Below are 115,343 nucleotides of genomic sequence, written 5' to 3' on the forward strand. Positions count from 1 at the left end.
CAGCAGGTTTCCGGCATGCTGCGGGTTAATGCGCCACTCTCGTTTGGCCTGACGGTGCTGTCGCCACTGTTGCCGCTGTTTATGCAGCGTTACCCGCAATTGCAGGTAGAACTGACGCTGGATGATCGCGTGTTGGACGTGGTGGCGGCCGGTTTCGATATCTCACTGCGCATTCGTCGGCGGTTGCCGGATTCATCGCTCAGCGCGCAGGCGCTGGGGGAGATACAGCAACGGATTTGCGCCGCGCCCGGTTATCTGGCGCAGCACGGTGCGCCACAGGCGCCGGAGGAACTGCAGCGGCACAGTTGCCTGGCGTATTCTTTGGCGGAAAGGCCGGGACAATGGCAGTTTAGCGCCGGCAGCGACAGCCTGAGCGTGGCGTTAACGCCGCGCTTCACCGCCAACAACAGCCTGATGTTACGCGATATGCTGGTGGCGGGGTTGGGGATCGGTTCACTGCCGTCGTTCGTGGCCGATCCCGAGATCGCCGCCGGTCGGTTGGTGCCGCTGTTCCCCGCAATGGCCGCCGAAACGCACCAGGTGTTTGCGGTGTATCCGACGCGCCGGCATTTGCAGCGGAAGGTGAGGTTGTTCACCGAGTTTGTGCGTGAATGTGGGCTGAGAACGCCGGATTGACAACGGTATTGGATTGTCATATTCATTAGACATGAGCAAATCTTACCGCCCATTCGCGCAAATTATTATCACCTTTCTCCGAAGGGTGGGATAGCGCGTCTGTCGCAAATAAAAAACCCGCCGGCAAGGCGGGTTTTTTTATCCCCTTCCGGCAAAGACCGGAGAACATTATGAAAACCCACCCTGCAGTTTTACACCTGATGTGCGGCAAGGCCGGCGCGGGCAAATCGACGCTGGCGCAACGTTTGGCGCAGCAGCCGCAAACGCTGCTGCTGGTTGAAGATGCGTGGCTGGCGACGCTGTATGAACAGGAGATGACCACCCTGCAAGACTATGCGCGCTGTTCCGCCCGATTGCGGCGGGCGCTGGGTGGGCACATCGTTCAACTGCTGCGCGGCGGCTGGTCGGTGGCGCTCGATTTCCCGATGAATACGCCGGACCGGCGTCGCTGGGCCAAAGCTCTGGCGGAGGAGGCCGGCGTCGCGCACTGCCTGCACTATCTCGATGTCAGCCATGCGCAGTGCCTGAGCCGCATAGCGTTGAGGAATGCGCGCGGCGAGCATCCGTTTACCCTGAGCGAAGCGGAGTTTGAGCACCTGGCGCAGTACTTCGTTCCTCCGACGGAAGAGGAAGGAATGACGGTGGTACGCTATGGTGAACAGGACTGAAAACCGGCGCCGTAATGGCGCCGGCAACAGGGTTAGGCTTCGGCGTTAAACGCGGCGTGGAAAGCGACCTCCGCACGCGGCAGCCCACCCTGGAAGGCGACGGCGCGGAAGTACTCTTGCGGTACGCCCGGCAGGGTCAGGGCGGTCTGCGCCTGGAAGCCGAAACGGCCGTAATAGTTCGGATCGCCCAGTACTACGCAGCCTGCGGCGCGCTCTGCTTGCAGCTCGGCCAGCAGTTGGCGGATCAGGCGGCTGCCGATCCCCTGGCCTTGGTAAGCCGGCAGTACCGATACCGGCGCCAGCCCGTACCAATCGGCGGCGCCGTTGCTGAGCACGACCGGAGAGAGGGCGGCGTGCCCGATCGGTGTGCCATGTTGTTCGGCGATCAGCGACAGGGTGAGCGCGCCCGCAGCGCGCAGCGCGTTGACGATAAACTGCTCGGTGTGGCTGCTGTGTTCGGCGTGCAGGAACGCGGCGGCGGTCAGGGTGGTGATGGCGCTGACGTCGGCCGGCGTTTCGTGGCGTAAAATGATGCTCATAGTCTTTTCCTTATACGGATAAGGGGGGCCGGCCGGGCTGCCTGCCCGACCGGTATCGATGATTAACGGTTATCCAGCTGCGCGCGCACGGCCTTGAGCCCGGCGACGGTGACGCGATAAGGGCGCCCCTGGCGAGAGAGGATCAGGCGTTTGGTTTTGAGCTTGGTGAAAACGGCAAGCGAGCAGTCGGCCAAGCCGAGCCCTTCGCGGGTGTAGCATTCGACGCGGGTGACGTGACCGGCGTCGCTGCGGGTGAAGGCGATATAGCCGCCTTTGGCCAACACGTGCAGCACGCGTTGTTCCGCTTTGGAAATGTTCATGTTGGGAGATCCTGTAATAACCCCAGATACGCGCATCCCCGCGCAAACGCGCGTCGGATACGTCAGAGTCCCTCGCCATACGGCAAGGAAGCGACTATCGGGTGGTTACAATCTCCAACATACAGGCCTCGGGCAGTGAAAAACGCCAGGGCGGCGTTTCAGCGCGGTTACTGTAGCCAATGACCGATTGGCTGTCAATCCGCCGGCGACGCGGGCCGCCGGCGAAAAGCCCATTAGAAAGGCTTGGTCGGCAGGTATTTGCCGTCCAGGGTGATCACCGCGCGTTCGCCGCCGTCCGGGTCGGCGACCTTCTTGATATCCAGCTTGAAGTTGATGGCGCTGATGATGCCGTCGCCAAACTGCTCGTGCACCAACGCTTTCAGCGTGGAGCCGTAAACCTGCAGCATTTCATAGAAGCGATAAATGGTCGGATCGGTCGGCACGCCGCCGGGGATGCTGCCGCGCAGCGGGATGGTTTGCAGCAGCCGCACCGCCTCTTCGTCCAGCCCCAGCTTGGCCGCTACCGCGCGCGCCGCCGGTTCCGGCAGCGCATGCTGCCCGAGCAGCGCGGCGGTGACGAATGCCAGACTGAGGCCGGTGCCTTCGGTCAGCGCTTCGAACGTCAGGTTCTGGCGGATTTTGGCGGCCATGATGGTGTCGGTAAGCGCTTCGCGCGGGGCGGCGTTATGCAGAGAGTGTGTCATATTGGCTCCTTGTTGGCTTAAAAACGGGCGATCGCCGGCGTGGCGGTCACCTCGGGATGGGTGGCGAGCGGCACGAAGCGGCGGGTTTCACCGTCCAGCGCCTCGATAGCGCCGCTGGCGATGTCATAGACCCAGCCGTGCAGCTTCAGGCGGCCCTGCTCCAGCGCCAGGGCGACGGAAGGGTGCGTTTTGATGTTGTTGAGCTGGGCGATGACGTTCTCGCGCACCATCGACATGACCCGCGCCTCATCGGTGGCGTGCGGATAAGCCTGATTGACCGCCCTGGCCGAATCGGCGTAGCGCAGCCAGCCGGCGACCGTCGGCAGGTGATCCAGACACTGGCAGGTGGCGATGGCGGTCATCGCGCCGCAGTCGGAATGGCCGCAGATCACGATATCCTCCACGCCCAGCGCGGCGACGGCGTACTCGACCGAGGCGGAGACCCCGCCGGGTTCGGGGCCGAAGGAAGGCACGATGTTGCCGGCGTTGCGGATCACGAACAGATCGCCCGGCTCGCGCTGGGTGACCAGCTCCGGCACCAGACGGCTATCGGAACACGAGATAAACAGAGTGCGCGGGTTTTGGCGGGTCGCCAGCCGCTGAAACAGCGCCGTGCGTTCAACAAAGGCTTCGCGCTGGAACTTCAGAAAGCCCTCAATCACCTCTTTCATCTTTTTCTCCCTGGGGTGTCGTTATGCGATGACGGCATGATGAACGCTTCTGGCTATAGGGTCTAAGACCCATTTATAATGATATCTATAGGTATTACTAATATCTGGGGCGCTATGCTGCTGCGACACATTCGATATTTTCTGGCCGTTGCCGAACTGGGCAATTTCACCCGCGCCGCTGAAGCGCTGCACGTCTCGCAACCGACGCTGTCGCAGCAGATCAAGCAACTGGAGGAGGCGCTGGGGGCGCCGCTGTTCGATCGCAGCGGCAGAAGGGTGCAACTGACCGACGCCGGTGAGGCCTGGATGCGCTATGCTCGGCTGGCGCTGCAGGATTTGGACGCCGGCGCGCGGGCGATCCATGACGTAGCGACGCTGGAGCGGGGCCATTTGCGGCTGGCGATGACTCCGACGTTCACCGCCTATCTGGTGGGGCCGGCGATCGATGCGTTCTACCGTCGCTATCCGGGAGTCACGTTGAGCATTGAGGAAATGGCGCAAGAGCGGATCGAAACGCTGCTGGCGCAGGATCGACTGGATCTGGGCATCGCTTTTGAGATGGCGCAGTCGGTGGAGGTGGAAGCCACGCCGTTGTTCAGCGAGACGCTGGAGCTGATGGTCGGCACCGATCATCCCCTGGCGGCGCGGCGTCGGCCGCTGGCGCTGGCGGAGTGGCAACATCTGCCGCTGGCCTTGCTGAGCGGCGACTTCGCCACGCGGCAGTTTATCGATCGCTACTGCACGCAGCTCGGTTTTCGGCCGCAGGTGGCGGTGGAGGCCAATGCGCTGGGCGCCATCCTTGAGATCGTGCGGCGCGGGCAGCTCGCCACGCTGCTGCCGGCCGCCATTGCGCGCGAGAACCGGCAGTTGAAAAAGGTGGTGCTGGCCAACGCCATGCCGGCCCGGCAGGCGGTGTTGCTGCAGCGCAAAGGCGCTTACCGCAGCGCCGCCGCGCAGGCGTTTATCGCCGTATTGCAGCAACAGGGCGTTACGCCAACGCACTCCAGCGCTGCGTCATCCCGAGCAGATGCACCAGCCCGAAACCGAGGCAAATCAGCGAGCTGACGACGATGAAGCGTTGGCTGCGGCCGGTATCGCGCAGGGCGAAGGGGCCGGCGACGCCGCGCAGCAGGTAGATAAAGGTGATGATAAACAGCGCGGGCCGCAGCAGCGGCAGCGGCGCGATCAGCCCGGCGCCGGACAGTGCGTACAGAGCCCAAATAAACAGCACCAGCGCGATACCGGCGGTGACGACGGCCGGGAACTTTTTACCGGCTTCCGCCGCCTTAATGAAGCGATCGCCGGCGCCGCACAGCCGATAGCCGCGCGGCCCGGCGGCGATCACCCAAATATGCAGCAGGGCGGCGATGGCGCTCAGCGCCGCGCCGATCAACAGCGCGGTGTTATAGAGGTGTGGCATGGTAGGGCTTCCCTGTCAGCAGAGTGGTTGGCATGAAGCGTAGACCAGAAAAGACGAATTAACCGAACGCAACAGGGAAGAGGAGCACGTGATGAGAGTGGCGACAGGCATGCTGAGCGTATTGGCGCTGTGGAGCGGGCTGGCGATGGCGCAATCTGCGGCGCTGACGCTGCCGCGGGAAGACAAATCGAGTATTCGTTACTATCTGGATGCCGCCGTGCCTGGGGAGACGTCGCCGGCGCTGCTGGTGATCCTGCAAGGCTCGGATTGCAACAGCGTGCGGCATATTCGTCTGGTCGCGCCAATGCGGCAGGTGTTACCGGCCGCAGACCTGCTGACGGTGGAGAAATACGGCATCGACGACCGGTTGCCGTACAGCGAAGACGTGCCGCGGCGGGATTGTCCGGACGCTTTCGTGCAGCGCGACACGCCGCAGCAGCGGGTGAGCGATGTCACCCAGGTGCTCCAGACGGTGATTAAGCAAAACGGCTATCGACAGGTTGCGGTGCTGGGGGGCAGCGAAGGGGCGGTGATCGCCAATCTGGTGACGGCCTCCTCGGGCCGGATTGACGCCACCCTGGCGTTCAGCGGCGGCGGACGATGGTTCATCGACGACGTGCGCCACAGCGCCGCCGGCGCGCCGGCGGAAGAGAAAGCCGGGCTGAACGCATTTTTACAGCAGGTGCTGGCGGCGCCGCCGTTCCCACTGAACGCCAGCGATCATGGCTATGGCTGGTGGCATGGCATGCTGAGCATCGATCAGCTCGCCACCCTGCGCAGCATCAAGACGCCGGTGCTGATCGTGCAAGGCGGCCAGGATCGTGCCGTTTCGCCGGGGGCGGTCGGGAAAATGATCGCCGAGCTGCGGGCCGCAGGCAAAACGAATATCACCTACCGGAATTATTCGGCATTGGACCATGTGATGCGGCGCGAGAACGGCGACAGCGAGATGACGCGGGTGGTAGCGGATATGCGCGCGTGGCTGGAGCAGCAGCTGCGTTGAGCGGCCATGCCACTCACAAATATTCTTGCTAATCAGGCGGTGCGCTCGTTGGGGCGTTTCGCCTGGGTATTTTCCGTTAAACCGCCTGCGGGCGGATGTGCCCGCAACCGCTCAAAATGTCACCGAAACTTCCCGCGATCTCTGCACCCCGTTGTGGCATAATGCGCGCCAAATCACATTCCCTATGTATAAAGAGCGAGCGCTGTGTTAAGCACTAACAACATCACCATGCAGTTCGGCAGTAAGCCGCTGTTTGAAAACATCTCTGTCAAATTCGGCGGCGGCAACCGTTACGGCCTGATCGGCGCCAACGGCTGCGGCAAGTCCACCTTTATGAAAATCCTCGGCGGCGATCTGGCACCGAGCGGCGGTAACGTGTTCCTCGATCCGAACGAGCGCCTGGGTAAACTGCGTCAGGACCAGTTCGCCTTCGAGCAGTACAGCGTGCTGGACACCGTGATCATGGGCCACACCGAACTGTGGGCGGTGAAGGAAGAGCGCGACCGCATCTACGCCTTGGCGGAGATGAGCGAAGAAGACGGCTATAAAGTGGCCGATCTGGAAGTGGCCTACGGCGAAATGGACGGCTACAGCGCCGAAGCGCGTGCCGGCGAACTGCTGCTCGGCGTCGGCATCCCGGTGGAACAACACTACGGTCCGATGAGCGAAATTGCGCCAGGCTGGAAACTGCGCGTGCTGCTGGCGCAGGCGCTGTTCTCCGATCCGGAAATCCTGCTGCTCGACGAACCGACCAACAACCTGGACATCGACACCATTCGCTGGCTGGAAAACGTGCTCAATGAGCGCAACAGCACCATGATCATCATTTCGCACGACCGTCACTTCCTGAACATGGTCTGCACCCACATGGCGGATCTGGACTACGGCGAACTGCGCGTTTATCCGGGCAACTACGACGAATACATGACCGCCGCCACTCAGGCGCGTGAGCGTCTGCTGGCGGACAACGCCAAGAAGAAGGCGCAGATCAATGAGCTGCAATCGTTTGTCAGCCGCTTCAGCGCCAACGCCTCCAAATCCAAGCAGGCCACCTCACGTGCCCGCCAGATCGACAAGATCCAGCTGGAAGAGGTGAAAGCCTCCAGCCGTCAGAACCCGTTCATCCGTTTCGAGCAGGACAAGAAGCTGTTCCGTAACGCGCTGGAAGTGGAAGCGCTCACCAAGGGCTTCGATGAAGGTCCGCTGTTCAACAAGCTGAACCTGATGGTGGAAGTGGGTGAGAAGGTCGCGGTGCTGGGCGCCAACGGCATCGGTAAAACCACTCTGCTGAAAACGCTGGTAGGCGACGCGCAGCCGGACAGTGGCACCGTGAAGTGGTCGGAAAACGCCCGTATCGGTTACTACGCGCAGGATCACGAATACGAGTTCGACGACACTCTGAGCGTGTTCGACTGGATGAGCCAGTGGAAGCAGGAAAAAGATGACGAGCAGGCGGTGCGTAGCGTGCTGGGCCGTCTGCTGTTCAGCCAGGACGACATCAAGAAGAAAGTGAAGGTGTTGTCCGGTGGCGAGAAGGGCCGCATGCTATTCGGCAAGCTGATGATGCAGCGCCCGAATATTCTGGTGATGGACGAACCGACCAACCACCTGGATATGGAATCCATCGAATCGCTGAACATGGCGCTGGAGATGTACGAAGGCACGCTGATCTTCGTCTCCCACGACCGTGAGTTCGTCAGCTCGCTGGCGACGCGAATTCTGGAAATCACCCCGAACAAGGTGATCGACTTTACCGGCAACTACGAAGACTATCTGCGCAGCCAGGGTATCGTGTAATCCTCACGGCAACGCATCAGGGCGGGAATTATCCCGCCCTTTTTTTATCCGTCATTTCCCGCCGCACACTTCGCAGTGCGGATCCTTTGGCAGTTTCATCTCGCGGAACTGCATGCTCATCGCATCGAACATCAACAGTTTGCCGCGCAGCGGCTGACCATAGTCGGCCAGCAGCTTGATGGCTTCCATCGCCTGCAGAGTGCCGATAGTGCCGACCAGTGGCGCCATCACGCCCGCTTCAACGCAGGTGAGGGCGCTGTCGCCGAACAATCGGCTCAGGCAGCGGTAGCAGGGTTCGCCTGGCTGATAGGTGAATACGCTGAGCTGGCCCTCCATACGGATCGCCGCGCCGGAAACCAGCGGCTTGCGCTGCGCGTGGCACAGACGGTTCAGCGCATCGCGCGCCGCCACGTTGTCGGTGCAGTCCAGCACCAGATCGCAGGCGGCGATCTCTGCCGCGACCGCGTCATCTTCTAAACGGCCGTCGATCGCGTCGATGCGGATATGCGGGTTGATGGCGCTCAGTTCCTGCCTGGCCGAGGCGACCTTGCTCATGCCGATGCGATCGTCGCGGTGCAGGATCTGGCGCTGCAGGTTGGAGAGCGAGACGGTGTCGAAATCCACCAGCACCAGATGGCCGACGCCGGCCGCCGCCAGGTAAGGCGCGGCGGCGCAGCCCAGCCCGCCCAGCCCGGCGATCAGCACGCGGGCGGCCTTCAGTTTCTCCTGGCCGTCGAAGTCAAAGCCGCGCAGCACGATCTGGCGGTTGTAGCGCAGCGCTTCGGCGTCGGTCAGTTCCGGCAGCATGTTCAGCTCCTCAGCAGGGCGTTGAACGGCTCGATCTCCACCATTTCACCCGCCGCCACCGAACCGCGTTCGCGCTCCAGCACGATGAAACAGTTGCCCTGGCTGTAGGAGCTGAACACGTGCGAACCCTGGTGGCCGGTGGTGCTCACCTCCAGTTCGCCCGCGGCGTTGCTGCTGAACACCCCGCGCTGGAAGTCGAGGCGGCCCGGCGATTTCTTCAGCGGTGTCAGTGCCCGCGCGCGCAGGCGCGGCGGCAGGCGCCAGTCGCTGTGGCCGGCCAGCTTCGCCAGCAGCGGTTGCACCAGCTGGTAGAAGGTCAGGGCGGCGGAAACCGGGTTGCCCGGCAGGCCGCAGAACCAGGCGTGGCCCAGTTTGCCGAAGGCGAACGGTTTGCCGGGTTTGATCGCCAGCTTCCAGAAGCTGACCTGGCCCAGTTCGTCGAGCATCTGTTTGGTGTAGTCGGCTTCGCCGACCGAGACGCCGCCGCTGCTGATCACCACGTCGGCCTGGCTGTCCGCCTGTGTAAAGGCGGCGCGCAGCGCGTCGCGATCGTCGCGAATAATGCCGAGATCGAGCACTTCACAGCCCAGCTGTTCCAGCATCAGGCGCACCGCGAAGCGGTTGGTGTCGTAGATCTGGCCCGCCTGCAGCGGCTGGCCGACCGGCTGCAGCTCGTCGCCGGTGGAGAACACCGCAACCTTCAGCTTACGCATCACCTGCACTTCAGCGACCCCGAGCGAAGCCAACAGCGGCAGCTGCGCGGCGCCCAGCTTCACGCCGGCCGGCAACACGCTCGCGCCCCGGCGAATGTCTTCGCCCGCCAGACGGATATTCTGGCCGGCTTCTGCCGGTGTACTAAAACGTATGCCCTGGTCGCTCACTTCGGCCTGTTCCTGCATGACTACCGCCTCCGCGCCGGCCGGGATCGGCGCCCCGGTCATGATGCGCACGCAGCTGTTGGCTGGCCACTCGCCGTTGAACGGCGCACCGGCGAAGGCCTTACCGGCGACCGGCAGCGGCACGCCAGCCTGTAAATCGGCAAGGCGCACCGCATAGCCGTCCATCGCCGAGTTGGCGAACGGCGGCACGTCGAGCGGCGAGACTACCGGCGCGGCGGTGATGCGGCCGGCGGCGGCGGTCAGGGCGACGGATTCGGTTTGCTGCAGCGGGGCGATCTGCCCGAGCATTTTTTCCAGCGCTTGCTCCAGGGAGATGAGATCGGAAGTATGGCAATGATCCATAAGGGGAACTCCGTAATCAGGGTGCGCTCAAAGAGCGACAAAGTGCGGCTATTATGGCAGAGAACGCCGGGGGGGAGAACGGATTATGCCCGCCATCTTTCGCACTGCGTCGTGAGGGCATTCGGGTATAAACTGGGGAAAACAGAGGAGAATCATGATGCATAAACAGGTTATCGAGTTCTGGTTCGACGAGATAGAACCCATCATGTGGTTCAAAAAGGACGACGACTTCGATCGTCTGCTGCACAGCCGCTTCGGCGAAATCTGGCGGGCGGCGGCGGCGGGGGAGCTGGCGCACTGGCGCGACACCATCGAGGGACGCTTGGCGGAGGTGATCGTGCTCGATCAGTTCAGCCGCAACCTGTTCCGCGGCACGCCGCAGTCGTTCGCCTGCGACGGCATGGCGCTGGTCCTGGCGCAGGAAGCGATCCGCAGCGGCGAGTGCGAACGGCTGAGCCGCGAGCAGCGCGGCTTCCTCTATCTGCCGTTCATGCATTCGGAATCGCCGCTGATTCACCAACAGGCGCTGGTGTTATATACCGAGCTCAATAACGGCGACCAGCTGGAGTTCGAGCTGCGGCATAAGGCGATTATCGATCGCTTCGGCCGCTACCCGCATCGCAACGCGATATTGGGGCGCACCAGCACGCCGGAAGAAGAGGCCTTTTTGCAGCAGCCAGGCTCGGGTTTTTAATCGTCGGATCATCTGCGCCCGGCCGGGGAAAAAACAGCAGGCCGGGCGTCGAAATAATGATTATTCAGCGCGAACGTTTATTTCATTACGCTACGCCCCTATTTCCGCATGCGGGATTACCATTAATCCCAACCGCGCTGTCAGCGGTTTTTCGATTTTCATAACTCGCTGTTTTTATTCCAATAAGCTATTTCAAGGTGCGAAACGGTCTAAGCGCGCTACGCTAAAAGCGGGGCGTGGACGTTATGCTGTACTTCCACTGTCGGACCAAATAGAGTCGAAAAAGACTGAATAATAATGATACCGCGCTCAGCTTTTTCGCTGTGCAACGGCGGGATTAACACAGGGTGTCAGGCAAATGAGCAAACCAGTGATTGCCATTCATGGCGGCGCGGGCGCAATTACCCGGGCGGCGCTGAGTGCGGAAAAGGAACGGCAGTATATTCAGGCGTTGTCCGAAATCGTGGCCGCCGGGCAGGCGATATTGGCGCAGGGCGGCAGCGCGCTGGACGCGGTGACCGAAGCGGTGCGGCTGCTGGAGGAATGCCCGCTGTTCAACGCCGGCAAAGGGTCGGTGTTTACCCATCAAGGCACCCACGAGCTGGATGCCTGCGTGATGGACGGCCGCACCTGCGATGCTGGCGCCGTCGCCGGCGTCGGCCGCATTCGCAACCCGGTGCTGGCGGCGCGCGCGGTGCTGGAAAATAGCGAACACGTGCTGTTTGCCGCCGAAGGCGCCGAGAAGTTCGCCGCCGCCCACGGCCTGGAAATGGTTCCCCCCGATTTCTTCTTCACTCAGGAACGCTTTGATCAGCTGCACCGCGCCCAGGCGGAGCAGGGCCGGGTATGGCTCGATCACGACGGCGCGGCGCAGGCCGGCGATCCGCTCGATCCCGATCGCAAATTCGGCACGGTCGGCGCAGTGGCGCTGGATGCGCTGGGCAACCTCGCCGCCGCCACCTCCACCGGCGGCATGACCAACAAACAGGCCGGCCGGGTGGGCGACACGCCGATCATCGGCGCTGGCTGTTATGCCAACAATGCCACGGTGGCGGTTTCCAGCACCGGCACCGGCGAAATCTTCATGCGCGGCGTGGCGGCCTATGACGTCTCCGCTCTGATCGAATACGCCGGCCTCAGTTTGCAAGAGGCCAGCGATCGGGTGGTGATGGAGAAACTGCCGGCGCTCGGCGGCAGCGGCGGCATGATCGCCGTCGATCGCCACGGCAATATCGCGCTGCCGTTCAACAGCGAGGGGATGTACCGCGGTTTTGGCTATGTCGGCGATGCGCCGTCCGTCGGGATTTATCGCTAATCGTTCACCGGGAGGGTGCATGACCGACGTTTCATTCCAGCCCGCCGGCGGCGGCGGGCTGTCATTGCCGCCGCAGCGTGTGCTGTCGGTGCGCGATCTGAGCATCAGTTTTCCTCAATCGGAAGGCGCCGTGGAAGCGGTGCGCAACCTGTCATTCGATCTCGATCGCGGCGAGACGCTGGCGATCGTCGGTGAGTCCGGCTCCGGCAAATCGGTCACTTCGCTGGGGCTGATGCGGTTGGTGGAGCAGGGCGGCGGGCGCATCGTCAGCGGCGCCATGACGCTGCGCCGCCGTGACGGCGCGCTGTTCGATCTGGCGCGCGCCTCGCAGAGCACGCTGCGCAGGGTGCGCGGCGCTGACATGGCGATGATCTTCCAGGAGCCGATGACCTCGCTCAACCCGGTGTTTCCGGTCGGCGAGCAGATCGCTGAATCGCTGCGCCTGCATCAGGGGATGGATCACCGCAGCGCGCGCCAGGAGGCGCTGCGCATGCTCGATCTGGTGCGTATTCCGGAGGCCAAAGAGGTGCTGGGGCGCTACCCGCACCAGCTTTCCGGCGGCATGCGCCAGCGGGTGATGATCGCCATGGCGCTCTCCTGCAAGCCGGCGCTGCTGATCGCCGATGAACCCACCACCGCCCTCGACGTCACCATTCAGGCGCAGATCCTGCAGCTGATCCGCGTGCTGCAACGGGAGATGCAGATGGGGGTGATCTTCATTACTCACGATATGGGCGTGGTGGCCGAGATCGCCGACCGGGTGCTGGTGATGCGCCGTGGCGAACAGGTGGAACAGAATCGGGTGCGTGAGCTGTTCGCCGCGCCGCAGCAGGACTACACGCGGGCGCTGCTGGCGGCGGTGCCGAAGCTGGGGGCGATGGCCGATCGCCCGCTGCCGGCGAAGTTTCCGCTGCCGGGTGACGAGGGCGATGAAGCGCCGCAGGATACCGTGCCGCCGAGTGCCGCGCCGATCCTGCAGGTGGAGCATCTGGTCACGCGTTTTGATCTGCGCGGCGGGTTGTTCAATCGGGTTACTCGCCGGGTACACGCGGTGGAAAACGTCAGTTTCGATCTTTACCCCGGCGAGACGCTGGGACTGGTGGGCGAGTCCGGCTGCGGCAAGTCCACCACCGGGCGCTCTTTGCTGAAGCTGGTGGACAGCCAGAGCGGCACCATCACCTTCGCCGGGCGGCGAATCGATCAATTGAAGGAGCCGGCGCTGCAGCACCTGCGGCGCGATATTCAGTTCATCTTTCAAGATCCTTACGCCTCGCTCGATCCGCGCCTGACGGTCGGTTTCTCCATCATGGAGCCGCTGCTGGTGCACAACGTGATGCGCGGCCGGGAGGCGGAGCGGCGCGTGGCCTGGCTGCTGGAACGCGTCGGCCTGCTGCCGGAGCATGCGCGCCGCTACCCGCACGAGTTTTCCGGTGGCCAACGCCAGCGCATCTGCATCGCACGCGCGCTGGCGCTGAACCCGAAAGTGGTGATCGCCGACGAGGCGGTCTCGGCGCTGGACGTGTCGATTCAGGCGCAGATCGTCAATCTGTTGCTCGATCTGCAGCGCGAGTTCGGCATCGCTTTTCTGTTCATTTCACACGACATGGCGGTGGTGGAACGCATCAGCCACCGGGTGGCGGTGATGTACCTCGGGCAGATCGTTGAAATCGGCCCGCGCCAGGCGGTGTTCGACAATCCTCAGCACCCCTACACCCGCAAGCTGATGGCGGCGGTGCCGGTGGCCGATCCCGCTCACGCCCACAAACGGCAGCCGTTGCCGGTCGATGAGATCCCCAGCCCGGTACGCGCGCTGGGTGATGAACCCGTTACCGCACCGCTGGTGCAGGTTGGCGCCGGGCACTTTGTCGCCCGCCACCCGATCGCCGGTGCTTTTTAAAGACCTCAGGAGAGACAAGCGACATGAAGCACACATTCAAACGCAATGCGCTGTTGGCCGCCGTACTGCTGGCGGCGGGAACCGGCCCGGTCTGGGCGGCCAAGGACGCGGTGATCGCCGTGGCGTCCAACTTCACCACCCTCGATCCTTACGACGCCAACGACACGCTGTCGCAGGCGGTGGCCAAGTCTTTCTATCAGGGGCTGTTCGGCTTCGACAAGGACATGAAGTTGGTGAACGTGCTGGCGGACAGCTATGAGGTCAGCAAAGACGGCCTGACCTACACCGTTAAACTGCGCCAGGGCATTAAATTCCACGACGGCACCGCGTTCAACGCCGAGGCGGTGAAGGTTAACCTCGACCGCGCCAGCAACCCGGACAGCCACCTCAAGCGCTACAACCTGTTCAAGATGATCGACAAAACCGAGGTGGTGGACGCCAATACGGTGAAAATCGTGCTGAAGGCGCCGTTCTCGGCGTTCGTCAACAATCTGGCGCACCCGGCGGCGGCGATCATCTCGCCGGCGGCGCTGAAGCAATACGGCAAGGAGATCGGTTTCCACCCGGTCGGCACCGGGCCGTACCAGTTCGAGACCTGGAACCAGACCGATTTCGTCAAGGTGAAGAAGTTCGATGGCTACTGGCAGCCAGGGCTGCCGAAGCTCGACAGCATCACCTGGCGCCCGGTGGTGGATAACAACACCCGCGCGGCGATGTTGCAGACCGGCGAGGCGACCTTCGCCTTCCCGATCCCTTACGAGCAGGCCAAGGTGCTGGAAGGCAACGCCAAGCTGGACGTGGTGGCCGCGCCGTCGATCCTGCAGCGTTACATCAGCATGAACGTCACCCAAAAGCCGTTCGATAACCCGAAGGTGCGTCAGGCGCTGAACTACGCCATCAACAAGGACGCGCTGATCAAGGTAGCGTTTGCCGGCTATGCGGTGCCGGCGGAAGGGCCGGTGCCGCCGGCGATCGACTTCGCCGCCCGCTATAAGCCGTGGCCGTACGATCCGGCCAAGGCGCGCGAGCTGCTCAAAGAGGCCGGCTATCCGAACGGTTTCACCACCACGCTGTGGTCGTCCCACAACCACAGCACCGCGCAGAAGGTGCTGCAGTTCACTCAGCAGCAGCTGGCGCAGGTCGGGGTGAAAGTGACGGTGACGGCGATGGACGCCGGGCAGCGCGCGGCGCAGGTGGAAAGCGTCGGGGTGAAAGACACCGGCGTGCGGATGTTCTATACCGGCTGGTCGGCCTCGACCGGGGAGGCCGACTGGGCGCTGTCGCCGCTGTTCTCCACTCAGGCGGCACCGCCGAAGCAGTTCAACACCGCGTTCTACAGCAACCCGCAGGTGGACAAGGATCTGACCGACGCGCTAGCGACCACCGATCGCGCCGAGAAACAGAAACTGTACCAGGACGCGCAGGATCGCATCTGGGCCGACGCGCCCTGGATCTTCCTGGCGACCGAACGTCTGTTGTCGGCCAACAGCAAACAGCTGAGCGGTTTCTACGTGATGCCGGATACCTCGTTCAACTTTGATAACGCCGATCTGAAATAAGGCGCCCATCCCCGCCCGTGGCCACGCGGCTGCGGGCGGGGGAAGGAATGAGATGCTCAATTATTTTCTGAAACGACTGCTGGGCCTGATCCCGACGCTGCTGATCGTGGCGGTGCTGGTGTTTCTGTTCGTCCATCTGTTGCCGGGCGATCCGGCGCGGCTGGCGGCGGGGCCGGAGGCCGACGAGGCGGTGGTGCAACTGGTGCGCAAGGATTTGGGGCTGGATAAGCCGCTGCCGCAGCAGTTCGCGCACTTCTTCGTCAACGCGCTGCGGGGCGACTTCGGCATCTCGATGGTGTCCAAACGGCCGGTGAGCGAAGAGATCGCCTCACGCTTTATGCCGACCTTCTGGCTGACCGTGGCCAGCATGCTGTGGGCGGTGGCGTTCGGTCTGGCGATCGGCGTGGTGTCTGCGGTGTGGCGCAACCGCTGGCCGGATCGTCTCGGCATGACGCTGGCGGTGTCGGGGATCTCGTTCCCGGCCTTTGCGCTCGGCATGCTGTTGATGCAGGTGTTCTCGGTCGAGCTGGGCTGGCTGCCGACGGTGGGCGCCGACAGCTGGCGGCACTACATTCTGCCTTCGGTAACCCTGGGGGCGGCGGTGGCGGCGGTGATGGCGCGCTTCACCCGCGCTTCGTTCGTCGAGGTGCTGCAGGAGGACTACATGCGCACCGCGCGCGCCAAGGGCGTGCGGGAAAGCGTGGTGGTGATGAAACACGGCCTGCGTAACGCGATGATCCCGGTGGTGACCATGATGGGGCTACAGTTCGGCTTCCTGCTCGGCGGTTCGATCGTGGTGGAGAAGGTATTCAACTGGCCGGGGCTGGGGCGGTTGCTGGTGGACTCGGTGGAGATGCGCGATTACCCAGTGATCCAGGCTGAGGTGCTGCTGTTCTCGCTGGAGTTCATCCTGATCAACCTGCTGGTGGATATGCTGTACGCGGCGATCAACCCGGCGATTCGTTACCAATGAGGACGCGGCATGATTAAGCATTGGCGGCGCAACGTTGCACTGAAGGCGATGCCGCTTATCGACCCCAACGCGGTACGCACGCCGTGGGGTGAGTTTTGGCGGCGTTTTCGCCGCCAGCGGGCGGCGCTGGTCGCCGGTCTGTTGGTGCTGCTGCTGATCGCGGCGGCGCTGCTGGCGCCTTATCTGGCACCGTTCGATGCGGAAAACTATTTCGATTACGACCGGCTGAACGAAGGGCCTTCGCTGATGCACTGGCTGGGTGTCGATTCCCTCGGGCGCGATATCTTCAGCCGCATCCTCATGGGCACGCGCATTTCGCTGGCGGCCGGGGTGTTCTCAGTGCTGGCGGGCGGGGCGATCGGCACCTTGCTGGGGCTGCTGGCCGGCTACTATGAGGGCTGGTGGGATCGCCTCACCATGCGTGTGTGCGACGTGCTGTTCGCGTTTCCCGGCATTCTGCTGGCGATCGGCGTGGTGGCGATCATGGGCAGCGGCATGGCCAACGTGATCGTTGCGGTGGCGATCTTCAGCATTCCGGCCTTTGCTCGCCTGGTGCGCGGCAACACGCTGGTGCTGAAGCACCTGACCTATATCGAGTCGGCGCGCAGCATCGGGGCTTCGGACTGGACCATCATTCTGCGGCACATTCTGCCGGGCACGTTGTCGTCGATCGTAGTCTATTTCACCCTGCGCATCGGCACCTCGATCATCACCGCCGCCAGCCTGTCGTTTTTGGGCCTGGGCGCTCAGCCGCCGACACCGGAGTGGGGAGCGATGCTCAACGAGGCGCGCGCCGATATGGTGATCGCGCCGCACGTGGCGATCTTCCCCAGCCTGGCGATATTCATCACCGTGCTGGCGTTCAACCTGTTGGGCGACGGATTGCGCGACGCGCTCGATCCGAAGCTGAAGGGGTGATGCTTTAACGTATGGCGCATATTTGAACGGGCTCAAATGTCGTCTCAATGCTACTATCGTTCAATAAACCGTGTTGTTTGCACGAAAATGAGTGAGAGAGGTGCCGATGCCAGTAAAACAACGAACGACGCAAAGTGTGACCATGACGCTGGAACGCAGTTTGTTGAGCCGTGCGCGTGAGGCGGGGATTAATCTCAGTGCGACGCTAACTGCTGCTTTAGATGCTGAGTTGCGTCAGCATGAGAGGATAAAATGGCAGGAAGAAAACCGAGAGGCGCTTGAAGCGCTTAACCGATTTAATGATGAGCATGGTTGCTTTAGCGACGAATACAGGACGTTTTAGCGATGCAATTTACGGTGTATGCGAATAGGGGGAACAGCGCGGTTTATCCCCTGCTGCTTGATGTGACGAGCGATATCATTGGGCAATTAAATCGTCGGGTTGTGATCCCTTTGTTGCCCGTTGAAAAATACCCGGGGAGTACACGACCGGAGCGCTTGATCCCGTTGATCAGATTGATTGATGACAACGAGTACGCCGTGATGACATATGAAATGGCCAGCATCCCGGTTCGGGCTTTGGGGGCCGAGTTTTGTGATGTTTCCCAGTATCGGACCAGGATAAAAGCCGCCATCGACTTTCTTCTTGACGGTATTTGAAGAAATCCGGGCGGTTTAACCGCCCGGATTTTTTATCAGCGGAACAGGTGCTCGGCGTGGAAGCGCAGGTGATCTTCCACGAAGGTGGCGATGGTGAAGTAGCTGTGATCGTACCCCGGCTGAATGCGCAGCGTCAGCGGCCAGTCGCGCTGACGCGCCAGTTCGGCCAACCGCGCCGGCTGCAGCTGATCGGCAAGGAACTGGTCGTCGTCGCCCTGGTCGATAAGCACCGGCATTTTCTCCGCGCCGCTGGCCAGCAGATGGCAGCTGTCGTACTGCAGCCATTGGCTTTCGTCGCTGCCCAGATAGGCGGTGAAGGCCTTGCGGCCCCACGGCACCTGGCACGGGTTGACGATCGGCGCGAACGCCGACACCGAGCGGAAGCGCTGCGGATTGCGAAACGCCATCATCAGCGCGCCGTGGCCCCCCATCGAGTGACCGAAGATCGATTGACGATCGCTGACGCTGAAGTGCTGTGCGATCAGCGCCGGCAGTTCGGCGCTGACGTAATCGTACATGCGGAAGTGACGATCCCACGGCGCCTGGGTGGCGTTCAGGTAGAACCCGGCGCCCTGGCCCAGATCGTAGCCTTCGTCGTTCGGCACTTCGTCGCCGCGCGGGCTGGTGTCCGGCATCACCAGCACCAGACCCAGCTCGGCGGCGATGCGTTGCGCGCCGGCTTTCAACGTGAAGTTCTCGTCGTTGCAGGTCAGCCCCGACAGCCAGTACAGCACCGGCGGCGGGTTATCATCGCGCGGCGGCGGCAGGTAGATGCTGAATGTCATGTTGCAATTCAGGCTCTGCGCCGCGTGGCGATAACGCTGTTGCCAGCCGCCGAACATGCGGTGCTCTTCGAGAAGTTCCAATGACAACGTCATCTCTGCCTCCTGGCTTATTGGTCGAAGTGGATAACGGTGCGGATCGATTTGCCTTCGTGCATCAAATCGAACGCTTCGTTGATCTGCTCCAGCCCCATGGTGTGGGTGATAAAGTCGTTCAGCGCGAACTCGCCGTTCAGATAACGCTCGACGATGCCCGGCAGCTGCGAACGGCCCTTGACGCCGCCGAACGCCGAACCGCGCCAGACGCGGCCGGTCACCAGCTGGAACGGACGGGTGGCGATCTCTTCACCGGCGCCTGCGACGCCGATGATCACCGACTCGCCCCAGCCCTTGTGGCAGCATTCCAGCGCGGAGCGCATCACGTTAACGTTGCCGATGCACTCGAAGGAGAAATCGACCCCGCCGTCGGTCAGCTCGACGATCACGTCCTGAATCGGCTTGTCGTAATCTTTCGGGTTGATCAGATCGGTGGCGCCCAGTTTGCGCGCCAGATCGAATTTGCTGGTGTTGAGATCGATGCCGATGATGCGGCCTGCGCCGGCCATTTGCGCGCCGATGATCGCCGACAGGCCGATACCGCCCAGGCCGAAGATCGCCACGGTATCGCCCGGCTGCACCTTGGCGGTGTTGATCACCGCGCCCATGCCGGTGGTCACGCCGCAGCCCAGCAGGCACACTTCTTCCAGCGGCGCTTCCTTGTTGATTTTCGCCAGTGAGATTTCCGGCACCACGGTGTACTCAGAGAAGGTGGACGTGCCCATGTAGTGGAAGATCGGCTTACCGTCCTTGAAGAAGCGGGTGGTGCCGTCCGGCATCAGCCCTTTACCCTGAGTGGCGCGGATCGCCTGGCACAGGTTGGTCTTGCCGGATTTACAGAATTTGCACTCGCCGCATTCCGGGGTGTAGAGCGGGATTACGTGGTCGCCGACCGCCACGCTGGTGACGCCTTCACCGACCGCTTCCACCACGCCGCCGCCCTCATGGCCGAGGATCGCCGGGAACACGCCCTCCGGATCTTTGCCGGACAGGGTGTAGGCGTCGGTATGGCAGACGCCGGTAGCGACGATCCGCACCAACACTTCGCCTTTTTGCGGTGGCATCAGATCGACTTCCTCAATCTTCAGCGGCTGGTTCGGGCCCCAGGCAACGGCGGCGCGGGTTTTGATCATCTCCATCATAGTCTCCTCAGTGGTTTTCTTTTTAAATCAGGCGATATCGCTAACGTCTGATAAATCGTCGGGGGTGCTTTCATCAACAGCGGCGGTTTCCGTCTGTTCAATAATCAATTCTTTCAGCGCGCGCACGTTCGGCCCGAACGCGTCGCGGCGCCACAGCAGCCAGGTGGCGGTGTCGGCCACTTCCGGCGGGAGGGCGTGAACCCGCACCCGCTCATGGCCCGGCAGCAGGCTGAGCACCGAGTGCGGGATCATCGCCAACCCGGCGCCGCTGGCGACGCAGGCCAGCATCGCGTGATAGGACTGGATCTCCATGACCTGCCCCGGCCGCGCCCCTTCGTTTTTGAACCAGGCTTCCAGCCGCAGGCGGTAGGAGCAGCTGGCGCGAAAGGCGAACAGCGTTTCGCCATTGGCGTCTTTGGCGCTGTGGATCGGCGCATGATCGAGACAGGAGATCACCACCATATGTTCAGGATAGGCGATACAGCCGTTCAACTCGTCATAAGGCACCGGGCCGTCGACCAGGGCGGCCGCCAACGTGCCGGCGCGCACCCGATCGGCGATTTCGCCGGAGGTGCCGGTGGTCAGCGACAGTGAAACCTGCGAGAAGCGCTGGTGGTAAGCCGCCAACAGCGAGGGCAGGCGGGTGGCGGCGGTGCTTTCCATCGAACCGAGGGCGAAGTTGCCCGCCGGTTCGCCGGCGTGGGTGATGCTCATCGCCTCGTCGCTCAGCGCCAGAATCCGGTTGGCGTAACACAGAAAGTTATGGCCCATCGGCGACAGGCGCAGACGCTGCTTTTCACGGATAAACAGATCGGCGCCGAGCTCCTGCTCGAGCTGGCGCAGCCGGGTGGTCAGATTCGACGGCACGCGGTGCAGCTGCTCGGCGGCGCGGGCGACCGAGCCGGTTTCCGCCACGCAGCAGAACATGCGAAGCTGGGTCAGATCCATTTCATTCTCTTTTCGTGATGAACTTGATAACTATTATTCAGTTTTTGTGAGTTTAATACTGCGGCATGATACTGGCAACCTTCTTTTAACCTTTTGGATATCGATATGGCTTTACGCATTGCCTTGAGTGGTTTTGTCGCGCTGATCGTCGCGATGGGCATCGGCCGCTTCGCTTTCACCCCTCAGGTGCCGCTGATGATCGCTGAACACCAGTTCAGCCTGACCGGCGCCGGGCTGGTGGCGGCGATCAACTATTTGGGCTACCTGTGCGGCGCCTATGATGCGATGCGCGCCACGCGCCACGTCGAACGGCGCCTGTGGCTCGGCGTGTGGGGCGCGGTAGTGCTGACGCTGCTGTCGGCGCTGGCGCAGGATGCGTGGACGCACGGTGCGCTGCGCTTCGTCATCGGTTGGGCCAGCGGCTGGGCGATGGTACTGGTGGCGGCCTGGACCAACGAGCGGTTGGCGCACTACGGTAGGCCGGCGCTGAGCGCGGCGGTGTTCGCCGGGCCGGGCGCCGGTATCTTCCTCAGCGGCATGCTGGCGGTGGGCATCAACACGCTGGGGCTGACGGCGGCACAGGCCTGGCTGGCGTATGGCGTGCTGGCGCTGGTATTGATAGGCGCGATTAGCGCCTATCTGCCGCGGGCCGGCGAGTTGCACCGCCCGAACGCAGCCCTGGAGCCGCTGCTGTTGACGCCGGCGCTCAAACGTTTGGTGTGGAGTTACAGCCTGGCCGGCTTCGGCTACATCCTGCCGGCGACGTTCTTGTCGCAGATGGCGGCGGCGCGTTTTCCCGGCAGCCTGTTCGCGCAGTTCGTCTGGCCGGTATTCGGCGGCGCGGCGGTGCTGGGGATCGTCATCGGTATTCTGACCCGCCACCGCCTGACCACCCAGACCCGATTGGCGATCACGCTGTGGGTGCAGGCGCTGGGCGTGCTGAGCGCCGAAGTGGTGCCGGGCGTGGCCGGTCTGGCGCTCGGGGCGTTGTTGACCGGCGGCGGTTTTCTCTGCGTGGTGCAGCTCGCTCTTCAGCACGGCCGGGAGCTGGCGCCGCGCCATGCGCGCTACATGGCCGGGTTGCTGACTACCGGCTATGCGATCGGCCAGCTGGTAGGGCCGATGCTGTCGGCGCTGTCGACCGCTTTGACCCATCGGCTGGAGCCGGCGTTGTACGTGGCGGTGGCGGCGCTGTTGGCGGCCGGCGTATTGGTGGTCAATACGCCAGCGCGGCGATTGGTGCAAAAAGCGGCGCCGCGGTGATTAAAATCCATACAAAAAACGTGGAATCCCGCAGCCGGCCTGATTGTGCTAAATGCGAATATTTCACCTGCGGATGACGCACAATCACTGGATAATCGCCGCGCTCTCATCTACAGTGGGGGCAAAATCTTGACCGGGTTCACGTTATCCATCACGAAAACTCTGCCGTCACGAGAGCAAGCAATCCGTCGGCCGCACGCCATGCCTGGCCGCCGGCGGGTTCCGTCCGCAGGAGAACAAGTACATGACATCATTAAGTAAAGAAGCCGCGCTGGTGCATGCGGCGCTGGAAGAGCGTGGTCTGGAGACCCCGCTGCGCGGGGAAGTGCTGGATCGCGAAACGCGCAAACGCCGCATCAAAGAGCACATGACCGAAATCATGCAGCTGCTGAATCTCGATCTGTCCGACGATAGCCTGGCGGAAACGCCGCATCGCATCGCCAAAATGTATGTCGACGAGATCTTCTCCGGCCTGGACTACGCCAACTTCCCGAAAATCACCGTCATCGAAAACAAGATGAAGGTGGATGAGATGGTGACGGTGCGCGACATCACGCTGACCAGCACCTGTGAACACCACTTCGTGACCATCGACGGCAAGGCCACCGTGGCCTATATCCCGAAAGACTCGGTGATCGGTCTGTCGAAGATCAACCGCATCGTGCAGTTCTTCTCCCAGCGTCCGCAGGTGCAAGAGCGCCTGACCCAGCAGATCCTGGTGGCGCTGCAAACCCTGCTCGGCACCAATAACGTGGCGGTATCGATCGATGCGGTCCATTATTGTGTCAAGGCGCGCGGCATCCGCGACGCGACCAGCGCCACCACCACCACCTCGTTGGGGGGGCTGTTCAAGTCCAGCCAGAACACCCGCCAGGAGTTCCTGCGCGCGGTGCGTCATCACCAGGGGTGATGGCGTTGCGGGGCGACCCGCAAGACGACAACAGGCGCCTGCGGGCGCCTTTTTCATGAGCGGAAGACAGCGATAAAAAATGAACAGTCATCCTCTGCCGCGCATCGCCACGCTGGACTGCGTGCGCGGCATCGCCATCCTCGGCATTTTATTGCTGAACATCAGCGCCTTCGGTTTGCCGAAGGCCGCCTACCTCAACCCGGCTTATCTGGGTATGCCGTCATCACGCGACGCCTGGACCTGGGCGCTGCTCGATCTCTTCGCCCAGGCCAAATTCCTGGCGATGTTCGCGCTGCTGTTCGGCGCCGGGCTGCAAATGCTGTTGCGACGAGGCAAAAGCTGGATCCGCGCGCGGCTGTCGTGGCTGGTGCTGTTTGGCCTCGCGCACGCGATCTTGTTGTGGGACGGCGACATTCTGCTGGCCTACGGGCTGATCGGCCTGGTGTGCTGGCGCCTGATCCGCGATGCCAAAGAAACCTTTCAACTGCTGAAAACCGGCGTGGTGCTGTATCTGATCGGCGTGGCGGTACTGCTGCTGCTCGGGTTTGTTTCGCACGGCGAACCGGGCGGCTTCTGGCTGCCTGGCGTGGCGGAGTTACAGTACGAGAAGTTCTGGAAGCTGCAGGGCGGTTTCGAAGCCTGGCGCAGCCGCGCCGATCTGCTCTCTTCCAGCCTGTTGGCCATCGGCGCGCAGTATGGCTGGGAGCTGGCGGGGCTGATGCTGTTCGGCGCCGGGCTGATGCGCAGCGGCTGGCTGCGCGGCAGCTACTCCTCCGGCTATTATCTGCGGCAGGCGGCGTGGCTGCTGCCGCTCTCGGTGCTGATCCAGCTGCCGGCGGTGGCGCTGCAATGGCAGGTGCATTGGGACTATCGCTGGAGCGGTTTCCTGCTGCAGGTGCCGCGCGAGCTGGGCGCGCCGCTGCAGGCGATGGGCTATCTGGCATTGTGCTATGGCTTCTGGCCCGCGCTGTCGCGCCTGCGCATCGCCCACTGGCTGAGCCAGGTGGGGCGCATGGCGCTGAGCAACTACCTGTTGCAAACGCTGATCTGCACCACGCTGTTTTATCGCTTCGGTCTCTATGAGCGGTTCGACCGGCTGCAGCTGTTGGCGTTTGTACCGCTGGTCTGGTTGATCAATCTGGCGTTTTCCGCACTGTGGCTGCGTTATTTCACCCAGGGACCGATGGAGTGGCTGTGGCGCAAGCTGACGCAGATGGCCGCCGGCGAAGCGGAAACCAAAGCGCCGAAGTGAGCGCCCGCCGGCAGGTTAAAAAAATGTATGTAAACGTTTTCTTTCCTGTGACGTAATTCACGCAGAACAGCGGGCCAATCGGGGTAGGATAGCGCCACCGGCCACTACCCCGATTTCAGGATCCTGCATGCCTCCAGTTCATCCGATCACCATTCGCGACGTGGCGAAACGCGCCGGGGTCTCTGTCGCGACCGTCTCCCGGGTACTCAATCATAGCGCGTTGACCAGCAAGGAGACGCGCGAGCTGGTGCTGCAGGCGGTGGCGGAGTTGGGCTACCGCCCCAACGCCAATGCACAGGCGTTGGCGACCCAAAGCAGCGATACCCTGGGCGTGGTAGTGATGGACGTGTCCGATCCGTTCTTCGGTGCGCTGGTGAAAGCGGTAGACACGGTGGCGCAGAAACACCACAAATATCTGCTGATCGGCAACAGCTATCATCAGGCGGACAAAGAGCGCCATGCGATCGAAGTGCTGATCCGCCAGCGTTGTAACGCCCTGATTGTCCATGCCAAAGCCCTGAGCGATGCCGAGCTGATCGGTTTTCTGGAGCAGGTGCCGGGCATGGTGCTGATCAACCGCATCGTTTCCGGCTATGAATCGCGCTGCGTCGGGCTGGATAACGTCTGCGGCGCCGAGATGGCGCTGCGCCTGTTGCTGTCGCAGGGCCATCGGCGCATCGGCTATCTGGGTTCCAACCACCCGATCGAGGACGGGCCGCTGCGTCAGCAGGGCTACGCACAGGCGATGGCCGCCGCCGGGCTGGCGACGCCCGACAGCTGGCGCGCCTACGGTTCGCCGGATCTGCAGGGCGGCGAGGCGGCGATGGTGGAGCTGCTGGGGCGCAACTTACAGCTAAGCGCGGTGTTCGCCTACAACGACGCCATGGCCGCCGGTGCCATGGCGGTACTGAAAGAAAACGGTATCACTGTGCCGCAGCATTTCTCGCTGATCGGCTTCGACGACATCCCCATCGCGCGGTACACCAGCCCCAAACTTACCACGGTGCGCTACCCGATCGTCTCGATGGCCACGCTGGCGACCGAGCTGGCATTGCAGGGCGCAGCTGGCCTGGCAGAGCCGCAGGCCGAGCATCTGTTCATGCCGACGCTGGTGCGCCGCCATTCCGTCGCTCCCTGGCAAAGTGAGGCGACGGTCACTCTCTGACGATTTAGTCTTGTGTAACCGTTTTCAATCTGTGAGAAAATTCACAGATTATTAACATCACGCCGTCTATGCTCTAGGCGTTTTCCGGCGCAAAGGCCCTTGCCGCTGTAACCTTTATCTCGCGCTGACGCAGCATTTCTCGGAAATAACAAGATCCACGGACGACAGGTGTTGAGTGGAAATCGCCTGGCCTGGGGTGTGCGCACTGCCGGTGACCATTGGCTCAAAGACGAGTAATACCCTACACAAAACCGGAGACTGACAATGAATAAGAAGGTTTTCACCCTGGCCGGCCTGGCCGCAGCCATGATGTTTGGCGCCGCAGCCCATGCTGATACCCGTATTGGCGTCACGATTTACAAATACGACGACAACTTCATGTCGGTGGTGCGCAAAGCGATCGAAAAAGACGCCAAGGCCTCGCCGGACGTCACCCTGCTGATGAATGACTCGCAGAACGACCAGTCCAAACAGAACGACCAGATTGACGTGCTGTTGGCCAAGGGCGTGAAAGCGCTGGCGATCAACCTGGTCGACCCGGCCGCGGCGCCGGTGGTTATCGATAAGGCGCGCGCAAACGATATCCCGGTGGTGTTCTACAACAAAGAACCTTCCCGCAAGGCGCTGGACAGCTACGACAAGGCGTATTACGTCGGCACCGACTCCAAAGAATCCGGCGTGATCCAGGGCGAGCTGATCGCCAAGCACTGGAAAGCCAACCCGGCCTGGGATCTGAACAAAGACGGCCAGATCCAGTACGTGTTGCTGAAGGGCGAGCCGGGCCATCCGGATGCCGAGGCGCGCACCACCTACGTGGTGAAAACGCTGAACGAGAAAGGCATCAAGACCCAACAGCTGCAGATGGATACCGCGATGTGGGACACCGCACAGGCGAAAGACAAGATGGATGCCTGGCTCTCCGGCCCGAACGCCAACAAGATTGAAGTGGTGATCGCCAACAACGACGCCATGGCGATGGGCGCGGTGGAAGCGCTGAAAGCGCATAACAAGACCAGCATTCCGGTGTTTGGCGTCGATGCGCTGCCTGAAGCGTTGGCGTTGGTGAAATCCGGCGCGATGGCGGGCACGGTGTTGAACGATGCCGACAACCAGGCGAAAGCCACTTTCGAGCTGGCGAAGAACCTGGCGGCGGGCAAACCGGCCACCGAAGGCACCCAATATAAAATCGAAAATAAAGTCGTGCGTATTCCTTACGTCGGCGTAGATAAAGACAACCTGTCTCAGTTTGTTAAATAAACGCTGAGATCCCGCTAAGACCCCGCCTGCGGCGCCAACACCAGGGATACCGCCGGCGGGGATGTTTACGACTGCAAATCGTTAAGCCAGGTGTATTTATGGCCGATAGTTCACGCGAATTTTTGCTGGAAATGACGGATATCTGTAAGTCGTTTCCCGGCGTCAAAGCCTTGGATAATGTCAATTTACGCGTCCGTCCGCACTCGATTCATGCCCTGATGGGGGAGAATGGGGCGGGGAAATCGACGTTGCTGAAATGCCTGTTCGGCATTTACAAAAAAGACAGCGGCAGCATCGTGTTTCAGGGCCGGGAAATCGATTTCAAGAGCTCGAAGGAGGCGCTGGAACACGGCGTTTCCATGGTGCACCAGGAGCTGAACCTGGTACTGCAACGCACCGTGATGGACAACATGTGGCTGGGGCGCTACCCGATCAAAGGCCTGTTTGTCGATCAGGATAAAATGCTCAAAGACACCCAGGCGATCTTCGACGAGCTGGATATCGACATCAACCCGCGCGAGAAGGTGGGTAATCTGTCGGTGTCGCAGATGCAGATGATCGAGATCGCCAAGGCGTTCTCCTACGACGCCAAGATCGTCATCATGGATGAACCGACCTCCTCGTTGACGGAGAAAGAGGTCAATCACCTGTTCACCATTATCCGCAAGCTGAAAGAGCGCGGCTGCGGCATTGTCTATATCTCGCACAAGATGGAGGAGATCTTCCAGCTGTGCGACGAGATAACGGTGCTGCGCGATGGCCAGTGGATCGCCACCCAGCCGCTGGAAGGGCTGGATATGGACAAGATCATCGCCATGATGGTCGGCCGCTCGCTGAGCCAGCGTTTCCCCGACAGGCAGAACACGCCGGGTGAAGTGATCCTCGAGGTGAAGAACCTGACTTCGCTGCGCCAGCCCTCGATCCGCGACGTTTCCTTCGATCTGCATCAGGGCGAGATCCTCGGCATCGCCGGGCTGGTGGGCGCCAAGCGCACCGATATCGTCGAGACGCTGTTCGGCATTCGCGAAAAGGTGGCGGGCACTATCAAGCTGCACGGCAAGGCGATCGACAACCACAGCGCCAACGAAGCGATCAACCACGGCTTTGCGTTGGTGACCGAAGAGCGGCGTTCCACCGGGATTTACGCTTACCTCGACGTGGGCTTCAACTCGCTGATCTCCAATATCCGCAATTATAAGAACAAGCTCGGCCTGCTGGACAACGCGCGAATGAAGAGCGACACCCAGTGGGTGATCGACGCCATGCGGGTGAAAACGCCGGGGCATCACACCCATATCGGTTCGCTGTCCGGCGGCAACCAGCAGAAGGTGATCATCGGCCGTTGGCTGCTGACGCAGCCGGAGATCCTGATGCTGGATGAACCGACGCGCGGCATCGACGTGGGCGCCAAGTTCGAGATCTATCAGTTGATGACCGAGCTGGCGAAGAAGGGCAAGGGGATCATTATCGTCTCGTCCGAAATGCCGGAGCTGTTGGGGATCACCGACCGCATTTTGGTGATGAGCAATGGTCAGGTTGCGGGCATCGTTAACACCAAACAGACCTCGCAAAATGAAATCTTACGTCTCGCCTCCCTGCACCTTTAAGGATCGGAATTATGAACGCGCTAAATAAAAAAACCTTATTTACCTATTTCAAGGAAGGCGGCATTTACGTGGTGTTGCTGGTGCTGTTGGCCATCATCATCATTCAGGACCCCACCTTCCTCAGCCTGATGAACCTGAGCAACATCCTGACGCAGTCTTCGGTGCGCATCATCATTGCGCTGGGCGTGGCGGGGCTGATCGTCACCCAGGGCACCGACCTGTCCGCCGGGCGCCAGGTGGGGCTGGCGGCGGTGGTGGCTGCGACGCTGCTGCAATCGATGGATAACGTCAACAAAGTGTTTCCGCACATGGAAACCTGGTCGATTCCCCTGGTTATTCTGCTGGTGTGTGCGGTCGGCGCGGTGATCGGCCTGGTCAACGGCTTGATTATCGCCTATCTCAACGTGACGCCGTTTATCACCACCTTGGGCACCATGATCATCGTCTACGGCATCAACTCGCTGTATTACGACTCGGTCGGCGCTTCGCCGGTCGCCGGCTTCGATCCGAAGTTCTCCACCTTTGCCCAGGGCTTCTTGCGCTTCGGCGACTTTAAGCTGTCGTACATTACCTTCTATGCGCTGATCGCCATCATATTCGTCTGGATCCTGTGGACCAAGACCCGCTTCGGCAAGAACATCTTTGCCATCGGCGGCAACCCGGAAGCGGCCAAGGTGTCCGGCGTCAACGTGCCGTTGAACCTGATCATGATCTATGCGCTGTCCGGCGTGTTTTACGCCTTTGGCGGCCTGCTGGAAGCGGGGCGCATCGGCAGCGCCACCAACAACCTCGGTTTTATGTACGAGCTGGACGCCATCGCCGCCTGCGTGGTGGGCGGCGTCTCGTTCGCCGGCGGTGTGGGTACGGTGTGGGGCGTGGTGACCGGGGTGATCATCTTCACTGTCATCAACTACGGTTTGACCTATATCGGCATCAACCCGTACTGGCAGTACATCATCAAGGGCAGCATCATCATCTTCGCCGTGGCGCTGGATTCGTTGAAATACGCCAAGAAGAAGTAGCTGTTTGGCTTCGCAGACAACAAGGCCGGCATATTGCCGGCCTTTCTTGTTGGGCATTGCGCGTCAGGGCTGTTTAGCTTTCTGCTTCTCTTCTTTCAGCTTATGCTCCAGCTCCACCAACTGTTCCGGCGAGACGGCGGGATACCCCTGGGCGTCTTCCGGTACGGTGTGCATGGCGGAGATCGGGATCAGCGGGCCGAGGAAGCGCGGCTCGCGCTTGAGGATGTACAGATCGGTCAGTGCGCCCAGGCGAGCGAAGATCTCGCGAGCGCGCACCGTCATCATGTCTTTCGGCGACGGCACCGCGTAGCACTGCGCCTGAATCCCCATGTGCAGGGCGATAAACAGCGCCCGCTCGCAGTGGAAGCGTTGGGTGATGATGATGAAGTCGTTGGTGTCGAACACCTTGCGGGTGCGCACGATGGAATCCAGGGTGCGGAAGCCGGCATAGTCCAGCACGATATCGCTCGGCGCTACGCCGGCGGCGATCAGATCGCGCCGCATGGTCATCGGTTCGTTATAGCTTTGCTGGGCGTTGTCACCGCTCAGCAGCAGGTATTTCACCTTGCCGCTGTTATAGGCGTTGATCGCCCCCTGAATGCGGTAACGGTAATACTGGTTGATCACCCCGGTGCGGTAATACTTGGCGGTGCCGAGCACCACGCCGACCTGGCGGTGCGGCAATTCCTGCAGTTCGTCGTAGACGTAAGGCGCGGTTTTCCAGCTGATCCAGCGATCGAGCGCAATAGCCGAGCCCATCAACACCGCAATGATGATGAACAGGCTGATTATCAGGCGTTTCCACATGTTGTTGCCTTACGCGCGCCGGGCTGAAAAAGATGGATCAAGGCTACTTTACCTGACCGGGCGACGCAAGACGCGAACCGCCTGAAGCACGCGCTCCGCCGCATTTTTCGGCGGTTTTACCGCACAAAAAAGCCCGGCGGAGCCGGGCTGGGTCATTTCAGCGCGCCGATCAGAACGAGGTGCGCTTGTAGCTGCGGTACTGCGGCCGCCAGAAGTTGTGCTCGATGGCTTTCGACAGCGCGTCTTCGGAGGTGACGATCGCCACGCCCTGCAGCTGCGCGGCTTTGCCCACTTCCATGGCGATGCACTTCGACACGCCCTGAATATCGTCAATATTCGGCAGCAGCGCGCCGTGGCCGTCGGTAGCCAGCGGCGAGCAGTCCGCCAGCGCGCGGCTGGCGGCCATCAGCATGGAATCGGTGACGCGGGTGGCGCCGGAGGCCAGCACGCCGAGGCCGATGCCCGGGAAGATGTAGGAGTTGTTGCACTGGGCGATCGGGAACAGCTGGTCTTTATAGCTCACCGGCGCGAACGGGCTGCCGGTTGCCACCAGGGCGGCGCCGTCGGTCCAGTTGATGATGTCTTCCGGACGGGCTTCCACGCGTGAGGTCGGGTTGGACAGCGGCATCACGATAGGGCGTTCGCAGTGCTTATGCATCTCGCGGATCAGCTCTTCGGTAAACAGCCCCGGCTGACCGGACACGCCGATCAGAATGGTCGGCTTGGCGTTGCGCACGACGTCCAGCAGCGAAATGGCATCGCTGGCGGTTTCCCAGCCGGCGAGATTGTCGCTCTTCTGCACCAGCTTGCTCTGGAAATCGAGCAGGTTCGGCAGCTTGTCGGTCAGCAGGCCGAAACGGTCGACCATGAACACGCGGGCGCGCGCTTCGTCTTCGCTCAACCCTTCGGACTTCATCTGCGCGATGATCTGCTCGGCGATGCCGCAGCCGGCGGAACCGGCGCCGAGGAAGGTGACGGTTTGATCGCGCAGCTGGCTGCCGGCGGCGCGGCTGGCGGCGATCAGGCTGCCGAGGGTGACCGCAGCGGTGCCCTGAATGTCATCGTTGAAGCAGCAGATCTCGTCGCGGTAGCGGTTCAGCAACGGGGTGGCGTTGTTCTGCGCGAAGTCTTCGAACTGCAGCAGCACGTTCGGCCAGCGGCGTTTGACCGCCTGAATAAACTCTTCGACAAAGGCGTGGTACTCTTCGCCGGAGATGCGCGGATGGCGCCAGCCCATGTACAGCGGATCGTTGAGACGCTGCGGGTTGTTGGTGCCGACGTCTAGCACCACCGGCAGTGTGTAGGCCGGGCTGATGCCGCCGCAGGCGGTATACAGCGACAGCTTGCCGATCGGAATCCCCATGCCGCCGATACCCTGATCGCCCAGGCCGAGGATGCGTTCGCCGTCGGTGACCACGATCACCTTGACGTTCTGCTTGGTGGCGTTTTGCAGCATGTCATCGATGCGATCGCGGTTCGGGTAGGAGATGAACAACCCGCGCGCGCGGCGGTAGATATCGGAGAAGTGTTCGCAGGCCTCGCCGACGGTCGGGGTGTAGATGATCGGCATCATCTCGCTCAGGTGCGAGTCCAGCAGGCGGTAGAACAAGGTTTCGTTGGTGTCCTGGATGTTGCGCAGATAGATGTGCTTATCGTTATCGTTCTTGAAATCCTGATACTGGCGGTAGGCGCGTTCCACCTGTTCTTCGATGGTTTCCACCGCTTCCGGCAGCAGGCCGTGCAGGTTGAAGTGGCTACGTTCTTCCTCGGTGAAAGCGCTGCCTTTGTTCAGCAGCGGAAATTCCAGCAGAATTGGGCCGGCGTAAGGGATGTAGAGCGGGCGTTTGCTTTCGTATTCTAGTTCCATCAGTTTTACTCTTCACGTATCAGATAACTTTATTGCCGACGATCCTAAAAGATAAAGAGCAGATGTACAGCATTTGTTGCCAGATGATGAACCAGGTTGGCGTAATTATCGACAATCAAATGATTTTTTAACTAAATAAAGTGTCTACGGCGGCGTCGGGGCATTGTATTTGGCGGGCGGGGCTGTTAGCGGCGGAACCGGATGGCTCCGCCGTGGTGCGCTTAGAACGCGGTGCGGCTGACGTTCTGGCAGCCCAGCGCCGCCAGGGTGGCGCGGGTGGCGTCCCATTGGCTGATGATCGCGTCCTGCGGTTCGGCCAGCACGGCGCGGCGGATGTTCTGGCAGTCGCCGCCGGAGAGGTTCAGCAGGATCAGCGCGGCCTGCAGCGGCGGCAGGCTCGGGTTGAAGGCGGCGTTTTCCGCATAGCGGCCGGCGTAGATGTTGCCGTCTGCCGTTTCCAGCGCCACGCCGCTATGGGCGCGGCTGTATGGCGCGTGGCTTCGGTTGGCCGCCGCCAGCGCCGCTTGCGCCAACGCATCGTTCAACGCCAGCTGATGGCCGTGATCGACCTCGTCCATCAGCAGTGAGGCGACATCCAGATCTTTCGGGCCGAAGGCGTCCGGCAGATAGTCCGCCAGCGTGGCCGGCGCGCGACCCGGCAGGCGGATTTGCAGCTCGCCGCCGCTGTTCAGCTCATTCATAAACTGGCGGCAGTGGCCGCACGGCGTGTAGTTGACGGTGACCGAGGCCAGCGCTTTTTCGCCGCGCAGCCAGGCGTGCGTCACCGCACTCTGTTCCGCATGCACGGATTGCTGCAGTGGCGCGCCGCTGAACTCCATATTGGCGCCGAAATAGAGATTGCCGCTCTGCCCGCGCGCGATGGCGCCGACGTGGAAATGCGATATCGGGGTTAACGAGCAGGCCGCCGCCAGCGGCAGCAGAGCGAATGCCAGCGCGTCATCGTCCAGTCCGCAGCCTGAGCGGATCGCCGCCGCTTGCTCGGCCGTGAACATCGCCGGAAAGTCGGACGCGTCCAGATAGGGCTGCAGGGCGGATTGCAGTGTCGCGGGCAGTGCGCTGAAAGCGGTGTGAAAACGCGGATGCATAGAAGGTCTCTCTACAGGTTAACGGGATAACATTCTAGGCAGCGCGGCAACATTAAAGTGTGACCAATATCTCTTAATTGATGAAATCAATGCAATGAAATACATAAATGCGAGATGTATCGCAAGTTTAATCCTGTTTAACCGAACAGGTGCAGCAGCACCGGGAACAGAAATGGCGCCAGTAGTGAGGTGATGATGCCGCAGATCACCAGCGCCAGCGAGCCGAAGGCGCCTTCCTGGTAGTCCATCTCCGCGCAGCGCGCGGTGCCCAGCGCGTGAGATGCGGTGCCCATCGCCAGGCCGCGCGCCGAGTGGGTGGTGATTTTCAACAGGTTGAACAGCGTATGGCCGAACACGGCGCCGAGGATGCCGACGAAAATGACGCAGACCGCGCTGATCGCCGGAATACCGCCGAGCGAGTCCGCGACGGCCATGGCGATTGGCGTAGTGACCGATTTCGGCAGAATAGAAGCGGCGATTTCCGGCGTAGCGCCCAGCCACAGGGCGATGGCGCCGCCGCTGATCATGGCGGTCAGGCTGCCGATGAAGCACACCGCGATAATCGACTTCCAGCGCGCGCGAATTTGGTGCAGCTGCTCATACAGCGGGAAGGCCAGCGCGACGACCGCCGGCTGCAGCAGATCGTTGAGGATCCTGCTGCCCTGAAAATAGCGCTCATAGGGGATACCGGTGAGCAGCAGCAGCGGGATGATCACCGCCATGGACACCAGCAGCGGGTTGAGCAGCGGCATGTTCAGTTTGCGCGCCAGCCAGCGCGCGGCGAAATAGACCGCCAGCGTCAGCGGCAGCGACCACCAGATTTCATGGATCATGGGTTGCCCTCCGTATCGTCGGGCTTACCGACGATGCGGCGCTCGCGGTGGAAATAATGTGAGGTATAGCCGACCACCACCAGCACCATCAGCGTGCTGATGAGGCAAGAGATAACCAGCGGGCCCAGGTGCGCCACGATCTGGTCGTAGTATTTCATGACCCCGACGCCGATCGGCACGAACAGCAGCACCATATAGCGGATCAGTAAATGGCAGCCGGGTTTAACCCACTTGGCCGGCAGGATCTGGGTGGAAAGCAGGGCGAACAGCAGCAGCATGCCGAGGATGCTGCCGGGAATGGCGAACGGCAGCAGCGCCGCCAGCGCGTTGCCGACGAACAGACAAAGGTAGATGAGGAGCAGGGCCCTGAGGTATTTCCAGCAGAGTGTGAGCACGTTGGCCATTGTCTTTTCCCGTTTAACTGATGCATTCATCATACAATTAAACTGTGAGCCATGCCACAGATCGCACCATGAATTCTCGCTATGGCCGCCATGCACGATCGTTGGGTTGACAGCCTGGATTAAGTGTAGCGCGCCGGATTAAGGTGCATCTTCAGCCGTCGTCGCCTGTTCCGCCAGCCGATGGCCGAGGAAGAAAAACAGCAGGCTGAGCAGCGCGGCGACGATCAGCATCACGAACATCAACGGCGGCGCGGCGTAGCTGAGCAGCACCCCGCACAGCACTGGGTTGATGGCGCCGCCCAGCGCGCTGAGGTTCTGTACCCCATAGTAGCTGCCTTTCAGGTGCGGCGGCGCGATAAAGTCGATGAACATGTATTCCACCGGGATAACGATGATTTCGCCGAGGGTAAACACCGCCATCGCCGCCAGCCACAGCCAGACCGCCTCGCCGGCGACCATAAAGCCGAGCAGCCCGACGATGAAAAACAGCGTGCCCAGCGCCAGCCAGCGCAGCATGTTTTCCTGGCGCATGCCGCGACTGAGCAGGTATTGCAGGGCGATGACGATGCTGGCGTTGACGATCATCACCAGCCCGATGATTTTGTAGGCGAACTCGGCGCTGGAAACGGTGATCAGGTACTGCGACAGATAGCCGGTGAACTGTCCGAACACCACGGCGCCCAGGGTGCTGCCGAGGGTGAAGTAGATCAGCCGGCGATCGCTGCGCAAGATGGTCAGCGTCTGGCGGAAGTTGGGTAGTGAGGCTGATGCGGCGATAGGGGCTGCGTGCTGTTCCCGCCCGCGCAAGCGCAGGCTCAGCGCCGCCACCGTCGCCAGCGCCAACCCACCCGACAGGTAAAACGGCAGCAGCGGGTTGAGGCCGGCCACCAGTACGCCGAGCGCCGAGCCGATCGCCCAGCCGACGTTGACCAGAGTGTAGTTGATTGAGAAAGCCTTGATGCGCTGCTCGACCGGCAACCAGTCGGCGAAGCAGGCCTTGATGGTGATGCTCAGCACCGAATAACAGGTGTGCAGGATCGCCAGCACCACGATCACGCCGCCGGGGCGCGGGATCCAGGGAATGGCGAAGAAGCTGAGCGCAAACAATAAAATCGACAGCAGGATCAGGCGATTTTTGCTGAATTTGTCCACCAGATAGCCGCCGTACAGGCTGGCGATGATGCCGAGGGTGAGGCTGATGCCCAGGATCACGCCCACGCTCTTCGGCAACAGGTGGAAATGCTCGGTAAGGTAGATGGTGATGAACGGCAGCGTGACGCTGCGACCGATGGTCAACACCAGCGAACTGGCCAGCAGCACGTTAATCTGCGAGGGGAATCCCTTCATTCGAAACCTGTTTATGCATACAGTTATTAGGCGATGCAAATAACATAGCGCATTTTGGCGGGGACGGAAGGTGGAGGCCGATAATTAGTTGAAAAACAGAGGCTGCGTCGGCAGCCCCGTGAAAAACAGCATTATTTACCGTGTTCTGCCTGCAGCGTGGCGAACCACGGCTGAACGAAATCGCTGCTGCTGCCCCAGCCGGGGATGATCTTCGCCAGGCCGGCGACGTTGACCGGCCCCGGCTGCGCCAGTAACAGCGCTTGCGGAATGACCGTCGCTTTGAACTGGTAGTTGTCCGGCGTGCTTTCTCCGGCGATTTTGTTGGCCACCAGGCGCAGGTTGATCGCGCCGATCAGTTTCGGATCCACCGCGACGCTGACCTGCCACGGGCTGTCGGCCTCACGCATCAGCTGCAAGTCCTGGTTGGAGATATCGATACTGTACAGTTTGATTTCGGTGCGTCCGTTCTCTTTCAGCGCCTTGTAAGCCCCTTGGGTAAAGGCATCCCAGGTGCCCCAGATGGCGTCGATCTTGCCTTTCGGGTATTTCGCCAGCACCGCGCCCACCTTGTTGGCGGTATCGCCCTGTACGTCGGATGAGACCGCGCCGATCGATTCCAGCTCATGAATGCCCGGATGCTGTTTCAGCAACTGCTGATAGGCGGCCTGGCGGCGCTCCATCGGCGGGAAGCCGGCCACCCAGAGTTTGATGATGTTGGCCTGGCCGTTGAAATCTTTCACCAGCTGGCCGAAGGAGGCGTTGGCCAGCGAAGCGTCGTCCTGCTGCGAGACGGTGATGCCGGGAATGCTGCCGCTGACGTCGGTATCGAAAGCCGCGACGGCGATGCCGGCCGCCGCGAGGCGTTTGACCAGATCGGTGGAATAGGGGGCTCGCCCCTGCGAGAGAATGACGCCGTCATATTTCTGGCTGATGGCCTGGTTGACGAAGTCCTGGAAGCGCGCGTCGTCGCCGTTGCTGAGAAAGGTATCCACCTTGAAGCCCAGTTTGCGCCCTTCCTGAATGGCGCCCGCCAGAAATTGCGTGGTGTTGTCGTCGGAACCGAGATTACGGATCACCGCGATGCGCACCGGCCCCTGATGCTGAGCGATGGCAACCGGCACGGCGGCCTGTTCCGCCGCCTGCAGCGGCAGAGCGGACAGCAGGCTGAGGGCGAGCAGCGAAGTCTTGAGATTTTTCATTATTATAGGCTCCAAAAAGGCAGGGAAACGGTCCCGGCGAAGGTCTGTTATAGCAGTCTTTCTGTCTGGACGTCTATTTGTTGTTTCGGAGCATCATAGCCGGATGCGGCGGGCCTGGGAATCAGCGCGGTTATGACTTTTTCTTAATGCTTATAACTCTGAGTTTGGGGCAATAAAAAAGGGCCGAGCAAGCTCGACCCTTGAAACCGCGCGTTAGTGCGATTACTTGACCTGCATGCCAGGCTGCGCGCCGCTGTCCGGGCTCAGCAGGAAGATCTCTTTCCCGCCAGGGCCCGCCGCCATCACCATGCCTTCTGACACGCCGAAGCGCATTTTGCGCGGCGCCAGGTTGGCGACCATGATGGTCAGACGGCCTTCCAGCGCCTTCGGATCCGGGTAAGCGGAGCGAATGCCGGAGAAGATCTGGCGCGATTCGCCGCCCAGATCCAGCTGCAGCTTCAGCAGCTTGTCGGAGCCCTCGACGAAGTCGGCGCTCTTGATCAGTGCGATGCGCATGTCTACCTTGGCGAAGTCGTCGAAGGTGATGGTTTCCTGGATCGGATCATCGGCCAATGGACCGGTCACCGGTTTGGCGGCGGCCATGTCCTCCTTCGAGGCGTTGACCATCTCGCTGACCTTGTCCAGATCGATGCGGTTGAACAGCGCTTTAAATGCGTTTACCTGGTGACCCAGCAGCGGCTGCGGGATCGTGTCCCAGCTCAGCTCGGCGTTGAGGAACGCTTCGGCGCGTTCGGTCAGCGAAGGCAGCACCGGCTTCAGGTAAGTCATCAACACGCGGAACAGGTTGATGCCCATCGAGCAGATGGCCTGCAGATCGGCGTCGCGGCCTTCTTCCTTCGCCACTACCCACGGTGCCTGCTCATCCACGTAACGGTTGGCCAGATCGGCCAGTGCCATGATCTCGCGGATCGCGCGGCTGAACTCGCGGCCGGCGTAGGCTTCGGCGATGCTCTGCGCCGCGTCGACGAAGGTCTGGTACAGCGCCGGATCGGCCAGGCTGTCGGCCAGCTTGCCGTCGAAGCGCTTGTTGATAAAGCCGGCGTTGCGTGAAGCCAGGTTCACCACCTTGTTGACGATATCGGCGTTTACGCGCTGTACGAAGTCTTCCAGATTGAGATCGATGTCATCAATGCGTGAAGAGAGCTTGGCGGCGTAGTAATAGCGCAGGCAGTCGGCGTCCAGATGCTGCAGGTAGGTACCGGCCTTGATGAAGGTGCCGCGCGACTTGGACATCTTGGCGCCGTTCACCGTCACGTAGCCGTGCACGAACAGGTTGGTCGGTTTGCGGAAGTTGCTGCCTTCCAGCATCGCCGGCCAGAACAGGCTGTGGAAGTAGACGATGTCCTTGCCGATAAAGTGATACAGCTCGGTGGTGGACTCTTTGCGCCAGAATTCGTCGAAGTCCAGATCGCCGCGCTTGTCGCACAGGTTCTTGAAGGAACCCATATAACCGATCGGCGCGTCCAGCCAGACGTAGAAGTATTTGCCCGGCGCATCCGGGATTTCAAAGCCGAAGTAAGGCGCATCGCGGGAGATGTCCCACTGCTGCAGGCCGGATTCGAACCACTCCTGCATTTTGTTCGCCACCTGCTCTTGCAGCGCGCCGGAGCGCGTCCACGCCTGCAACATTTCGCTGAAGGCCGGCAGATCGAAGAAGAAGTGTTCGGAGTCGCGCATCACCGGCGTCGCGCCGGAAACCACGGACTTCGGATCGATCAGTTCCGTCGGGCTGTAGGTGGCGCCGCACACTTCGCAGTTGTCGCCGTACTGATCCGGCGATTTGCATTTCGGGCAGGTGCCTTTCACGAAACGGTCCGGCAGGAACATGCCTTTCTCCGGATCGTAAAGCTGAGAAATGGTGCGGTTCTTGATAAAACCGTTTTCTTTCAGGCGGCTGTAAATCAGGGTGGACAGCTCACGGTTTTCGTCGCTATGGGTCGAATGGTAGTTGTCATAGCTGATGCCAAAGCCGGCGAAATCCTGTTGGTGCTCCTGGCTCATCTCCGCGATCATTTCTTCCGGTTTGACGCCCAGTTGCTGCGCTTTCAGCATGATCGGCGTGCCGTGCGCGTCGTCCGCGCAGATGAAATGCACTTCGTGGCCGCGCATTCGTTGGTAACGCACCCAGATATCCGCCTGGATGTGCTCGAGCATGTGGCCGAGATGGATGGAACCATTTGCGTACGGTAGCGCGCACGTCACCAATAATTTTTTCGCGACTTGAGCCATAGTGAGAACTTGCTTTCTGTAATGAATAAAAGGGCCTTCGATGTTAACCGATCGCGCCCTTCGCTGCTAGGGCGGTTTCTTACAGGTTATACGCGCCAGCTACCGGGCAGTTCTGATATGCTTAGCCGGAAGCGACTCATTCAAAATCAAGGAGCCGGGATGAACGCAAAATCCCCTGAGCAGACCAACCCCGAAGTTCTGCGCGCCCTGGTGACCGGTGTACTGGCCGCCTTTGAACACCCGACGTTGAAAAACAACCTGACTGCGCTGAAGGCTATTCATCACTGCGCATTATTGGACGATGTACTGCATATCGAACTGACGATGCCGTTTGCCTGGCAGAGCGGCTTTGAAGCGCTGCAGGCGAGCGTCGGCCCTGAGCTGCTGCGCGTGACCGGCGCCGCCGCCATCGACTGGAAGTTGAAACACGACATCACGACGCTGAAACGCGCCAACGGCCAGGCTGGGATCAAAGGCGTGCGCAACATCATCGCCGTCAGCTCCGGCAAAGGCGGGGTGGGGAAATCCAGCACCGCCGTCAACCTGGCGCTGGCGCTGGCCGCCGAAGGCGCCAAGGTCGGTATCCTTGACGCCGACATTTACGGCCCGTCAATCCCGAACATGCTGGGCACCGAACATGAGCGACCGACCTCGCCGGACGGTCAGCACATGGCGCCAATCATGGCGCACGGCCTGGCGACCAACTCCATCGGTTACCTGGTGACCGACGACAACGCCATGGTGTGGCGCGGCCCGATGGCCAGCAAGGCGCTGATGCAGCTGCTGCAGGATACGCTGTGGCCGGATCTGGATTACCTGGTGCTGGACATGCCGCCGGGCACCGGCGACATCCAGCTGACGCTGTCGCAGAACATTCCGGTGACCGGCGCGCTGGTGGTCACCACGCCGCAGGATATCGCCTTGCTGGATGCCGCCAAGGGCATAGTGATGTTCGAAAAAGTGCACGTGCCGGTGCTAGGCATTGTCGAGAACATGAGCGTGCATATCTGCAGCAACTGCGGCCACCATGAGCCGATCTTCGGCACCGGCGGCGCCGAGAAGCTGGTGCAGAAATACCACAGTCGTCTGTTGGGTCAGATGCCGCTGCATATCTCGCTGCGTGAAGACCTGGATCGCGGTACGCCGACGGTGATCAGCCGCCCGGACAGCGAATTCGCCGAGATGTATCGCCAGCTCGCCGGCCGCGTAGCCGCGCAGATGTACTGGCAGGGCGAGGCGATCCCGACGGAGATTGCGTTCCGCGCGCTGTAATTTGCCTGGAATAATGATGAAAGAACCCGGCTTAAGCGCCGGGTTTTTTTATGGGGTATGGGTAGGCTTGTGCAGATCCGCACGGGTATAAGGGCGTTCGATCTGCGCCAGCGTTTTGGCGATATGCTCCAGCAATCCCTGGGTGGGAGCCGGTTGCCGGTGCCCCACCAGCGCCAGCGGCAAGGCCAGTGCGATGACAAGGTGGGGCCAGGAGAGGCGTGGGCGAGCCTTGGCGCGTTGCAACCACAGGAACAGGGCGCTGGCCAGGTAGCCTAAAATCAGCCCGCTGATCACCTCGGATACCGAGTGCACGCGAATTTCCAGCCGCGACACGCCGATAGCGAAAGGCAATATCCATCCGGTCAATAGCGCAAGGCTGCGCACCGGATGGGAAAACCGGCCGCTCAACGCCCAGAGCAGCGGCGGCCAGATGCTGGCGGCGAGAGCCGAATGGCCGCTGAATCCGGTGAAGTCATAACTTGCGTTACCAATACCCCAGCCCATAAAGGCCAGTTTGGACAGACAGACCACCCCGCCGGTGAAGCCGAAGATCAGCGCCCACTGCCAGCCTGCCGCACGGGTGGCGGAAGACGTGAGCAGCAATAGAAACAGAATCAGCGCGCAGGGCAACAGCAGCATGCTGTCGCCGAAAAAAGTCAGAAAATACCAATCCAGCACATCACTCTCCGATGAAAGACTACGGGGTCCAGAAGTCAGCGCTGGAGTTTAACCTGTTGCCGGGCATTGCCCTAGCCGTGAGATTCTTAAAATACCACCTTGCCGATAAGACGCGATAGCCCGAATTCGCCGGTCGTCGCGCAATATACAGTGGCGCAAACCCCGACGACTCCCTATAATTGTCGCGTTTTAGTTCCCCCCTTCACATTACGAAATCAGGTCTTTAATTTTATGACTGACAATCCGCATCAGTGCGTCATTATTGGTATAGCTGGCGCATCTGCCTCCGGAAAAAGCCTTATTGCCAGCACGTTGTACCGCGAACTCCGCGAACAGGTCGGCGATGAGCACATCGGCGTTATTCCAGAAGACAGTTACTATAAAGACCAGACTCACCTGACCATGGAAGAACGGGTCAAAACCAACTATGACCACCCGAGCGCCATGGATCACAATCTGCTGTTCCAGCATCTGCAGATGCTGAAGGCCGGCAAAGCGATCGAACTGCCGCTGTACAGCTACACCGAACACACGCGCAAGAAAGAAACCGTTCATCTGGAACCTAAAAAAGTGATCATTCTGGAAGGGATCTTGCTGCTGACGGATATTCGTTTGCGCCAGGAGATGAACTTCTCGATCTTTGTCGACACGCCGCTCGATATCTGCCTGATGCGCCGTATGAAGCGCGACGTCAACGAGCGCGGCCGCTCGATGGATTCGGTGATGGCGCAATACCAGAAGACCGTGCGCCCAATGTTCCTGCAGTTTATCGAACCTTCCAAACAATACGCCGATATCATCGTCCCGCGCGGTGGCAAAAACCGCATCGCGATCGATATTCTGAAAGCCAAAATCAGCCAATTCTTTGAATAATGCCGCTTAATGGCCGGAAATGTGCATTTCCGGCCGACGGCCAACTATTTGCAGCCCGGCGTAGACCTTTCGCCCGTTGTGTGGCAATTTTTGTTTAGTTACGCGTTTTGATGGAGAAGAAACACATGAGACTGTGCGACCGCGATATAGAAGCCTGGCTGGATAGCGAGAAACTGGTTATTTCCCCGCGTCCGCCGCTCGAACGCATCAACGGGGCCACAGTAGATGTCCGTTTGGGCAATCAGTTCCGCGTGTTCAGTGGCCATACCGCGCCTTTTATCGATCTCAGCGGGCCGAAAGATGAAGTCAGCGCTGCGTTGGATCGCGTGATGAGCGACGAAATTGTCCTGCCGGAAGGCGAGGCGTTTTTCCTCCATCCCGGTGAGCTGGCCCTGGCGGTGACGTTCGAATCCGTGACGCTACCGGATGATCTGGTGGGTTGGCTCGACGGCCGTTCTTCCCTGGCGCGTCTGGGATTGATGGTGCACGTCACCGCGCACCGCATCGACCCGGGCTGGCATGGGCGCATCGTGCTGGAGTTTTACAACTCCGGCAAGCTGCCGCTGGCGCTGCGGCCGGGGATGCTGATCGGCGCCTTGAGTTTTGAGCCGTTGTCCGGCCCGGCGGCCCGGCCGTACAACAGCCGCCAGGACGCAAAATATCGCGATCAGCAGGGCGCAGTAGCCAGTCGAATCGACAAGGACTAACGGCGCGGGATGCACCGTCGGTGTGGCGCTGACAAGAGGGTGGCATGAGAAGATTACTGACGACATTGGCGATTTTACTGGTGGTAGTGGTGGCGGGGATGTCCGCACTGGTGCTGCTGGTGAATCCGAATGATTTTCGCGGTTACATGGTCAAGAAGGTCGAGCAGAAAAGCGGTTATCAGCTGACGCTCGAAGGCGATCTGCGTTGGCATATCTGGCCGCAGCTCAGCATTTTGGCCGGGCGCATGACGCTGACTGCGCCGGGCGCCAAGGCGCCGGTGGTCAGTGCGGAAAACATGCGCCTCGATGTCAAACTGTTGCCTCTGTTGTCGCATCAGCTGTTTGTGAAACAGGTGATGCTGAAAAACGCCGTCATTCGCCTCACGCCCGACAGTGAAGAACATTCGCAGGTGGATGCGCCGATAGCTCCGGCCGGCAGCGGCACTGACGCGGCAGATGCGGCCTGGAAGTTTGATATCGATGACTTGCGGGTCGTGGACAGCCTGCTGATTTGGCAGCGCGCCGACAACGATCAAATCAATGTTCGGGACATCAATCTCACCCTGCAGCAAACGGCGAAACGGCAGGCGCAGCTTGAACTGTCCAGCCGGGTCAACCGCGATCAGCGTGACCTGACCTTCAGCATGGCGGCCGATGTCGACCTGCAGCAGTTCCCACACCAGATCGGCGCCAAAGTGACCCAGTTCAATTATCAACTGGCCGGGGCGGACATTCTTAACGGCGGCATTCAGGGCGAGGGCAATGCCCAGGTAGTCTATCAACAGACGCCGGCGCAGATTGCCGTCAGCCAACTGAACGTCAGCGCCAACAACAGCCAGTTGGCCGGCGATATCAGCGCCACGCTGGGGGCGGTGCCGGGCTATGTGGTGAATCTCAATTCGGCTAACCTCGATCTCGATGCGCTTTCCGGCTGGCAATCCAGCAGCAATACTGCCGAGCAACCGGCCGTGACTGCCGCCCCGGTGATCGCGAGCCAGGTTGACGATCGGCAGCAGAATTTAGAGGCGCTGCGCGATTTCAATGCGCAGTTGAACCTGCAAGCGGCGCAGTTGACCTATCGCGGCATGAACGTCACCCAATTGGCCGTTACCGCGGACAACCAACGCGGTCTGTTGACGCTGCATAAGCTTGCCGGGCAATTGGCTGGCGGGGATTTCTCCTTGCCAGGATCGCTGGATGCGCGCGGCAATAAACCGGTCATCAGCGTGCAGCCGACGCTGAACCAGATTGAGCTGGGTACGGTGCTCAAAGCCTTCGACATGCCGCAGATGCTGACCGGCAAGTTCAGCATGAAAGGGGATCTGACCGGCGATCGCCTCTCTTCACAGTCATTTGAGCACCGCTGGCGTGGTACGGCGCAGCTGGCGATGCAGGATGCGCAACTGCACGGTTTGAACATCCAGCAGCTGATCCAACAGGCCGTGGCGCGCAATGACAACAGCGTGCGCGGTCAAGACAGCTATCAGCGCTATACCGAAGTCAAAAGCGTTTCGGCGCAGGCTACCCTGAACCAGGGCACGGTCAAACTCAGCGGCCTGACGGCGGATTCGCCTTTGCTGGCGCTGACCGGCACCGGCAGCATCGATATGCCGGGCAAACAGTGTGATATGGCGCTTAACGTGCGCGTCACCGGCGGTTGGCAAGGGCGCGGCGAGCTGATCGAACAGCTACAAAAAACGCCGATCCCGCTGCGGGTCTACGGGCCGTGGCAACAGCTGAATTATCAATTGCAGGTCGATCAGGTGCTGCGTAAAACGCTGCAGGATCGGGCCAAGGATGCGCTGAACAAGTGGGCTGAAAAGAACAAGGATTCGCGCGAAGGCCAGGATCTGAAAAAGCTGCTCGACAAACTCTAATCATCCCTGATGCGGGCCGTCTTGTGGCCCGCATCAATATCGACATTTCCCGTGAATATTTCCCTCCGTTACCTTGATGAAGGTCATGAAGACCCGCGCTCAGTTTGTGCAAAGTAAGGGCCTGTTCTGCTATGACTATGCGCCTGAGCGCGAAAACATGACGAGTTGAGGAAACATGATAGAGCTTCTTATTGGCGCCTTAGTAGCGGCGGGCGTGGGCCGTTACATCATCAAGGGGTATTCCGCCACCGGCGTCTTGATGGTGGGAGGGCTGCTGCTGCTCGGCATCAGCGCCCTGATGGGGAAAACGCTGCTGCCGTCCGGCGCTGCGTCTACCGGCTGGCGCGCGACCGACATGATCGAGTACGTCAAGATCTTGCTGATGAGCCGCGGCGGCGATCTGGGTATGATGATCATGATGCTGTGCGGCTTTGCCGCCTACATGACGCATATCGGTGCCAACGACGTGGTCGTCAAGCTGGCCTCGCGCCCTTTGCAGATGATCAACTCGCCTTATCTGCTGATGGTGGCGGCGTACTTTGTCGCTTGCCTGATGTCGCTGGCGGTTTCTTCCGCCACCGGCCTTGGCGTATTGCTGATGGCGACGCTGTTCCCGTTGATGGTGAACGTCGGCATCAGCCGTGGCGCGGCGGCAGCCATTTGCGCTTCGCCGGCGGCGATTATTCTGGCGCCAACCTCCGGCGACGTGGTGTTGGCGGCCAAGGCGGCGGAGATGCCGCTGGTGGACTTCGCGTTCAAAACCACGCTGCCGATCTCGATCGCCGCTATCGTCTGCATGGCTGTGGCGCACTTTTTCTGGCAGCGTTATCTCGACAGAAAGGGCAATGAACAGCATCACATCATGGACGTCAGCGAGATCAAAACCCATGCACCGGGGTTCTACGCGCTATTGCCGTTTACGCCTATCCTCGGTGTGTTGATCTTTGACGGCAAGTGGGGTCCGGAGCTGCACATCATCACCGTGTTGGTAGGGTGCATACTGTTGGCGGCAGCGATCGAGTTTCTGCGCAGCTTCAGCGCCAAACAGGTATTCAGCGGCCTGGAAGTGGCCTATCGCGGCATGGCGGACGCTTTCGCCAGCGTGGTGATGCTGCTGGTGGCTGCGGGCGTCTTCGCGCAAGGGTTGAGCACCGTTGGCTTTATCAGCGGATTGATCGGGCTGGCGCAGTCGTTCGGCACCGGTGGTTTGATCATGATGCTGGTCTTGGTGGTAATCACCATGCTGGCGGCGATGACCACCGGCTCCGGCAATGCGCCGTTTTACGCGTTTGTCGAACTGATCCCGAAACTGGCGGCGCAGATGGGCGTGAATCCGGCCTATCTGGTGATCCCGATGCTGCAGGCGTCTAACCTCGGCCGCACGCTGTCGCCGGTCTCAGGCGTGGTGGTGGCGGTTTCCGGCATGGCGAAAATCTCGCCGTTTGACGTGGTAAAACGCACATCGGTGCCGGTGATTGTCGGATTGGTGGTGGTGATCGTGGCGACGGAGCTGCTGGTTCCCCAGTAAAGAAAGGCCGGGCAATGCCCGGCCTCAATGTTAAACCTCGTAGTCCTCCGGTGGGGGAGGCGGGGTGATCTTCACTTTCAGGATGCGGTGGCTGTTGACCTCCAAAGGTTCGAACTGGTAGTCACCGATCTTGATTTGCTCGCCTTCTTGCGGCACGCGCTGGCTGTGCTCCATCAGCAGCCCCGCCAGCGTGTGGTATTCGCGCTTTTCTTCCAGCGGCATCGGCAGATACAACACCAGATCCTCCAGCGGCATATAGCCGTTGGCAATCCAGCTGCCGTCTTCGTTTTGCTGAATGTCGTGGCGTGCGTCCACCTCTTCGCCGGCCTCCGGCAGGTTGCCGGCAATGGTTTCCATCACGTCCGTCAGGGTGACGATACCTTCGACCGAGCCAAACTCATCGACCACAAAAGCGAAGTGCGTCTGCGCCTGACGGAATTGCTCCAGGGCGCTTAACAGCGTGAGCTGTTCCGGGAAGATCAGCGGTTGGCGTATCAGCGCACGCAGATCCAGCGGTGCCTGCGCCAACTGCTGTTTGAGGACGTCGATGGTGTGGATCACACCCAGCGGTTCGTCGCTAGCGCTGCTTTCCACCACCACGATACGCGTGTGTTGATTACGTTCCAGCAATTGTGTCAGCTTTTCCTGCGGATCGTTCAGCTCAAGATATTCGACGTCATGACGCGAGGTCATGATGCTGCTGACCGTGCGCTGCGCCATGCCCAGCACGCGTTCGATCATGCGCCGCTCCTGCTGGTTAAAGATCTCGCCGTTTTCACTATCGCTGTCCGCCAGCAGGTTGGCCGAATGGCTGTCGACTTCTGCTTCTTCATGTTTACCGCTCAGCATGCGCAACACCGCCTCGGCGGTACGTTCGCGCAGCGGCCGCACCTTTGACAGGAAGCGGCGGCGGTTGAACTGCGCCAGTTGGTTCAAGGCTTCGATCATCACCGAGAAGCCGATCGCCGCGTAGAGGTAGCCTTTCGGAATGTGATAGCCGAAGCCCTCCGCCACCAGGCTGAAGCCGATCATCAGCAGGAAGCTCAGGCACAGGATGACGATAGTCGGGTGAGCGTTGACGAAGCGCGTCAACGGTTTGCTGGCCAGCAGCATCAGGCCGATGGCGATACAGACCGCGATCATCATCACCGCCAGGTGGTCTACCATGCCGACCGCGGTGATCACCGAGTCGAGTGAGAAGACGGCGTCCAGCACCACGATCTGCGCCACTACCGGCCAGAAACGCGCGCCTTTGCGTGTGCCGTGCTGCTCTTCATCCTTGCCTTCCAGCCGCTCGTTCAGCTCCATGGTGGCTTTGAACAGCAGGAATATCCCGCCGACCAGCATGATCAGATCGCGGCCGCTGAAGGGGTGCTCCGCAACGATGAACATCGGTTTGGTCAGCGTCGCCAGCCACGAGATGGAGGCGAGCAGCGCCAGACGCATCACCAACGCCAGCAGCAGGCCGACGACTCGAGCCTTATCTCTTTGTTGTTTTGGTAGTTTATCCGCCAGAATGGCGATGAAGACAAGGTTGTCTATACCCAGAACGATTTCCAGCACGACCAAGGTGGCCAGGCCGGCCCAAATTGTTGGATCAGCGATCCATTCCATACGCCCAATTTCACCTGTAAGTTCTACGGCTTATGCCGCAGGGGAATGATGGGCGCTGAGGCGGCAAAATTCAACTTTAATCCGGGACATGTCGACAAAAACGGGCGTTGCAAGACTTTGCGCAACAAATATTGTCCGCCGATACTGGGCATGAAAGCAGCGTGCGGTATCAGGCTGTTTTTGCCGGAATATGCCCCGCTCATAAAAAGAACGTCTCTATAAATCTATTTAAATCAAAATATTAAAATGTCTCTCCTCGTCAGGGACTCGTTACGGTATGTGGCATGAGTAGTCTTATTCTGAAAACGGCAGGCTGGGGGGATCTAAGGCTTGTATCACTTGGACATTAGTATAAGAATCCTAGCCATATAAACGTCAGTAACTAACATTGTTTGGTTATAAAGGCTCCAGTTTTTTTATTGTTTTGTGAGCGGTGCGGCAATCCAGATTAATCGCAAATGCCGCTTTACAAAAAGTGATTTGGCTCACGGGGTGACGTGAGTGAAAACGTCAATAACAGTACTTTGGTAGCTGCAAGCCAAGGGCGGTAGCATGCTTGATGAGTGTTCCCTTTTTACTTGCCGCGGGGATGCAGCGCCACGATGAATTGGAATGAAAATGCAGAAAAGACTCAAGGCAGTGATTCCTGTAGCGGGCTTGGGAACCCGAATGTTGCCGGCAACCAAAGCCATCCCTAAAGAAATGTTGCCGGTGGTCGATAAGCCCTTAATTCAGTACATCGTCAGTGAGTGCGTAGCGGCGGGCATCAAAGATATCGTTTTGGTTACCCACTCATCAAAAAATGCGATTGAAAACCATTTCGATACCTCCTTTGAACTGGAGGCGATGCTCGAAGCGCGCGTGAAGCGTCAGTTGTTGGCCGAAGTAAAAAGCATTTGCCCACCGGATGTGACCGTGATGCAAGTGCGCCAGGGGCAGGCGAAAGGGCTGGGACATGCTGTATTGTGCGCCAAGCCGATGGTAGGTGATTCTCCTTTCGTGGTGCTGCTTCCGGATGTTTTGCTGGATGATGCAACCGCGGATCTGCGCACGGAGAATCTGGCCAGAATGCTCCAGCGTTTCGACGAGACGGGATTCAGCCAGATTATGGTTGAACCGGTGCCGGAACAGGATGTGTCCAAATACGGCGTAGTTGACTGCGCCGGCGTGACGATCGCTGCAGGTGAAAGCGCGCCGATGACGGCGGTAGTAGAGAAGCCGGCTCGCGAGGATGCGCCTTCCAATCTGGCGGTTGTGGGTCGTTATGTGCTTTCTGCCGATATTTGGCCATTGCTTGAAAAGACGCCACCCGGCGCAGGCGATGAGATCCAACTGACCGATGCGATCGCGATGTTGATGGAAGATCAAACGGTGGAAGCGTTCCATATGAGCGGCAAGTCGCATGATTGCGGCGACAAACTTGGCTATATGAAGGCGTTTGTGCAATATGGATTGCGCCACGGTTCGGAAGGCGAGAACTTCAGCCGCTGGCTTAAGCAGACATTGAACAAGTAACAGGCTGTTGCCACTGCGGCTGAAAGTGATCATCAGATTGAATGAGGTCTACCATGACGAAGTTGAAAGCGGTTATTCCTGTGGCAGGGCTAGGTATGCGTATGCTTCCGGCGACCAAGGCGATTCCGAAAGAAATGTTGCCGATCGTAGATAAACCGCTGATTCAATACATTGTCAATGAATGTGTTGCTGCCGGGATCAAAGAGATCATCTTGGTGACGCATTCTTCCAAGAACGCCATCGAAAACCATTTTGATACCTCATTCGAATTGGAGGCGATGCTAGAGGCTCGTGTGAAACGGCAGCTGTTGGATGAGGTGCAGTCGATAACGCCACAAGGCGTCACGCTGATGCATATCCGCCAGGGGCAGCCAAAGGGGCTGGGCCACGCGGTGCTCTGTGCTAAACCCCTGGTCGGTGATTCGCCATTTGTCGTTCTATTGCCGGATATCTTGCTGGATGACGCAAAAGCCGATTTGAAGAAAGACAATCTGTCACACATGATTGCGCGCTTTGAACAGACCGGCCTGAGCCAGGTGTTGGTTCAGATGGCGGATGAACACGTCCTGCATGACTATTCTGTGGTGCAGTGTGAAGCCAGCAGTCTGGCTCCCGGCGAAAGTGCTCGTATCACGTCGATTATCGAAAAACCGGCGCCGGAAACCAAGTTGGAATCCAACTACTCGGCGGTGGGACGTTATGTGTTGTCAGCGGATATTTGGCCTCTTCTGGAGACGACCAAACCGGGAGCCTGGGGGCGTATTCAACTGACTGATGCGATTGCCGAATTGTTGAAACACAAACCGGTAGAGGCAACAGAGTTGGTTGGGGAGTCGTTCAACTGTGGTGAAAAACTGGGGTACTTGCGTGCTTTTGTCACATACGGTTTGCGTCATCCTACTCAGGGCAAAGCTTTCCGGGAATGGGCTGAACGGCTTTCATTATAAATACGTTTGGCTGGAATGTCGTGCCAGTCATAGCGCTTTCCAAATTCACCTCTCTCTGTGCGTATTGAGGTAATCGTGCGCTATTGCGAGGTAATTGTGTAATAATGCTTTTAGGCCATTTCTAGCATAGCATATTGGGATTCAACGTGGGCTCAATGAAAGTTTAATCAGTATTGAAACTAATCGACAAACTCTTTTCTGAGTACAACGGCCTGTGCCAGGGAGGGTCGGGGGGCTCAGTACAGCAAACTTTTTAATTTGATAGTGATGATAATTCGATGGCAAATAAACAGTGGAAACTGATACCGCTCTTGGTATCGATCAGTGTGATCAGCGGTTGTACAATCGTGCCTGGTTCTCACCTTTCAACTAGTGGGAAAGAGCTTGTAAAACAGCAAGATAGTGATTTCGATATTGACAATCTGGTTAATGTCTATCCAATGACGCCTGGTTTGGTTGAGAAAATGAGGCCTAAACCAGTTGTTGCGCAACCAAACTCGTCATTGGAGCGTGAATTGCAAAATTACGAATACCGGATTGGTATCGGCGACGTGTTAATGGTGACTGTCTGGGATCACCCTGAACTGACTACACCTGCGGGGCAATATCGCAGTGCTAGCGACACGGGTAACTGGGTGAATTCGGACGGTACAATTTTTTACCCGTATATCGGTAAGATAAAAGTCGCCGGTAAAACGATGAGCCAAGTCAGAAATGAGATCGCAGGACGATTGGCGCAATACATCGAAAGCCCGCAGGTTGATGTGAGCATCGCCGCTTTCCGTTCTCAAAAAGCGTATGTTACGGGGGAAGTAGCAAAGTCAGGACAGCAACCGATCACGAACGTTCCCCTCACTGTGATGGATGCAATCAATGCTGCTGGCGGGCTTTCAGAAAATGCAGACTGGCGTAATGTCATTCTGACACATAATGGAAAGGAACAGCGAATCTCCTTGCAAGCTTTGATGCAAAGGGGGGATTTGACGCAAAATCACCTACTTTATCCGGGCGACATCCTTTACATTCCCCGTAATGACGATCTGAAAGTTTTCGTTATGGGGGAAGTGAAAAAACAAACAACGCTGAAAATGGATCGCAGCGGTATGACACTAACGGAAGCATTAGGTAATGCTGAAGGGATGGATCAGAACTTTGCCGATGCGACGGGGGTGTTTGTTATTAGGCCATTACGTGGTATGGAAGGTAAAAAGCTGGCCAATATCTACCAACTTAATGCATCTGATGCTACTGCGATGGTAATGGGGACTGAGTTTCATCTTCAGCCATATGACATCGTATACGTAACTACCGTACCGATTGCTCGTTGGAATCGCGTTGTCAGCCAATTGCTACCGACTATCGTTGGTTTCAACAACCTGACCGAAGGTACGCAACGTATTCATAATTGGTAGTTAAGGTAAAATATGATGTTTGATTCTATTCTGGTTGTTTGCGTTGGCAACGTATGCCGTTCTCCTACAGGAGAACGGTTGTTGAAGGAAAAACTGCCCCAAAAGAAAATTGCCTCTGCCGGGATTTCTGCTTTGGTGGGTAAGCCTGCTGATGCTCAGGCTGCAGAGGTAGCTAGAAAGCATGATTTGTCATTAGACAATCACCAAGCACAACAACTAACAGCTGCATTGTGCCGTGAATATGATCTGATATTAGTCATGGAAAAGGGACATGTTGATGCTGTCTGCAGACTAGCCCCCGAAGTCAGAGGCAAAACAATGCTATTTGCCCATTGGCTGGGTCAACAAGATATCCCTGATCCTTATCGCAAAAGTTCTGAGGCTTTTGAATTCGTCTATAGCCTACTAGCTGAAGGTGCTCAGAAGTGGGCGCTAGCATTAAATCGCTAAACAGAGATTACAATGATTGATAAAAACCGAACGAGTTCCTTGGCAAGTAAGGAAAATGACGAGATCGATTTTGGACGGCTGTTAGGGACGCTAGTCGATCACAAATGGTTAATTGTTGGTATAACATCATTATTTGCCGTCATTGGCATTATATATAGTCTTTTTGCGACACCTATATATCAGGCTGATGCAACTGTTCAGGTCGAGCAAAACGAAGGTAACATGCTGGTAAGTAACCTGTCCCAAATGTTGCCTAACTCTTTGCCAGCATCATCTACAGAGATTGAACTGATTTCCTCTCGCATGATCGTCGGGAAAACTGTCGAAGATCTCCATTTAGATACTGTTGTCACTCAGAAGTATTTTCCGATTTTTGGCCGCGGTTGGGCAAGGCTCATGGGCGATAAACCGGGACAGGTTGCCTTATCCAGACTCACTGTAGCTGAGCCTCTAGTCGAGAGTTCTATCGAGCTGGAAGTTATTGATGATCAAAACTACGTCGTTACCGTAGATAAAGATAAAATCCTTCAAGGTAAAGTTGGCCAATTGGAGAATGCAGGTGGCGTCTCTATGTTGGTGAGCGAAATCTCAGCGAAGCCAGGAACTGTCTTTAATGTCAAGAAGCTAACAACGCTGGCAGCAACGGTACAACTTCTTGACGATCTTACAGTAGAAGACAAAGGTAAGGACACGGGTGTTCTTTCACTAACCCTGATGGGTGATGATCCTGTCCTAATCAGAAGAATTATTGAAAGTATCAGCAATAATTACTTGATCCAAAATGTTGAGCGTAAATCTGAAGAGGCGGCAAAAAGCCTTGCTTTTTTAAAGGAACAATTACCGCAGGTTCGCGATTCTTTAAATATGGCAGAAGACAAATTAAACAGTTTCCGCCAAGCTAACGATTCTGTTGATCTGTCTTTGGAAGCAAAGTCTGTTCTTGATACTATTGTCGGGGTTGAGGCTCAGCTTAATGAGTTGACTTTCAAAGAATCTGAAATTTCGAAATTATACACAAAAGAGCACCCAGCTTATCGTGCATTATTGGAAAAAAGGGCAACCCTACAAAAGGAAAAAGATAAGTTAAACCAGCGCGTTAGTAAGATGCCGCAAACGCAGCAGGAGATCTTGCGCTTAACTCGTGATGTTGATGCTGGTAAAGAAATTTACATGCAGTTGCTCAACCGTCAGCAAGAACTTTCGATAACGAAAGCAAGCACTGTGGGTAATGTCAGAATCATTGATACCGCTGTCACTCAACCGAAACCGGTTAAGCCGAAGAAGACGTTAATCGTTGTCATCTTTACGCTGCTTGGCGGGATCGCTTCCGTTGCCGTAGTATTGCTGAAAAGCGTTCTGCATCGAGGTATTGAAAGCCCAGAACAGCTGGAAGACCAAGGCATTAACGTTTATGCAAGTATTCCGTTGTCTGAGTGGCAACAGAAAAAAGATATAGAGACGTTGATGCGCGGCAATAAAAAAACCAACACGCGTTCAAAAACGTTGTTGGCGGTTGGGAACCCTGCGGATTTGGCGATAGAGGCAGTACGAAGCTTAAGAACCAGCTTACATTTCGCTATGCTTGAAGCTAAAAATAATGTTCTGATGGTTTGTGGTGCAAGCCCAAACATTGGTAAAACCTTCGTTAGCATCAACTTGGCCGCTGTCATTGCTCAGGCTGGACAACGTGTTTTAGTCATTGATGCTGATATGCGTAAGGGCTATTCACACTCATTGTTGAATACCGATTGGCATAATGGTTTATCTGATATTTTATCCGCTCAGACCACAATGGCTAACAGTGTCCGCAAAACAGAAATTGAAAACTTAGATTTTATTCCGCGTGGACAGATACCGCCCAATCCTTCAGAGTTGCTCATGGGGTCACGTTTCAATGAGCTGATTGACTGGGCTAGTAAGAATTATGATATCGTGATGATTGATACACCACCTATTCTAGCAGTTACTGATGCCGCTATTATAGGGCACAGGGCGGGTACTAGTCTGATGATCGCACGTTTCGCATCCAACACGGTCAAAGAAATAGAGGTGAGTATTCGCCGCTTTAATCAAAATGGCATAGATGTTAAAGGGGTTATTCTTAATGCTGTTGAGAAGCGGGCTAGCAGCTACTATGGTGATTATGGCTACTATCAATATGAGTATCGTTCAAACGATAAAGCATAGTAGTTAGCAACACATCAGTGCCATACCGGGAGACCGGTATGGCATATGTTCATATATTTGCTATTTGTAATAAGAAAAATGGATGTAATTGGCAAATATATGCATTTATAAACACATTCGACTAATTTCTTAAACCTGTCTTCATTTTGGATGATTTTTTATTACCATTCGGACGACAGTTGAATGTTTATATAGAATATTTAAGGTGTATAAAAAAATGAAGATAATGATGATCAATACACTTTATCATCCTTATAAGGTTGGAGGCGCAGAGGTATCTGTGCAGTTATTAGCTGAAAAACTCGCTAATATGGGGCATACAGTAAACGTTGTTACATTGCATAACAAATTCGAGCGAGAATGTAAAACCATTAATAATGTAATGGTGACTTATTTGCCTCTCAGGAATGTCTATTGGCCATATGGTGGAGATAATGTGTCACCATGGAAAAAAATAGTATGGCATGCAAAAGATCAGTACAATTTCGCAATGAAGCATGCGGTGAAAGAGGAAATAAAAAACTTTCTTCCAGATGTTGTGCATACCAATAACCTGGGCGGTTTTTCAATTTCTGCGTGGGATGCGGTAAAAGAGTGTAAGGTAAAACTGGTTCATACCGCGAGAGATTATTATCTCTTTCATCCTAACTCGACCCTGTTTAAACATGGCAAGGTGATGAGCACGTCAGAATTGAGTGTGAGATTTTTCTCATTTTTTAAAAAGTGGAAGAGCAAAGCTGTTTTCAGTTTTGTTGGAATCAGTCGTTATATTTCTGATTTGCATACTGCAAACGGATTTTTTAATGAGGATAGATGTTCGGTTATCTATAATCCGATAGAACCGCTTCGCTTTGAAAACAGAGAAAGTTCAACTTTTAGAGTCGGATTTATAGGTCGCCTTACTAGCGATAAAGGATTTGATGAATACTGTCATCTTGCAGATGAATATAAGAATAGGACAGATGTCAAGTTTTATGCGGCAGGTAGGTTTAATGGCGATGAAGGTAATGCCATGAAAAATTTGGCAGAAAAATCAAATGTTGAACTGCTTGGTTTTATTGCGGTAGAAGAATTTATGGCAAATGTGGATGCAGTTATACTGCCAACAAAATGGAATGAGCCATTTGGGCGTTCAGTTGCGGAATGTGCACTTTCTGGGAAGATTGTCTATACTAATTTCATGGGGGGGATTTCAGAAATAGCAGCCATGAATAGTAATGTTAGGCCGCTAAACTCTTTCAAAGTTGAGGGTAGACGCACACACAAAGAACGCAGCGTTGTGGAGAGTTTTGATATTGATAATATCGCGAAACGATATGTAGAGGTTTACAACAACTAAAATGAACACATCAACCTCAAAGATATTTATATTTTTTATTCTGACATACTTGGCACTAGCTTCATTAAATGGGCTAGTTACAATTTTTGCTTATAACACTACTCGTTTGATCTTGCTCTATAAAGATTTCTTCTCGATAGTATTTCCGCTGTTGATGATTTTCTTTTTTGTTGCAAATGGATATAAGGCAGGTAGGCAGTTCACCACATTGATGCTAACGCTTTTAGCGATTTGCTTTTTTATCTTTTCATATATTTTGGCTACCTTACTCTTTTCAAAGTTTGATATGGCACGGATTGCTATACAGTTTCGAGTTGAACTCTTCGCAATTTCGGCAATATTGATCGCAGCGTTAGCTAGTATGTTTAGCACCGAAGAGAAAAAAAACATAGTATCTGTTTTTATCAAGTTTTATATTATTTTTTGTTCGATTAATGCTTTAGCCACTATTACTGAGTTCTTCTCGGCAGGTCTTATTTTCCAGGTTCTGGGGTTCAATCCTGGCCCGATGCTAACCGCGTTTGGTAAAGACAATGGCCTTGTTTTACGCACTACAGATGGTTATTTAAGAGCTCTGGGCTTATTGACAACACCTTTCAGCCTCAGTGAATATCTTTTCTTTGGGCTAGCTCTTGCCTCATTTGTTTCAGCCAAGCGAAGAGTGCTATTTACATTCTTAATGATCGCAGGCATTCTTTGCTCTACATCAAAAACAGCTTTCGTGATGATGGTAATTTATGTTCTTTATATGATTATTAATAGACTTGTCTCGAATCAGAGATCGTTGAGATTAATTACTTGGATTACTGTTGTTGTTTCTATTGTTTTTTTCCTTTCCGTTACTAACACATTTATATATGAGGTGTTTTCTTCAAAGGAAAACACATACGCCGAAAACAGTATTTTCTTGCGCATTCTTTATATTGAGCAAGTGTTGGATTCTGCCTACTCTATTTATTTTGGCTCTGGTTATGCTGTGAACGGCAGTGGCATGGTTGGGGTTGACGATAATACAACGGCGATTCCGCTAGACAGTTTGTATATTTACCTTCTCTCAAATTATGGATTTGTTGGTGTACTGGTATTTGTTTTCGGTGCTTTGTTACTGCTGGTGAGTTTATATAAAAAGACATCTAGCGTATTGCCACACGGCGTCTATTTGTACTGGTTGATATCATTGCTAACAAACTTTGCCTATAATAATCCATTTACCAACTATCCTGGCTATATATTCCCGATAATAATAACTGCGCTTTTAATTTCACTTAAACCGGAAGAATACTCCCATGAGGAGGGCAGTGCTAATCCAGTTTATACAAAAGTGAGTTAACTATTGTGATCTATGTCAATGGCCGTTTTTTAACGCAAGATGTGACAGGCGTTCAGCGCTTTGCTATTCAAATATTACTTAATCTGATTAAGATCCGAGATGATATTGTTGTGCTTTGTCCTAAAACTACGCCAGATAATGAGATTACTAAGGCGTTTAATATAAAGAAAATCGGGTGCTTATCCGGACAGTTATGGGAGCAAACAGAGTTATTTCTCTTTATGGTGAGAAATGGGAATGTGCTTTTGAGTTTTTGTAATACCGCTCCAATAGGATTCTTTAACAATATCATTGTTCACCATGATATAACTTATCGAGTTTATCCCAAAAGTTACTCACCAGGTTTTAGATTTTTCTATAGAATTTTTTCACCGTGGCTTTTAAAAAGGGGAAAAAAAATCATTACAGTCAGTGATTTTTCTCGAAGTGAAATAGAGCGGGCCTACGGAATTGAGAATGTTGATGTTGTCAATAATGCAGCTACTGAGGTTTTTTTTCCACGCAAAAGTACTGATTCAGACAATCCATATATTCTATGTGTATCTTCTCCAAGTGTTCATAAGAATTTTAAACTGATAATTGATAGTTTTGAAAAAATAAATAAGAGTTTAGGTTTGGAGTTGAAAATTGTCGGTGCATCGAATAGAAATTTTTCAACAGTTACCTATTCTACAATTAGTAATAGTTCATATATAAAGTACTGTGGTCGAGTTACTGATGAGGAACTGGCAGTGCTTTATTCAGGAGCCTTTGCTTTCGTTTTCCCATCCCTTTATGAAGGCTTCGGAATTCCATTGCTTGAGGCTCAATCTTGCGGTTGTCCTGTTATTGCATCTAATACAGCATCAATGCCGGAAGTATTGAACGACAGTGCGCTGTATTTTTCACCAACTTGTTCAGAGAGTTTAATTTCACAGATAGAGAAACTATACCATGATGATGGCTTAAGGAATTCACTGATTAAACGAGGTTTTGAAAACGCTAAGCGATTTAATTGGTTAGATTCGGCTAATAAAATAAATAATATACTTGAAGGCTATGCAAAAGATAAGCCCTGGAGTGATTAGTGAAAATATTGCATGTCGCTGAAACAATAAAGGGTGGTGTTGCGACAATCATGCGACAACTGGTTATGGAACAGCAAGATACTGAAGATGAGGTATTATGCATTGTTCCGAGACAACAGTTATCTGAACTGGTTGGTGTTAGAGAACATGTGCTTTCTCCATTCAATAGAACTGGAAGAAATACCATGTCATTATTTTTGCTTCTGTTTAGTTTTCTGCGAGTGGTTTTAAATAAAAAACCGGATGTAATTCATTTACACAGTAGTTTTGCTGGCTTTTTATGCCGTTTGGCTTTGCCTATAATATTTGTTTTCTATCATCCCAAAGTGATTTACTGTCCGCATGCGTTTGCTTTCTTAATGGATATTCCTGTTTATAAAAAGCGATTCTACGCATTTATTGAGCGCATGCTAGAGAAAGTGACGGATAAAACTATTTGTGTCAGTGAGTATGAATATAGGGAAGCCATAAAATGGGGACTTAATCCAGAGTGTTTAGTCACCATTTATAATGGTGTCCAAGACCCTTTGATAGTAACGCAAAAAAGCCCTTATAAGTACGCGAATAAGAAGAATATTCTCTTTGTTGGACGCACGGATCATCAGAAAGGCTTTGATCACGTTCTAAATATAACTAATTTACTTTCTCAGAATGAGGATATACATATCACTGTGATCGGAGACTATGTTATAGAGTATAAAAGTCTTCCTGTATATGGTGAAAAAATAACGTATATAGGTTGGTTGAAGTATGAAGATATTGCACCTTATTTTTTCCATGCAACAGTCTTACTGATGCCAAGTCGTTGGGAAGCCTTCGGCCTTGTTGCCGTTGAGGCGCAAAGTTACGGTTTACCCGTTCTGGCTTTTGAACGAGGTTCACTGCCAGAAATTATTATAAATGGTGTGACAGGTTTTTTAGTTGACTATGGGGATATAAAAGGTTTTTCTACCGTTATTTGTGAACGAGATTTGGGTTTTTGGAAAACGATGAGTGAAAGAAGCTATGATAATTACAGAAAAAATTTCAGGAGTTGTTTTATGACCCAAAAAGTAAGTGCGCTTTATCGTGAAGTTACAAATTAAATATCTGGCCTATCTGAGTTTATTTGACTTGACGTTCGGCGGTTACTTATCTCTATAGCGTGTTAAATTTTATAAAATAGTATTCGGGATGCATAATGAAAAAAACAAATGTTTTTTTTGGCGATTTTACAACAAAGATAATGTTAGCGCTTTCAGATATTTTCTTTTTCAATATATCGGTATATCTTTCATACTTCATTATTTATAAAATATTTAATGGATTAGATAATTATATTCCTCAGGATGAGTTTTTTATTCGTTCTGTTGCCCAGTTTGTTATATCTGTGGTGTGTGTTCTCTGGTTCTGGACTAGGCTTAGACACTACACATATAGAAAGCCATTCTGGTTTGAACTCAAGGAAGTCATCAGAACGTTAGTCATTTTTGCTGTTCTTGATTTGGCTCTCGTGGCATTTTCAAAGTGGAATTTTTCTCGTTCGGTTTGGTTGTCATCTTGGCTGCTGATTATTATTTTAGTACCATTGGGGAGGGCATTCACAAAAAGAATCCTTAACAAGATGAATTTGTGGAAAAAGCAAACCATTATTATTGGTTCAGGAAAGAATGCGTTTGAAGCTTATGCTGCATTACAAAGTGAAGAGGTTCTTGGATTTGAAGTTGTTGCTTTTGTATGCACGGATAAACCATGTGAAGATAACTATTTTGGTATCCCAGTTATTAACTCAGAAAAAGAACTTTGGCCGAGAGTCAATGCCGAGAGCACGCAGTTCATCGTCGCACTTGAATTTGAACAGCATGCGTTACGTGATTGGTGGTTGAAAGATCTGGCTAAGCATAATTGTCGGTCGGTTTCTGTTATCCCAACTCTTCGTGGTGTTCCTCTTTATGGCACCGATATGTCATTTATTTTTAGTCATGAAGTAATGATTCTGCGGGTAAGCAATAATTTAGCCAAGCGTTCATCACGCTTCATTAAGCGCACATTTGATATTATTGGCTCATCTCTTATTTTGGTTGCACTTTCTCCTGTGCTGATTTTCTTGACTTACAAAGTTTCAAGAGATGGTGGTCGCCCTATTTATGGGCATGAGAGAGTGGGGCACAATGGAAAGAAATTTAAATGCTTAAAGTTCAGATCGATGGTTCTAAATTCTCAGGAAGTACTTGCAGATTTATTGGAGCGAGATCCTGAGGCCAGAGAAGAATGGAATAAAGACTTTAAATTGAAAAACGACCCACGTATTACAAAGATTGGCGCTTTTATTAGAAAGACAAGCCTGGATGAGTTACCTCAATTGTGGAATGTGCTTCGTGGTGAAATGAGTCTAGTTGGCCCAAGACCGGTTATTGAAAAAGAATTGGAACGTTATGCAGGTGATGTCGATTACTACTTCATGGCGAAGCCAGGAATGACAGGGTTGTGGCAGGTCAGTGGCCGTAATGATATTGATTATGACACGCGCGTGTATTTTGATGCATGGTACGTTAAGAATTGGGCGCTTTGGAATGACATTGCGATTCTATTTAAAACTATAGGTGTTGTATTAAAGCGTGATGGCGCATACTAACTTTATAATAGTTTATTTTATGGGAATGGATAATGAGAATCGCACTCGATAGCCGATTTATGCAAAAGGTTAGTCAAGGGACTGGAACGTACACAATAGAATTGGCGAATAACTTGATTTCGTGCATAAATCGCGATGATAAGTTATTGCTTCTGGCGGACGATCCTGCCTTAGTTTTAACTAAGCAGGCTGGGCAACCTTTCTTAAATGATAATCGTGTAGAAATAAAGAAATTGATATCAGGTTGGACGCCTATGAACCTTCTCGGCGGATTTGCACTTGCTGAATGGCGTAATAAATGCGATCTCTTGCATACAAATTATTTATCGCCCTTGGTTACAACCAGGAGTACGAAACATGTTGTGACTGTTCATGATGTCATGTTCCGTACGCACAAACAGTACTTCAATCCTAAGTTGACTAAAGGATTGGAAATTTTCACGCCGCCTAGTTTACAAAAAGCAGATCATATAATTGCAGTTTCTCATTATACGAAAGATGAGATAATCAAGAACTTCGGTGTTAATGAAAATAAAATTACGGTTGTGCACGAAGCTGCGAGCAAGCAGTTTCACGTGAAAGATAAAGTAAAATCTAATGATGTAATCGCTAGTCTGGGTGTGACTAAGCCATATTTTCTTTTTGTCGGACGGTTTGCCGCGATTAAGAATATTGATAGTGTTATTGCTGCATTCGAGAGACTTGCCGATGCTGATGTGCAGTTAGTTTTGGTTGGAGGGTTCGATCCGGCATTTCCTAATCCTGCCTTGGAAAATAAAATATTTAATAACCCGGATAAAATAAAAGTCCTTCGAGGTGTATCGAATGAAGACCTTGTTCATTTGTATAACAACACGCTTTGCCTGGTATTTCCAAGTTTTGCTGAGGGATTTGGTTTGCCTATTCTAGAAGCGATGTCTTGCGGTGCTCCTGTCATCACCTCTACTGCAGGTTCCTGTCCGGAAATAGCTGGCGATGCAGCATTATTGGTTAATCCAAATGACCTATCTCAGTTAGTTAGTGCCATGGAGAATGTTTTTAATGATGATCAGTTACGTGCTTCTTTGTCAGGAAAAGGTTTAAAAAGAGCTGATACTTTCAGTTGGCAGCGATGCGCAACGGAGACTTACTCTGTTTATGAAAATATCATAGGAAAATTTTGATATGAAAGTTATTACGGCTATCGGCAGCGATTTTAATTCGTTATGTGATCGGTTGTCTAAAGAGATAATTAAAGAATTTTCCCCTGATGTTATTATTGGTGTTGCCACTGGTGGACGCTATGTCGCTGAAGAAATTGGGAAAAAAATTAATGCTCCACTTGTTATAATAAAAAGGCAGCGAAATTCTACAAAAAAGAAGTCTAAGTTCAGAATAGCTTCTTTTTTGCCTTTCCTCCCAAGGTCGATAAATGACTTGTTGAGAATAGCGGAAATAAAATTCAACGAACGTAAGTTCAGAAGATCCGGAAGAATATTGTCAGTAGGGGCTGTGGCACATATCTCCGGCGACTTGGAACACCTACGAAAAGGTAAGAGAATTCTAATTATTGATGATGCCGTTGATAGTGGTGGTACGTTTATTGATTGCATCAATTTTCTTCAACCCTTTCTTTCATCGGATTCGGTCGTTAAAACTGCTGCGTTAAATGTCACATTTGACGAACCTGCTTTTATTCCAGATTTTTATCTTTACAAGGGCTATCTTATCCGTTATCCCTGGGCTAGTGATGTTAGGAGAAAAGGTTGAAATCCGTATATGATCTTGATGGTACACTTGTGCCATTCAACACTTTTAAGGTATGGGTTGTTCTGTCTTTTGTTATCTCTATTTTTTTCCTTAGATGGTATTTTTTATTTTCTATTATTAAATTCGCTATATGCAGGAAAATTGGGAGAATGGATCGCATTGGATTTAAGGTGGCTTTATTAGCGATTCAGCAACGCACCAAGTTTTGGCCCTATGTCGGTAAGAAGTACGGAAAATGGCTGGCGCGTCATTCTCTTCGACAGGATTTGCTCGTTCTGGGTGATAATTCGACTAAGTGCTTGGCAACTGCAGCGCCGGATATTTATGTATCCTCTTTCTCCCAGGAAGTTAATGATTTTGATGTCACTATATGTGCACATTTTTCCCACTCAGGTGAATTTGTCGAAACATTAAATGTAGTGAAGCTTCAATTCGTTCGGGAGCAATTTTCTGAGGAACCAGATCTTTTCTTTACTGATCATTATGATGATATCCCGTTAGCTATGGCTGCTAAGTTTACCTATATTGTTTCACCATCAATAAAGTCCGAGAGATTATTTTGCGACCTGCTCAATGCAGGGCGTTATACGGTAGTATAACGGTACTATTTTAAAAATGATAAAAGCGAGACTGTGTTTATCGTCTCGCTTTTTTTCGGTTTTAAACCACCTCCAAAGGAGATGGTTTTTCATTTGGTTTATATAAAGATAGAATGCAGATTTACTCGTTGCCGAATGTTATCACTGGCGTGTCTGCACTAACCGCTGGTTGATTTTTTTCCGTTGGATCTTCAATCACGAGAGCCGTAATTTTCTGCGATGATGGTTTACTATCCGTCATGATCGACATTATTCTTCCCGTTGTGGAATTACTTCCTTCCTGCATATCACTCTTTTTCCAACTAACCTTGGCTTCTCTTTTTCCATTGCTGAAGGTTAAATTCACCTTACCATCGGTTGTCATATTGTAATTTTTTACCGAGTAATTTTTTATTAAATCGGCAATTTTTTCGTATGACTCCATGCCTGGTTTTTTACTTCCATTTTTCCTGAGCAATCCAAATCTATGCTCTATATTTTGGTTGTTATCACCATCATCGCTTAAATCATACCACCAAACTCCTTTTATATATCCCCTGGCTTTTGCAAGAAGAGTATATTTGACAACATATTGGGCTACATAGTCCTCGCTGTACCCAAATTTCCCCGCATTGGTTGGTACGCCAATTTCAGTGATGTAAATAGGAACCTCTTTGCCTACGAGCCTCTTCAATTCTTCTTGATACCCATCAATTTTTTCAATGTTTCCTTCCGGGGTAGTCAACGATTTATCACTGGATTTAAAGCTATACGGATGTATTGATATCCCATCTATATAATTGAGCATGCCCAGCTTTATCAAGTCATCGGACCATTTTAATCCATCGTTTCCTAAAGGATCGAAGGAGCCGGCAAGCACGATAGCTCCAGGGTCTGCCCTCTTTATCGCTATAGAGGCCTGCTTGATGAGTTTGTAGTAGACCTGAGCAGGAGGAGGGGCTGGTGATTTATTATGCGTGCCGGTGCCAACACTCCACTCATTCCAGATCTCATAATACTTGACCTTTCCTTTAAATCTTTTTGCTGTCCAGTATGCATAATTTGCATAAGCTGCGATAGATTCATCGTTGCTGGCATATCCACTTTTATCATAGAGATCATTGCCATAGGCGAGAACGGCAATGGGGTTCATACCATAGTTTTTATTTGCAACTAAGAGAGACTTATCTACACGTATAAGTTTATCTACTGGTTGATAGGTGCCTTTCTGCTGTTCAACTAGCCCCCAAAGGTAATCATCACGAAAGGAATTAAAACCATAGTTACTTATCAAGTTCAAATAATGATCTTGCTCTTCTGGATACCAGCGCAGGTGTGTGTTAATGCCAATCTCGAAGGCATAACCGATTTTCAGAGGCAGGGTGGCAAGAAGTGTGCCGAGTATAAATTTGAGAGAGAAGGGAGGGGGTTTTATGAACGTCATCGTCTTATCTCGCTGAGGTCAGAGTGAAAATAATAGATTGGTTTTACAGGTATTTTTACGCTTTCAAACGTGAAAGTAACTAAGGTTATTCCTAATGTTAGCTAAGCAATCACTCGTTAACTAAATGCAGGAAAGATTAGTATCAATCTGCGTCATTAGGATTATTTTTATATTTCCTTTCTAATCTTGACATCATTGAATTTAGATACTTTCTTTGTATGTATCTACTGCTTTAACTATAGGAGTATTGAAACTGACGAATCATTGATTTTCATGCATTTTTGCTTGTTCTTGCTTTGTTCTTCAGCGGCAAATTGCTGTCTGTAACGTTTTTGAATGGCTTCTCTAGGAGAATACACATGTCATCTCTTGTCTCACAGCAGACTGGTGCTGCGCTTTACTATGCTGTTCTTGGTAAAGCAGCATCCGCGGCGACGTTCGATAGTGCCGGGCAACTTCTTGAAAATGGTGGAACTTCAGCGCAATATGTCGCTCAGATTATCTCTTCCAGTGCAGGTCAGGCGTTATATAGCGGGAAGAGTACTAGCGATATTGTGAGTGCGATATATACCAACGTTTATGGCTCAGCACCTAGCGCCGGTGTTTTAGCTGCTTTGCTTGCTGGAGGACAGCCCGCGGCAAATATCGTTGGTGGTTTGGTCAGTGATCTCTTAAATTACAATGGCTTTGATTCAACCATACTTTCTCAACAAACTGCATTTGATAATAAAATCGATGCCGTATTGTATCCTTCGGCGAATACTGCAGCCGCGGCCGGTAATGGCGCTTCTGATGTATTAGCGATCTACTATGTTCTTGGGTCCGTGCAATCAGCTGCAGGTGTCAACTATTGGGGGGCGGCAATTAATGATGGTTCCAGAACATTCTCCGTCGCCGCTCAGAGTTTTGTTAATGAGCGCAGTTATATTAACACTTTGAGTAATCAGGATTTTATTACCAAGCTCTTTACTCAAGGTTTTAAACGGCCGCCAGATAGCACCGAGTTAAATACCTACTTGACGGAACTGCAAGGCGGAGCAACGCGTGGTGATGTTATTGTTGATTTCATCAACTCGTTGCGTGGCAGTGTCAGCAGCTCTGATGCCGCAGCTAAACAGGCGTTTACACTGGCAACAACTGCTTACACTGCTGGTAGTTTACCTGGCTTGAATTACCAGGAACAGGCTGCTGCAGTGTTCCTGGCCGTGCCGGAGCGCGGCATTGACGCCGTGGGTTTGGATAGCTGGAGCAAGTATCTGGCATCTGGCGCGGCATATACTACGTTTATTACCAGTGCATTAGCTTCTGATGAATTCCAGCGGAAAGGCGCACAGCTGACTGGTGATAACTTTATCCAACATGTTTACACCGCAGTTCACGGTACTGCAGCTACGGCGGCTCAGCTGGCGCTTTACAGTACTTTGGGGACTGATAAATCGGTTATTACCCAAGCCATCATTAATGACCTGCGGACTTCAACGGCTACTGACACGGTCACTGTCACTCAGCAGCATGCATTTGAGTTTGATATCGGTACCAGCCTGTTGTACAAAACCGCTGCTAGCCTGACGACTACAGCCGCCGGCGGTAACGCTACGGGTACTGTGAACACAGGTATTTCTCATCAAATCAGCAACGCCGAAACCGCAGTACTAACGAATGTTCAACTGAACGCCAACGCCGCCAGCCTGGTCAACCTGAAGTTCGCCGATCACCTGGCTAACCTGACCATCAACGGCACCAGTGCAGCAACGGTGAACCTGTCTGATAACGGCGTCAACCCTGGCGTGGCGGTGACTGTCAACAACGGCAACGTCATTCTGAACGCCAGCTCCGGTTCAGACAATGTGGTCGTGACTTCGACGGCTAATATCGCGACCGGTACCGCACAGTTTAACCTCGGCGCCGGCAACGACAGCCTGCACTGGGCAGGTAACGCGGTCTCCGGCGGTGCGAACACCGTTGCCAATACCGTCAAGGCTGACGGCGGTACCGGCACGGATTCCATCTCTGCCAACTTCATCACCAAAACCGTAGTAACCAACCAGAACGCCCTGGGCGTTCGCACCAGCACGGTGACCAGCAACGCCAACAACTTCTCGAACTTCGAGCAGATTGATCTGACCGGCTACATCGGTAAGTCTGTCGGTACGCTGATTACGACACCGCTGATTGGTTCGTCGACTATCACTACCGTCACTACGCCAACCAACACCTTCGACTTCGGCCTGACCAACGGCACGTCCACGGTGGAAGGCACTACCGGCGGTACGGTCACCCAAAACGCGGCGGCGACCAACCTGGGGGCGCAAGGTTTCGTGATTTCCGGGCTGGCTAACGTCAACGTCATCAACGCCGCCGGCGGTAACGCCGCGCAGCTGGAAGTGAAAGGGGACGCGACCTCCGCCAGTACGCTGAACTTCACCTTCGTGCAGAACGCCACCGATCACTTCAACATCAACTTCGATGCGGTGAGTTCGGCCAACGTGAATGCCGGCGCCATCAGCCTGAACAGCACCAGCAGCGCCCTGCTGGGCACTGCGCTGACAACGGTGAACGTGGCTTCCGGCGGTACAGGTTCGTTTAACAACATTCTGTCTCTGGCCGGTACCAATGCGCAGGTTCAGACTGTTAATGTGACTGGCGATCATGCGTTGAATCTGACGCTGGGCAGCGGTTTCAGTAACGTGCGTGATGTTAACGCTTCGACCAATACCGGCGGTTTGAACCTGGATTCAAGCCATGCGGGTACTGGTGACGGTATCATCGTGCAGCTGTTGAACGCCTTGCCATTGAGCGCGGTTACCACCGCGTTGCTGACCCCGTTGTTGAACACCTTGGGCCTGAACGGTTATCAACTGACGGTTGAAGGGACGTCGACAGCCGACAGCTTCAACGTACTGGGCAACACCACGTTGACCGGCGGTGCCGGGGCGAATATCTACGATCTGAAATCCAGTAACACGCAGGCGGGGGTCACCATCACCGACTTTAGCACCGCGAAGGACAAGATCGTTGATGCTGCTTCCGGGCTGACCCTGTCCAATACCGGTACTGCGGTGGCGGATTACGGTACTCGCGCTTCAGATACGTTGGATGCACTGTTGGGCTCGTTGGTTGGCGGTCTGACCACCGGCGTTGTCGGCCTGTTGGGCGGCATCCTGGGCCTGAGCAATCCAAACTCGCTGACGGCGAAGGTGGGCGTGGCTTCGGTGGTGTTCAGCGGTACCGGTAACAATGCTGACTCCTATGTGATTATTGATAACAACAATAACCACACGCTGGATGCCAACGACACGGTTATTTACCTGACTGGCCAGAACCACCAGCAATTGGTGGATACTCTGCACTACGCCTAAGGGTAAAGTTGCAATAACCAATAATTCCCCATGGGACTATTGGGGATTAAATAATGCGGGGGCGTAACCCCCCGCATGTTTAATTTTGTGAGCGGCATCATCCTCTCTAAGTTATTCCATTTCGTTATCTTCCTCTCTTATTTTTGATCTCCTGTATCTCATTGTTTTGTCATGGTTTATTTCATCTTTTTGACCGTCTTTTTTTTTATGGCCAACCTTGCCGATTTTCACTTTCTCAACCTATAGTTAACGAAAGTATCTGCAGTCTCGGGCATTTTTTTGGGGTGAGTCTTCCCGGGGTAAATTCTTTTTTAGGAATTTCTTTAGGGGAGGGGTCAATGCGGATTGGACTGACAGTGCACATGATGTAAGGGCAGAACGTGAATCAATTTATCCCGCGCAACGAAATTGCGGATGTTATACGGACGCGCAGTAAAGTCTTCTGGACCGTTGGTATTTTCACGGCGTTTATTAACCTGTTAATGCTGGTTCCTTCCATTTACATGCTCCAGGTTTATGACCGGGTGCTCCCTTCGCGTAATGAAATCACGCTGTTAATGCTGACGCTGATCATGCTGGGTATGTTTGGCATGATGTCCTTGCTTGAATACGTGCGCAGCATGGTGGTGATCCGCATCGGCAGCCAGCTGGATATGCGCCTCAATACGCGCATCTATACGGCGGCTTACGAGGCGAATCTAAAGAACGGCTCTTCCGATGCCGGCCAGATGTTGAGCGATCTGACCAACGTGCGCCAGTTTTTGACCGGAAGCGCGCTATTTGCCTTCTTCGATGCGCCCTGGTTCCCGATCTATCTGCTGGTGATTTTCCTGTTTAACCCTTGGCTGGGGTTGTTCGCCCTGGTGGGTTCCTTGCTGTTGATCGCCCTGGCGGTGATCAACGAAGTGGTGTCGAAGAAGCCGTTGGCGGATGCCAGCCGCCTTTCTATTATGTCGAGCAGTCTGGCCAGCACCAACCTGCGCAATGCCGAAGTGATCGAAGCGCTGGGCATGTTGCCTAATCTGAAAGGACGCTGGTTCGGTCTGCATCAGCGCTTCCTGAACAGCCAACGCATCGCCAGCGAGCGGGCGTCGCGGGTGACGTCGATCACCAAGTTTGTGCGTCTGTCGCTCCAGTCGTTGGTTTTGGGGCTTGGGGGCTGGCTGGCGATCGATGGGCACATCACGCCGGGCATGATGATCGCCGGTTCGATTTTGATGGGGCGCACGCTGGCGCCGATCGAGCAGGTGATCAACGTTTGGAAAAGTTGGAGTTCCGCCAAGCTGGCATACCAGCGCCTGGTACGCTTGCTGGATCAGCATCCTCCGCGCGGTACCGGCATGTCGTTGCCGCGTCCGGAAGGGGTGATCTCTGTTGAAGGGGTGACCGCGACGCCGCCCGGTTCGAAGGGAAGCGCGGTGTTGCATAACGTCAGCTTTGCCATTCAGCCGGGAGACGTGCTGGGGATTATTGGGCCAAGCGCCTCCGGCAAGTCAACGCTGGCGCGCCTGTTGGTCGGTATCTGGCCAGTCAGCGAAGGCATTGTGCGGCTCGACAACGCCGATATCTATCAGTGGAACAAGGACGAACTGGGGCCTTTCATCGGTTATCTGCCGCAGGATATTGAACTGTTCGCCGGCAGCATCGCAGAGAACATCGCCCGCTTCAACGAACTGGACTCGGAGAAAGTGATCGAGGCCGCCAAGTTGGCCGGGGTGCATGAGCTGATTCTGCGCTTCCCTAATGGCTATGATTCGGTGATCGGCAGCGGTGGCGCCGGGCTTTCCGGTGGTCAGAAACAGCGTATCGGTTTGGCGCGCGCGCTGTATGGCGATCCTTCTCTTATCGTGCTGGATGAACCCAACTCCAATCTGGACGATGCCGGTGAGCGGGCGTTGAATCAGGCCATTACGTTCCTTAAGCAGCGGAATAAGACGGTGATTCTGATTACTCACCGTACCAATCTGCTGGCGATGACCAACAAGCTGTTGCTGTTGGTTAACGGGAACGTCAATGCGTTTGGCCCTACGCAGCAAGTACTGCAGGCGTTGGCGAATGCGCAAAAAGCGCAGGTGCCTCCGCAAGCGGTGCGCGCGGTGAACTCCGAGCCGGATGAAGGCGATATTCCTAAAACTCAAATTAATTAAGCCGTGAACTTGTCTGGCGGCGCCGTTGCGTCGCCGACAGTCAAAGGAGTTGGTATGTCTACGCATATTGGCGAGCCGAATGACTCGTACTCAGAACAGATCCCGCTGGATGAGCGTCGTTATACCCGCCTCGGGTGGTTGGCGCTGGGAGTGGGCGTGTTCGGCTTCTTAGCCTGGGCGGCGTTTGCGCCTCTGGATAAAGGGGTCGCTTCGCCGGGATCGGTAACCGTTTCCGGCAACCGTAAAACGGTGCAGGCGCCGGCCAGCGGCATCATCAAAAATATCGTGGTGAAAGACGGCGATAAGGTGAAAGCCGGCGAAGTCCTGGTGCAGTTGAGCCAGGTGCAGGCGCAGGCGCAGGTCGATTCCCTGCGCGACCAGTACTACACCACGCTGGCGACCGAAGGGCGTTTGCTCGCTGAACGGGATGGTCTAAGCGCGGTCACTTTCTCCCCCATCTTCACCAAGATCAAGGATCAGCCACGCGTCGCGGAGATCATCGCGCTGCAGACGCAGTTGTTCGCCTCCCGCCGCCAGGGGCTGCAGAGTGAAATTGACGGTTACAAGCAGTCGATGGACGGGATCCGTTTCCAGTTGAAAGGCCTGCAGGATTCGCGCGCCAACAAACAGATCCAACTCTCCAGCCTGCGTGAGCAGATGAACAGCATGAAACAGCTGGCGGCGGACGGTTACCTGCCGCGTAACCGCTATCTGGAAATTCAGCGCCAGTTCGCCGAGGTAAATAGCAGCATCGATGAAACCGTCGGGCGGATTGGTCAATTGCAAAAGCAGCTGCAGGAATCTCAACAGCGTATCGATCAGCGTTTCGCCGACTATCAGCGCGAGGTCAGAACGCAGCTGGCGCAAACCCAAATGGACGCCAGCGAGTTCCGCAACAAGCTGCAAATGGCCGATTTCGATCTGGGCAACACCGCCATCACCTCACCGGTGGACGGCACCGTGGTCGGATTGAATATCTTCACTCAGGGGGGCGTCGTGGGAGCGGGTGACCACCTGATGGACGTGGTACCCAGTCAGGCGACATTGGTGGTGGATTCTCGTCTGAAAGTCGACCTGATCGACAAGGTGTACAACGGGTTGCCGGTGGATCTGATGTTTACCGCCTTCAACCAAAATAAAACCCCGAAAATTCCGGGAACGGTCACCTTGGTTTCCGCCGACCGTCTGGTCGACAAAACCAATGGCGAACCTTACTACCAGATGCAGGTCACGGTCTCGCCGGAGGGCATGAAAATGCTCAGCGGCGAGGACATCAAGCCGGGGATGCCGGTGGAGGTGTTCGTGAAAACGGGGTCGCGCTCGCTGCTGAGCTATCTGTTTAAACCTATTTTGGATCGCGCTCATACTTCATTAACCGAGGAATAATTTTGATTCAATCAAAACGACAGGCTGCCGGTCTGGTTATCGGCACCCTATTGTTTGCGATGTCTGCGCCGGTTTATTCGATAGGGATTTTAGACGCATATTCGCTGGCATTAGAAAAGGACCCGACCTTCCGGGCGGCTATAAAAGAGAAAGAAGCGGGAGATGAAAACGAAAATATCGGCAGGGCCGGGTTGCTGCCGAAAGTATCACTGAACTACCAGAATTCGCCGCGCAACTGGCAAACGCAGAAGTACCCGCAGAGCGACTTCTTTGGCAACATTACGGAAGCGACGCGGCGTCAGCAGTACCGCAGCTATTCCAGCTCGGTGACGTTGACGCAGCCGCTGTTCGATTACGAAGCCTATGCGCGCTATAAAGGCGGCGTGGCGCAGACGCTGATGTCGGACGAACGCTATCGCGGCAAACTGCTCGATCTGGCAGTGAGGGTGGTCAATGCCTATGTCGAAGTGGCCTATTCCAAAGATCAGATTGCCTTGGCCGAGGCGCAAAAAGCGGCCTATAAAGAGCAGCTGGCGTTGAACGATCGGCTGATGAGCGCGGGTGAGGGGACGTTGACCGACGTTTCCGAAACGCAGGCACGCTACAGCCTGGCTGAAGCGCAGGTGATCGAAGCGCGCGACGCGTTGGATGCCGCGCAGCGTGAGTTGGAAGTCATCATCGGGGTACCGCTGAATCAACTGGATGAGCTGCAGGTCTTGCGGCCGGGCAAATTCCAGGTGGCGCCGCTAATCCCGTCGAAGTTCGATGAGTGGCAAAAGATAGCTCTGGAGAATAACCCACTATTGGCCGCCTCGCGCCACGGCGTCGATGCGGCGAAATACGAAGTAGAGAGAAACCGCGCTGGCTTTATGCCGAGTGTGCAACTCTATGCTTCGCATTCGGAGAACGATTCCAGCAGCGACAACACGGTTAACCAGAAATACCGCACCGACAGCATCGGGGTACAGGTGAGTCTGCCGATTTACTCCGGCGGCGGCGTGGCGGCCTCAACGCGGCAGGCGGCGGCACGCTACGGCCAGGCGATGGCCGAGATGGACACGCAAGTGGGTTCGACGCTGAACGATCTGCGCAAGCAGTTCAACCTGTGCATCAGCAGCCGCGCCAAGCTGGCGGCCTACGAGCTGGCGGTGAAGTCGGCGACTACCCAGGTGACGGCGACCCGGCAGAGTGTATTGGCGGGGCAGCGCGTCAACGTCGATGTGCTCAACGCCGAACAGCAGCTCTATAGCGCCCAGCGCGACCTGGCTTCTGCCAAGTATACCTACATCAAGTCCTGGATTACCCTGCTGAGCGATTCCGGTACGCTGGACGAGAAGGATGTGCTGCGGGTGGCGCAGTATTTCGCCCGCAGTCGCTAACAACATATTCACTTATAAGCATTAATCTGAAAGAGCAGCACTGTGCTGCTCTTTTTTGTGTTAATACGTTATGTTATCGACCGATGCTTCCTCCAGTATTTATATTTGCCTGGTTTATTTCTATACATAAATTTCTTTTAAGGGACGGCAAGTTAGGGGGATGCATTCTTTTCGTGAAATGTAACGATTGGGTGATAAACGTACGAATTCTAGAATGATACTGCTGATGTGTGGTGTTGTCCTTATAAGAACGATGGCTGAGTAAAGGGTAGATAATGTCCAAACTAATTCCTGTGGTTATGGCCGGCGGTACTGGGAGTCGTCTATGGCCGATGTCGCGAGAATCGTTTCCTAAACAGTTTTTGTCTATTGATGACAGTGGCGTAAGCCTGCTGCAACAGACATTACAGCGTTTGTCAGGCCTGGCGGGCATTGAGGTTGCCGCCCCTCTGGTCATCTGCAACGAGGAACATCGTTTTTTAGTTGCCGAACAATTACGCGAAATTGGACAATTAGCGACCAATATTATTTTAGAGCCCGTAGGGCGTAATACCGCGCCGGCAGTGGCGCTAGCCGCTCATCTCGCTGCTGAGGAAGACGAAGACAGCATGCTTTTGGTGTTGGCAGCAGACCATCTGATCACCAAAGTGGATAATTTTCATGCGGCTATCCAGACAGCTATCTCGTTTGCAGACAACAATCAACTGGTCACGTTTGGCATTATTCCTGAGCACCCTGAAACAGGCTACGGCTACATTAAGCGTGGTGAACATCTTTCCGATGCGTGTTTCAAAGTTGATTCGTTCGTTGAAAAGCCTCGTTTGGAGAAAGCGATCGAATATCTCGCCAGCGGTGATTACAGCTGGAACAGCGGCATGTTTATGTTCAAGACAGCCAAGTTCCTGCAGGAGCTGCGGCAGTTCAGCCCCGAAATTTTCAGCACAACGCAGCAGTCTGTGATCAACAGTCAGCGCGACATGAATTTTATCCGGGTTGAGCAAGACATCTTCAAACATTGTCCAAGTGACTCCATCGACTATGCGGTGATGGAAAAGACGCATGATGCGGTGGTGATTCCTATCGATGCGGGCTGGAGTGACGTCGGCTCCTGGTCCTCGTTGTGGGAGGTGTCAAAGAAGGATCATTTGGGTAATGTCAACGTGGGTGAAATTATCTCGATCGATTCCAATGATAACTACATTTCCTCTGAGTCCGCGTTGGTGGCGACCATCGGGTTGGAAAATCTTGTCGTGGTCAACACCAGTGATGCTTTGCTGATCGCTCATAAAGACAAAGTGCAGGATGTCAAAAAAGTCGTTGATGAACTTAAAAAGCGAAATCTTCATCATTTCCGCCAGCATTCAGCCTCTTATCGCCCCTGGGGAAAAATTTGCGACATCGACAGCGGCCCGCATTTCCAAGTGAAAAAGATCATTGTTCGACCAGGTGAAGGTTTGTCAGTACAACGCCATCTCCACCGTGCTGAACATTGGGTGGTCGTGAGCGGGACAGCAAAAGTTAACGTTGATGATAAAGAGTTCTTCTTATCGGAAAATCAGTCCACTTTTATTCCTGCGGGCAGTGTCCATACGTTGGAAAACCCCGGAAAAATTGATTTGGAAATGATTGAGGTCAGATCGGGCCGCTATTTGGAAGAAGATGATATTGAACGTTTGCAAGATCGCTATGGCAGAGTTTAAAAAAGGGTTTGGCAATGCAAAAGTTGACGTGTTTTAAGGCGTACGACATCCGGGGAAAATTGGGAGAAGAGCTGAACGAGGACATCGCGTACCGTATTGGGCGCGCCTACGGCGAGTTTTTGCAGCCTAAAACTATCGTATTGGGCAGCGACGTGCGGTTGACCAGCGAAAGTTTGAAGTTGGCGTTGGCGAGGGGCTTGCAGGATGCGGGTACCGACGTGATCGACATCGGCTTAACCGGTACCGAAGAAATCTATTTCGCTACGACTTATTTGAAAACGGATGGTGGCGTGGAGGTGACCGCCAGCCATAACCCTATCGATTACAATGGTATGAAACTGGTGCGTGAGGGCTCTCGCCCGATTAGCGGCGATACCGGATTACGAGCCATTCAAGAACTGGCAGAGAACAACCAATTTGATGCGCCGGCAGCAACGCGCGGCAGCTATGCCCGCCAGGATGTGTTGGGGGCTTACGTTGAACATATTCTCTCCTATGTCGATGTAAAAAACTTCAAACCGTTAAAGTTGGTGATCAATTCGGGCAACGGGGCGGCGGGGCATGTGATCGATGCGATTGAAGCAACACTGAAGGCTCAGGGCATCCCGCTGGAGTTCATCAAGGTGCATCACCAGCCGGACGGTACTTTCCCTAACGGTATTCCCAATCCGTTGCTGCCTGAGTGTCGCGCGGATACCGCGGATGCGGTGCGTGAGCATGGCGCTGATATGGGCATTGCGTTCGATGGTGATTTCGATCGCTGCTTCCTGTTCGATGAAAAAGGCGATTTCATCGAGGGCTATTACATCGTCGGCCTGCTGGCGGAAGCTTTCCTGCAGAAACAGCCAGGAGCAAAAATCATCCACGATCCGCGTCTGAGCTGGAACACCATCGATGTGGTCGCCGAGGCCGGGGGGGTGCCTGTGATGTCAAAAACCGGCCATGCTTTCATTAAGGAACGTATGCGTGCGGAAGACGCCATTTATGGCGGAGAGATGAGCGCTCACCACTATTTCCGTGATTTTGCTTATTGTGACAGCGGCATGATTCCGTGGTTGCTGGTCGCTGAGTTGGTCAGTGTGAAGGGACAAAATCTGGGGCAGCTGGTACAGGATCGCATTGCTGCCTACCCGTCCTCCGGTGAGATCAATATCAAATTGGCCCAGCCGGCCGTGTCCATTGAAAGCGTCAAACAACACTATTTGTCGCAGGCTGGTGAGGTGGACTACACCGACGGCATCAGCATGGCATTCGCAGACTGGCGTTTCAATCTGCGTTCCTCTAATACGGAGCCGGTGGTGCGTCTTAATGTCGAGTCGCGTGCCGATATTGCGCTGATGAAAGAGAAAACCGACGAAATTCTTATGCTGCTCGCTGCAAAAATTTGACGCTTAGCATATCGAAGAGTCCAGGGTGAGGGCGGCTTTTGCCGCCCTCTCTTCATGGTGCGCTCAGAAGGTTGTATGATGCATCCATTATCAATGGGGTGTTTTTGTCGAACCAGGATGTTGCCGAAGTGTAAGGGGTTGATATGGCAATTTTAGTTACCGGCGGCGCCGGTTACATTGGGTCTCACACCGTGCTATCGCTTCTGGAGCGTGGCGAGGACGTTGTGGTGTTGGATAATTTGTCCAACGCATCTGCAGAGTCATTACAGCGGGTGGAGAAACTGACGGGGAAAGCCGCGGTGTTCTATCAAGGGGATGTTCAGGATGCCGAGTGCCTGCATCGTATCTTTGGCGCGCATCAGATCACTGCCGTGATCCACTTCGCCGGCCTCAAGGCCGTAGGAGAGTCAACGCGTAAACCACTCGAGTATTATCAGAATAACGTCACCGGCACGCTGGTGCTGTTGGATGCCATGCGCCGTGCCGGTGTACATGATTTCATCTTCAGTTCCTCCGCCACCGTGTATGGCGCCAATTCGCCGGTGCCCTATGTCGAGACCACGCCGATTGGCGGCACGACCAGTCCTTATGGCACGTCTAAGCTGATGGTGGAGCAGATCTTGCAGGATTTCGCCAAGGCTGAACCGCAATTTTCGATTATTGCTTTGCGTTACTTCAATCCTGTGGGGGCTCACGAGTCCGGCCTGATTGGTGAAGACCCCAACGGCATACCCAACAACCTGTTGCCGTACATCTCTCAGGTGGCGATCGGCAAACTGGAGAAATTGGGTATTTTCGGCGGTGACTATCCAACGAAAGACGGTACAGGCGAGCGCGACTACATTCATGTCATGGATTTGGCCGAGGGCCATCTGAAAGCGATGGATCACCTGGCAAAGATCAACGGCTTCAAGGCTTATAACCTAGGCGCCGGCGTAGGGCATTCGGTACTGGCGATGGTTCAGGCATTTGAAAAAGCGTCCGGCGTAACGATCCCTTACCAAATATTACCTCGCCGTGACGGCGACCTGCCTGCTTTCTGGGCGAACGCGGATCTGGCATATCGAGAGCTGGGATGGAAAGTTCGTCGGAATATCGATGATATGATGCGCGACACTTGGAACTGGCAGAAAAAAAATCCGCAAGGGTATAAGTAAGAATACTGATATAAAGTTAAACAATGAAAAGCCCACATCAAGCTGTGGGCTTTTTTGTTGTTATCTGTGGCGAGAGAGGGAAGCGCAGTTTTAGTAATTAGCAATCATTCTCAATAACTTGGTGTTTTTGTTAGCGTGCTAATTATATTTTCCTTTCGTGGTCCCCCTCCAACCCTGCAGGCGCAAAAAGTACCAAGAGTCAGAAGACGCTTAGGGTTAGTGAGAACGCGTACGTGATTTTGCTTTTTTTATTGTTATTCAATACATTGAGATTTTTATTGGTGATTGGCGGTTACAGCATAGACAAATGACGTTTTGTCTATGTGGCGTTAATGTATTAACTTCCCACATGGGTGTATAATTCAGCCCGAAGAAAACAGAGGCCCCTTGGTTGCATAGCAGAGGGCGGTGATAACGTTGAGTGTTATCGCGATAATTTTGACATGTTGCATTAATGAAACTGAAGTCGTTGGGAGCCCCCACAGATATGCTGAAAGCTGTCATCCCCGTTGCCGGTCTTGGTACCCGCATGTTACCGGCCACAAAGGCAATCCCTAAGGAAATGCTGCCGGTTGTAGACAAACCTCTTATCCAATACATCGTAAATGAATGCGTTGCTGCCGGTATTAAAGAGATTATTCTGGTCACGCACTCGTCAAAAAATGCGATTGAAAACCACTTTGACACCTCGTTTGAATTGGAAAGCATGCTGGAGTCACGCGTTAAGCGCCAACTGCTGGAAGAAGTTCAGTCTATCTGTCCGAAAGGCGTGACCCTGATGCATGTACGGCAGGGGCAATCTAAAGGATTGGGCCATGCCGTACTCTGTGCCAGACCCCTGATCGGTGATGCGCCTTTTGCCGTATTGCTGCCGGACGTGCTGATGGACGATATTGCCTCTGATCTGACGAAAGATAACCTCGCCAGCATGATTGCCCAATTCGAAGCGCACAGTCGCAGCCAGATCATGGTAGAACCTGTGCCAGAAAAAGACGTGTCCAAATACGGCGTGGTCGATTGTCGCGGTGTGGCCGTGGCGCCAGGCCAAAGCGTGCCGATGCATGCGATCGTCGAAAAACCTTCTCAAGAAGAGGCACCTTCAAATTTGGCCGTCGTTGGCCGCTATGTTTTGGCTGCTGATATCTGGCCGCTGCTGGAAAAAACGCCTTATGGTGCTGGCGGTGAGATTCAACTTACCGATGCCATCGCCATGCTGATGGAGCAAAAACCGGTTGAGGCTTTCGCCATGGTTGGGCGTTCGCATGACTGTGGCGATAAATTAGGTTACATGAAGGCCTTTGTTGAGTATGGTCTTCGTCATCCAACGCAGGGTGAAGCATTTTCTGAGTGGTTAAAGGGGATGTTGCAGGCTTAAGCGTTTGCTGTACCTGACGAATCCAGCCGATTCCTAAAGTAAAATAGATCGGCTGGATGTAGCTTGAGGGCAGGCTACACGCGCTCATCGTGGTGTGTAGCGAACTGGGTGCAGGAAGTTTTCCCGGTTATGAAGTCAAATCAACAGGTTGTTTTAAGTGTGCTCTGGTTGCCACAATGCCAGGGGCGGTAGCGTGGCTGTGATGAGCTCAGAAACGCATGCTACCCGTCATGCCACCCAGGCTACGCTGGACCTGAAGACGTACGGCCATGTTTCATCTGTCAGGGAATTTTAATCTTAAATCGAGTTTTTATATGAAGTATAGCTTAGGTTATCTTTGGGATTTGGCTTCGGTCATCACAGAGAAAGAATTAAAAGTAAGATATAAAAGCAGCTTCTTTGGCTATTTATGGTCAATTGCTAATCCATTACTCTTTGCTATGATCTATTATTTTATTTTTAAATTGGTCATGCGGGTTCAAATACCAAACTATACCATTTTCATTATTACAGGCCTGTTCCCTTGGCAGTGGTTTGCCAGCTCAACGACTAACTCCTTGTATTCGTTTATTGCAAACGCACAGATCATCAAAAAAACCGTATTCCCGCGTTCGGTGATTCCTTTTAGTAATGTCCTAATGGAGTGCCTGCATTTCCTCTGCACGATTCCGGTCATTATCTTCTTTCTCTATGTCTATGACATGCGGCCATCAATCGATTGGCTATGGGGGGTTCCGCTTATCGGCATCGCGCAGATGATGATGACCTTCGGGATCGCGATGATGTTATCGACGCTGAATCTTTTCTTCCGCGATCTGGAACGTTTCATCACGCTGGGCATCATGCTGATGTTCTACTGCACGCCGATTTTGTACTCCGGTGATATGATTCCTGAACAATATCGCTTCCTGATTGATTTTAACCCACTGGCTAACATGATACTGAGCTGGCGTGATCTTTTTATGAATGGCGTAATTGATTATCATCAGATAGGCATGCTCTATGGATATGCGTTGCTGTTCATTATCATCGGCGTCAGCATTTTCAATAAGTTGAAGTACAGATTTGCAGAGATATTATAATGAGCATAGCTATAGAATTTAAAAACGTCACTAAGCGCTATCCATTATACCATCATATTGGATCTGGCATTAAAGAGTTGATTTTTAACCCTCGTAGAGCGTTGAGTTTACTGAGCGGCCGCAGTTATCTGGCGATTGAAGATATCAGTTTCCAGGTGAAAAAAGGCGAATCGGTTGCGCTTATAGGCCGAAACGGTGCAGGGAAGAGTACGTCGCTTGGTTTGGTCGCCGGTGTGATGAAACCATCATCCGGTTCGGTTCATGTTGTTGGCCGGGTGGCTTCGATGCTGGAGTTAGGCGGCGGGTTTCATCCCGAACTGACCGGTCGTGAGAATATTCGACTGAATGCGACGTTGTTAGGCCTTCGTCGTAAGGAGTTGAAGCAGCGTCTGGATAAAATTATCGAGTTTTCCGAACTGGGTGAATTTATCGATGAGCCAATTCGAGTTTACTCCAGCGGTATGTTGGCGAAGCTGGGTTTCTCGGTCATTACGCAGGTTGATCCAGATATTCTGATTATCGATGAGGTCTTGGCGGTCGGGGATATTTCATTCCAACGCAAATGCCTTGAAACCATTAATGAGTTCAAGAAGAAAGGAGTGACAATTCTTTTTGTTAGCCACAATCTTCGTGATATCGAAAAAATTTGCGATAGAGTCATTTGGATAGAAAACCATAAGATGAAAGTTATGGGTGAGGCTCATTCTGTTATAGCGCAATATAAAGAAGCAATGAGTTGAAATTCATAACCGTGATTGCCAGGTAGTGCAAATGCAGAATATTAAAATATATACGTGTCATCACAAGCCTAGCGCTTTTCTCGACTCAAAGTGGATACAGCCAATCCACGTCGGTAAGGCTAATAGCCTTACCGAGATTGGATGCCTTGGTGATGATACGGGGGATAATATATCGTTCAAAAACCCATTTTATTGTGAGCTGACTGCGCATTACTGGGTGTGGAAAAATGCAGAGCCAGCCGACTATGTTGGGTTTATGCACTATCGCCGTCATCTAAACTTCTCTGAAGATCAGCGTATTCCTGAGGATCGATGGGGCGTGATAGGGGCTGAGAAGGTAAGTAAAGAATACCAAGATAAATTTGGTTTGAATGACGAAACGATTCCTCTGTGTCTCGAAGGCGTCGATATTGTTTTGCCTAAGAAATGGGATGTCGGTGCTGCAGGTAGCAAGAATAATTATCAGCATTATAAAATCTCTAACCATCTGCATATCGAAGACTATGATGCTGCATTGGCCGTGTTGGGGGATCTTTATCCCGAATATATCACCGCTGCAGAAAAATTTAACCAAGCATCAGATGGTTATTATACGAATATGTTCGTGATGAGAAAGGATATCTTTGAGGACTATTCAATTTGGCTCTTTTCTATTTTAGATAAATTGGAAGAAAGGCTGAGGTTTAAAGATTACAGCGATCAGGAAAAGCGAGTTGTCGGTCACATAGCAGAGCGGTTACTTAACATTTATGTTGGCCACAAGCGAGAGGTTGAGACCTTAAATATTAAAGAATTGCAGAGAACTTTCATTAAGAATGAGACCTTCTCGGCGACTCTGGAACCTGCATTCTCTGATAATAATGTACCAGTTGTCATTTGCTTTGATGATAATTATGCGATTAGCGGGGCTGCATTAGTCAACTCTATCATTAAGCATGCTAATCCTCTTCTGAACTATGATTTGGTGGTGCTTGAGAACGGAGTCTCTCTGGCGAATAAGCAACGTTTCGTCTCTCTGCTTGCTGCGCATGACAATATTCATCTTCGCTTCTTTGATGTTAACGCTTTTTCAGAGATAAAGAATGCGTTCACACGTGCGCATTTTAGCGCTGCAACCTATGCGCGTTTGTTTATCCCTCGGCTGTTTGCTGAGTATGAGAAAGTGATCTTTATTGACTCGGATACCGTGGTCGAAAATGATTTGGCTGAGTTACTCGATATTCCGTTGGCCGATAATTTAGTTGCGGCGGTAAAAGATATCGTAATGGAAGGATTCGTTTTGCTTGGTGCCATGTCACAATCCAGTGACGGGGTGATGCCGGCGAAGGAGTACCTTTCTTCTTCATTGGGTTTAACCAATCCAGATGAATATTTCCAAGCAGGAATATTGGTATTTAACATCGTTCAGATGAATCAAGAGAATACCTTTTCCAGTCTGATGGAGGCCATGCAGAGCAAGCGCTACTGGTTCCTCGATCAAGATATTATGAATAAAGTTTTCCATGGCCGCGTACATTATTTGCCGTTGGAGTGGAATGTCTATCATGGTAACGGTAATACAGAGACATTTTTCCCCAACTTACCATTTTCGACCTACATGCGCTTCCTTGAGGCGCGTCGTAATCCGAAGGTGATTCACTTCGCGGGTGAGAATAAACCGTGGAATACACGTAGCGTTGATTTCTTCGATAATTATCACAAGAATATACTGAATACGCCCTGGGCTCCGGAGCTTTATGCCCGCTTGCAAGGTGAGAGGAAGGATTTTTCACCCACGCGTAAGAAGAGTGGGGCGCCGATAGTGAAAAACTCCCTAATGTTTATTCTTAATCGTGTAGCGCCGAAAGGGACAACACGGCGTAATGCAATGACCAAATACTACTACAAATTTAGACAGCTAATTACCGGATAATAAGATGATGAAAAATAAGAAGATTTTAATCGTTGGGGCAGGTTTTTCCGGTGCAGTGATCGGGAGAAAGTTGGCAGAACAAGGCCATCAAATTCATATTATCGATCGTCGTACTCATATTGCTGGCAACTGCTACGACGCTCGGGATGAAAAGACGGATGTCATGGTACATACTTATGGCCCGCATATTTTCCATACAGACAACGAGCAAGTATGGAACTTTGTGAATCAGTACGCCACAATGATGCCTTATGTTAACCGCGTAAAAGCGACGGTAAACGGCCAGGTTTTCTCGCTGCCGATCAATTTGCACACCATCAACCAATTCTTTAAAAAGACCTGTTCGCCAACGGAAGCGAAAGCTTTGATCGCCGAGAAAGGCGATTCCAGTATCACTGACCCGCAATCGTTCGAAGAACAGGCGCTGCGCTTTGTAGGCAAAGAACTGTATGAAGCCTTCTTCAAAGGTTACACCATCAAACAATGGGGTATGTCCCCGGCACAGTTGCCGGCTTCGATTCTGAAACGTTTGCCTATTCGCTTTAATTATGATGATAACTATTTCAATCATAAGTTCCAAGGGATGCCGAAAGACGGTTACACCAAGATGGTGGAAGGTATTCTGGAACACCCGAATATCTCGGTGGTGTTGGATACTCAGTTCCAAATGCAAGACCGCGAGGGGTACGATCATGTGTTTTACAGCGGCCCGCTGGACGCGTTTTATGACTTCCAGTTTGGGCGGCTCGGCTACCGTACGCTGGACTTTGAGAAATTTACCGTGGAAGGGGATTATCAAGGCTGTGCGGTGATGAACTATTGTGAACAGTCGGTACCTTATACTCGTATCACCGAGCATAAGTACTTCTCCCCTTGGGAACAGCACGAAGGGTCGGTTTGCTATAAAGAGTACAGCCGCGCTTGCGAAGAAAACGATATTCCTTATTATCCGATTCGTCAGGTCGGTGAAATGGCGTTGTTGGAAAAATACGTTGATTTGGCTGAAAAAGAACATAACATCACCTTTATCGGCCGCCTGGGTACCTATCGCTACCTAGACATGGACGTGACCATTGCCGAAGCATTGAAAACGGCTGAAACCTATCTGGCCAGCCTGGAGCAAGAAAACGCCATGCCAGTATTCACGGTCAGTATCAGATGAGATGTTCGGCGTTAATTGTTACATTCAATCGCCTCGAAAAATTGAAACAATGTTGGGCGGCAACCTCTGCGTTGCCGTTTGTTGACATTGTCATTGTCGATAATGCGTCGACCGACGAAACCCAGTCGTGGCTGCACTGTATCGAAGACAGCCGTTTGCACGTCATACGCGCCGCGCAAAACGACGGTGGCGCTGGCGGATTCAGGCTCGGCGCTGAATATATTGCGAGCAAGATAGACACCGACTGGGTGTTTATGTTCGATGATGACGCTTATCCCGATCGCGCATTATTGACATGTTTCGCTGAATTGACGCAACGGTTCGACTATGCGGCTTACTGTTGCCGAGTCTTGGATAAACAAGGGACGTTATGCAAAATGAACGTACCTTTCAGCAAGATGCCAACGTCGTTGGTACAGACGTTGGGTTATATTTCCAGACCCGGACGTTACACCCCTGCGGAGCATAAGCCTACGGATGTCGTGACTTTCTCATTTGTTGGTGCAATAATACGCAAAGACGTTTTAGCCGCTAACATTGAGTACATCTGGCCAGAACTTTTTATTTATTATGATGATCTTTACTTCTCTTACAGGTTGAGTCAACAAGGGTATCGGTTCCGGTACTCACCAGAGTTGGTATTTCTGCACGATGTGCCTACTAGCCAGGGGGGGATAACCCCGTCATGGAAAGTCTACTATCTGGTCAGAAACCTGCTCCTTTCAAGGACGCTTTTCAACAAACATGAAAGACCTTACTCACTCGGAGCTATCGTGTTACGTATTGCAAAATATTTACTTTCTTTTACCTCTCAAGGCAAAAAAGGCGAATATATTAAATACGTAATGCGCGGTATTGTTGACGGTATATCACGTAAAAATGGTAAACAACATTAGCCGGTAAGAGTTAAATGAAAAAGATTTGTTATTTTATCAACTCAGATTGGTACTTTGAACTGCATTGGGTTGAAAGAGCGCTGGCGGCTAAGGCTGCAGGCTATGAAATCCACGTTGTCAGCCACTTTGTGGGAGACGACATTCAGCAAAAGTTGTCTGAGAAAGGTTTTATCTGCCACGACTCATCGGTATCTGAGCTGTCCATCAATCCGATCAATTTCTTTGGTTCATTGACCAAGGTATGGTCGTTGCTAAAAAAAATTAACCCTGACGTACTGCATTGTATCACTATCAAACCTTGCTTGATGGGGGGGTTCTTCGCGCGTTTTTACAATAAGCCCATTATTTTAGGCTTTGTCGGACTTGGGCGCGTCTTTATGGAGGATAAATTGTCGATGAACGTCATTCGCTATCTGACGTTACATTCGTACAATCATATTTTCAAAAACCCAAAATGCTTGCTGGCCTTTGAGCATGAACACGATCGCGATCGGCTTTTGGCGCTCACTGAAGCGAAGAAAAGCCAAACGGTTGTGATCGACGGCGCAGGGATCAATCCTGATATCTATCATTACTCGCTGGAAATCAACCGCGAAAAACCGGTCGTCTTGTTCGCCAGCCGTTTGCTCTGGAGCAAAGGATTGGGCGATCTGGTCGAGGTGAAAAAGCGGTTGGCGCATAAAGGCGTTGATTTTGTGCTTAATGTTGCGGGAATTTCCATTGTTGACGATCCGGATGCTATTCCGCTGTCGCAAATAGAAGAATGGCATCAGCAAGGGCTCATCAACTGGTTGGGTCGTTGCAGCGATGTCTATAGTCTGATTGAAGCTTCTAACGTTGTCGCTCTGCCTTCTACGTATTCAGAAGGCATTCCGCGTATTTTGCTGGAAGCGTCTTCGGTTGGGCGTGCTTGCATCGCTTATGACGTGGGCGGTTGCCAAAGTCTGATTATTGATGAGTACACCGGAAGTCTGGTAGAGATGCGTAATATCGATGTCTTGGCAGTGAAGTTGGAGCAGCTGCTTACCAGCCCAACCAAGCGCGTCGAGATGGGGGTGCGCAGCCGTGAGCGTATCGAGAGCAAGTTCGCCTCATCATTGGTTATTGATGACACGCTAAAGCTCTATCAGCGCGCGATCGCAACCGGAAGTTATTGAGCGTCTTGTGAAAGTTGGGTTTTTCGCTGAAAGGGCAGTGGAAAACCCAAATTTGTAAGCAAGAGCCATGGCATTAACCTAAATCGCTGTTATTGTCGCGATTGTGCAATTTTTGATGGTTCGTAATCTGTTGCAAAGCCTATCGCACCAATCACTACCCACCCGGCTCAATCCTGAGTTAACATGTGTGCCACATCACAAAACCTGTTGGCCCGCGTTGCCAACAGGGTCATCCTCAGACAGGAGTTCCTAAATGTCCAAGCAACAAATCGGCGTTGTCGGCATGGCGGTAATGGGCCGCAACCTCGCGCTTAACATCGAGAGCCGTGGTTACACCGTTTCCATTTTCAACCGTTCTGGCGACAAAACTGACGAAGTGATCGCTGAGAACCCGGGCAAGAATCTGGCGCCGTATTACACCGTTGAAGAGTTTGTTGAATCGCTGGAAAAACCGCGCCGCATCCTGCTGATGGTGAAAGCGGGCGAAGCAACGGATAAAACCATTGCCTCGCTGACTCCGCACCTGGACAAGGGCGATATCCTGATCGACGGCGGCAACACCTACTATCAGGACACCATCCGTCGTAACCGCGAACTGTCCGACCAGGGCTTCAACTTCATCGGCACCGGCGTTTCCGGCGGTGAAGAGGGCGCGCTGAAAGGGCCTTCTATCATGCCTGGCGGCCAGAAAGAAGCTTACGAGCTGGTGGCGCCAATCCTGGAGAAAATCGCTGCGGTTGCGGAAGGCGAGCCTTGCGTGACCTACATCGGCGCAGACGGTGCCGGCCACTATGTGAAAATGGTGCACAACGGCATCGAATACGGCGACATGCAGCTGATTGCCGAAGCCTATTCTCTGCTGAAGCAGGCGCTGAATCTGAGCAACGAGCAGTTGGCCGAAACCTTCGCCGAGTGGAACAAGGGCGAACTGAACAGCTACCTGATCGACATCACGAAAGACATCTTCACCAAGAAAGACGAAGAGGGTAAATACCTGGTCGATGTGATCCTGGACGAAGCCGCCAACAAAGGCACCGGCAAGTGGACCAGCCAGAGCTCGCTGGATCTGGGCGAACCGCTGTCGCTGATCACCGAGTCGGTGTTCGCACGCTACCTGTCTTCGCTGAAAGACCAGCGCGTTGCCGCGTCTAAAGTGCTGACCGGCCCGAAAGTGGCGCCGTTCACCGGCGACAAAGCCGAATTCATCGAGAAAGTGCGTCGCGCGCTGTATTTGGGCAAGATCGTGTCCTACGCGCAGGGCTTCTCTCAGCTGAAAGCTGCGTCTAAAGAAAATAACTGGGATCTGCACTACGGCGAAATCGCCAAGATCTTCCGCGCCGGCTGTATCATCCGTGCCCAGTTCCTGCAGAAGATCACCGACGCTTATGCGGCGGACGCAGATATCGCCAACCTGCTGCTGGCGCCATACTTCAAGCAAATCGCCGACGAGTACCAGCAGGCACTGCGTGACGTGGTGGCTTACGCCGTACAGAACGGCATCCCTACGCCAACCTTCTCCGCTGCGATCGCTTACTACGACAGCTACCGTTCTGCGGTGTTGCCGGCGAACCTGATCCAGGCGCAGCGCGATTACTTCGGCGCTCATACTTACAAGCGTACGGATAAAGAAGGTGTCTTCCACACCGAGTGGTTAGATTAACATACTGTAATTGTTTAATATTTTAAACCGCCATGCCATTGGCATGGTGGTTTTCTTGGCTTTAATTAATTATTTCTGTTAGCCGTTCCTGCATTCATTGTTGCTAATTCATTTGGCGCCATTCCCTCTGTCTTCAATATTGCGAAATTACCAGGATAGCATATATATGCTGACTCTCAACGACATTATTAGATAGAGAGAAAGGTTTATACTAAGGTTTTTATGAAAAAAATAACCTATCTTGAAGGTTTACGGGGTATATGCTGTTTTATTGTTATTATTGACCACTGTGTCAGCATCTATAAACCAGATATTAGATATACATCGTTTAGCGAAATCGGAGGAATGCTTCGGCGGTTAATTGCATGGACACCGTTAAATATAGTTTACAGTGGGATTGCGCCTGTTTGCATTTTTTTCATTCTAAGCGGTTTTGTTCTTTCAATTAAGTTCAATAAAACCCACGAGAGTAGTGCCATATTCAATGGCGTTGTAAAGAGGTACCCGAGACTAGTTCTTCCTATTTTAGCCTCTATGCTAATGAGTGCATTGCTATATTATGTATTGAAGCATACAACTGGCCATGTGATTGAACTTGGTTTTATGCCAGCGATTCTTGAAGCGGTATATTTCGCGCCTTTCCAACATGTACCGCTGCATAATTATGCGCTGTGGACTATATCTTTCGAACTTTATGGTTCTTTTATTGTTTTCGGTCTGCTTGCTTTTTTCGGCATGCATCGTAGACGACTAATATTTTATGCATTAGTTTTCTCTTTCCTTTATGCATGGGGCTCCTTTTATTGTCTCTTCGTCTTTGGAATGATTCTAAACGATGTATACATTGAAAATAAATTTAAAATCCATGGAGTGCTGCGTGCGCTTATGTTTTTGATCGGCATTGTGCTGGCAACTTCGCCGTATGAACGGGATGGCGTGTATTTATATGGCGGTGTCTATAAATACATTGAATATATTTCCTTCGGTTCATATCGGGATACTTATCAAATGCTTATGTTGACGGGAAGCATGCTTGTTTTTATGTCGATTTTAGGCGGCAGTTTGAGCGAAAAGTTGCTCGAAAACAAGTTGGCGCAGTTTTTGGGACGTATTTCTTTCCCCTTATATGTCGTACATGTCTGTATACTTAATATTATTGCAGCAATAGCGAAGAGTTATTACGGTGATATACACATGTCTACATTCATCATGCTGTTGTTAGTTACCGTATCAGTGTGCCTACTGCTTTCTTATTACTTTGAAAAGTATGTTGACTTGCCCTCAATCAAAATGGCAAATGTATTCGCTAAAAAAATAGCATAGTTTTAGCAACCATCAAATATATAGCTGACATTTCTAAGTGGATCCAATGAATGAATAAGGATGCTATGATCGACGTTAAGAGTAATGCTTCCGCAGCAAGCGAAAGTGTTAAGGTCTCGATAATAATCCCGGTATACAATGCTCAGAATTCCATTGTTGCAACCCTGGATTCTATTTTACGTGCGATTAAGAGTACACATGAAATCATCCTTGTCGATGATTGCTCAAGTGACAATACTATCTCGGTGATCGAGGATTATCTTGCCCAGAGAGAAAATATCAAGCTCATTAGGCAAGAGAAAAATCAGGGGCCTGGTATTGCCCGAGATGCAGGCCTGGCATCAGCGAGCGGTGAGTATACGATCTTCTTCGACAGCGATGACTTTATGTTGCCTAATGTGGCTGATAATGCCATCGCCAAGCTTGAAAAAGAAAAGCTGGACGTTGCTGTAACTCAGTACAATATCGTTTATGGCAAAGCCAAAGAAAGTATTGGCATGTGGGAAGGCGATGAGAAATTGTTTGAGGAAGTACGTGTAAAACATGGTGATATTCTTTCTCTGAAAATGCTACCCGATTTTCTGACGCTAACAAACTATCCTTGGAATAAAGTCTGTAGAACACGATTTTTAAAGGATAATGACATAAAATTTGGTAGTTTACGTCTGCATGAAGATATTTTACCTCACTGGAAAATATTGATGAATGCAGAAAAGATTGCCATTCTGAACGATGCAATATGTAATTATATGCTTTGCCCAGAAGGCAGCAATGTGACTAATAATAAAAGTCAGTTACGTATGCAGTGCGTGGATGCTATTGCCGAATTATATGACTATATTAAGTCAGACAAGCGCCATGATGTCTATACAACGAGTTTCTTCGTGTTTAGCGTTAATCTGGTTGATTGGGCAAAAGAAAATATAGTCATTGACTTCAAGTCAGCGCTAACCTCCAAAGTGAGAGACGTTTTCCTGCAGAGCAGCTACAGCGATCTGCAAAAAGTTTTCCACACGAATAAATATATTCATTCTAAAGTGTGCGAGTATTTAGTTAATAAAAAGGTTTTTTGAGATGACTGCAAAATTATCTATCATTGTCACATCCTATAACATCGAAAAATACATTGGCGAATGCTTGGACAATGTTCTGGCCCAATCGTTAGAAGACATTGAAGTCATTGTAGTGGATGATGGTTCTAAAGATAGTACGCCGAAAATTATCGAATCATATGCAGAGAAAGATAAGCGTATCATTCCTATTCTGATGAAAGAGAATTCACCTGGTGGGGTTGCTACCGTTGCCAATATTGGCATGGAAGCAGCTACGGGCGAATTCATTGGTTTTGCCGACGGTGACGATCTTTACGATCCGACAATGTTCGAGAAGCTTTATAACATTGCAGTGGCTGAAAATGCCGACGTCGCGATGTGCAATTTCCTCGAATTTGAGACAGAAACCGGTATCGAAAATGCGCCGTATGAACCTGCGTGGGCGCCATTGGCGAAAGAGCCTGTTTGGGATATCCGCAGCGTTGAGAACAAGAAGAAAGTTCTCGAGTTATTACCGGTGCCATGGCGTAAAATTTACAAGCGTAAACTCATTACTGACAATAATCTGAAATTCCCTGTTGGAAAATACTTCTTTGAAGATAATGGGTTCCATTGGTTTGTCACGTTAACGTCAGATAAAGTCTGCTTTATCGACGAAGTGCTGTGCTATCACAGACGTAATCGTGCCGGCCAGACGATGATGGCCGGCGGGGATCGGTTACTCGGTGTTTTCCTGCAGCACCAGGTTATTTTTGACTATCTTGAAAAGTCAAAAATGCTGGCGCAATATCGCGAGTATTCACTCAACTGGCTGATTGGTCATATTGCTTGGGTAAGCCAGGTTCTCACACCTACATTTTCCACAGAGTTCTACCAAACGCTGTTGCCGCATGTAAAACGCTATCAGAAAGATGAAATTCAGCGGTATTTGTCCACACGCTTCTATGATAGAAAAACGGTTGGTCTCGTTATCGCACTGATGAAAGAAAACAGTGCAGATTTCTCAAAAGTTATGAATGGCTGGGTAGCGAAAACGAAGGCTGAAAAATTACGCTTCAACTACGACAAACTGGGAGCGAGTGGTTTGCTAAACATGCTAGTACGTGTTGGCAAGCATAAGTTTGTCGAGCGCGGGCTACATCGAAAGAGTACGCGAACTTTGTTAATTGATAACAATGCAAAACTGGATTCTATTCATTGGCGTTTGTCGGAGTTAGAGCGAATGATCGAGTCTGGGTTTATTCTGCAAGAGCAGAGAATTGCAGAAATAAAAAAACAGGTTGAAGAGATTAAATAAGCAGAAGTGAGCCTTATGCGGTAGCATAAGGCTTTTTTCATTTAATCTCCTTCGATTCTATGATTATGGGATTAAACGCGGGAGGTTTCACTGGGGGCCAATGTCATTTTAAAAGTTGGCTTTATTACAATAAACATGGTGGAATAATAATGTCTGAAGATAAAACGATACCCTATGTTTCGGTAGTCATGCCAGTTTTTAATGCCGAGATTTATATTTTTGATGTCATTGATAAAGTCAGAAAGCAAACACTGAAATCGCTCGAGATTATTATCGTTGACGATAATTCCACGGATGGTACCAAGGCGATCCTGGAACGTATTGCCGCCGAGGATGACAGAGTTATACTGCTTTCAGGAATTGAAGGTGGTGGGGCCGGTGCTGCGCGCAATGTTGGTTTAAGCCATGCTAGAGGTGAGTTTGTTGTTTTCCTCGATGATGATGATTTTGTTGATGAAAACCTGATGGAAAAAGCCTATTCAATGGCGAAATCGCATGATGCCGATGTTGTCATTTATAGAAGCCAGTTCTATAACGTTCAGCAGGATAAGCATCTGTCGATCCACTGGTCTATACGCACAGATCTACTGCCACAAAAAAATGTATTCTCTTCCGTTGAGATTAAGAAGGATTTTTTCAACGCTTTTGTTTGGTGGCCTTGGGACAAAATGTTGAAACGTGAGAGGATATTGGCCGAAGGTTTACAATTTCAGCAGATAAGAACCTCAAACGATCTTTATTTCATTTGTGCGTTCGTTTTGTTATCTGAAAAAATATGTATTCTCGATGATGTATTAATTGATCACACGGTTTCCAGAGAGACATCTCTGTCTAATACTCGCGAAAAATCCTACCACTGTGCAATTGATGCGTTGGAAGCATTGAGATCCTTAATGATTGAACGAGGGATCTATTATGATGGACGAAAAATCGATTTTATCAACTATTCGGCTTCGTTCCTAGAGTGGCATTTGAATACCCTGTATGGTAAGGCTTACTTCACATTATATGAAGATATCAAAAGTTATCTGAATAAACTCGGTGCCAAGCTCGAGGATTTTTACGAAGAAAGAACACAAGTCTTTTTCGACAGTCTTTATCGTTTGTCAGCGAATGACTATCTCTTTTATTTAAGTCGACGTTTACAGAATGAAAATGATGAGCTGGTTTCTGCTAATTATGATCTCTCTTCTGCCAATCGCGAAGCCGCGTCGTCTTATCAGATATTATCTACCTCTTATCAAGATGTTTGCGCTGAGTTCAAACGAAAAGAGGAAACGGAACAAAAGCTTCATGCTGAACAGCAAGCTATGGAGGCGAAGTTGAGTGCCCTGGAGGCTCGGCTCAGAGCTCATGAAGGGGTTATTCTCGAGAAAGACCACCAATTGAGAGCCGCTGACAGCGAGATAGAGTCGCTTACGCATCAACTCAGAGAGTGCGAAATGCGTAATCGTGAGATCGTTAATTCCTGGTCATGGCGGCTGATGGCTCTGTTCCGTCCTTCGCGTAAAAACGGAAAATAAAGAATCACGTAGTGGGGCTGGGGAGAGCTCTCTTCTGCTGCAGAGTTCGATTCCTGTGAACAAATCATAAGCCGCCGAGGTTAACGCCCGGCGGCTTTTTTATTGCGCGTAATTTAGCGTCACGCTTTTTTCTGATGCCGCTCGCGCAGCCGGCCGATCACCGCGCTCAGATCCAGATCCTGGTCCTGTAGCAGCACCAGCAGGTGATAGATCAGGTCCGAGGCTTCGTTGGTCAGCTCTTCGCGATCATTGACCGTGGCGGCCAGCGCGGTTTCCACGCCTTCCTCCCCAACCTTCTGCGCGATGCGCTTGGTGCCGCTGGCGTACAGGCTGGCGGTGTACGAGCTGTCCGGGCTGGCGTGCTTGCGCTCCGCCAGCAGCTGTTCCAGCTGATAGAGGAACGTCCAGTCGCTGGCGGCCGGGTGGAAGCAGCTGCTGTTGCCCAGGTGGCAGGTCGGGCCGATCGGGTTGGCCAATACCAGCAGCGTGTCGTTATCGCAGTCCGGCGTGATGCTGACCACCTTGAGGAAGTGGCCGGAGCTTTCACCCTTGGTCCACAGGCGCTGCTTGGTGCGTGAGAAGAAGGTGACGTTGCCGCTCTGCTCGGTGGTCGCCAGCGCTTCCGGCGTCATGTAGCCCAGCATCAGCACTTCGCCGGAAACGGCATGTTGCACGATGGCGGGCATCAGGCCGTCGGTTTTTTCCCAGTCCAGCTGGTTTCTTTGTTGTTCTGTCAGCACACGCGAATCTCCACGCCTTGTTCAACCAGGAACCTTTTCAGTTCGCCGATATTGATGATTTGTTTGTGGAACACCGACGCCGCCAGCGCGCCGTCGACGTCCGCATCGCGGAACGCCTCCAGGAAGTGTTCCATGGTGCCCGCGCCGCCGGAGGCGATCAGCGGCACCTTGCAAGCCTCGCGTACCAGGCGCAGTTGCTGTAGATCGTAACCGTTGCGCACGCCGTCCTGATTCATCATGTTCAGCACGATCTCACCGGCGCCGCGGCGCTGCACTTCCTGCACCCAGTCGAGGGTTTCCCACTGGGTGATGCGGGTGCGGCTCTCATCGCCGGTATATTGGTTGACGTGATACTTGCCGGTTTCACTGTCAAACCAGGTATCGATGCCCACCACGATGCACTGCACGCCGAAGCGATCCGCCAGGCGGCTAATCAGCTCGGGATCGGCCAGTGCCGGGGAGTTGATGGAAATCTTGTCGGCGCCGAAAGACAGGATCTGGCTGGCATCCTCGGCGCTTTTAATGCCGCCGGCGACGCAGAACGGAATATCAATCACCTCCGCCACGCGCGATACCCAGCTTTTGTCCACCACCCGGCCGTCGCTCGAGGCGGTGATATCGTAAAATACCAGCTCGTCCGCACCTTCTTGCGCATAGCGCTGCGCCAGCGGCACGATGTCGCCGATGATTTCGTGGTTGCGGAACTGCACGCCTTTCACCACTTGCCCGTCTTTAACATCCAGGCACGGGATTATCCGTTTTGCCAGCATGCGATCGCCTCCTCAACGCTAAATTTACCTTCCAGCAGGGCGCGCCCCACGATCACGCCGGCAACGCCGCTGCCGCGTAGCTGTGCGATGTCGTCCAGATTGCCGATGCCGCCCGAAGCCTGAAAGGCCACCTGCGGATAGCGGCGGCTAATCTCCTGATACAGCGCCACGTTGGAGCCGGCCAGCGTGCCATCGCGCGAAATGTCGGTACACAGCACGTGCTTCAGGCCGTAGGGCAGGAACTGCTCCACCACCTGTTCCAGCGTGGCGTCGGAATCTTCCTGCCAGCCGCTGATGGCCACGCGTTTTACGCCCTGCGCATCGATGCGCACATCCAGCGCCAGCACCAGTGCGTCGGCGCCATAGCGCTCGAACCAGCTTTGCACCAACTGCGGCTGTTTCACCGCGGTGGAGCCGATCACCACGCGCGTGGCGCCGGCCTCCAGCAGAGCGCTGACGTCCTGCTCGTTGCGGATGCCGCCGCCAACCTGCACCGGCACGTCAACCCCCGCCAGCAGCTTGCGCAGCAGCGGGATCTGGCGCGCGGCCGGATCCTTGGCGCCGGTCAGATCGACCAGGTGCAGCACCTGCGCGCCCTGTTGTTGATAGTCCTGCAGGCGCAGCAGCGGATCGTTGCCGTAGTCGCGCTGTTGGCCGTAATCGCCCTGGTGCAAACGCACCACGTTGCCGTCGATCAAATCCAAAGCCGGAATAATCATGCTGCCTACATCTCCAGAAAGTTTTTCAACAGTTGCGCACCGGCCGCTCCAGAACGTTCTGGATGAAACTGCACGCCGAAGAAGTTGTCTTTTTGCACGGCGGCGGTGAAGGGCTCGCCGTAGTTCGCCTGAGCGATGGTGCTGGAGCATATCGGCATCGCATAGCTGTGAACGAAATAGAAGTAGGCACCGTCATCGATGCCGCGGAACAGATGGTGGCCCGCCTGCGCAGACACCTGGTTCCAGCCCATGTGCGGCAGCGGCAGGCCGAAGTCGGTCATCTGCTTCACCGGCGTATCGATGAGGCCGAGCGTGGTTACGCCGCCGTTCTCCTCGCTGCTGGTCGCCAGCAGCTGCATGCCGAGACAAATGCCCAGCACCGGCTGCGTGCAGGCCTTGATCAGCTCGATCAGATCGCGCTCGCGCAGCTGATCCATCGCCGCCTGCGCGGTGCCGACGCCCGGCAGGAACAGCTTGTCGGCGCGCAGCACGATCTCCGGATCGCGGCTCACCTCCGGCTGATAACCCAGGCGCCGCACCGCGTAGGTGACGGAGGCCAGGTTGGCGCAGCCGGTATCCAAAATCACCACGTTCATCACAGCACTCCTTTCGAGCTCGGCAGGGTATTGCCTTCGACGCGGATCGCCTGGCGCAGCGTGCGGCCAAACACTTTGAACAGGCTCTCGACCCGGTGGTGGTCGTTTTTGCCCTTGGTCTTCAGGTGCAGAGTACAGCCCATGGTATAGGAGAGCGAACGGAAGAAGTGCTCGACCATTTCAGTGCTGAGATCGCCGACGCGCTGATAGTTGAACTCGGCCTTGTACTCCAGGTGCGGGCGGCCGGAGATATCCAGCGCGCAGCGCGCCAGGCATTCGTCCATCGGCAGCACGAAGCCGAAGCGGGCGATGCCGCGCTTGTCGCCCAGCGCCTTGTTCAGCGCTTCACCCAGCGCCAGACCGGTGTCCTCTACCGTGTGGTGATCGTCGATATACAGGTCGCCTTTGACGTCGATCTCCATGCGAAAGCCGCCGTGGGTGGCGATCTGATCCAGCATGTGGTCGAAGAAGCCGACGCCGGTTTTGATCTTGCTGCCGCCTTCGCGATCCAGCCAGACGTTGACGTCGATTTGCGTCTCTTTGGTCACGCGGTTAACCCGCGCGTGACGATCGCGCAGGGTCAGCTGGCGCACGATCTCTTTCCAGCCCAGCACGCCGCGCTGGTAGCGCAGCCCCTGAATGCCCATGTTTTCCGCCAGCTGCACGTCGGTCGGCCGATCGCCGATCACGTAGCTGCGGGCGGCATCCAACACGCCGGGTTCGAGATATCCCTTCACCAGCGCGGTTTTCGGCTTGCGGCAGTCGCAGTTGTCCGCCGGCAGGTGCGGGCAGATCAGCACATCGGCGAACTGAATGCCCTGCGAGCTGAGGATCTGCATCATCAGGTTGTGCGGCGGATCGAAGGTTTCCTGCGGGAAACTGGCGGTGCCGAGCCCATCCTGATTGGTGATCATCACCAGCTGATACCCCGCCTGCTGTAGCGCCAGCAGAGAAGGGATCACGTCCGGCTCGAGCGCCAGCTTGTCCAGGCGGTCAACCTGGAAATCTTCCGGTGGCTCGGCGATCAGCGTGCCGTCACGATCGATAAAGAGGATTTTTTGGCTCACATTGGCTCCTGGCGAGTCTGGTTGGCGCCGGGCAGGGCGGACAAGGCGTCCACCACGCGTTGACATTCGTCGCGGGTGCCTATGGTGATGCGCAGGCAGCCGGACAACCCGGGCTGTTTGTTTTGGTCTCGTAAGATAATGCCCTGATCCCACAAGCTTTTAAACACATTACTTGAGGCGGTGAAGCGGGCCAGCAGGTAATTGCTGTCGCTGGCGAAAACCTGCTCGACGCAGGCGCATTTTTCCAGCTGTTGCTGCAGCCAGCTGCGGGTGGCTGCGATGTCGGTGACGCGCTGACGCATGGTGCGGATGCCCTCTTCGCTCAGCGCCTGTGCGGCGATATCCGCCACCGGCGTCGAAAGCGGGTAAGGCGCGATCACCTTCAGCAGCAGGGCGATCAGATCTTCGTTGGCGAGCGTAAAGCCGCAGCGCAGGCCTGCCAGCGCAAAAGCTTTCGACAGCGTGCGCAGGATCGCCAGGTGCGGATAGTCGCTCAACCAGCCCGCCACCGAAGCCTGCGGGCAAAACTCGATATAGGCTTCGTCCACCACGACGATCGCCTTGCCTTTGGCCAGCTCCAGCAGGCTGCGCAGAGAATCCGGGTCGATCAGGTTGCCGGTCGGGTTGTTCGGGCTGCAGACGTAGATCAACTTCACGTTGTCCATACTGTCTGCGATGGCGGGCAGATCCAGCTGCCAGTCCTCTTTGGCGGCCACGGTACGGCGCTCCACGCCAAAGGTTTCGGCGCTGACGGCGTACATGCCGTAGGTCGGTGGGCAGAACAGAATGGCGTCTTTACCCGGCTCGCAGAAGGCGCGGATCAGCAGCTCAATGCCCTCGTCGGCGCCGCGGCTGACCAGCACCTGTTCTTTCTTCACCCCGGCGTAGGCGGCGTAGCGTTCGATCACCTGCGCCGGCTGGCACTCCGGATAGCGGTTGAAGGTTTGCGCGGTCAGCTGGAATTCCGGCGCGATCGGGTATTCGTTGGCGTTGAGCCACACATCGCCCTTACCGCCGAGGCGGCGCGCCGATTGATAAGGGGTCAGCTCGCGAACGTTAGCGCGCGCCAGTTTTTCGATGCTCATGCTTGCTCCTTCAGGGCGGCGACGCGCAGGGTCACGGCGTTCTTGTGGGCGATCAGCTGCTCGGCGGCAGCCAGCGTCTCAATGGTGGCGGCCAGGTTGCTGAAACCCTGCGGCGTCAGCTCCTGCACCGTCATGCGTTTTTGGAAGTCGGCCAGTCCCAGGCTGGAGCAGGTGGCGGTGTAGCCGTAGGTCGGCAGCACGTGGTTGGTGCCGGAGGCGTAATCGCCGGCGGACTCCGGCGACCAGTCGCCGAGGAACACCGAACCGGCGCTGGTGATGCCGTCCACCAACTCGCGTGCATTGCGGGTCTGAATGATCAGGTGCTCCGGGCCGTAGCGATTGCTGATTGTTACGCACTCTGCCAGATCGCGTGCCACGATCAGGCGGCTGCTTGCCAGCGCCTGGCGGGCGGTGTCGGCGCGCGGCAGCTCGGCCAGCTGGCTTTCCACCGCTTCGGCTACCGCCTGCGCCATCGCCGCGTCCGGCGTCAGCAAGATCACCTGAGAATCCGGGCCGTGTTCGGCCTGCGACAGCAGATCCGAAGCGACGAACGCCGGGGTGGCGCCGGCGTCGGCGATCACCAGCACTTCCGAAGGGCCGGCCGGCATGTCGATGGCCGCACCGTCGAGGCGTTGGCTGATCTGCCGCTTGGCTTCGGTCACGAAGGCGTTGCCCGGCCCGAAGATCTTCGCCACGCGCGGCACGCTTTCGGTGCCGAACGCCAGGGCGGCGATCGCCTGCGCGCCCCCGACCTGAAACACTTCCTGCACGCCGCACAGCTGCGCCGCATACAGGATCTCATCGGCGATCGGCGGCGGCGAGCACAGCACCACCCGGCGGCAACCGGCGATGCGCGCCGGCGTCGCCAGCATCAGCACGGTGGAGAACAGCGGCGCCGATCCGCCGGGAATATACAGGCCGACCGAGTCGATGGGGCGGGTCACCTGTTGGCAGCGCACGCCAGGCTGCGTTTCGACGTCTACCGGCGGCAACCGTTGCGCGTTGTGGAAGGTTTCCACGTTGGCGACGGCCACTGCCATCGCCTGTTTGATGTCATCGCCCAGTCGGGCGCAGGCGGCGGCGATCTGCTCGTCGCTGACGCGCAGCGCGGCGACCTGCGCCTTGTCGAAACGGGCGCTGTAGTCGCGCAGCGCCCGATCGCCGTTGGCCTTCACGTTGTCGAGGATCTCACTCACTGTGCGGGTGATGCTGTCGGAAGCGGCGATGGCCGGGCGCATCAGCAGCTCTGCCTGGCGTTCGGCGCTGCACGTTGCCCAATCGATCGGCGTGTTGAAGGTCGACATGGCGTTACTCCATCATCTTTTCAATCGGCAGCACCAGAATCGAGCTGGCGCCGAGCGCTTTCAGTTTTTCCATGGTTTCCCAGAACAGGGTTTCGCTGCTGACCATGTGCATCGCCACGCGGTTCTGCGCACCGGCCAGCGGCAGAATGGTCGGGCGTTCGGCGCCCGGCAGCAGCGCGACGATCTCGTCCAGCTTCTCGCTCGGCGCGTGCAGCATGATGTATTTGGATTCGCGCGCCTGGATCACGCCCTGAATACGGGTCATCAGGCGGTCGATCAGCTGCTGTTTGGCTTCCGGCATTTCGCCGTCGCGCTGGATAAGACAAGCTTTGGAGCGGTAGATCACCTCCACTTCGCGCAGGCCGTTGGCTTCCAGCGTGGCGCCGGTAGAGACCAGATCGCAGATGGCGTCGGCCAGACCTGCGCGCGGCGCCACCTCTACCGAGCCGTTCAACAGACAGGATTTGAAGCGCACGCCCTGTTTGTCGAGGTATTGCTTCAGCAGGTGCGGGTAAGAGGTGGCGATGCGGGCGTCCTGCAGGCTTTGCGGGCCGGCGTATTCGGCGTCGAGCGGGGTGGCCAGCGACAGGCGGCAGCCGCCGAAATCGAGGCGGCGCAGGGTGAAGTAACGCGGGTCTTCACCCTGGGCGCGGCGGCTGAGCAGCTCTTCTTCCAGCACGTTCTCGCCGATGATGCCCAGATCGACCACGCCGTCCATCACCAGGCCTGGAATGTCGTCGTCGCGCACGCGCAGGATGTCGATCGGCATGTTCTCGGCGAAGGCGATCAGACGCTGCTGCTGCAGGTTGATCTTGATGCCGCAGCGCGCCAGCAGCTCCTGGGATTCATCGCTCAGGCGGCCCGACTTCTGCATTGCGATCCGTAAACGTGTCTTGTCCAGCATGGTAACCTCTGTTTAATCTGTAATTTTATGAATTTATTGTAAAAACTATTCTTTTCTGTCTGTCCGGAGCCAAAAAAAAACCCTCGGAAGAAATCTTCCGAGGGCTCTCTCTTGCGTTCTGCGCGCCACTGGAAGATTAACAAACCGTCTTCCAGCACTCATCGCCTGAAAGACTAGTCAGGGTGATGGTGATGATGGTGGTTGAACTGAACGCGTGTCATGGTGTTTTCTCTCAGCAAAAGTCGGTAAAAAACCGTATGCCAATTAAGCTAAACTATCCGCTGTCCGCCGTGCAACTCTTTTTTATCGTCATAAATTTAATTTATTGAAACAGGTTGGGTTATTAGCCATAGACGGCTTTACCTAACCTTAAGCCGGGCAGATTGTATCGCCGCGCGCAGTGGCGTAGCCTTAGAAGTAGAGCGCTGCATTCTTCAGGAGAGGAAGAGGATGAAAAAGGTAGCCATTATTGGCCTGGGTTGGTTGGGCATGCCGCTGGCGTTGTCGCTGATGGGCCGCGGGTACGATGTGGTCGGCAGCAAAACCACGCCGGACGGCGTCGAGGCCGCGCGCATGAGCGGTATCGAATGTTATCAGTTGGAGCTGACGCCGGAGTTGGTCTGCGATGCGGACGATCTGGAATCGCTGTTGCGCGTGGATGCGCTGGTGGTGACGCTGCCCGCGCGCCGCACCGTCGAAGGCAGCGAGAACTATTTCAATGCGGTGCGCATGCTGGTGGACAGCGCGATGGCCTTCGGCGTGCCGCGGGTAATCTTCACCAGTTCCACCTCGGTATACGGCGAAACGGCCGGCACGCTGCGCGAAGAGTCGCCGCTGCGGCCGGTCTCGCCGTCGGGCCGGGTCTTGGCCGAATTGGAACGTTGGCTGCATGAGTTGCCGAACACCTCGGTGGACATTCTGCGGCTGGCGGGGCTGGTGGGCGCCGATCGTCACCCCGGCCGCTTCCTGGCGGGCAAACTCGACGTGAAGGGCGGTTCGCAGGGGGTGAATCTGGTGCATCAGGACGACGTGATCGCCGCTATCCAACTGCTGCTGAAGCTGCCGAAAGGCGGCCATGTGTACAACCTGTGCGCACCGCGTCATCCGGCCAAACGCGAGTTCTATCCGGCGCTGGCCGAGCAGCTGCACCTGGAGCCGCCGCAATTCGCCGATGAAGCGGAGCAGGATGAGCGGCTGGTGGACGGCAATCGCATCTGCAATGAGCTGGGCTTCGAGTACCAGTATCCCGACCCGGCGCGCATGCCGGTCAGTTAAACGTCATCATGCCCCGCAAATGCGGGGTTTTTTTCGCCAGCGCGCACCAAATCCTCCAGCAGCGCGTTCAGCGCCTCGTCGGGCTCGACGGGGCGGCTGACCAGGCTGAGTACGGCGCGGTATGAGAGCGCCGCGCCGCCCAGCTGCCGCAGCAGGCCTTGTTCCACCCAGCGCGCCGCGTAGTGGGTGGGCAGATAGCCAAGACAGGTGCCGCTCAACACCAGATGGGCTACGCTCTCCATATGATGAGCCACCGCAGCCAGGTGGGGCGGCGCGATCGGGCATAACTGCTGCGCCAGCAGGTAGCCACGCTTAACCCAGCGCGCGTTTTCGATCTGCTCGCGTTCGGGGGTTTCCACTGCGAACAGCGGGTGATCCGCGCTGCAATAGATCGCCTGCGTCTCCTCCAGCCACGGCTGATAGCGCAGCGCCTCCAACTGCTGACCGAAGTAGCCGATGCCCAGATCGAGCTGCCGGTGCAGCAGCCCCTGTTCAATCTCGCTCGGTGAACAGATGCGGCACTGCAGCTGCACGTCCTGATGCCGGCGTTGAAAGTGTTTGATGGCCTGGCTGAACGGATTGCCCGGTAGCGAGACCAGATTATCTACCAGCCCAATCTGCAGATCGCCGGTCAGCAGGCCGTTCAGCGACTGGCTGACCCGGGTGAAGTCGCGGGCGGCGTTGAACAACGAGCGGCAGGCGATCAGCATGCGTTCACCCTTGGGCGTCAGCCGGAAGCCGGAGCGGCCGCGCTGGCACAGGCGAAAACCCAGCCGGGTTTCCAACGAAGCCAGGTGAGTGCTGATGGTGGACTGATTCATCATCAACGTTTCCTGCGCGGCGCTGACGCCCTGGGATTCCGCCACCGCAACAAACACCCGCAGCAGTTTCAGATCGATATCGCTTAGGTTGGTGAGCATCTGCCCCTCCGCAGAGCATCGGCCGGTTAACTCATTTTTAACATTGCGAAAATGGGTACGGCGCTGAAGATATGGCCTTCCTTATGGCATGAAGTTGAAATAAAAATCAATACTTCAATAGGTTAGTTACATCGCGTTTTTCGATGTTTACATGCAAAAGCGGGAATGGTAGTCGAGGCGGCCAACGGGGTAGTCTGCGAATGTTGCTTAAATGTTTCAATCTATCGCAGACTACGACAAGGAAACGCCATGCTGAACCAACCCCAAAGCGGCAACGACATGCCGCGCTTTGCCGGTATCCCCACCATGATGCGCCTGCCCGCCGCCGAACAGGCGCGCGGTCTGAACGCCGCCTTTGTCGGCATTCCGCTGGATATCGGCACCTCCAACCGCAGCGGTACCCGCTATGGCCCGCGCCAGATCCGCCAGGAGTCGGTAATGATCCGCCCCTACAACATGGGCACTGGCTCCGCCCCGTTCGAACGGCTGCAGGTGGCCGATCTGGGGGATGTCGCCATCAACCCCTACAGCCTGGCGGACAGCGTGCAGCGCATCGAGGCGGCTTATCACGAGATCCTGGCGCACGGTTGCACGCCGTTGACGCTCGGCGGCGATCACACCCTGACGCTGCCGGTGCTGCGCGCCATTGCTCGTCGGCATGGCCCGGTGGGGCTGATCCACGTCGATGCGCATTCCGACACCAACGAGGAGATGTTCGGCGAGCGGCTGGCGCACGGCACCACCTTCCGCCGCGCGTTTGAGGAAGGACTCTTGGCGCCGGAAAAGGTGGTGCAGATCGGTCTGCGCGGCAGCGGCTATGCGGCCGACGACTTCGACTGGTCGCGTCGCCAGGGCTTCCGCGTCGTGCCGGCCGAAGCCTGTTGGCACCGGTCGCTGACGCCGCTGATGGCCGAGATCCGCGAACAGATGGGCGACGCGCCGGTTTACCTCAGCTTCGATATCGACGGGCTGGATCCGGCCTTTGCACCGGGCACCGGCACGCCGGAGGTCGGCGGGCTGTCGGTCTGGCAGGGGCTGGAGATCGTGCGCGGCTGCCATGGGCTGAACCTGATCGGCGGCGATGTCGTGGAGGTGTCGCCGCCTTACGATCGCTCCGGCAACACCGCGCTGCTGGCGGCCAACCTGCTGTTTGAAATGCTGTGCGTGCTGCCGGTCCGCTGAGGCCGGCGCACTGACCCTACCGGCGGAGCGGTTGCGTCGGGCCCCCTGATAACAATAACAACGGTGTGGAGGTACCCATGAATCTCGATCTGCTGGTTGTGGTGTTTTACTTTCTGGTGATAGGCGCGGTGGGGTGGATGGGCATTCGCCGCGCCAATTCCAAAGAGGCGTATCTGGTCGCCGGGCGCAACCTGGGGCCAGGACTGTATCTGGGCACGCTGTCGGCGGTGGTGCTCGGCGGCGCGTCGACCATCGGCAGCGTCAAACTCGGCTACACCTACGGCATCTCCGGCGTCTGGCTGTGCGGCGCGCTCGGGCTGGGCATCGTGGTGCTGAGCCTGGTGCTGGCCAAGCCGCTGCTCAAGCTGAAGCTATATACCGTCAGCCAGGTGCTGTCGCGGCGCTATCATCCGGCGGCGCGCGTCACCAGCGGCGCGATCATGCTGGCCTATGACCTGATGGTGGCGGTGACTTCGATCATCGCCATCGGCAGCGTGATGCAGGTGATGTTCGGCCTGTCGTTCGCCGCGTCGATTCTGCTCGGCGGCGGGCTGGTGGTGCTGTATTCGACGCTGGGCGGTATGTGGTCGCTGACGCTGACCGACATCATTCAGTTCATCATCATGACCGTCGGCATGATGCTGGTGCTGATGCCGATGAGCATCGTCAAGGCCGGCGGCTGGGAAGCGTTCGCCAGCCAACTGCCCGCCGGTTACTACCAGCTGTCGTCGATCGGGCTGGACACCATTCTGGTGTTCTTCCTGATCTACTTCTTCGGTATTCTGATCGGCCAGGACATCTGGCAGCGGGTGTTCACCGCCCGCAGCGCCAACGTGGCGCGCTTCGCCGGGCTGGGGGCGGGCGTCTACTGCGTGCTGTACGGCGTGACCGGCGCGCTGATCGGCATGGCCGGCAAGATCGTGCTGCCGTCGCTCAGCAATACCGATGGCGCCTTTGCCGCCATCGCGCAAGCGGTGTTGCCGGTCGGCGTCAGCGGGCTGGTGGCCGCGGCGGCACTGGCGGCGCTGATGTCCACCGCCAGCGCCTGCCTGCTGGCGTCCTCCACCATCGCGCTGGAAGACGTGCTGCCGACCATTCGCCGCAAACCGTCCGGCGGGCTGGCCGCCGGGCGCTTTACCACGCTTTTCATGGGTGCGGTCATGCTGGGGCTGGCGTTTGTGGTGCGCGACGTGCTGGCGGCGCTGACGCTGGCTTATAACCTGCTGGTGGGCGGCATGCTGATCCCGCTGGTGGGGGCGATCTTCTGGCCGCGTGCCACCAGCGTCGGCGCCATCGCCAGCATGCTGACCGGCAGCCTGTGCGTGGTGGGGCTGATGGTCTGGCACGGCATCGACGCCAACAGCCCGATCTACGGCGGCCTGTTGGGCGGCGGCGTCGCCTTCGTGCTGGGCAGCCTGCTGAGCCGCCCTGCGCCGCAGCTGCAGGCTCAAACTGAACGCTGAGGCGCGATCCGGGCTTTTATCACGGCGCCTTTACTGATTTACTGAGGAGCAGGGCGCATCGCCGCCCTGTCGGTTTAACGGTGAGGGTAAGGAGAAAGTGAGTCATGGGTAAAATCAGCGTCGCATGCTGCCAGTTAGCGCTGCGGGTAGGGGAAGCGGAGCATAATCGGGCGCTGTCTGCTCAGGCTATCCGTCATGCGGCGCAGCGCGGCGCCAACGTCATCGTGCTGCCGGAGCTGGTGAACAGCGGTTATGTGTTTCGCGATAAGGCGGAGGCGCTGACGTTGGCCGAGGCCGACGACGGGCCAAGCGTCAGCTTGTGGGTTGCCCTGGCGTGCGAATGGGATGTGGCGATCGTCGCCGGTTTCTGCGAGCGGCTGCCCGATGGCGGGGTGGCCAACAGCGCGGCGTTGATCGATGCGCAAGGCGTGAGGGCGATTTATCGCAAGGTTCACCTGTGGCATGAGGAGAGCACGATCTTTACCCCCGGCGATCGGCCGCCGCCGGTCGTCGAGACGCGCTTTGGCCGGTTGGCGGTGATGATCTGCTACGATCTTGAATTCCCTGAGTGGGTGCGGCTGCCGGCGCTGGCCGGTGCTCAGCTGCTGTGCGCACCGGTCAACTGGCCGCTGGCGCCGTGCCCACAGGGCGAACGGCCGGCGGAGATGGTGAAGGCGCAGGCCAACGCCGCCGTCAATCGGCTGTTCATCGCGGTGTGCGATCGCTGCGAAACGGAACGCGGCGTCGAGTGGATCGGCGGCTCGGCGATCGTCGACGCCGACGGTTACCCGTTGACGCAGAGCCTGGCTGGCGAAGGCATGGTGCTGGCGGAAATGGATATCAGTACGGCTGATGACAAGCGCATCGGCCGCTACAATCATGTGCATTGCGATCGGCGGCCGCTACTGTATTGAAGCGGCGGGGCGGGCTGCCCCGCCGAGGTTTTTGGCCGACGGGAACCGCCGCTGTTTTGGCGCTTACAGCCAGCCTGATTTCTTCAGCTTCTGATACAGGAAAATGCAGCCGACGGCGGTCACTCCCAGCGTGGCGTGATAGGCCCACGGGAATTTCAGTTCCGGCATGTCGGCGAAGTTCATCCCGTACAGGCTGAAGATCACCGTCGGGATAGCCAAAATCGCCCCCCAGCCCGCCAGCCGTTTCACCACTTCGTTCTGTTTGACCGTCACCAGCGCCAGATTGACGTGCATGGCGTTGGTCAGCATTTCGCGCATGTCGTCGATGTTGCTGACCACCTGATGCGCATGATCCTGCACGTCGCGCACGTAGGCGCGCAGCTCTTTCGGGATCACTTCTTCGTGCAGACGGATCAGCTGGTTGCAGATTTCATCCATCGGCAGCGCGGCGTTGCGCAGCGCCAGCAGGTGGCGGCGCAGAGTATAGACGTTCTCAATCGCCGCCTGATCGAACTCCGACTGGAACATGTTGGCTTCGATGTTCTCGATGGTGCTCTCGAAGCGCGCCACCACACTGCGGTAGTTATCCACCACGAAGTCCAGCACCGAATAAAGCGCGAAGCCCGGCCCGCGGCACATCTGCTTGTGATTCTCTTCCGCCTTGGCGCGGATCGGCGCATAGCTGGGCGAAGCGCCGTGGCGCACCGTCACCAGAAAGTTTTTGCCGACGAAGAAGTGCGTCTCGCCGTATTCGATTTCGTCGTTCTCGCCCCATTGCGCGGTTTTCACCACGATGAACAGCGAGTCGCCATAGGTCTCCAGCTTCGGCCGCTGGTGTGCGCACAGCGCGTCTTCGATCGCCAGGTCATGCAGCCCGAACTCTTCCTGCACCTTGCGCATAAACGCCGGCTCCGGCTGCCGGAGCCCCAGCCAGATGAAAGTGTCCGGTTGTTTGACCACCTCGCTGATATCGTCGATGGTCACTTCGCCCAGCCGTTGGCCGGCTTTGTACGCCACGCAGTTCACCACCATGCTTTTGCTGTCCATCGGTCCGTCCATTAATCAGTCAGGGTTTTGGTGAGAAAATAGCACTCATGTTCCACCGGATAATCTTTCAACGTCATTTGCAGTTGATAGCCGAGCTTTTCGTAAAACGGTCGTGCCTGGAAGCTGAAGGTGTCCAGACGGGCGTAGCGGCAGCCGCGCGCCTGCGCCTCTTGTTCGGCAGCGCGCATCAATCGGCCGCCGAGGCCGCTGCCGCGTTGGGAGTCCGCCACCCACAGCCACTCGACGCTCAGCCAGTTGCCCCAGGTTTCGGCGGTCAGCCCGCCGATCACCGTGCCGGACTCGTCGCGCGCATAGACGCTGAGCGGCTTGCGGTGACGGGCATCGATATGCGGCAGGTTGTAAGCGCGCAGGCCTTGCCTGATCGCATCAAGGGTTTGTTCGTCGATCGCGTCGGTAACGGTAATGTCCATTTTTCCTCCTGGGTGATGCGTTAACTTAAGCACACTACGGCTAAAAGGCAACCTGTTGAAATGTAATGTAAACGACCATTCCGACTGGGTGAGCTACACTAAACGGGTCATTTTATCCTCAGGAGGACGCCATGCCCCGATTGACTCTGCTGGCCGGGTTGCTGCTGTGCAGCGGCCTGCTGCACGCCGCGCCGACGGTCAGCCAACTGCAGGACGGCCTGGAACATCCGTGGTCGCTGGCCTTTTTGCCGGCGGAGCAAGGCCTGCTTATCACCGAACGGCCCGGCCGGCTGCGGCTGTGGCAGCAGGGCAAGGGCCTGTCGCCGCCGATCGCCGGTGTGCCGCAGGTCTACGCCGAGGGGCAGGGCGGCCTGCTGGAAGTGTTGCCGGCCCCCGACTTCAGCGCCAGTCGCCGGGTATATCTCAGCTTCGCCGAACCGGGCGAGGGCGGCAAAGCCGGTACGGCGGTCGGCTATGGCCGCCTGAGCGACGATGGCCGGCGGCTGGAAAACTTTAAGGTGATCTTCCGTCAGCAGCCCAAGCTGTCGGTCGGCAATCATTTTGGCGGCAAGCTGGCGTTCGACAGGCAGGGCTATCTGTTCATCGCGCTGGGTGAAAACAACCAGCGGCCGACGGCGCAGGAGACCGACAAACTGCAGGGCAAACTGGTGCGGCTGACCGCCGAAGGTGCGGTACCGCCGGATAACCCCTGGGTCGGCCAGGCCGGCAAACGGCCGGAGGTTTGGTCTTACGGCCACCGCAATCCGCAAGGGCTGGCGTTGAACCCGTGGAGCGGCGCGATCTGGGAACATGAGCACGGCCCGCGCGGCGGCGATGAGCTCAATATCCCGCTGCCGGGTAAAAACTATGGCTGGCCGCTGGCCACCTACGGCATCAACTATTCCGGCCAACCGATACCGGAGGCCAAAGGGGAACGGGTGCCCGGCACCGAACAACCGCTGCACTACTGGCGAGTCTCGCCCGGCCTCAGCGGCATGGCGTTTTATGACGGCCAACGCTTCCCCGCCTGGCGGCACTCGCTGTTCATCGGCGCGCTGGCGCAAAAGGAACTGATTCGCCTGACGCTGGAGAGCGACAAGGTGGTGGCGGAAGAGCGGCTGTTGGGCGATCGCGGCGAACGCATCCGCGAGGTGCGCAGCGGGCCGGATGGCTACCTGTATCTGCTGACGGACGAACGGAACGGCAAGCTGCTGAAGGTCGGGGCGTCGTAGCGCCCCGCATCGATTAGGTGAGCGCGCTCATTACGCCGCGCTGGTAGGCTGGGCGAGCGCGCAGCTGCTGATACCAGCGCTCCATGTTCGGCCGTGAGCGACGGGCGATCGGCATTTCGAACCAGGCGTAGGCGAAGCTGCCGAGCGGAATATCGCCGAAGCCGAACGCTTCGCCGGAGAGGTAGGGCTGGCGCGCCAGCGTCTGTTCGATGACGTCGAAGTGTTTTTCCAGCGTGGCGATCGCCGCATCGATTTTCGCCATGTCGCGCAGCTCGGGCGCGGTACGCACCAGGCCCCAAAAGACGATGGTGAAGGCCGGGACGATGGTTGAGGTGGTCCAGTCCATCCATTTCTCGGCGGCGGCGCGCGCCTGCAGATCCTGCGGATAGAACGTCGCATCGCCGAATTTCGCCGCCAGGTAGCGCACGATGGTGTTGGATTCCCACAGTACGAAGTCATCGTCCTGCAGCAGCGGCACCAGGCCGTTCGGGTTCAGCGCGCGGTAGCTCTCTTCGTTTACCTTGCCGAACGCGCCGCCGGCGTTGATGTGGGTGAAGTTCAGCTCCAGTTCGGCGGCGCACCACAGCACCTTCCTGACGTTGTTCGAATTCTCACGACCCCAAATGGTCAGCATTGGATAGCTCCGTTAGCGGATTAAGGACCCTTAATACCTACGCCACAACGCGCTTTTTGTCACACCGCAGGGCACTTTTTGTCTGCCATTCAGCGTTCCCAACGGCACACTTCCCAGCCGCGTTCCACCGCCAGCGCGTTCAACTCGCTGTCGGGGTTGATCACCGTGGCGCTGTCGACGAATTGCAGCATCGCCTTGTCGTTGAGGGAGTCGCTGTAGCCGTGGCTGTGCTCGAATTTCAGATGTGGATGCTGCGCCAGCCAGTGCTGCAGGCGGATCACCTTGCCCTGCTGATAGGTCATGGTGCCGTAAGTGTTGCCGGTAAAGCGGCCATCGCTGATTTCCACGCCAATCGCCAGCGCATCGTCGGCACCGAGCTGTTCGGCTATTGGCGCCACCAGATGCTCGCCGGTGGCGGAGATCACCAGAATGCAGTCGCCGCGCTCGCGGTGCCACTGCAGGCGTTCACGGGCGGCGGGGTAGACGCGCGGCAGGATGTCGCGCCGGATGTAACGCTGCACCCAGCCGGCCACGGTTTGCACGCTCAGGCCGGTCAACGGTGCCAGCGTAGCCTGCATATAGTCCTCCATCGACAGCTTGCCCTGATAATAGAGCTGCATCAGCTGCTGCTCCTGCAGTTCAAGCTCCGCCGGCGCGAATCCCTGGCCGACCAGCCAGCGGATCCACAGGCTGGCGCTGTCATCGTCAATCAGGGTTTCATCCAGGTCGAATAAGGCTAAATCCATCAGTATTTCTCCGGCAGGCAGGGTATGAGGTCGTTTACAGGATAGCGGATAGCGCACGTCGCCAGCCAGCGGCGTCGGCGAAATTGCGCAGAGCATAAGAAACATTGATGACGCTTTTGCGACAGTTTGTTGAACGTTTGCATAACTTAGAACGCAACAATATTGGCCGCCCCGGCGAACGCGGTGCTAACTAGAAGACCAATGCAGCCACCCGCTGGGGGGAGTGACCATGTTGATTATTCGCCTGTATGGCAGCCCGATCGTGATCGGGGAAGACGAGGAACCGCAAGATGACGCATCTGACGACGCTGAAAACGCTGCCGCTGCTGGATCTTTCGCAGCTTGACGGCGATGCGCGCCAGCGGCGCGCCTTTCTTGACGATTTGCGCGCGGCGGCGCGCGACGTAGGTTTTTTCTATCTGCGCGGTCACGGCGTGGACGGCGCGTTGAATGCGCGGTTGCAGCACGCCGCGCGGCAATTTTTCGCCCTGCCGGAAGCCGACAAGCTGGCGGTGCAGATGGTGCGCTCGCCGCATTTTCGCGGTTATAACCGGGCGGCGGCGGAGCTCACGCTCGGCCAGCCGGACTGGCGCGAGCAGTTCGATATCGGCGCCGAACGTCCGGCGCTGACGCTGGCTGACGACACCCCGCGTTGGGCGCGCCTGCAGGGGCCAAATCAGTGGCCGGCGGCGCTGCCGGCGCTGAAACCGCTGCTGCTGCAGTGGCAGCAGGCGATGACCGCCATGTCGTTGCGGCTGCTGCGCGCTTTCGCGCTGGCGCTGTCGCTGCCGGAGCAGGCTTTCGATCGCTTGTACGGCGATAAGCCCAACGAACACATCAAACTGATTCGCTACCCGGGGCGGGACGCTACCGGCAGCGCACAGGGCGTCGGCGCACACAAGGACTCGGGTTTTCTCAGCTTCTTGCTGCAGGATGCGCAAAAAGGGCTGCAGGTGGAGGTCAGCGAGGGGCGATGGATAGACGCACAGCCGCGTGAAGACACTTTCGTGGTGAACATCGGCGAGCTGCTGGAACTGGCGACCAACGGTTATCTGCGCGCCACGGTGCACCGGGTGGAAACGCCGCCGGCGGGGCGTGACAGATTATCGATCGCGTTCTTCCTCGGCGCGCGTCTGGACGCGGTGGTGCCGCTGTATCAACTGCCGCCGCAGCTGGCGGCGCAGGCGCGCGGCCCGGCCAGCGATCCGCTCAACCCGCTGCTGCGCGATGTCGGTTACAACTACCTGAAAGGGCGCATCCGCTCCCACCCCGATGTAGCGCATCGCTTTTATCAGGACGTTATCGGCCTCTGAATATCAGGCATAAAAAAGCCCGGCGTGGCGGCCGGGCTGAGAGGTGCGCTGATGCAGCGGTTATTCCGCCAGCGCTTGCTTCAGATCGGCGATCAGATCTTCCACATCTTCAATCCCCACCGACAGGCGTACCAGCTGTGGCGTGATGCCGGTTTGCAGGCGCTGTTCCAGCGGAATGGAGGCGTGCGTCATGCTGAATGGCTGGCTGATCAGGCTTTCCACGCCGCCCAGGCTTTCCGCCAGGGTGAACAGGCGCGAACGCTTGATGACCCGGCGTGCATAGGCGTCGTCGCCTTTCAACCGTACCGAGATCATGCCGCCGAAGCGCGTCATCTGGCGCGCCGCCAGCTCGTGCTGCGGATGGCTCGGCAGGCCGGGATAGTAGACGTTTTCCACCTGCGGCTGGCTCTCCAGCCATTGAGCGATGCGCAGCGCGCTGTCGCTGTGGCGCTGCATGCGCAGCGCCAGGGTACGAATGCCGCGCAGCGTCAGGAAGCTGCTGAACGGATCGAGAATACCGCCGACCGCGTTTTGCAGGAAGCCGAGCTGTTCCGCCAGCGCCGGGTTATCGCCCACCGCCGCGACGCCGGCCACCACGTCGGAGTGGCCGTTGAGGTATTTGGTGGCGGAGTGCACCACCACGTCAAAGCCCAGATCCAGCGGGCGTTGCAGATACGGCGAGGCGAAGGTGTTGTCCGCCACGCTGATAAGTTGATGCTTTTTGGCGATCGCGGCGATGGCGCTCAGATCCGCCAGTTTCAGCAATGGGTTGGTCGGGGTTTCCACCCAGATCATTTTGGTATCCGGTTCGATCGCCTGTTCCAGCCCGGCGAGATCCGCCGGTGACACGTAGGTGACGCGCAGGCCGGCGGTGCGGCTGCGCACCTTTTCCAGCAGGCGATAGGTGCCGCCGTACAGGTCGTCCACCGCGATCAGGTGGCTGTCCTTGTCGAGCAGCTCCAGCACCGTGGAGCAGGCCGCCAGACCGGAGGCGAAGGCGTAACCGCGGCTGCCGCCTTCCAGTTCGGCGATGGCGCTTTCCAGCGCGGTGCGCGTCGGGTTGGCGCTGCGGGAATACTCATAGCCGGTATGCTCGCCCGGCGCCGGTTGGGCGTAAGTAGAGGTGGCGTAAATCGCCGGCATCACTGCGCCGGTCGCATCCGGGGTGTAACCGGCGTGAACGGTCAACGTATCAAACTTGGCCATAATGGGTCCTTATTAACGTAATTTTTGGCGCCAGGCGTTAAGCACGTCTGTGCGGGTAATCAGGCCGAGGAAGCGCTCGCCGTCGAGCACCACCGCGACGTGGCCATGGTTGAAGGTGGCCTGCAGTTCCTGATAGCCGGCTTCCTTTTGCAGCGTATTGACCCGCTTGGTCATCGCGCTGCTGGCCGGCAGGCTGAAGTGGGCGGCGTCGGCCTGGACGGCGTTCAGCAGATCCCACTCATCGATCAAACCGACCACCCGATCGCCTTCCAGCACCGGCAGCTGCGAGATGTCGTACAGCCGCATGCGGGCGTGCACGATCGCCAGCGTGTCGTCCGGCGCGGCGGAAACGGCGGCGCCCTCGTCGTGGCGGTAGGCGATCAGATCGCGCAGATCGCCGTGCTGTGGCTTGCTCAGCAAGCCCTGTTCCAGCATCCAGTGATCGTTATACATTTTAGACAGGTATTTGTTGCCGCTGTCGCAGACGAAGGTCACCACTCGCTTGGGTTCGGTCTGTGCGCGGCAGTAACGCAATGCGGCGGCCAGCAGGGTGCCGGTGGACGATCCCGCCAGCACGCCTTCCTTGCGCAGCAGGTCGCGCGCGGTGGTGAAGGCTTCGGCGTCGCCGATGCGGTAAGCGTTGCGCACCTGGTCAAAGTCGCTGAGCGGCGGGACGAAGTCTTCGCCGATGCCTTCCACCAGCCAACTGCCCGCTTCGCCGACTTGGCCGTTGTCGAGATAGTCCGCCAGAATAGAGCCGGCAGGGTCGGCCAGCACGAATTCCGTCTGCGGCGATACTTCGGCGAAATAGCGGCTCAGCCCGCCCAGTGTGCCGCCGGAACCGACTCCGACCACGATGGCGTCTACGTCATGTTCCATCTGTCGCCACAGTTCGGGCGCCGTGGTGGTGGTATGGGCCGCCGGGTTGGCCGGATTATTGAACTGGTCGATATAAAAAGCGCCGGGGATCTCTTCCGCCAGGCGTTTAGCGTAATCCTGATAGTAAGCCGGATGCCCCTTGCCGACGTCCGAGCGGGTCAACAGCACTTCCACGCCCAGCGCGCGCAGGTGGAAGATCTTCTCGCGGCTCATCTTGTCCGGCACCACCAGCAGTAGCTTATAGCCTTTCAATGCCGCCACCAGCGCCAATCCCAGGCCGGTATTGCCGGCGGTGGCTTCGATGATGGTGCCGCCCGGCTGCAGTTTGCCGTCGCGCTCGGCCTGTTCGATCATCGACAGCGCCACGCGGTCTTTGATCGAACCGCCGGGGTTTTGATTCTCCAGCTTGACGAACAGCCGGCACGGGCCGGTATCGAACTGGGTCAGTTCCAGCATCGGGGTATTGCCAATCATCTCGATGACGGAATGGGGGATCGCCATGACTCATCTCCAGGATTATTCGGTATAAAAGTCTTTGTGTGGATGATAGCGCTGAGGATAAGCGCTTTAAAAAGAACAAATAACGGTTCTATATGCCATTATGGAATATATTAATCTTTTTTAGACGTATGGATGCGCAGATGTTTAGCGGTGCAGATGCTTGGCCGTGTAGCCGTGAGTGGGCGGAGAAATAGACGGTGCGGCGCTTTTTTGAGCGATAAGCGGGGGCCTGCGTACAGTTATGTAAAAATGCTGAAAATTCACGCTAAACCCTGCAAAAATAAGATAAATCACATAAACTCACAGCAAGGGCATTTTCGGTGCGTTGCGTTACCCATTACGGGCGCCGCAGGGGGTTGCGGCCGGCACGCGCGCACCGGGCCACTCTCGCTGGTTGGCTTAAAACGTGAACATGTTTGAAAGTTAACGCTATTTCAATGGTTTGAATGGACACTCTGGCGACGTCATGATGAAAAAAAACTTATCCACTTCCCTGAAAAAACTGACCTTCAGCGTAGGCATCCTGTTGCTGGCCGCACCGGCCGTGCACGCGGCCGAGCCGCCGGCGCCACCGCAGGTAGACGCCAAGGCCTTCATTCTGATGGATTACAACAGTGGCAAGGTGCTGACCGAAGGTAACTCCGACACCCGCCTCGATCCCGCCAGCCTGACCAAGATCATGTCCAGCTACGTGATCGGGCAGGCGATCAAGGCCGGCAAGATCAAGCCGGAAGACATGGTCACCGTCGGCAAAGACGCCTGGGCGCCCGGTAACCCGGCGCTGCGCGGTTCTTCGCTGATGTTCATCAAGCCGGGCGATCAGGTGCCGGTGCTGGAGCTGAATAAGGGCATCGTGATTCAGTCGGGCAACGACGCCAGCATCGCGCTGGCGGACTACGTGGCGGGCAGCCAGGATTCGTTCGTCGGCCTGATGAACAACTACGCCAAGTCTCTGGGCCTGCAGAATACCCACTTCCTGACGGTGCATGGCCTGGATGCGGAAGGGCAGTACAGCACCGCGCGCGACATGGCGCTGCTGAGCCAGGCGCTGATCCGCGACGTGCCGGACGAATACGCGCTGCATAAAGAGAAAGAGTTCACCTTTAACAAGATCCGCCAGATTAACCGCAACCGTCTGCTGTGGAGCAGCAACCTGAACGTCGACGGTATCAAGACCGGTTACACCAGCGGCGCCGGTCACAACCTGGTGGCGTCGGCCACCGACGGCCCGATGCGCCTGATCTCGGTCGTGCTGGGCGCGCCGAGCGATCGCGTGCGCTTCAGCGAAAGCGAAAAGCTGCTGACCTGGGGCTTCCGCTTCTATGAAACCGCAACGCCGATCAAGGCCGATAAACCGTTCGTTACCCAGAAGGTATGGTTCGGCGACGTCAGCGAAGTGCCGCTCGGCGTGGCGAAAGACGCCTCGGTCACCATTCCGAAAGGACAGATGAAAAACCTGAAGGCCAGCTACAAACTGACCCAACCGACGCTGGAAGCGCCGCTGGCGAAAAATCAGGTGGTCGGCACCATCGACTTCCAACTGGACGGAAAAACCATCGAGCAGCACCCGCTGGTGGTGATGCAAGAGGTGAAAGAGGGCAACTTCTTCAGCCGCATCTGGGATATGGTGATGATGAAGCTGAGCCAGTGGTTCGTCGGGATCTTCGGCTAAATACCCTGATGTGAGGAGCGCGCCTCAGGCGCACGATCCTTGACCAAGCCGCAACGGAGACGTTGCGGCTTTTTTTTCGCGAGTTGCTGAGATGCGGGCGTTTAAAAGTAGTCCACCAGCATGGTGGCGCCGCTGGTGAAATCACCTTCTGCCAGGGCGACGGCGCTGTTTTTTACCGGCACCGCATCAAGCGTCGGTGGATTGGCGTAATCGATGTTCAGCGGTGTATTGATGGCGAAGGCCTTGCCGTTGGCCAACAGCTTGATGCCCAAGCCATTAACGCTGCTGGTTAACACGCTGCCATCGAAGGCCGCCGCGCTGCCCATGATCTTCATTTTCAGCTGGCGGCTGTTATCCAGAAACTCGCATTTGATGCTGTAATCGATGCGTTGCATATAGCGAGTGCCGTCGATGCGCTTGATGCCGACCTTGCCGAAGTCGATATCGATGGTGCGCCCGTCGTTGATCACGCAAGGCGGGGGCGCCACCACGGTGGCGGTGATGTTGACCTTGGTACCCTGGTCGGCGGCCTGAGCGGCGGCGCTCATCAGGCTTAGCGCCCACAGCAGAGCGCAGCTCTTTTTCCTCGTCATGTTCATCCTGGCTCCCGTCTCAAGGTGCGCTGAAAATCAGCGTGGCCGAACCCGACAGCGGGCCGGTGGCGATGCTGGTGTAAGGAACATTGTTCTTCACCGGCACAAAGGTCACGGTATCGTTGCCCAGACCGTTGACGATACGCGTTCTGAAGGCATTATTGGGCTTTACCACCGCGCCGTTGTACACCATGG

At 55.4% G+C, this 115,343-nt stretch carries 103 protein-coding genes and 1 other annotated feature (2 of these 104 only partly in view); of the genes, 64 read left to right on the forward strand and 39 right to left on the reverse strand.

The features are described 5' to 3' along the window. A protein-coding gene (locus ATE40_RS04375) for a LysR family transcriptional regulator (protein ID WP_025159980.1) crosses the window boundary here: on the forward strand, window positions 1-636 show its 3' portion. It extends 261 nt beyond the left edge of the window; the window shows 636 of its 897 coding nt (coding positions 262-897); its start codon lies beyond the left edge, outside the window; it ends in the stop codon at window positions 634-636. 170 nt (window positions 637-806) lie between these two features. Then, on the forward strand, window positions 807-1,304 hold the full coding sequence (locus ATE40_RS04380) for a P-loop nucleotide/nucleoside kinase family protein (protein WP_063919046.1): 498 nt from the start codon (window positions 807-809) through the stop codon (window positions 1,302-1,304). A 32-nt stretch (window positions 1,305-1,336) separates the two neighbouring features. Here the strand turns inward: ATE40_RS04380 and ATE40_RS04385 are convergent, their stop codons facing one another. From ATE40_RS04385 to ATE40_RS04400, 4 genes are all read right to left on the reverse strand, one after another. After that, entirely contained in the window at window positions 1,337-1,843 is a 507-nt protein-coding gene (locus ATE40_RS04385) for a GNAT family N-acetyltransferase (protein WP_063919047.1), read from the reverse strand. Between the two features lie 62 nt (window positions 1,844-1,905). Beyond that, on the reverse strand, window positions 1,906-2,163 hold the full coding sequence (locus ATE40_RS04390) for a YjhX family toxin (protein ID WP_063919048.1): 258 nt from the start codon (window positions 2,161-2,163) through the stop codon (window positions 1,906-1,908). 233 nt (window positions 2,164-2,396) lie between these two features. Continuing rightward, window positions 2,397-2,867 (reverse strand): cyanase, encoded by a 471-nt coding sequence (cynS, locus tag ATE40_RS04395; protein WP_019454442.1) that lies wholly within the window; start codon window positions 2,865-2,867, stop codon window positions 2,397-2,399. A 17-nt stretch (window positions 2,868-2,884) separates the two neighbouring features. Further along, window positions 2,885-3,538 (reverse strand): carbonic anhydrase, encoded by a 654-nt coding sequence (locus ATE40_RS04400; RefSeq protein WP_063919049.1) that lies wholly within the window; start codon window positions 3,536-3,538, stop codon window positions 2,885-2,887. Window positions 3,539-3,652: 114 nt separating this feature from the next. Between ATE40_RS04400 and cynR the strand changes: the two genes are divergently transcribed. Next, window positions 3,653-4,603 (forward strand): transcriptional regulator CynR, encoded by a 951-nt coding sequence (gene cynR / locus ATE40_RS04405; protein WP_063919050.1) that lies wholly within the window; start codon window positions 3,653-3,655, stop codon window positions 4,601-4,603. Here the strand turns inward: cynR and ATE40_RS04410 are convergent. Beyond that, a complete protein-coding gene (locus ATE40_RS04410; protein WP_019454439.1) occupies window positions 4,527-4,958 on the reverse strand; it encodes a hypothetical protein in 432 nt (143 codons plus the stop codon). The genes cynR and ATE40_RS04410 overlap by 77 nt on opposite strands. A gap of 91 nt (window positions 4,959-5,049) precedes the next feature. Between ATE40_RS04410 and ATE40_RS04415 the strand changes: the two genes are divergently transcribed. Further along, window positions 5,050-5,961, forward strand: a complete 912-nt coding sequence (locus ATE40_RS04415; protein WP_063919051.1) for an alpha/beta hydrolase family protein — start codon at window positions 5,050-5,052, stop codon at window positions 5,959-5,961. A 204-nt stretch (window positions 5,962-6,165) separates the two neighbouring features. Continuing rightward, the gene (locus ATE40_RS04420) at window positions 6,166-7,758 is read left to right on the forward strand and encodes an ABC-F family ATPase (protein WP_071532835.1); all 1,593 of its coding nucleotides are present in this window, start codon (window positions 6,166-6,168) and stop codon (window positions 7,756-7,758) included. A gap of 51 nt (window positions 7,759-7,809) precedes the next feature. Here the strand turns inward: ATE40_RS04420 and moeB are convergent, their stop codons facing one another. Together moeB and moeA are read right to left on the reverse strand one after the other, a co-directional pair. Further along, window positions 7,810-8,565 (reverse strand): molybdopterin-synthase adenylyltransferase MoeB, encoded by a 756-nt coding sequence (gene moeB / locus ATE40_RS04425; protein WP_063919052.1) that lies wholly within the window; start codon window positions 8,563-8,565, stop codon window positions 7,810-7,812. Window positions 8,566-8,567: 2 nt separating this feature from the next. Beyond that, window positions 8,568-9,806 carry a molybdopterin molybdotransferase MoeA gene (moeA, locus tag ATE40_RS04430; protein WP_063919053.1) on the reverse strand — a complete coding sequence of 413 codons (1,239 nt, stop codon included), beginning with the start codon at window positions 9,804-9,806 and terminating at the stop codon, window positions 8,568-8,570. Window positions 9,807-9,963: 157 nt separating this feature from the next. Here moeA and ATE40_RS04435 point away from each other — a divergent pair, with 157 nt between their 5' ends. The 8 genes from ATE40_RS04435 (at window position 9,964) to ATE40_RS04470 (ending at window position 17,822) form a co-directional block, all read left to right on the forward strand. Then, window positions 9,964-10,500 carry a DUF924 family protein gene (locus tag ATE40_RS04435; RefSeq protein ID WP_016928462.1) on the forward strand — a complete coding sequence of 179 codons (537 nt, stop codon included), beginning with the start codon at window positions 9,964-9,966 and terminating at the stop codon, window positions 10,498-10,500. 358 nt (window positions 10,501-10,858) lie between these two features. After that, window positions 10,859-11,815 carry an isoaspartyl peptidase/L-asparaginase family protein gene (locus ATE40_RS04440; protein WP_063919054.1) on the forward strand — a complete coding sequence of 319 codons (957 nt, stop codon included), beginning with the start codon at window positions 10,859-10,861 and terminating at the stop codon, window positions 11,813-11,815. 19 nt (window positions 11,816-11,834) lie between these two features. Next, a complete protein-coding gene (locus ATE40_RS04445; RefSeq protein WP_063919055.1) occupies window positions 11,835-13,712 on the forward strand; it encodes a dipeptide ABC transporter ATP-binding protein in 1,878 nt (625 codons plus the stop codon). Between the two features lie 23 nt (window positions 13,713-13,735). After that, a complete protein-coding gene (gene gsiB / locus ATE40_RS04450; RefSeq protein ID WP_063919056.1) occupies window positions 13,736-15,271 on the forward strand; it encodes a glutathione ABC transporter substrate-binding protein GsiB in 1,536 nt (511 codons plus the stop codon). 52 nt (window positions 15,272-15,323) lie between these two features. After that, window positions 15,324-16,244 (forward strand): glutathione ABC transporter permease GsiC, encoded by a 921-nt coding sequence (gene gsiC / locus ATE40_RS04455; RefSeq protein WP_019454429.1) that lies wholly within the window; start codon window positions 15,324-15,326, stop codon window positions 16,242-16,244. Window positions 16,245-16,253: 9 nt separating this feature from the next. Beyond that, window positions 16,254-17,162 (forward strand): glutathione ABC transporter permease GsiD, encoded by a 909-nt coding sequence (gsiD, locus tag ATE40_RS04460; RefSeq protein ID WP_177342835.1) that lies wholly within the window; start codon window positions 16,254-16,256, stop codon window positions 17,160-17,162. Between the two features lie 106 nt (window positions 17,163-17,268). Then, window positions 17,269-17,505: a type II toxin-antitoxin system CcdA family antitoxin gene (locus ATE40_RS04465; RefSeq protein WP_029988820.1), complete on the forward strand. Its 237-nt coding sequence runs from the start codon at window positions 17,269-17,271 to the stop codon at window positions 17,503-17,505. A 2-nt stretch (window positions 17,506-17,507) separates the two neighbouring features. Then, window positions 17,508-17,822, forward strand: coding sequence for a CcdB family protein (locus ATE40_RS04470; protein WP_019454426.1), 315 nt, complete (start codon window positions 17,508-17,510; stop codon window positions 17,820-17,822). 35 nt (window positions 17,823-17,857) lie between these two features. On the opposite strand, the gene fghA is transcribed toward ATE40_RS04470, so the two are convergent. The 3 genes from fghA to ptrR are packed head-to-tail and all read right to left on the reverse strand — an operon-like array spanning window position 17,858 to window position 20,790. Continuing rightward, the gene (gene fghA, locus ATE40_RS04475; RefSeq protein ID WP_019454425.1) at window positions 17,858-18,700 is read right to left on the reverse strand and encodes an S-formylglutathione hydrolase; all 843 of its coding nucleotides are present in this window, start codon (window positions 18,698-18,700) and stop codon (window positions 17,858-17,860) included. 14 nt (window positions 18,701-18,714) lie between these two features. Next, the gene (locus ATE40_RS04480) at window positions 18,715-19,839 is read right to left on the reverse strand and encodes an S-(hydroxymethyl)glutathione dehydrogenase/class III alcohol dehydrogenase (RefSeq protein WP_063919057.1); all 1,125 of its coding nucleotides are present in this window, start codon (window positions 19,837-19,839) and stop codon (window positions 18,715-18,717) included. A 30-nt stretch (window positions 19,840-19,869) separates the two neighbouring features. Next, complete coding sequence (ptrR, locus tag ATE40_RS04485) at window positions 19,870-20,790, reverse strand: putrescine utilization regulator PtrR (protein ID WP_063919058.1); 921 nt, start codon at window positions 20,788-20,790, stop codon at window positions 19,870-19,872. Between the two features lie 105 nt (window positions 20,791-20,895). On the opposite strand from ptrR, the gene ATE40_RS04490 reads away from it, so the two are divergent. From ATE40_RS04490 to mglC, 7 genes are all read left to right on the forward strand, one after another. Further along, a complete protein-coding gene (locus ATE40_RS04490; protein ID WP_063919593.1) occupies window positions 20,896-22,053 on the forward strand; it encodes a YbfB/YjiJ family MFS transporter in 1,158 nt (385 codons plus the stop codon). Window positions 22,054-22,297: 244 nt separating this feature from the next. Then, on the forward strand, window positions 22,298-22,963 hold the full coding sequence (folE, locus tag ATE40_RS04495; protein ID WP_004938969.1) for a GTP cyclohydrolase I FolE: 666 nt from the start codon (window positions 22,298-22,300) through the stop codon (window positions 22,961-22,963). 79 nt (window positions 22,964-23,042) lie between these two features. Next, window positions 23,043-24,215 (forward strand): DUF418 domain-containing protein YeiB, encoded by a 1,173-nt coding sequence (gene yeiB / locus ATE40_RS04500; protein WP_019454421.1) that lies wholly within the window; start codon window positions 23,043-23,045, stop codon window positions 24,213-24,215. 127 nt (window positions 24,216-24,342) lie between these two features. Beyond that, on the forward strand, window positions 24,343-25,380 hold the full coding sequence (gene galS / locus ATE40_RS04505) for an HTH-type transcriptional regulator GalS (protein WP_063919059.1): 1,038 nt from the start codon (window positions 24,343-24,345) through the stop codon (window positions 25,378-25,380). 264 nt (window positions 25,381-25,644) lie between these two features. After that, window positions 25,645-26,637, forward strand: a complete 993-nt coding sequence (gene mglB, locus ATE40_RS04510) for a galactose/glucose ABC transporter substrate-binding protein MglB (protein WP_019454419.1) — start codon at window positions 25,645-25,647, stop codon at window positions 26,635-26,637. Between the two features lie 98 nt (window positions 26,638-26,735). Then, window positions 26,736-28,244, forward strand: coding sequence for a galactose/methyl galactoside ABC transporter ATP-binding protein MglA (gene mglA, locus ATE40_RS04515; protein ID WP_019454418.1), 1,509 nt, complete (start codon window positions 26,736-26,738; stop codon window positions 28,242-28,244). Between the two features lie 11 nt (window positions 28,245-28,255). Beyond that, entirely contained in the window at window positions 28,256-29,266 is a 1,011-nt protein-coding gene (mglC, locus tag ATE40_RS04520) for a galactose/methyl galactoside ABC transporter permease MglC (protein ID WP_004938953.1), read from the forward strand. Window positions 29,267-29,329: 63 nt separating this feature from the next. Here mglC and sanA read toward each other — a convergent pair whose 3' ends face one another. The 8 genes from sanA to metG form a co-directional block, all read right to left on the reverse strand. Further along, window positions 29,330-30,073 carry an outer membrane permeability protein SanA gene (gene sanA / locus ATE40_RS04525; protein WP_004938948.1) on the reverse strand — a complete coding sequence of 248 codons (744 nt, stop codon included), beginning with the start codon at window positions 30,071-30,073 and terminating at the stop codon, window positions 29,330-29,332. 169 nt (window positions 30,074-30,242) lie between these two features. Beyond that, window positions 30,243-31,940, reverse strand: coding sequence for an NAD-dependent malic enzyme (locus ATE40_RS04530; RefSeq protein WP_063919060.1), 1,698 nt, complete (start codon window positions 31,938-31,940; stop codon window positions 30,243-30,245). 221 nt (window positions 31,941-32,161) lie between these two features. Next, a complete protein-coding gene (gene cdd, locus ATE40_RS04535; protein WP_019454416.1) occupies window positions 32,162-33,046 on the reverse strand; it encodes a cytidine deaminase in 885 nt (294 codons plus the stop codon). Between the two features lie 137 nt (window positions 33,047-33,183). After that, on the reverse strand, window positions 33,184-33,879 hold the full coding sequence (locus tag ATE40_RS04540; RefSeq protein ID WP_063919061.1) for a CidB/LrgB family autolysis modulator: 696 nt from the start codon (window positions 33,877-33,879) through the stop codon (window positions 33,184-33,186). After that, window positions 33,876-34,283 carry a CidA/LrgA family protein gene (locus ATE40_RS04545; RefSeq protein WP_019454414.1) on the reverse strand — a complete coding sequence of 136 codons (408 nt, stop codon included), beginning with the start codon at window positions 34,281-34,283 and terminating at the stop codon, window positions 33,876-33,878. Before ATE40_RS04545 ends, ATE40_RS04540 begins: the two co-directional genes overlap by 4 nt. Window positions 34,284-34,421: 138 nt before the next feature. Further along, window positions 34,422-35,630, reverse strand: a complete 1,209-nt coding sequence (locus ATE40_RS04550) for an MFS transporter (RefSeq protein ID WP_063919062.1) — start codon at window positions 35,628-35,630, stop codon at window positions 34,422-34,424. 131 nt (window positions 35,631-35,761) lie between these two features. Next, a complete protein-coding gene (locus ATE40_RS04555; protein ID WP_063919063.1) occupies window positions 35,762-36,829 on the reverse strand; it encodes a sugar ABC transporter substrate-binding protein in 1,068 nt (355 codons plus the stop codon). Window positions 36,830-37,051: 222 nt separating this feature from the next. Continuing rightward, complete coding sequence (metG, locus tag ATE40_RS04560) at window positions 37,052-39,079, reverse strand: methionine--tRNA ligase (protein WP_063919064.1); 2,028 nt, start codon at window positions 39,077-39,079, stop codon at window positions 37,052-37,054. 159 nt (window positions 39,080-39,238) lie between these two features. Between metG and apbC the strand changes: the two genes are divergently transcribed. Next, window positions 39,239-40,351 carry an iron-sulfur cluster carrier protein ApbC gene (apbC, locus tag ATE40_RS04565; protein ID WP_019454410.1) on the forward strand — a complete coding sequence of 371 codons (1,113 nt, stop codon included), beginning with the start codon at window positions 39,239-39,241 and terminating at the stop codon, window positions 40,349-40,351. Between the two features lie 48 nt (window positions 40,352-40,399). On the opposite strand, the gene ATE40_RS04570 is transcribed toward apbC, so the two are convergent. Continuing rightward, window positions 40,400-41,029: a phosphatase PAP2 family protein gene (locus ATE40_RS04570; protein ID WP_063919065.1), complete on the reverse strand. Its 630-nt coding sequence runs from the start codon at window positions 41,027-41,029 to the stop codon at window positions 40,400-40,402. Between the two features lie 231 nt (window positions 41,030-41,260). Here ATE40_RS04570 and udk point away from each other — a divergent pair, with 231 nt between their 5' ends. The 4 genes from udk to dcuC all read left to right on the forward strand — a co-directional run bounded on the left by udk (window position 41,261) and on the right by dcuC (window position 46,014). After that, window positions 41,261-41,902 (forward strand): uridine kinase, encoded by a 642-nt coding sequence (gene udk, locus ATE40_RS04575; RefSeq protein WP_004938922.1) that lies wholly within the window; start codon window positions 41,261-41,263, stop codon window positions 41,900-41,902. Between the two features lie 125 nt (window positions 41,903-42,027). Next, on the forward strand, window positions 42,028-42,609 hold the full coding sequence (dcd, locus tag ATE40_RS04580; RefSeq protein WP_019454407.1) for a dCTP deaminase: 582 nt from the start codon (window positions 42,028-42,030) through the stop codon (window positions 42,607-42,609). A gap of 44 nt (window positions 42,610-42,653) precedes the next feature. Continuing rightward, entirely contained in the window at window positions 42,654-44,486 is a 1,833-nt protein-coding gene (gene asmA, locus ATE40_RS04585; RefSeq protein ID WP_025159974.1) for an outer membrane assembly protein AsmA, read from the forward strand. Window positions 44,487-44,661: 175 nt separating this feature from the next. Next, the gene (gene dcuC / locus ATE40_RS04590; RefSeq protein WP_025159973.1) at window positions 44,662-46,014 is read left to right on the forward strand and encodes an anaerobic C4-dicarboxylate transporter DcuC; all 1,353 of its coding nucleotides are present in this window, start codon (window positions 44,662-44,664) and stop codon (window positions 46,012-46,014) included. A 30-nt stretch (window positions 46,015-46,044) separates the two neighbouring features. On the opposite strand, the gene ATE40_RS04595 is transcribed toward dcuC, so the two are convergent. Further along, the gene (locus ATE40_RS04595; RefSeq protein ID WP_019454404.1) at window positions 46,045-47,628 is read right to left on the reverse strand and encodes a TerC family protein; all 1,584 of its coding nucleotides are present in this window, start codon (window positions 47,626-47,628) and stop codon (window positions 46,045-46,047) included. 618 nt (window positions 47,629-48,246) lie between these two features. On the opposite strand from ATE40_RS04595, the gene galU (ATE40_RS04600) reads away from it, so the two are divergent. The 13 genes from galU (ATE40_RS04600) (at window position 48,247) to ATE40_RS04635 (ending at window position 62,837) form a co-directional block, all read left to right on the forward strand. Further along, complete coding sequence (gene galU, locus ATE40_RS04600; RefSeq protein ID WP_063919594.1) at window positions 48,247-49,143, forward strand: UTP--glucose-1-phosphate uridylyltransferase GalU; 897 nt, start codon at window positions 48,247-48,249, stop codon at window positions 49,141-49,143. Window positions 49,144-49,196: 53 nt separating this feature from the next. Continuing rightward, window positions 49,197-50,090, forward strand: a complete 894-nt coding sequence (gene galU, locus ATE40_RS04605; protein ID WP_063919066.1) for a UTP--glucose-1-phosphate uridylyltransferase GalU — start codon at window positions 49,197-49,199, stop codon at window positions 50,088-50,090. A 278-nt stretch (window positions 50,091-50,368) separates the two neighbouring features. Beyond that, window positions 50,369-51,502: a polysaccharide export protein gene (locus ATE40_RS04610; protein ID WP_063919067.1), complete on the forward strand. Its 1,134-nt coding sequence runs from the start codon at window positions 50,369-50,371 to the stop codon at window positions 51,500-51,502. 15 nt (window positions 51,503-51,517) lie between these two features. Then, on the forward strand, window positions 51,518-51,952 hold the full coding sequence (locus ATE40_RS23985) for an arsenate reductase/protein-tyrosine-phosphatase family protein (protein WP_071892052.1): 435 nt from the start codon (window positions 51,518-51,520) through the stop codon (window positions 51,950-51,952). Between the two features lie 12 nt (window positions 51,953-51,964). Beyond that, window positions 51,965-54,139: a tyrosine-protein kinase Wzc gene (gene wzc, locus ATE40_RS04615; protein WP_063919068.1), complete on the forward strand. Its 2,175-nt coding sequence runs from the start codon at window positions 51,965-51,967 to the stop codon at window positions 54,137-54,139. A 217-nt stretch (window positions 54,140-54,356) separates the two neighbouring features. Further along, on the forward strand, window positions 54,357-55,478 hold the full coding sequence (locus ATE40_RS04620) for a glycosyltransferase family 4 protein (protein ID WP_069168302.1): 1,122 nt from the start codon (window positions 54,357-54,359) through the stop codon (window positions 55,476-55,478). Between the two features lies 1 nt (window position 55,479). After that, on the forward strand, window positions 55,480-56,808 hold the full coding sequence (locus ATE40_RS04625) for a hypothetical protein (protein ID WP_063919069.1): 1,329 nt from the start codon (window positions 55,480-55,482) through the stop codon (window positions 56,806-56,808). A gap of 5 nt (window positions 56,809-56,813) precedes the next feature. Further along, on the forward strand, window positions 56,814-57,875 hold the full coding sequence (locus tag ATE40_RS23990; protein WP_071891947.1) for a glycosyltransferase family 4 protein: 1,062 nt from the start codon (window positions 56,814-56,816) through the stop codon (window positions 57,873-57,875). Beyond that, complete coding sequence (locus ATE40_RS23995) at window positions 57,875-58,960, forward strand: glycosyltransferase (RefSeq protein WP_071891949.1); 1,086 nt, start codon at window positions 57,875-57,877, stop codon at window positions 58,958-58,960. Before ATE40_RS23990 ends, ATE40_RS23995 begins: the two co-directional genes overlap by 1 nt. A gap of 95 nt (window positions 58,961-59,055) precedes the next feature. Further along, window positions 59,056-60,489 (forward strand): undecaprenyl-phosphate galactose phosphotransferase WbaP, encoded by a 1,434-nt coding sequence (wbaP, locus tag ATE40_RS04630; protein WP_063919070.1) that lies wholly within the window; start codon window positions 59,056-59,058, stop codon window positions 60,487-60,489. 32 nt (window positions 60,490-60,521) lie between these two features. Continuing rightward, window positions 60,522-61,652, forward strand: a complete 1,131-nt coding sequence (locus ATE40_RS24000) for a glycosyltransferase family 4 protein (protein WP_084799115.1) — start codon at window positions 60,522-60,524, stop codon at window positions 61,650-61,652. Window position 61,653: 1 nt separating this feature from the next. After that, window positions 61,654-62,238: a phosphoribosyltransferase gene (locus tag ATE40_RS24005; protein ID WP_071891954.1), complete on the forward strand. Its 585-nt coding sequence runs from the start codon at window positions 61,654-61,656 to the stop codon at window positions 62,236-62,238. After that, on the forward strand, window positions 62,235-62,837 hold the full coding sequence (locus ATE40_RS04635; RefSeq protein WP_071891956.1) for a haloacid dehalogenase-like hydrolase: 603 nt from the start codon (window positions 62,235-62,237) through the stop codon (window positions 62,835-62,837). Before ATE40_RS24005 ends, ATE40_RS04635 begins: the two co-directional genes overlap by 4 nt. Before the next feature lie 121 nt (window positions 62,838-62,958). Here ATE40_RS04635 and ATE40_RS04640 read toward each other — a convergent pair whose 3' ends face one another. Further along, entirely contained in the window at window positions 62,959-64,260 is a 1,302-nt protein-coding gene (locus ATE40_RS04640) for a cellulase family glycosylhydrolase (protein WP_063919072.1), read from the reverse strand. Window positions 64,261-64,619: 359 nt separating this feature from the next. Between ATE40_RS04640 and ATE40_RS04645 the strand changes: the two genes are divergently transcribed. From ATE40_RS04645 to ATE40_RS04735, 19 genes are all read left to right on the forward strand, one after another. Further along, window positions 64,620-67,619, forward strand: a complete 3,000-nt coding sequence (locus ATE40_RS04645) for a beta strand repeat-containing protein (protein ID WP_063919073.1) — start codon at window positions 64,620-64,622, stop codon at window positions 67,617-67,619. Between the two features lie 380 nt (window positions 67,620-67,999). Next, on the forward strand, window positions 68,000-69,766 hold the full coding sequence (locus tag ATE40_RS04650; protein WP_063919074.1) for a type I secretion system permease/ATPase: 1,767 nt from the start codon (window positions 68,000-68,002) through the stop codon (window positions 69,764-69,766). 54 nt (window positions 69,767-69,820) lie between these two features. Then, on the forward strand, window positions 69,821-71,152 hold the full coding sequence (locus ATE40_RS04655; protein WP_019454390.1) for an HlyD family type I secretion periplasmic adaptor subunit: 1,332 nt from the start codon (window positions 69,821-69,823) through the stop codon (window positions 71,150-71,152). A gap of 2 nt (window positions 71,153-71,154) precedes the next feature. Further along, window positions 71,155-72,531 carry a TolC family outer membrane protein gene (locus tag ATE40_RS04660; protein ID WP_063919075.1) on the forward strand — a complete coding sequence of 459 codons (1,377 nt, stop codon included), beginning with the start codon at window positions 71,155-71,157 and terminating at the stop codon, window positions 72,529-72,531. A gap of 275 nt (window positions 72,532-72,806) precedes the next feature. Beyond that, entirely contained in the window at window positions 72,807-74,231 is a 1,425-nt protein-coding gene (locus ATE40_RS04665) for a mannose-1-phosphate guanylyltransferase/mannose-6-phosphate isomerase (RefSeq protein ID WP_025159968.1), read from the forward strand. Between the two features lie 14 nt (window positions 74,232-74,245). Next, the gene (cpsG, locus tag ATE40_RS04670; RefSeq protein ID WP_063919076.1) at window positions 74,246-75,619 is read left to right on the forward strand and encodes a phosphomannomutase CpsG; all 1,374 of its coding nucleotides are present in this window, start codon (window positions 74,246-74,248) and stop codon (window positions 75,617-75,619) included. 143 nt (window positions 75,620-75,762) lie between these two features. Further along, a complete protein-coding gene (galE, locus tag ATE40_RS04675; RefSeq protein WP_063919077.1) occupies window positions 75,763-76,776 on the forward strand; it encodes a UDP-glucose 4-epimerase GalE in 1,014 nt (337 codons plus the stop codon). A 487-nt stretch (window positions 76,777-77,263) separates the two neighbouring features. Further along, entirely contained in the window at window positions 77,264-78,151 is an 888-nt protein-coding gene (galU, locus tag ATE40_RS04680; RefSeq protein ID WP_025159965.1) for a UTP--glucose-1-phosphate uridylyltransferase GalU, read from the forward strand. Between the two features lie 314 nt (window positions 78,152-78,465). Continuing rightward, window positions 78,466-79,233, forward strand: a complete 768-nt coding sequence (locus tag ATE40_RS04685) for an ABC transporter permease (protein WP_019454384.1) — start codon at window positions 78,466-78,468, stop codon at window positions 79,231-79,233. Then, window positions 79,233-79,973, forward strand: coding sequence for an ABC transporter ATP-binding protein (locus ATE40_RS04690; RefSeq protein ID WP_019454383.1), 741 nt, complete (start codon window positions 79,233-79,235; stop codon window positions 79,971-79,973). The genes ATE40_RS04685 and ATE40_RS04690 overlap by 1 nt, the downstream gene beginning before the upstream one ends. Window positions 79,974-80,004: 31 nt before the next feature. Further along, window positions 80,005-81,885 (forward strand): DUF4422 domain-containing protein, encoded by a 1,881-nt coding sequence (locus ATE40_RS04695; protein ID WP_063919078.1) that lies wholly within the window; start codon window positions 80,005-80,007, stop codon window positions 81,883-81,885. A 7-nt stretch (window positions 81,886-81,892) separates the two neighbouring features. Next, window positions 81,893-83,047, forward strand: a complete 1,155-nt coding sequence (gene glf / locus ATE40_RS04700) for a UDP-galactopyranose mutase (RefSeq protein WP_063919595.1) — start codon at window positions 81,893-81,895, stop codon at window positions 83,045-83,047. Beyond that, on the forward strand, window positions 83,044-83,943 hold the full coding sequence (locus ATE40_RS04705; RefSeq protein WP_019454380.1) for a glycosyltransferase: 900 nt from the start codon (window positions 83,044-83,046) through the stop codon (window positions 83,941-83,943). Before glf ends, ATE40_RS04705 begins: the two co-directional genes overlap by 4 nt. Window positions 83,944-83,957: 14 nt before the next feature. Further along, window positions 83,958-85,100 (forward strand): glycosyltransferase family 4 protein, encoded by a 1,143-nt coding sequence (locus tag ATE40_RS04710; protein ID WP_019454379.1) that lies wholly within the window; start codon window positions 83,958-83,960, stop codon window positions 85,098-85,100. 253 nt (window positions 85,101-85,353) lie between these two features. After that, window positions 85,354-86,760: an NADP-dependent phosphogluconate dehydrogenase gene (gene gndA, locus ATE40_RS04715; RefSeq protein WP_042784055.1), complete on the forward strand. Its 1,407-nt coding sequence runs from the start codon at window positions 85,354-85,356 to the stop codon at window positions 86,758-86,760. 222 nt (window positions 86,761-86,982) lie between these two features. Beyond that, window positions 86,983-88,083, forward strand: a complete 1,101-nt coding sequence (locus ATE40_RS04720; RefSeq protein ID WP_063919079.1) for an acyltransferase family protein — start codon at window positions 86,983-86,985, stop codon at window positions 88,081-88,083. 50 nt (window positions 88,084-88,133) lie between these two features. Then, complete coding sequence (locus ATE40_RS04725) at window positions 88,134-89,156, forward strand: glycosyltransferase family 2 protein (protein ID WP_084799116.1); 1,023 nt, start codon at window positions 88,134-88,136, stop codon at window positions 89,154-89,156. Window position 89,157: 1 nt separating this feature from the next. Continuing rightward, window positions 89,158-90,432, forward strand: coding sequence for a glycosyltransferase (locus ATE40_RS04730; RefSeq protein ID WP_063919080.1), 1,275 nt, complete (start codon window positions 89,158-89,160; stop codon window positions 90,430-90,432). 149 nt (window positions 90,433-90,581) lie between these two features. Further along, entirely contained in the window at window positions 90,582-91,955 is a 1,374-nt protein-coding gene (locus tag ATE40_RS04735) for a glycosyltransferase family A protein (RefSeq protein ID WP_063919081.1), read from the forward strand. A gap of 119 nt (window positions 91,956-92,074) precedes the next feature. On the opposite strand, the gene hisIE is transcribed toward ATE40_RS04735, so the two are convergent. The 9 genes from hisIE to hisL form a co-directional block, all read right to left on the reverse strand. Beyond that, on the reverse strand, window positions 92,075-92,695 hold the full coding sequence (gene hisIE / locus ATE40_RS04740) for a bifunctional phosphoribosyl-AMP cyclohydrolase/phosphoribosyl-ATP diphosphatase HisIE (protein ID WP_015377251.1): 621 nt from the start codon (window positions 92,693-92,695) through the stop codon (window positions 92,075-92,077). Continuing rightward, the gene (gene hisF / locus ATE40_RS04745) at window positions 92,689-93,465 is read right to left on the reverse strand and encodes an imidazole glycerol phosphate synthase subunit HisF (RefSeq protein WP_019454372.1); all 777 of its coding nucleotides are present in this window, start codon (window positions 93,463-93,465) and stop codon (window positions 92,689-92,691) included. The genes hisIE and hisF overlap by 7 nt, the downstream gene beginning before the upstream one ends. Further along, the gene (gene hisA / locus ATE40_RS04750) at window positions 93,447-94,184 is read right to left on the reverse strand and encodes a 1-(5-phosphoribosyl)-5-[(5-phosphoribosylamino)methylideneamino]imidazole-4-carboxamide isomerase (RefSeq protein WP_004938806.1); all 738 of its coding nucleotides are present in this window, start codon (window positions 94,182-94,184) and stop codon (window positions 93,447-93,449) included. The genes hisF and hisA overlap by 19 nt, the downstream gene beginning before the upstream one ends. Before the next feature lie 5 nt (window positions 94,185-94,189). After that, window positions 94,190-94,780, reverse strand: coding sequence for an imidazole glycerol phosphate synthase subunit HisH (gene hisH / locus ATE40_RS04755; protein ID WP_063919082.1), 591 nt, complete (start codon window positions 94,778-94,780; stop codon window positions 94,190-94,192). Next, complete coding sequence (gene hisB, locus ATE40_RS04760) at window positions 94,780-95,847, reverse strand: bifunctional histidinol-phosphatase/imidazoleglycerol-phosphate dehydratase HisB (protein ID WP_019454369.1); 1,068 nt, start codon at window positions 95,845-95,847, stop codon at window positions 94,780-94,782. Before hisB ends, hisH begins: the two co-directional genes overlap by 1 nt. Next, window positions 95,844-96,932 (reverse strand): histidinol-phosphate transaminase, encoded by a 1,089-nt coding sequence (gene hisC / locus ATE40_RS04765; RefSeq protein WP_019454368.1) that lies wholly within the window; start codon window positions 96,930-96,932, stop codon window positions 95,844-95,846. The genes hisB and hisC overlap by 4 nt, the downstream gene beginning before the upstream one ends. After that, window positions 96,929-98,236 (reverse strand): histidinol dehydrogenase, encoded by a 1,308-nt coding sequence (gene hisD, locus ATE40_RS04770; RefSeq protein WP_063919083.1) that lies wholly within the window; start codon window positions 98,234-98,236, stop codon window positions 96,929-96,931. Before hisD ends, hisC begins: the two co-directional genes overlap by 4 nt. A 4-nt stretch (window positions 98,237-98,240) precedes the next feature. Further along, on the reverse strand, window positions 98,241-99,140 hold the full coding sequence (hisG, locus tag ATE40_RS04775; RefSeq protein WP_015377256.1) for an ATP phosphoribosyltransferase: 900 nt from the start codon (window positions 99,138-99,140) through the stop codon (window positions 98,241-98,243). A 71-nt stretch (window positions 99,141-99,211) separates the two neighbouring features. Further along, window positions 99,212-99,338, reverse strand: a sequence feature (His leader region). Beyond that, window positions 99,314-99,361 (reverse strand): his operon leader peptide, encoded by a 48-nt coding sequence (gene hisL, locus ATE40_RS24550; protein WP_100396937.1) that lies wholly within the window; start codon window positions 99,359-99,361, stop codon window positions 99,314-99,316. (Overlaps the previous feature by 25 nt.) A gap of 229 nt (window positions 99,362-99,590) precedes the next feature. Here hisL and ATE40_RS04780 point away from each other — a divergent pair, with 229 nt between their 5' ends. Next, a complete protein-coding gene (locus tag ATE40_RS04780) occupies window positions 99,591-100,415 on the forward strand; it encodes an SDR family oxidoreductase (RefSeq protein ID WP_019454365.1) in 825 nt (274 codons plus the stop codon). Here ATE40_RS04780 and ATE40_RS04785 read toward each other — a convergent pair. Continuing rightward, complete coding sequence (locus ATE40_RS04785; protein ID WP_063919084.1) at window positions 100,412-101,335, reverse strand: LysR family transcriptional regulator; 924 nt, start codon at window positions 101,333-101,335, stop codon at window positions 100,412-100,414. The two genes, ATE40_RS04780 and ATE40_RS04785, sit on opposite strands and share 4 nt — an antisense overlap. A 249-nt stretch (window positions 101,336-101,584) precedes the next feature. Between ATE40_RS04785 and speB the strand changes: the two genes are divergently transcribed. From speB to ATE40_RS04800, 3 genes are all read left to right on the forward strand, one after another. Next, complete coding sequence (gene speB / locus ATE40_RS04790; protein ID WP_019454363.1) at window positions 101,585-102,517, forward strand: agmatinase; 933 nt, start codon at window positions 101,585-101,587, stop codon at window positions 102,515-102,517. A gap of 77 nt (window positions 102,518-102,594) precedes the next feature. Beyond that, window positions 102,595-103,980: a sodium:solute symporter family protein gene (locus ATE40_RS04795; protein WP_063919085.1), complete on the forward strand. Its 1,386-nt coding sequence runs from the start codon at window positions 102,595-102,597 to the stop codon at window positions 103,978-103,980. Between the two features lie 104 nt (window positions 103,981-104,084). Continuing rightward, window positions 104,085-104,894, forward strand: coding sequence for a nitrilase-related carbon-nitrogen hydrolase (locus ATE40_RS04800; RefSeq protein ID WP_063919086.1), 810 nt, complete (start codon window positions 104,085-104,087; stop codon window positions 104,892-104,894). Window positions 104,895-104,957: 63 nt separating this feature from the next. Here ATE40_RS04800 and corA read toward each other — a convergent pair whose 3' ends face one another. Together corA and ATE40_RS04810 are read right to left on the reverse strand one after the other, a co-directional pair. Continuing rightward, window positions 104,958-105,941 (reverse strand): magnesium/cobalt transporter CorA, encoded by a 984-nt coding sequence (gene corA / locus ATE40_RS04805; protein ID WP_025920995.1) that lies wholly within the window; start codon window positions 105,939-105,941, stop codon window positions 104,958-104,960. Between the two features lie 11 nt (window positions 105,942-105,952). Beyond that, entirely contained in the window at window positions 105,953-106,372 is a 420-nt protein-coding gene (locus tag ATE40_RS04810) for a GNAT family N-acetyltransferase (protein WP_063919087.1), read from the reverse strand. Between the two features lie 131 nt (window positions 106,373-106,503). On the opposite strand from ATE40_RS04810, the gene ATE40_RS04815 reads away from it, so the two are divergent. After that, window positions 106,504-107,604, forward strand: a complete 1,101-nt coding sequence (locus ATE40_RS04815; protein ID WP_063919088.1) for a PQQ-dependent sugar dehydrogenase — start codon at window positions 106,504-106,506, stop codon at window positions 107,602-107,604. Window positions 107,605-107,617: 13 nt separating this feature from the next. Here ATE40_RS04815 and ATE40_RS04820 read toward each other — a convergent pair whose 3' ends face one another. After that, window positions 107,618-108,238 carry a glutathione S-transferase family protein gene (locus ATE40_RS04820; protein WP_063919089.1) on the reverse strand — a complete coding sequence of 207 codons (621 nt, stop codon included), beginning with the start codon at window positions 108,236-108,238 and terminating at the stop codon, window positions 107,618-107,620. A gap of 89 nt (window positions 108,239-108,327) precedes the next feature. After that, a complete protein-coding gene (locus tag ATE40_RS04825) occupies window positions 108,328-108,984 on the reverse strand; it encodes an HAD family hydrolase (protein ID WP_019454614.1) in 657 nt (218 codons plus the stop codon). A 290-nt stretch (window positions 108,985-109,274) separates the two neighbouring features. Between ATE40_RS04825 and ATE40_RS04830 the strand changes: the two genes are divergently transcribed. After that, complete coding sequence (locus ATE40_RS04830; RefSeq protein ID WP_063919090.1) at window positions 109,275-110,297, forward strand: isopenicillin N synthase family dioxygenase; 1,023 nt, start codon at window positions 109,275-109,277, stop codon at window positions 110,295-110,297. A 60-nt stretch (window positions 110,298-110,357) separates the two neighbouring features. On the opposite strand, the gene ATE40_RS04835 is transcribed toward ATE40_RS04830, so the two are convergent. Together ATE40_RS04835 and ATE40_RS04840 are read right to left on the reverse strand one after the other, a co-directional pair. Continuing rightward, complete coding sequence (locus tag ATE40_RS04835) at window positions 110,358-111,503, reverse strand: trans-sulfuration enzyme family protein (protein ID WP_063919091.1); 1,146 nt, start codon at window positions 111,501-111,503, stop codon at window positions 110,358-110,360. A 12-nt stretch (window positions 111,504-111,515) separates the two neighbouring features. Continuing rightward, window positions 111,516-112,883: a pyridoxal-phosphate dependent enzyme gene (locus tag ATE40_RS04840; RefSeq protein ID WP_063919092.1), complete on the reverse strand. Its 1,368-nt coding sequence runs from the start codon at window positions 112,881-112,883 to the stop codon at window positions 111,516-111,518. Window positions 112,884-113,349: 466 nt separating this feature from the next. Between ATE40_RS04840 and ATE40_RS04845 the strand changes: the two genes are divergently transcribed. Next, window positions 113,350-114,555, forward strand: a complete 1,206-nt coding sequence (locus tag ATE40_RS04845; RefSeq protein WP_063919093.1) for a serine hydrolase — start codon at window positions 113,350-113,352, stop codon at window positions 114,553-114,555. A 101-nt stretch (window positions 114,556-114,656) separates the two neighbouring features. Here ATE40_RS04845 and ATE40_RS04850 read toward each other — a convergent pair whose 3' ends face one another. Together ATE40_RS04850 and ATE40_RS04855 are read right to left on the reverse strand one after the other, a co-directional pair. After that, window positions 114,657-115,148 carry a fimbrial protein gene (locus ATE40_RS04850; RefSeq protein ID WP_244889065.1) on the reverse strand — a complete coding sequence of 164 codons (492 nt, stop codon included), beginning with the start codon at window positions 115,146-115,148 and terminating at the stop codon, window positions 114,657-114,659. A gap of 19 nt (window positions 115,149-115,167) precedes the next feature. After that, window positions 115,168-115,343: the end of a fimbrial protein gene (locus ATE40_RS04855; protein WP_060421857.1), read on the reverse strand. It continues 643 nt past the right edge of the window; 176 of the gene's 819 nt are visible here — the last part of the coding sequence; its start codon lies off the right edge, out of view; its stop codon occupies window positions 115,168-115,170.

This window comes from Serratia surfactantfaciens (assembly GCF_001642805.2).
Classification (GTDB): Bacteria; Pseudomonadota; Gammaproteobacteria; order Enterobacterales; family Enterobacteriaceae; genus Serratia; species Serratia surfactantfaciens.

Bases quoted from the DNA above. Each gene is read 5' to 3' on its own strand.
- ATE40_RS04380 (WP_063919046.1), top strand. From the start codon at position 807: ATGAAAACCCACCCTGCAGTTTTACACCTGATGTGCGGCAAGGCCGGC.
- ATE40_RS04385 (WP_063919047.1), bottom strand. From the start codon at position 1,843: ATGAGCATCATTTTACGCCACGAAACGCCGGCCGACGTCAGCGCCATC.
- ATE40_RS04390 (WP_063919048.1), bottom strand. From the start codon at position 2,163: ATGAACATTTCCAAAGCGGAACAACGCGTGCTGCACGTGTTGGCCAAA.
- cynS (WP_019454442.1), bottom strand. From the start codon at position 2,867: ATGACACACTCTCTGCATAACGCCGCCCCGCGCGAAGCGCTTACCGAC.
- ATE40_RS04400 (WP_063919049.1), bottom strand. From the start codon at position 3,538: ATGAAAGAGGTGATTGAGGGCTTTCTGAAGTTCCAGCGCGAAGCCTTT.
- cynR (WP_063919050.1), top strand. From the start codon at position 3,653: ATGCTGCTGCGACACATTCGATATTTTCTGGCCGTTGCCGAACTGGGC.
- ATE40_RS04410 (WP_019454439.1), bottom strand. From the start codon at position 4,958: ATGCCACACCTCTATAACACCGCGCTGTTGATCGGCGCGGCGCTGAGC.
- ATE40_RS04415 (WP_063919051.1), top strand. From the start codon at position 5,050: ATGAGAGTGGCGACAGGCATGCTGAGCGTATTGGCGCTGTGGAGCGGG.
- moeB (WP_063919052.1), bottom strand. From the start codon at position 8,565: ATGCTGCCGGAACTGACCGACGCCGAAGCGCTGCGCTACAACCGCCAG.
- moeA (WP_063919053.1), bottom strand. From the start codon at position 9,806: ATGGATCATTGCCATACTTCCGATCTCATCTCCCTGGAGCAAGCGCTG.
- ATE40_RS04435 (WP_016928462.1), top strand. From the start codon at position 9,964: ATGCATAAACAGGTTATCGAGTTCTGGTTCGACGAGATAGAACCCATC.
- ATE40_RS04440 (WP_063919054.1), top strand. From the start codon at position 10,859: ATGAGCAAACCAGTGATTGCCATTCATGGCGGCGCGGGCGCAATTACC.
- ATE40_RS04445 (WP_063919055.1), top strand. From the start codon at position 11,835: ATGACCGACGTTTCATTCCAGCCCGCCGGCGGCGGCGGGCTGTCATTG.
- gsiB (WP_063919056.1), top strand. From the start codon at position 13,736: ATGAAGCACACATTCAAACGCAATGCGCTGTTGGCCGCCGTACTGCTG.
- gsiC (WP_019454429.1), top strand. From the start codon at position 15,324: ATGCTCAATTATTTTCTGAAACGACTGCTGGGCCTGATCCCGACGCTG.
- gsiD (WP_177342835.1), top strand. From the start codon at position 16,254: ATGATTAAGCATTGGCGGCGCAACGTTGCACTGAAGGCGATGCCGCTT.
- ATE40_RS04465 (WP_029988820.1), top strand. From the start codon at position 17,269: ATGCCAGTAAAACAACGAACGACGCAAAGTGTGACCATGACGCTGGAA.
- ATE40_RS04470 (WP_019454426.1), top strand. From the start codon at position 17,508: ATGCAATTTACGGTGTATGCGAATAGGGGGAACAGCGCGGTTTATCCC.
- fghA (WP_019454425.1), bottom strand. From the start codon at position 18,700: ATGACGTTGTCATTGGAACTTCTCGAAGAGCACCGCATGTTCGGCGGC.
- ATE40_RS04480 (WP_063919057.1), bottom strand. From the start codon at position 19,839: ATGGAGATGATCAAAACCCGCGCCGCCGTTGCCTGGGGCCCGAACCAG.
- ptrR (WP_063919058.1), bottom strand. From the start codon at position 20,790: ATGGATCTGACCCAGCTTCGCATGTTCTGCTGCGTGGCGGAAACCGGC.
- ATE40_RS04490 (WP_063919593.1), top strand. From the start codon at position 20,896: ATGGCTTTACGCATTGCCTTGAGTGGTTTTGTCGCGCTGATCGTCGCG.
- folE (WP_004938969.1), top strand. From the start codon at position 22,298: ATGACATCATTAAGTAAAGAAGCCGCGCTGGTGCATGCGGCGCTGGAA.
- yeiB (WP_019454421.1), top strand. From the start codon at position 23,043: ATGAACAGTCATCCTCTGCCGCGCATCGCCACGCTGGACTGCGTGCGC.
- galS (WP_063919059.1), top strand. From the start codon at position 24,343: ATGCCTCCAGTTCATCCGATCACCATTCGCGACGTGGCGAAACGCGCC.
- mglB (WP_019454419.1), top strand. From the start codon at position 25,645: ATGAATAAGAAGGTTTTCACCCTGGCCGGCCTGGCCGCAGCCATGATG.
- mglA (WP_019454418.1), top strand. From the start codon at position 26,736: ATGGCCGATAGTTCACGCGAATTTTTGCTGGAAATGACGGATATCTGT.
- mglC (WP_004938953.1), top strand. From the start codon at position 28,256: ATGAACGCGCTAAATAAAAAAACCTTATTTACCTATTTCAAGGAAGGC.
- sanA (WP_004938948.1), bottom strand. From the start codon at position 30,073: ATGTGGAAACGCCTGATAATCAGCCTGTTCATCATCATTGCGGTGTTG.
- ATE40_RS04530 (WP_063919060.1), bottom strand. From the start codon at position 31,940: ATGGAACTAGAATACGAAAGCAAACGCCCGCTCTACATCCCTTACGCC.
- cdd (WP_019454416.1), bottom strand. From the start codon at position 33,046: ATGCATCCGCGTTTTCACACCGCTTTCAGCGCACTGCCCGCGACACTG.
- ATE40_RS04540 (WP_063919061.1), bottom strand. From the start codon at position 33,879: ATGATCCATGAAATCTGGTGGTCGCTGCCGCTGACGCTGGCGGTCTAT.
- ATE40_RS04545 (WP_019454414.1), bottom strand. From the start codon at position 34,283: ATGGCCAACGTGCTCACACTCTGCTGGAAATACCTCAGGGCCCTGCTC.
- ATE40_RS04550 (WP_063919062.1), bottom strand. From the start codon at position 35,630: ATGAAGGGATTCCCCTCGCAGATTAACGTGCTGCTGGCCAGTTCGCTG.
- ATE40_RS04555 (WP_063919063.1), bottom strand. From the start codon at position 36,829: ATGAAAAATCTCAAGACTTCGCTGCTCGCCCTCAGCCTGCTGTCCGCT.
- metG (WP_063919064.1), bottom strand. From the start codon at position 39,079: ATGGCTCAAGTCGCGAAAAAATTATTGGTGACGTGCGCGCTACCGTAC.
- apbC (WP_019454410.1), top strand. From the start codon at position 39,239: ATGAACGCAAAATCCCCTGAGCAGACCAACCCCGAAGTTCTGCGCGCC.
- udk (WP_004938922.1), top strand. From the start codon at position 41,261: ATGACTGACAATCCGCATCAGTGCGTCATTATTGGTATAGCTGGCGCA.
- dcd (WP_019454407.1), top strand. From the start codon at position 42,028: ATGAGACTGTGCGACCGCGATATAGAAGCCTGGCTGGATAGCGAGAAA.
- asmA (WP_025159974.1), top strand. From the start codon at position 42,654: ATGAGAAGATTACTGACGACATTGGCGATTTTACTGGTGGTAGTGGTG.
- dcuC (WP_025159973.1), top strand. From the start codon at position 44,662: ATGATAGAGCTTCTTATTGGCGCCTTAGTAGCGGCGGGCGTGGGCCGT.
- ATE40_RS04595 (WP_019454404.1), bottom strand. From the start codon at position 47,628: ATGGAATGGATCGCTGATCCAACAATTTGGGCCGGCCTGGCCACCTTG.
- galU (WP_063919594.1), top strand. From the start codon at position 48,247: ATGCAGAAAAGACTCAAGGCAGTGATTCCTGTAGCGGGCTTGGGAACC.
- galU (WP_063919066.1), top strand. From the start codon at position 49,197: ATGACGAAGTTGAAAGCGGTTATTCCTGTGGCAGGGCTAGGTATGCGT.
- ATE40_RS04610 (WP_063919067.1), top strand. From the start codon at position 50,369: ATGGCAAATAAACAGTGGAAACTGATACCGCTCTTGGTATCGATCAGT.
- ATE40_RS23985 (WP_071892052.1), top strand. From the start codon at position 51,518: ATGTTTGATTCTATTCTGGTTGTTTGCGTTGGCAACGTATGCCGTTCT.
- wzc (WP_063919068.1), top strand. From the start codon at position 51,965: ATGATTGATAAAAACCGAACGAGTTCCTTGGCAAGTAAGGAAAATGAC.
- ATE40_RS04620 (WP_069168302.1), top strand. From the start codon at position 54,357: ATGAAGATAATGATGATCAATACACTTTATCATCCTTATAAGGTTGGA.
- ATE40_RS04625 (WP_063919069.1), top strand. From the start codon at position 55,480: ATGAACACATCAACCTCAAAGATATTTATATTTTTTATTCTGACATAC.
- wbaP (WP_063919070.1), top strand. From the start codon at position 59,056: ATGAAAAAAACAAATGTTTTTTTTGGCGATTTTACAACAAAGATAATG.
- ATE40_RS24000 (WP_084799115.1), top strand. From the start codon at position 60,522: ATGAGAATCGCACTCGATAGCCGATTTATGCAAAAGGTTAGTCAAGGG.
- ATE40_RS24005 (WP_071891954.1), top strand. From the start codon at position 61,654: ATGAAAGTTATTACGGCTATCGGCAGCGATTTTAATTCGTTATGTGAT.
- ATE40_RS04640 (WP_063919072.1), bottom strand. From the start codon at position 64,260: ATGACGTTCATAAAACCCCCTCCCTTCTCTCTCAAATTTATACTCGGC.
- ATE40_RS04645 (WP_063919073.1), top strand. From the start codon at position 64,620: ATGTCATCTCTTGTCTCACAGCAGACTGGTGCTGCGCTTTACTATGCT.
- ATE40_RS04655 (WP_019454390.1), top strand. From the start codon at position 69,821: ATGTCTACGCATATTGGCGAGCCGAATGACTCGTACTCAGAACAGATC.
- ATE40_RS04665 (WP_025159968.1), top strand. From the start codon at position 72,807: ATGTCCAAACTAATTCCTGTGGTTATGGCCGGCGGTACTGGGAGTCGT.
- cpsG (WP_063919076.1), top strand. From the start codon at position 74,246: ATGCAAAAGTTGACGTGTTTTAAGGCGTACGACATCCGGGGAAAATTG.
- galE (WP_063919077.1), top strand. From the start codon at position 75,763: ATGGCAATTTTAGTTACCGGCGGCGCCGGTTACATTGGGTCTCACACC.
- galU (WP_025159965.1), top strand. From the start codon at position 77,264: ATGCTGAAAGCTGTCATCCCCGTTGCCGGTCTTGGTACCCGCATGTTA.
- ATE40_RS04685 (WP_019454384.1), top strand. From the start codon at position 78,466: ATGAAGTATAGCTTAGGTTATCTTTGGGATTTGGCTTCGGTCATCACA.
- ATE40_RS04690 (WP_019454383.1), top strand. From the start codon at position 79,233: ATGAGCATAGCTATAGAATTTAAAAACGTCACTAAGCGCTATCCATTA.
- ATE40_RS04695 (WP_063919078.1), top strand. From the start codon at position 80,005: ATGCAGAATATTAAAATATATACGTGTCATCACAAGCCTAGCGCTTTT.
- glf (WP_063919595.1), top strand. From the start codon at position 81,893: ATGAAAAATAAGAAGATTTTAATCGTTGGGGCAGGTTTTTCCGGTGCA.
- ATE40_RS04705 (WP_019454380.1), top strand. From the start codon at position 83,044: ATGAGATGTTCGGCGTTAATTGTTACATTCAATCGCCTCGAAAAATTG.
- ATE40_RS04710 (WP_019454379.1), top strand. From the start codon at position 83,958: ATGAAAAAGATTTGTTATTTTATCAACTCAGATTGGTACTTTGAACTG.
- gndA (WP_042784055.1), top strand. From the start codon at position 85,354: ATGTCCAAGCAACAAATCGGCGTTGTCGGCATGGCGGTAATGGGCCGC.
- ATE40_RS04720 (WP_063919079.1), top strand. From the start codon at position 86,983: ATGAAAAAAATAACCTATCTTGAAGGTTTACGGGGTATATGCTGTTTT.
- ATE40_RS04725 (WP_084799116.1), top strand. From the start codon at position 88,134: ATGAATAAGGATGCTATGATCGACGTTAAGAGTAATGCTTCCGCAGCA.
- ATE40_RS04730 (WP_063919080.1), top strand. From the start codon at position 89,158: ATGACTGCAAAATTATCTATCATTGTCACATCCTATAACATCGAAAAA.
- ATE40_RS04735 (WP_063919081.1), top strand. From the start codon at position 90,582: ATGTCTGAAGATAAAACGATACCCTATGTTTCGGTAGTCATGCCAGTT.
- hisF (WP_019454372.1), bottom strand. From the start codon at position 93,465: ATGCTGGCAAAACGGATAATCCCGTGCCTGGATGTTAAAGACGGGCAA.
- hisA (WP_004938806.1), bottom strand. From the start codon at position 94,184: ATGATTATTCCGGCTTTGGATTTGATCGACGGCAACGTGGTGCGTTTG.
- hisH (WP_063919082.1), bottom strand. From the start codon at position 94,780: ATGAACGTGGTGATTTTGGATACCGGCTGCGCCAACCTGGCCTCCGTC.
- hisC (WP_019454368.1), bottom strand. From the start codon at position 96,932: ATGAGCATCGAAAAACTGGCGCGCGCTAACGTTCGCGAGCTGACCCCT.
- hisD (WP_063919083.1), bottom strand. From the start codon at position 98,236: ATGTCGACCTTCAACACGCCGATCGATTGGGCAACGTGCAGCGCCGAA.
- hisG (WP_015377256.1), bottom strand. From the start codon at position 99,140: ATGCTGGACAAGACACGTTTACGGATCGCAATGCAGAAGTCGGGCCGC.
- ATE40_RS04780 (WP_019454365.1), top strand. From the start codon at position 99,591: ATGAAAAAGGTAGCCATTATTGGCCTGGGTTGGTTGGGCATGCCGCTG.
- ATE40_RS04785 (WP_063919084.1), bottom strand. From the start codon at position 101,335: ATGCTCACCAACCTAAGCGATATCGATCTGAAACTGCTGCGGGTGTTT.
- speB (WP_019454363.1), top strand. From the start codon at position 101,585: ATGCTGAACCAACCCCAAAGCGGCAACGACATGCCGCGCTTTGCCGGT.
- ATE40_RS04795 (WP_063919085.1), top strand. From the start codon at position 102,595: ATGAATCTCGATCTGCTGGTTGTGGTGTTTTACTTTCTGGTGATAGGC.
- ATE40_RS04800 (WP_063919086.1), top strand. From the start codon at position 104,085: ATGGGTAAAATCAGCGTCGCATGCTGCCAGTTAGCGCTGCGGGTAGGG.
- corA (WP_025920995.1), bottom strand. From the start codon at position 105,941: ATGGACAGCAAAAGCATGGTGGTGAACTGCGTGGCGTACAAAGCCGGC.
- ATE40_RS04810 (WP_063919087.1), bottom strand. From the start codon at position 106,372: ATGGACATTACCGTTACCGACGCGATCGACGAACAAACCCTTGATGCG.
- ATE40_RS04815 (WP_063919088.1), top strand. From the start codon at position 106,504: ATGCCCCGATTGACTCTGCTGGCCGGGTTGCTGCTGTGCAGCGGCCTG.
- ATE40_RS04820 (WP_063919089.1), bottom strand. From the start codon at position 108,238: ATGCTGACCATTTGGGGTCGTGAGAATTCGAACAACGTCAGGAAGGTG.
- ATE40_RS04825 (WP_019454614.1), bottom strand. From the start codon at position 108,984: ATGGATTTAGCCTTATTCGACCTGGATGAAACCCTGATTGACGATGAC.
- ATE40_RS04830 (WP_063919090.1), top strand. From the start codon at position 109,275: ATGACGCATCTGACGACGCTGAAAACGCTGCCGCTGCTGGATCTTTCG.
- ATE40_RS04835 (WP_063919091.1), bottom strand. From the start codon at position 111,503: ATGGCCAAGTTTGATACGTTGACCGTTCACGCCGGTTACACCCCGGAT.
- ATE40_RS04840 (WP_063919092.1), bottom strand. From the start codon at position 112,883: ATGGCGATCCCCCATTCCGTCATCGAGATGATTGGCAATACCCCGATG.
- ATE40_RS04845 (WP_063919093.1), top strand. From the start codon at position 113,350: ATGATGAAAAAAAACTTATCCACTTCCCTGAAAAAACTGACCTTCAGC.
- ATE40_RS04850 (WP_244889065.1), bottom strand. From the start codon at position 115,148: ATGACGAGGAAAAAGAGCTGCGCTCTGCTGTGGGCGCTAAGCCTGATG.